We start from the raw sequence: 113,970 nt of genomic DNA, 5'->3' as shown, positions 1-113,970 counted from the left end.
GCCGAAGGCAGGCTGCCGGATCTCAAGACGCCTGCGTCAAGGCGGGTTGGCGATAAAAAACAACCGGCCCGCCTGATATATAATGTTCCTTTTAGCAGCAAAAGAAAGAAAAAGCGTTTAAATATTGGGGAAGGGGTGTGAACATGAAGCGCAACGTTTGTATTGTCGGCATTCTGGTGGATGAAAGGGCGAACCGGGCGCCGGAAGTGCAGCAGGTGCTGACGAGGCACGGCTCACAAATTTTAAGCCGCAACGGTATTCCCGACCCCGGGCGCCAAAGGGGTATTATCACCCTGACCATGCAGGCCGATGATAATGAGAGGCAAGCATTGGAGAATGACTTAAAGAGAATTGATGGGATATCTGTTAAGTCATTTTGCCTGGCTGACGCTGTGGAGTAATGTATTTTAGCACAACACCCGCAAAGCCATTAAAACACGGCTTTTGAAAATCTAAATACCATTAAACACATCTGTAATCACACAGGAACGCCAGCACGGGAAGGTACAAGCGCCGACCGAAGCGGCGTTTTCTGTTGTCCGAAAACATACAGAAAGGAGCAGCCGACATGAAAGAAAGCAACTAAATTCAGCAGCAAATCCCCCGCCGGCTTTAGTCGGTAGTGGTTGGGTTGTCAAGAAAGAATAATTCTTCGACAGTGGTATTTAACAGTCTTGCCAGTTTCATCGCTAATTCCAGGGAGGGGTTGTACTTATCATTTTCAATGGCTATAATTGTTTGTCTTGTCACATCAAGCTGATTTGCAATGTCTTCTTGACGCAATTTTAATTCCTTGCGCAGAGTTTTTATTTTATTCTTCATTGTTATTTCCGACCATTTTATGAGTCATATAAAGTTTGCTGCCAAAGAAAATGATATTTTGAGACGATAGCCTCATAGACTTAAAGTTTATTGTCATTTCCATTTCATCCGCTTTTTTCATAGCAATCACTCCTCTCAATAAATGTAAAACATTTTTTACATTTTTAAAATAGCACAACAAAAAGATAATGTCAAGAACTTTTTACATTTATTTTTTAAAGAGTGGATTCCATTTGTATGTGGATTGGAAGAATGACGGCATTACAAGAGAAGAATACCACCGCATGAAGCAGGGTTTTGAGCAAAAGGATTGACAATTTGCATGAAGAACAGGAAAATATGACAAAGGCGTAACTTCCAGCAGTGGAGCAGAGCGAAACGACCCGGCTGAGCCGGGTCGTTTTAGGTCATCGCGGAGCTGTTTCATGCCGCTGTTGTCTACCTTTTAGACCGGAGAACCGTCCCCTGTCTTAACCACTTTCTCTTTATTCCTCAACGGTAAGTTCCCAGTCAGCACCGTCAATACCCTTAAAATTTACACCCGAGTCTTTTTCTTCAATATAATCCGCCTTTATGGTTACCTCAAAGGTGTCTCCGTTCTCCAGGGGCTCCTCCAGAGTGATTATGAGGGTATCTCCGTCAGTTTCAACATCTTCGATATCCACATATTCGTCGTCGCTCTGATTATAAACCTCTACTGCATTCAGCAGTTTCTTTCCGGAGATTGCCCGGATATCGCCGCTGAATTCCGCTTCGAGGACGTAAGTGTCTTCGTTAACAGTCTCGCCGTCCTCAGGGGTCAACCCGACAATGCCAAAGGTTTCATCCGTGCTGAATTCCCACTCGCCGCCGCTGATTCCGTCGAAGTTTTCACCGGAGTCCTCTGCTTCGATAATATCGTCTTCAATGGTAACCCGGTATGTTTTGCCGCTTTCGAGGGACTCGTAAAGTTTTACGGTAAGGATTTTGCCCTCTATGGACACCTCGTCAATATCCACATTCGTATCGTCAGTCACGTTCTCGACAATGATTCCGTCCAGGACACTCTCCGTGTTATCTACGGCCTTTACGTCCATATTGAACTTGACCACTAGCTCAGCGGTATCTTCGTCCACGTCGTAGCTGCCGTCAGCGGGCTCCAGGCGCGCAATTTCCAGTTCCTCTTCCTCACCGTCGTTGTCGTCAGCCTCGCCGTTATCGGTATTGTCCAATAGAATCCTGTAAAGCACGGTTGCCATTTCCGCTCTGGTCACCGGTTTGTTGGGCTGGAAGAAATTGCCCGGATAACCGACCATGTAACCGCATTTATACATTTCCCCGACATAAGGCCTGGCGAAGTAGGGGATTTCGTCCATGTCCTGGAACGAGAACTCGCTATTCTCCTCCAAACCGGTTGCTCTGATGGCCCATATGGCCACCTCGTACCTTTTGGCAGGCGCCCAGCCATTTAAGTCTTCCGCCTCTTCTTCCGTCAATATTCCCTCGTTTACGGCAAAGTCAAGGCAGTCGGCCATCCAGGAGGGAACATCGCTGTCCCAGTCCCTGCCCGAGTCAAAAGTGCCGGTAAAACCGCACGCTCTCGAAATCATCATGATGGCCTCATATTTGGTTACATTGGCGTTTGGCCTAAAAGTAAAGTCGGCATATCCATTAATAATCCCGTACGAAGACATTACCTGAATCGGATTTGCCGCCCAGTGCGAATTAATATCAACCAGTTGAACAGCTTGCCGTTTGCCATAGTTAGTAAATTTCCAGTGTCCTTTCCCTTTCCCCTTTCCGGGATCGGCATAGGATGTTGCCGCTATCCCCAGGACTAAAAGCATTGTTAATAGCAAAGTAAACAAATTCTTTTTAAACAATCATCACACCTCCGGATTAAGTATTCAAAAAGTAAAGAAAACAACTCAGTTTAATTTGCATCCCTCCTCTTCGGGACAGTCTAATCCTGGAACTTATCTCTTAAATTGTTATACGTTTTAAATAAATTTTTTGCAGGGTAATCAGTAAATTTTAAAGAGGGCTACAAACAAATAACCCTGGCTGGGCCGGGTTATTTGTTAAAGGAAAGGGGGACACACCTCTCTATAAAGCCTAATTCTGGGGGGCAGAGGAATATCCCCAATAATGTAACTCTGGGGTCGGAGGAATGTCCCCCGCGAATGTGGTTACCGATTCAGGCGGAAGCTGAACGAGTTCACTTATGCGGGCGGTGAGGCATCTTTACCGCTGTTATTGTCCCCGGAAGCGGGAACAGCGATTTCAACGGGATTTTCTTCTTGGACGACTTCTTTATGATCAGGTTGTTCAGCCTCGTTGTCGCCGGTGGCGTCTTCATGGATATCGTTCGTTTGAGCAGCGGGTCCGGGATCGGTTTTTTTCTCTTTCTTTACTTTTTTGTTGATGCTGGTACTCAGTTCCTTGGTTTTTTGGACTGTGGTGTCCCAGAACTGGCCGGTGGATTCCCGGATATTTTTAACGGTTTCCTGCAGACCGCCTTCGAGCTTGAAGATATTATCGACACCTTCATCTGTTATAATCGTTACTTCTTTGCCGAGTGTGCGCACATGGGAAATATCTAGGAAGGCATGCCCTTTGAGCACACTGTTGAACAGGTTTCCTGAAAACTCCAGGCCGGTGATGGCGCCTGTTTCCAAGTCTACATAAAATTCGTCCACGTATCCCAGCACAGTTCCGTTTTCTGCCACGATCTTCGAACCGATGACGCCTATTTTATCCTTTAACAGCTTAACTATTTCCGACAGGCTGCCCGCCTTTTCCACGCAGGTGTTTTTTTCTATGGTGATGGCGTCGTTGCCGACACTGTGCACTTTATGATAAGGAATAAAACGCTGCTCTTTGAACCAGCCTTTTTGTTCAATGATCAACGCCGCTACTTTTTTACTGGCAGGATCAACTATTAATCCTTTCACGGTGCCGATCTGCTGGCCCTCTTCCAGGCTTATCACTGACAGGGAGGTAAAACGTTTACTCTTTTTCATTTTCTAGCACCTCAATTTCCCAAAAAATTTCTTGTTTAATCCATATTCGTGGATCAGAATGATTATGACAAAAACAGGGAAAAATAATAACAAAGAGGACGATAGATAAATCATGCTTTCATGCTGACTCCTGAACAGTGGGAATTTATATGTATGTATATTGATGTTAAATGCTCTTTCCTCCGTAGTCACACCGGGTTACAATAGGGTGGTAGATTTGGATGCGGGGGATTGGTTATGAAATTGATTGTCGGCCTGGGTAACCCGGGAAGAGAATACGCTGGAACAAGACATAATGTTGGATTCATGGTTGTTGACCGCCTGGCCTCGGTACTGGGCGTGACTGTCGGGAAGAAATTGTTTAAGGCGCTGGTTGGCCAGGGGCAAATAAACGAGGAAAAGGTTGTTTTGGCCAAACCCCAAACCTATATGAATTTAAGCGGTGACGCGGTGGGAGCGTTGCTGAACTGGTTTAAGCTGACAGCTGCAGACCTGCTGGTCATCTATGATGATCTGGACCTGGCGTGCGGAAAACTGCGCTTGCGGGCAGGTGGCGGTTCCGGGGGGCATAAGGGTATGCAATCGATTATCGCGGCGATTGGCACTGATAGTTTCCCCAGAGTGAGGGTCGGCATCGGCAGGCCGGCGGAGCCGGGGTATGAAACAGTGGATTATGTTTTGGGGCGTTTCAGCGGTGAAGAGGCAGAGGCATTGGAAGAAACGCTCGGTTTGGCGTCGGATGCCGCCATCTGCGCGGTGCGCGAGGGTATGGAGCGGGCAATGAATCTTTTCAACAGAAGGTGAGTGTATCGCTGAATTCTATTGAAGGCTCTGGTCCTGTCCTGTTGTCTTTAGCCGGCGCGTTATTCGCGGCCGGGCTGGCTTGGCAGTTGAACCGCTGCAGGGCGTATTTGCCCGGCTTGAATATGGTTTATTATACGCCTCTGGTGGAGGAATTTGCCAAAACGGTCCCGGCCGTTTTAATTGGCGCCTCTTTGTTTTTTACCCATGTGTTTTTCGGGGTGGTTGAAGCGGTCTGGGAGTTGTTTTCCCGGCGGCGCAACGGTCTTTACGCCGGGTTGGCGGCGCTGGCCGGCCACTCGATTTACGGGTTTATCACTGCCATGGCGTATGAGCGTTATGGCGCGGTGGCCCCCGCGCTTTTCGCCGGGTATCTGGCGCACGCGGCCTGGAATTTCACCGTGGCAAGCTTGGTCAACTATCATTGAGGTCATTGGAAGAAGGGGAATGTTGTGATCCTTATGTTTGTTTGCGAGTGCCGCGACGCTATTGCCGGACAGTTGGATTTGCCCGGTCCCGCACCCGCGGGCGCCGCCTTGACGGGTGGTGTGCGGCAAGATATAATAACGGTAAATACTGTTTGTGATGACTGTCATGAAACAATATTTGGCGGATATGACAAAACCTTCTATGGCCAGCCTGTTATTAACTGATAAATTTATTTTTTTAAAGTATCGGGACAAGAGGTTAGAGCTTTAGCCATGGGTATGCTAAAGCTCTTTTTGTGATGGGTTTCAAGGGAGGACATGTATGCGTGGTATTTTAAGACCTTTGCAGCGTTCTGCGGAATTTGTCAGCCTTGCGCAAGGAATAAAAAGAAAATTAAGAAAACAGTTGGTTTATGGCCTGTCGGGTTCCCAACGCAGCTACCTGTTGGCCGGCCTGGCCGAGGAGACGGCGCTGAAGCCGATGCTGGTAATCACCCCGGGGGAGCGGGAGGCAAGTGTGCTGGCGGATGAGCTGGCCGGGCTTTTACCAGGTGTGTCCGTCAGGCAATTCCCGGCATGGGAACTGCTTCCTCATCATGTGCTGGCACAGAGCAAAGAAGTGACGGCACAACGCCTGCAGGTGCTGGAGGGGCTGTGCGCGGGTGAGCGTATGGTGGTGGTCACCCCGGTGGAAGCCTTGTCAAGACGGTTGATCCCGCCGGATGACTTCCGGGCGCCTGTTCTGCGCCTGGCGGTAGGGGAGCAGACAAGTCTGGAAGGACTTTTGTCCGGTTTAATGGTCTTAGGCTATGAACGGGTTGATCTGGTGGAGGAGCGAGGCCAGTTTACCCTCCGGGGGGGGATTCTGGATGTCTTCCCCATGACCGCGCACAGGCCGGCGCGTCTGGAATTCTTTGATGACGAGGTGGATTCAATCCGCCGGTTTAACGTGCAGACGCAACGATCTGAAGAGAAAATAGAGGAACTGGTAATATACCCCGCGAGGGAACTGATCGTGGGCAGCGAATTGATTTGGCGGCATGCCCGGCGCGCCCTAATGAGCGAGTACAAGAATCAGGAACGTAAGCTGAGCCGGGCCGGTGACGCCGAAGCAGTCCGCCAACTCAACGAATTGGCCGGGAAGCTGCTGGAAGATGTCGCCGCTTACTTTAATGGAATTGAAAACTACCTGCCCTTTTTTTATGATGAGACGGTGACTCTTCTGGATTACTTGCCTGCCGGCGCCCTGGTTTTTGTCGATGACCCGGTGCGTGCCGGAGAAGTGGCGCGAAATGCGCAGCGGGAGCGCGCTGCGGTTAATAAGGAACTGCTGGCGAAAGGACGCCTGCTGCCTTCGCAATTTATGAACCACGTCGATTGGGACGGCATTGTTAATGAGCTTTCCTCCCGCGAGGTAGTCTACGGTTCCCTGCTGCCTCGTCTTACCCATCTTATGCAGCCTCAGAACACGGTTAATTTTCACGGCAAGACATTGCCCAGCTTTTTAGGCAACGTGGAAATGCTGGCCGGCGAAATAAAAGAATGGCGTAAATCAGGCTATGCCGTGGTGCTGCTGGTGTCAGGCCGCCAGCGATCGCAGCAGCTTCTTGCCTCTTTAAAAGAATATCAAATTGACGCTTTTTATACGGGCTCGCTGGAAGGCCACGTGCGGGCCGGCAATGTGGTGATTTCAGCCGGCAGCCTGGCGGAGGGATTTGAACTTTCTGTCTGCCGGCTGGTGGTGGTTACCGAGTCCAATATGTACGGCCAGCGCAAAAAGAGCCACAAGGAAAGAAAACAGCTTGAGCGGCTGACTCCTTTTGTCGACTTGAAAGTAGGGGACTACGTGGTCCATGTTAATTATGGCATCGGCCGCTACCTGGGTGTTGTGCCCCTGACCATCGCGGATATCCGGAAAGAATACCTGCTGGTCAAGTATGCCGGTGAGGATAAGCTGTACGTGCCGGTCGACCAGGTTGGCTTAATTCAAAAGTACCTGGGCAGCGAAGGTGAGGCGCCGCGCTTGTCGCGTATGGGAGGCGGTGAATGGGCGCGGGCGAAAAACAGAGTTAAAGAGGCGGTCAGGGAGATGGCCCAGGAACTACTGGCGCTTTACGCGGCCAGGGAAACGGTGCGGGGACATGGTTTCGGGCCGGATACGGTCTGGCAGCGGGAATTTGAAGAATCGTTTCCCTATGAGGAAACTCCCGACCAAATCCGCGCCGTTGAAGAAGTAAAAATGGACATGGAACGCAGCCGCCCGATGGACCGGCTGCTTTGCGGGGACGTGGGCTACGGCAAGACGGAAGTGGCGCTGCGGGCCGCTTTTAAAGCAGTGATGGAAGGCAAGCAGGTGGCCGTGCTGGTGCCCACCACCATTCTTGCCCAGCAGCATTACAACACCTTCCGGGAAAGGTTTGCCCGCTACCCGGTCAAAGTGGAAGTGCTCAGCCGCTTCCGGGCCGCCCGGGAGCAGCGCCAAATACTGCAGGGATTGGAACAGGGTACTGTTGACGTTGTCATCGGGACCCACCGGATGGTGCAGGAAGATGTGCGTTTCAAGGATCTCGGCCTGCTGGTCATAGATGAGGAACAGCGGTTTGGAGTGGCCCATAAAGAAAGATTGAAATTTATCCGCAAGAATGTAGACGTGCTTACCTTATCCGCCACGCCTATTCCACGCACCCTGCATATGTCTTTAGTCGGGTTGCGGGATACCAGCCTCCTGGAAACCCCGCCTAAAGACCGCTACCCGATTCAGACTTATGTGCTGGATGAAGATCCGGTTTTATTTCGGGAATCCATCCGCAGGGAATTAGGGCGGGGCGGCCAGGTGTTTTTCGTGTATAACCGGGTTTTGGATATGGAGCGGGTGGTGCTGTGGCTGCGGGAACTTGTGCCGGAAGCCAGAATCGCCATGGCCCACGGTCAGATGAAGGAAGATGACCTGGAGCAGGTGATGATGGATTTTCTGGACTGCAAGTACGATGTGCTGGTTTGCACGACCATTATTGAAAACGGGCTGGATATTCCCAACGTGAACACGCTTCTGGTCAAGGAGGCTGATATGATGGGCCTGGCCCAGCTATACCAGCTCAAAGGCAGGGTCGGCCGTTCCAACCGGCTGGCTTACGCCTATTTTACCTTTAAAAAGGATAAGGTGCTGGGCGAATCGGCGGAAAAGCGCCTGACCGCCATCCGGGAATTTACGGAACTGGGCTCCGGTTTTAAAATTGCCATGCGCGACCTGGAAATCAGGGGGGCCGGCAATATTCTGGGGGCCGAGCAGCACGGGCATATCGCGGCGGTAGGATTTGATTTGTACTGCCGTTTGCTTGACGAGGCTGTCAGGGAAGCCAAGGGCGAGAATGTCACCCAGGTGCCGGAGACCACCCTTGAGCTGCCGGTGGAGGCGTACATTCCAGACACGTATATAACGGATACCAACCAGAAGGTGGAGATTTATAAGAGAATCGCCGCTTTAGCCGCCCCCGCCGCTCTGGCTGATTTTGAGGATGAACTGGTCGACCGTTTCGGTGACCCGCCGGTAGTGGTGCAGAACCTGCTTGCGGTGGCAAAGGTGCGAATACTGGCCGGGCGGCTGAAGGTGAAAAAAATCAGCTTGCTGCCGGGTCAGTACCGCCTGCTGTTCGGCCGGGATCATCCTCTGACCGGCGAAGCGCTGGTGGCGGCCGGCCGGCGTCACTTGAACGAGGTAAAGTTCAGCAACGTGGGGGAAGAATTTGAAATAAAACTAAAATTTGCCGACCGCGGTTACGGTGATGCTCTGGTTCTGCTTAAACGGCTGGAAGACTTTTTAGCGGTTTTGGGAGGTTGCGGACGGGAGTATAACCATTCTGCCGAGGGTTCGCCGGAGGTTGTCACGAGCACGCGTGTTAATGTATAATTTCATTATCTGAAAGGAGATGGAGTATTGCATAAAAAAATTTTGCTGCTGGCGCTGGCTATGCTGATAGTCTTTGCTTTAGCCGGTTGTAACCAGGATGTGGTGGCGACGGTCAACGGTGAGAAAATCACCGGCGCCGAACTGTCCCAGCGGGTTGACGAAGCTAAGGCCAGCCTGGAAAAGCAAGGCTTTGATTTCAGCGGGGACCAGGGTCAGACTTTAACGGAAAATCTCAGGAAGCAAGCCCTTGAGGAGATGATTAATGACAAACTGATGCTGCAGGAAGCCAAAAAGTTCGGCGAACTGACGGAGGAACAGGTTCAGGATAAAATAAAACTTTTAAAAGCGCAGTTCCCGACCGCGGAGGAGTACGATTTGTATCTGGCTCAATTAAAGATGAGCGAAGAAGACGTGGCCTATCTTTTAAACCTGCAGGAACAGGTGACCAAAGACGTCCCGCCGGTATCCGAAGATGAAGTGAAAAAATATTATGATGATAACAAAGAACAGTTTGCTCATCCTGATCAACTGCAGGTGCGCCACATCCTGTTCTTTGTCGACGACGGAACTAAAGGCTACCCGTTTCAGCACAGCGACGCTGAGGCCAGGCAAATGGCTGAAGACGTCATTGCCCAGTTAAAGCAAGGAAAGGACTTCGCCGAACTGGCCAAGGAGAAATCGGAGGACAGCGGCACGAAGAGCGGCGGCGGGCTGTATACTTTCAGCGCGGATAGTAATACTGACAAGCAGTTCTCAGACGCCGCGTCCGCGCTCGGCCCGGGAGAATACACCCAGGCCCCGGTGAAGACTGAATACGGCTACCACGTAATTAAAAGGGAGAAAAAAATAGCCGCGGGGCAGTATTCCTTCGAGGAGGTAAAGCAACGTCTCACCGAAGAATTAAATCAAGAAGCGATAAGTAAAAAATTTAGCGACATGATGCAGGAAGTTAAAAATAATGCTAAGATCACAAATAAGCTCACGGATAATGAAGAGAACATAACCCAGCAGTAAAAACAAACAAGATTTGAAAATTATGATTAGCTATTGGAAAAAAATGAATAAACGTTTCCTTTCCGATATATACTATCATTGAAAGTTATTCCGTGAGCATTTGCAGACAAAGGAGGGAAGGGAAGCTTATGAAAGCTACGGGCATAGTACGCCGTATTGATGATTTGGGAAGAGTCGTTATTCCTAAAGAAATAAGAAGAACATTGAGAATACGTGAGGGCGATCCGCTGGAAATTTTTGTTGACCGGGAAGGTGAGGTAATTTTAAAAAAATATTCACCGATAGGTGAATTGGGAGATTTTGCCAAAGAATATGCCGATTCGTTGTATGAAGCTTTGGGACACATCGCCTGTATCGCGGACCGGGACAATATAATTGCTGTTTCCGGCGCCTCCAAAAAAGAATTTTTAAACAAACCGATCGGGAACGCTGTGGAAAAGGTAATGGATGAGCGCAAGGCCGTGGTGATCAATAACCCGGGGGAAGACCCGTTTTGCAAAGATTGCCTGACCATTGAAGAAGGTGAGTGCAGGTATTCTTCCGAAGTTATTGCTCCGATTATTGCAGAGGGAGACCCAATCGGGGCGGTTATTTTGGCCACTAGGGAACCAGAGCTGAAAATGGGTGAAATGGAGTTGAAGTTGGCTGAAACCGCCGCGGGTTTCCTGGCTAAACAAATGGAGCAGTAGACAATGTGGCCTTACAAGGGCCACTTTTTTGCTGTTTGGCGCGTTGTATGCCCAAAGGCCGCCGATAGTGAAGTCGTTCTTGAGAGTTAGTGAAAGGAGCACCGTTAATATGCCTCTGCAAGCCGGTATAACCATTACGGGGCTGGGCCCCGGAGCGCCGGGTGACATTACCATGAGCGCCTGGGAGGCGCTGAGATCCTCCACCTGCACCTTTCTGCGGACGGCCAGACATCCTGTAGTCAGTTGGCTCGTTAAGGAAGGGATTTCATTTTCCACTTTTGATTATCTGTACGAGCAGTCCCCCGGTTTTGAGGATGTCTATGAGGGTATTTGCCGGGCGGTGATCGCGGCGGCGCGCCGCGTACCCGTGTTATACGCCGTTCCGGGCCACCCGCTGGTGGCTGAGGAGTCGGTTCGCCTGATTGTGGAGGCTGCGGAGCGGGAAGGTGTCAGTATCCGTATCCAGCCGGCCTTAAGCTTTCTTGACGTTATTATCGCCGCGCTCAGACTGAATACCGGCGCCGGATTACAGGTAGTCGACGGGCTGCGTATTGACGATAATATGCCGCTGCCGGCCAGGCCCGCTGTAATCACTCAGGTATACAGCCGGCTGGTGGCGGCAGACGTTAAAATATCGCTTCTCGAATATTATCCGCCCGGGCATTTGATCACCGTGGTGCGAGGAGCCGGCATACCGGGTGAGGAAAGAATTGAAAATATACCCCTGCGGGGGTTGGACAGGCTGGCCTGGGTGGACCATTTGACAAGCCTGTATGTACCGGCGGTCGGAAGTCAGAGGCCGGAGAGCGGAGAGCAAGGAAAGAACGAAGCAGGTATGGATGATGGAGACGGGTCGGCTGGACAAGCGTTCAGGAGTGGGGAAGAACCTGGCGAAAGCGGGGGCGTGGAGGTTGTTAATGCCGGGCGCCGGACGCTGCACGTCAGCCGGCGTGCCTGCCGCTTTCCTTTGGACCCGCTGGTTGACCTGCTGGCGAGGCTGCGTGGCAAAGGAGGCTGCCCGTGGGACCGGGAACAGGACCACCTCACTTTGAGACCGTATCTTCTGGAGGAAACGTATGAAGTGTTGGAAGCCCTTAATGAAGAAGATATGTATAAATTATGTGAAGAACTGGGAGACTTATTACTACAAATAGTATTTCACGCGCAGATTGCCGCGGAAAACCGGTTTTTTGACATGAACGATGTTATCGGCGGTATCAGTGAAAAAATGACCCGCCGGCATCCCCATGTTTTTGGTTCGGCTACTGCCCGGAACAGCTATGAAGTGACGCTTAACTGGGAAAAAATAAAGGCTGAAGAAAAGGGAGGGAGCAAGTCTGCAAGCCTGCTTGACGGTGTTTCAGCGGCCTTGCCGGCGTTAATGCGGGCGGTGAAGCTGCAGAAGAAAGCCGCCGGCGTGGGTTTTGACTGGCCGGATTACCGGGGCGCCATGGAAAAATACCATGAAGAGCTGGACGAGCTTAAAAATGCCCTTTTAGCCGGGGATAAAAAACAAGTTGAAAAAGAAATGGGCGATCTGCTCTTTTCAGTGGTCAACCTGGCCAGGTTGCTGGATGTGGAACCGGAAACGGCTTTGACGTCAACCTCTGAAAAGTTTGTCAAAAGGTTTTGCTATATTGAAAAAAAAGCGCGGTATACCGGGAAAATACTGTCAAAGTGTTCTCTTTCCGAACTGGACGCTTGGTGGGAGGAGGCAAAAAATCAGGAAAAAAAGTAAAAAAACTAATAAAAAACCTAGGAAACATTTTCTTTGCGGAAGGAACTACGAGGATTTTAGCGAATAAGTTATAAATTAATATCTCTATTTTATATTAGGAGGGTTCAAATGAATAAGGCCGAGTTGATTTCAAACGTTGCCGAAAAGACGGAATTAACCAAAAAAGATTCGGAAAAAGCCGTGGGTGCGGTGCTTGGCGCGATCGAAGAGGCGCTGTCAAAGGGCGATAAGGTCCAACTGGTGGGTTTCGGTACTTTTGAAATTAGGGACAGAGCTGCCCGCAAGGGAAGAAACCCGCAGACCGGTGAGGAAATTAACATCGAGGCTGCCCGCGTGCCTGTTTTCAAGGCCGGGAAAGCTCTGCGCGACGCTGTGGGCAAGTAATTGTTTGTGAAAATCAATTATCGGACCTGAAAAGTCCTGATTTTCAAGACAGTATTATGATTTATCTGAAAATGCTAAATTTTGTGTTAGCCTGGCACCTGATGTATAAGCTAAAGGTGGTATATATGCTTGCGCCTTGACAAGTTCCTTAAAGTTTCCCGGGTGATCAAACGGCGCACCCTGGCTAAAGAGGTTTGCGACCGCGGCCAGGTTGCGGTTAACGGCCGCACGGCCAAAGCCGGAGCGGAAGTGAAACAGGGCGACACCATCACGATTGGTTTTGGAAACAGGAACCTTAAACTAAGAATAGTATCGGTCCGGGAAAATGTGCCGGCAAAAATGGCGGCGGAATTATACGAGATTCTGGAAGACACCCGGCCGGTAAGGAATAATGGCGAGCTTTCGTGACAATTGATAGAAAACGGTCGATGAGTATGTGCTTGTCGCCAGCCAGGCAAAAACAAGAGGGACGGTAAATATATCGCCCCTTTTTTGTGTGTCCGGGCAGACACAGCCTAATTTGGGGTCGCGAAACGCTGCAGGGCTTGATAAATCGCCTCTGTGCCAAAAGTAAGCGCTTCAACCGGGATCCGCTCGTCGGCGGCGTGGATCAGCTTGGAGACTTCTATTTCCGGGGGCAGGTTCATCGGCATGAAGCCATAGGTTTGGATGCCCAGCTGCGCGAAAAAGTGTCCGTCCGTGCAGCCGCTCAGCAACAGCGGCACGGGAAAACCGTCCGGATCTGCCGCGCGCAGGATTTCAGCCAGGGTGTCAAACAAACCCATGTCCGGGCCGCCGGGGTCCGCGCCGTGCTGAATTATCCCAAATTCGAACTGGCCGCCGGTAATCTCGCGGAGTTCATTGATCATGTCCGACGGCGTGCAGCCGGGCAGGAGGCGGCCGTCCAGTTCAAGGGTGATTTCGCTTGGAATCACGTTAATCTTGCTGCCTCCGTGCACAATCGTGGCATTGACCGTGTTATGCAGCAGCGGGTCAAGAAACTGCCAGCTTTGCTCCAGCTGATCAAGTGTGTGGTCCGTCAAGGCCGGGTTGAGCAGCCGGCGCAGGGCCGAGCTGGTTGAATCAGGCAAAACGGTGCGCATTGTTTCAATCATCCGGCGCACCACCGGTGTGATATGCGCCGGCAGGCGCTGCCGCTCAAGCTGTTGCAGCAATTGAGCAAGCTTAGCCATGGCGCCGCCGCGCAGGGGGATAGAGCCGTGACCGCCTGGTCCTCGCACGGTAACCTTCATCCAGCACAGTTTTTTTTCCGCGACCATGATCATATAAAATTTTTTTCCGCCGAGATACAGCGTATAACCGCCGAGTTCCCCAATGGCGTAGCGGATGCCTTTGAAAATGTTCGCGTGGTTGTTCACCAGGTACTTGGCGCCGTAATCGCCGCCGCTCTCCTCGTCGCTTAAAACGGCCAGCACAACGTCGCCGGGCAAAGCCAGGTTTTCAGCCCGGGCGCGCAGGCAAGCGGCCAGCATCATGGCCAGACCGCCTTTCATGTCCAGCGCGCCCCGGCCCCAGACGCAGCCGTCCGCAATCTTTCCCGCAAAGGGCGGGTGGCGCCAGGTCTGGTTTGCCGCGGTAACGACATCCGCATGTCCGTAAAGCAGCAGCGGCGGGGCGTCGCCCTTTCCCGCGAGGCGGGTGATCAGGTTGGGACGGCCGGGAGCGCGGGCAAGAATAGTTGTATCAAGCCCGGCTTCAGTCAGCAGGTTGTTAATGTAGGTAATGCACGCCGCCTCATCACCGGGCGGGTTGGTTGTATTAAACCGGATCAGGTTTTGCAGCAATTCAGCCGGGCGCCTGTAGATGAGAGACTGGTCGCTGATTGGCGGCATATCTGTCAGCCCCCCCTTCCGTTAAAACAGCGGCTGGTCCTTCCGATAAACAACACCTTCAAACACGGCAATTAGGTTTCCCTCCGCGTCATCAATAGTGATACTGTAAAGACCTGTTCTCCTGGTCTTGTTTTTTTCCGCGCCGGTTGCCACCAGTGTGCTGCCGGGCGGTACGGCCTTTAAATAAGTTATGTCGGCGTGCAGGGCAACCGCGACGGTGCCGTGTGAATTGCTGGCGGCGCTGAAAGCGATGTCGGCTAAAGAATAAATGACGCCGCCGTGTAAAGAGCCGTTGAAGTTCAGCATATCGTCACGGACGCGCATGCTCAGCTTTGCGTAACCTTCCCCCATTTCGTCGAATCTGACCCCAAGCATGCCGGCAAAAGGGTCCGTGGAGATTTTCTCTTTTATTTTTTCCATGTCTGGCATAATGTCACCTTCTTCTGAATACATTGATATTTTATAGTATATAGGTTTTAAAAATAATTGCCAGCAGTAAAGCCGGCATCCATCGGAACTAAATTAATCTATTCTGCCGTATGCCTCTTGGGGAACACTATATGTTATAGGGGGTTGTTTCACAACGGGAAGCAATGTGTCAGACCTTTCCGCCGATGAAAAGCTATTGTTCGATTTGGTTAATCAGGAACGGGAAAAGGCAGGCTTGCCGGCGTTTTTTTTGGATATGCGCTTGGTAGATCTGGCTCGCAAAAAAAGCGAAGATATGTTTATAAACAATTATTTCAATCACAGGTCGCCTGTTTACGGCCTCCCGCTGGATATGCTGCGGAAAGCCGGCGTTACGGCCAGGGCGATGGGTGCGGAGAATATCGCCAAGGCCGCTACTACCCGGCGGGCGCATGAAATGATTATGGACAGCGGCGATCACCGGCCAAATGTTCTTAACACCCTGCATGACAGCATCGGGGTTGGCGTCTGCAAAACACGTTATGGCGTTGTTGTGACACAGTTGTTCATTGGGAAGTCTTATTGAAAAGCATGCAATAATATACCGGGAGTTCAAGAGGATAATCTTTTTACCACAAACAATACCTCACTGGCTTCCGACGCGACAGCTTCTGTAAAAGGGATTATTGCATCATCCACCCGGAACAAGCCCTGCTCCACAGTGACTTGATTTTTGTGTGCCCAATCAAGAAAGTCGTCTACCGTAAACAGGTGAATATTCGGGGTGTCGTACCATTGGTAGGGCAGGGTTGATGTTACCGGCATCCTGCCGGTCGAAACAAGAGAGTCAACGACCTGCCGGTATCCGAAATTAGGGAAGCTGACGATGCCCGCGCCTCCCACCCGCAGCATTTCGTCAAGGACGAAAAGCGGTTTTTTCACCGCCTGAAGAGTTTTTTCCAGAATAACAAAATCAAAAAAGCGGTCAGGTAAACCGGTCAGTCCTTCGTCAAGGTCCATATGCAGGACGGGTACTCCTTTAATTATGCTTTTTGTTACCTGGTCGATATCTTTTTCGATCCCTAAACCCCGCACATTTTTGTTCTTAATTAGCTTCATTAAAAGCTCGCCGTCTCCGCAGCCAAGGTCGAGCACGGCAGAACCTTCGGAAATAATATCATATATGACGTCATGGTCGAAACGGCTGCTCCTTTTCTGGGTCATTGCGCACCCCTCGCTTTCAAAAAACCGCGTACGAGCCGGGATAAATTTTCCACTTCCAGTAAAAAGGCGTCATGGCCATATGATGACTGAATATTTGCGTAGCTGACATGTTTCCCGCACCGGCTCAGGGCTATCGCCAGCTCTTTCGTTTCTTCCGGCGGGTAGAGCCAGTCGGAAGAAAATGAAACCAGCAGCATCCTGCTCTCAATTCTGCGACAGGCTTGATTAATGTCTCCGTCCCCCCAGCTTGAGGCGTCATAGTAGTCCATCGCGCGTGTTATGTACAAATAGCTGTTGGCGTCAAACCTGTCTACGAAACTGTTGCCCTGATGTTGAAGGTACCCTTCGACTTCGAAATCTGTGCCGAGGTGAAATCCCGGTCCATCCCCGTTGCGATATCTGCGCCCGAATTTCCTGCTCATGGAAATTTCTGAAAGGTAGGTAATATGGGCCAGCATCCGGGCGACCGCCAGTCCCCGGTCAGGGGCTGAATCGTTATAATAATTGCCTTCCCGAAAATTCGGATCGGTGGTAATGGCGTGTCTGGCCACAGCGTTAAACGCCAGCCCCTGGGCGCTCAAACGGGTTGACGAGGCAATGACGATGGCTGACTCAACGCGATCGGGATAAGCCAGTGCCCACTCCAGGGCTTGCTGTCCGCCCAGGGAACCGCCTGCCACAGCGCGCAGGCGTTTAATGCCGAGATGGCTGATTAGTCTCTCCTGGAGTCTAACCCAGTCTCCCACTGTGACAACCGGAAATGCGAGACCATAGGGCCGGCCGGTTTCCGGGTTGGTGTCGGCCGGCCCCGTTGTGCCGTAACAGCTACCCAGGATATTGGAACATATAATAAAATATATGTTGGTATCGAAGGCTTTCCCCGGCCCGATCATCCGGTCCCACCAGCCGGGACGATCCTTTAGCCAGGGGCGGTTCATTTCATCCGCCTTTGTGCTCCTGCCGGCCGCGTGGGCATCACCCGAGAGTGCGTGAAGGATAAGAATGGCATTATCGCGCGTGTCATTCAGTTTGCCGTAAGTCTCGTATTCCACCTCGACAGGAGTAATTTTTTTACCGCAATCAAGGGGAAGCGGATTGTTTATATCCGCAAGCCGCACCTTGCGCGGCACTGTCCAACCAACGTTCCCCGCATCCATATATAAAAGCCTCCTTGAATCTTCTGCGAAATTAAAGACCCTCTTTATGAAGCAGAGGGTCTTTAAAAGCCTCTCCTTCTCATCTTCCCGGTGCGTCCGGCGGAAATTGGCACCATCTCAAACGCAAAGGCTTGAAGGTTGCCGAAGGTTCCTCGGGTCCTGCCCTCCCCTTCTCTCGATAAGAAGATTAAGTTTATAATAATTATATGCTTAATTCAGATAGTATAATAATAATTTTTTTTTGTCAATTATTAATTACAAATCCATGATTTAAGAGAACACCTTATCTAATTGACAATATCCCAGCGTTGTGCTAGTATGATTTTTAAAGTATAGTAGTTAGCTATGATATAAGGATCGTGTTAAGGAGGATTCATTGATGCGGAGAGTTTATTTTGACTATAGTGCGACTACCCCTGTCCACCCTCTGGTGGCAGAGGAGGTTTACCGTTTCTTGATTAATGATAATTACGGCAATCCTTCCACCCTGCACTATTTCGGACAAATCGCCCGCAAGGCTCTGGACGAAGCGCGCGAAAAGGTGGCCAAGGCCATTGGCGCGAAACCGGACGAAATTATTTTTACGAGCGGCGGCACAGAATCGGATAATATGGCGATTCATGGAGCGGCCTTAACCAATATCGGGAAGGGAAACCACGTAATTACCAGCGCGGTGGAGCATCACGCGGCGCTCAACGCGGTAAAGGCATTAGCGAAACAGGGTTTTAGCGTCACGGTGCTTCCCGTCGATCAATACGGGATGGTTAGTGTCGATGATGTGGAAAATGCCATAACAGACAACACCATATTAATTAGCATCATGCACGCCAACAATGAAGTGGGCACGATCATGCCTGTTGCCGGGATCGGTAAAATAGCGAAAGCGCGCGGAATAATCTTCCATGTTGATGCTGTGCAAAGTTTTGGAAAAATCCCGGTGAATGTGGATGAACTGGGGGTTGATTTGTTGACTGTCTCAGGACATAAAATATACGGTCCTAAAGGTGTCGGCGCTCTTTATGTCCGCAAAGGAACGCGATGGAGGCCAACGCTTTTCCACGGGGGCGCGCAGGAACGCCTGCGCCGGGCGGGCACTGAGAATGTTCCGGGTATTGTGGGTCTGGGTAAGGCGGCGGAACTGCTTATGGAAAATATGGAAGTTGAAAATAAACGGCTGTTGATCTTGCGTGATAAATTAATCAGAGAGGTGACAAAACGGTTCAGCCATGTTAGATTAACAGGGCATCCCGCCATTCGCCTGCCGAACCATGCCAGTTTCATATTTGAATATATCGAAGGCGAGTCGATGCTGTTGAGCCTGGACATGAAAGGTGTCGCGGCTTCCACCGGTTCGGCCTGTACTTCAGGTTCGTTGGAACCTTCACATGTGCTATTGTCAATGGGCATTCCGCACGAGGACGCCCATGGTTCTCTCCGCTTGACCCTGGGTAAGGACAATACAGAAGAAGATGTGGATTATTTCCTGAATGCCATGGGGCCAATCGTTGAAAGACTGCGTGCCATGTCGCCTTTAAACGAAGATGGAGGTGAATGATATGCCTGAAATTGAGCTGAGCGGTGTAACGGTGGCAATAGACGAGGATGGATTTCTTTTGGACCCGGCCTCTTGGAGTGAGGATATTGCCAGAGGTTTAGCTGCCGCTGAAGGGATCGGTGAGCTGAACGATGAGCATTGGCGGGTGATCGCCTACCTGCGTAATTATCATGAGCAATTCCAGGTGGCCCCGAAGATATCCGAGCTTTGCAAAGAGACCGGCTGCACATTAAAGCGTATCTACCAGCTTTTCCCCGCCGGTCCGGCCAAGGGGGCCTGCAAGCTGGCCGGCCTGCCCAAACCGAAAGGTTGTGTCTGAGATAATCAAACGACAAGGGGTTTAGAAAGGAGTGGAGCGCAGGGTGTCCCAAATTTCTCTCTATCAGGAACGGGGAATAGTCACCTATGATCAAGGCAAAGCAAAGCCTGCTCATGACTTAATTGTCGACGAGATACCGCTGACGGTATATGTGAATGATACTGAATTAGCTACTTTAATCTGTTCATCAGGCGCGTTTAAAGAATTGGCGATTGGTTTTTTAATCAACGAAGGAATAGTTAAAAAATATTCTGATATAAAGGATATTACCTTTAATGAAACTGATGGTTTGATGTGGGTGGAAACTACTGCACCGGTGAAGCAAACGGAAACATTTTTGAAGCGGCAGATTGCCAGCTGCTGCGGCAAGGGGCGGGCCTGCCTGTATTTCGTCAACGATGTTACTCAGATGGAGCCGGTAAAGTCTTCCAAGCGGTTTGCCGCCCCGCATCTATTACGTTTGATCGGCATGCTGGAAGAGGGATCCGTTACTCACAGCAAGACTCACGGTGTGCACAGCGCGGCTATGGGTGATGATAACGGGCTACTGGCCATGTTCGATGACATCGGCCGCCACAATGCCGTGGACAAGGTTTTAGGTCATGCATTATTAAACAATTTAATGCCTGACGACAAATGTTTGCTGCTGAGCGGGCGTGTGTCTTCGGAGATCCTGATTAAAGCCGGCCACAGCGGTATCCCCTTAGTTGTGTCGCGCGCCGCGCCCACCAGCCTGGCGGTTGATTTAGCCGGCGAGTTCGGTATTGCTTTAGTGGGGTTTGCGCGCGGTGAAAGGATGAATATCTACAGCCATCCCGAGAAGGTGGTTATGTAGATTACTTGCAGTATTTCTGCATTGCTTCGTTGAATAAACGGATGTGGTGGTATTCATCCTGGATGATTCTTTCCAAAAGCCCTTTAATGTGCGGGTCGCCAATCCTCTGCTGATGATCGCGGTAGGCGGCAATGGCGGCCCATTCAGCCGTGATATCGGCCGCCAGCTTGTCGCATATGCTGAAGCCGTAGTAGACATAAGCGGCATTCCAGTATATTTCCTGGCTGTTTCGGATTACGCGGTAGCGCGGGTCCACGCCTAAAAGCCTGATTGTTTCCGCCAGCAGTTCCATATGGTGCATTTCCACCAAGGAAATGCATTCCTCCAGTTCAGCCACTTCTTCATTTATCCCTGCAAGCGTAAAGTAGTGGTGCAGGTACTGGTTTATGGCCGTAAATTCACTTACAACCCCGGCATAATCCTCCAGCAAAAGTTCAGCATACTGACGGTTGGGCGCCGTCACGCGCACGGAAGGGTAAGGAGCAGGGTAGGCGCACCGGAACATATGCGACGGATGATTTTGTTTTACCAAAAATATCCCCTCCACCTTAATTCTTTTAATTATTTTATTAGGGCTGCAAAGCAAAATAGAATAGTTTAGATTAAAAAACTGCCTCGGCTTTTACACCGCCCTTGCAGTCAAGGAGATGGGTCGCGCAGGATATGCAGGGGTCAAATGAACGGATGGTCCGGCCGAGAATGGTAAAAAGCATGTTCTGGCTTGGTATTTCGGTTCCCGCCAGCGCGCTTTCCAGCGGACCGCGGCCGCCCAGCCCGTCTTTGGGCGAGAAATTCCAAACCGTCGGGGTAATAATGTTGTATTTGACGACTTTTTCATCTTCGATAAGCGCGGCATGAAGGAGCGCGCCCCGCATGGCGTCCGTAGCGGCTGTCACTGCCTTTTTTACCGGGGTGCTTTTCTGGCTGATGGGGGGAGGGCCGGGCTTCAGGTTTTTCAGCCACTCCCGCGCCAATTCCGTCAGCAGAAGGGTCTCCATGGTGCGGGCGTAGATTCTGTCCATTGTCGCGGCGCCGCCTTGGTAAAATCCGTTGATCATCATCCGCGCCAGCGGCCCTACTTGAAAATAGCGCCCCGCGTACCGCACTGATTTTACCCAGGTGTAAGCGCCCGGTTTAAGAGGATCCGGCTTTATATCTTCGGCGCCGGTTTGCTCAAACCATGAACTGGTTATGTTTTCGCTGATCAGTTCCAGCCGTGGAGGGTAAAGCCGGCCATCCGCCAATACGCCGCTTCGCCACAAAAACTTTTCATTTTTAACGCCGAATCTGAATAAGCCGAAAGAGAAAAACTGCCGGGGAGTTATTCCTAGTCTAAAATAATCGCTGTAAACCCGCGCGATTAGCTCGGTGTCGGGAACCATCCTGCTTTTCACAAATTCACTGATATTACCGAGCAGGGCCAGCGCCTGTTCGATTTTATCCGCTGTGGGGGCTGCCGCGACGCCGCCGTGGACAAAACTGTGCTGGTGGGGCACTTTGCCGCCGAATAAAGCCAGAATTTGGTGACTTTCCTGGGCTGCTTTGACCGCTTCGAAGTAATGCCCCGCCAGGCGCTGATTGTCTTCAGGATTCAGGCGGATGTCAGCGGGGTTTTGCCCGTGAAAGGGAGGGCGCTCCGGCATTTTCACAAAGTCAGGCAGGCTGAAGAAATAAAAATGCCGGATATGGTTTTGCAAGAAATCGGCGGCAAATATTATATTACGCAGGTATTGGGCGTTTTCAGACAACTCATGGTCATACAGCTCATCCAGCAGGTAGCTTGCCGCCGCTCCGTGAGCCGTAGAACATATGCCGCAAATCCGCTGGGTCATATACACCGCGTCAGTGACGGCCCGGTCACGCATAATCCACTCGTAGCCCCTGAACATGGTGCCGCCGGCGTTTGCTTCGACAACCCGGCCCTGCTCAAGAATGACATCCACGGATAAAAGGCCGCTCAGGCGGGTGACGGGACTGAACATAACCCGTACTTTGCTCATGCTTGCTCTCCCCCCTGGTTCGAAGCGTTCTTCCCGCCTTCTTGACCTTTGCTCTTTTCAGCCATCGGCGTGAAAAACGGCGAGGAGCCGTCCGGGAAGTCCTCATTGGTGCAGCCGATGCAGGGGGTGTTGGCCTTGACCGGCCAGCTTACATGATTTATCCACTGCCTGTACGGACAGTCGGCGCCCGTGCGGGGACCCATGCAGCCGAGTAAAAACATGCACTCGATTTCGCCAAGCTCTTTGGCGAAATCTTTATTGTCGAAATAAGAGCGCCGCTGGCAGTGCCTGTGCACCGTAAAACCGTAAAACAGGGTGGGGCGGCCTAGTTTGTCAAGATCCGGCCTGCCGTACATCAAGAGGTGGGCCAGGGTTCCCACGAACCAATCGGGGTTGACCGGGCAGCCGCTGACGTTGATCACTTCCCTGTCCAGCACGTCACGGACGCCAACACTGCCGGTCAGATTGGGCCTGGCTGCGGTAGGTCCGCCGAAGCCGGCGCAGGTGCCGATGGCAACAACGTATTCAGCCGGCCCGCCCAGCCGGGTCACCGCTTCAAGGGCGGTAATGCAGCGGGTTTCGGTGCGGGCGATGATGTTATACCGGCCGTTGTCCTTTTTCGGTATCGCTCCCTCAACAACCAAAGTAAATTTCCCTTTGTATGTTTCAGAAACTTGCTCCAGAATGCTGAGCGCGTCCCTGCCCTGGGCGGCCATGAAGGTGTTGCTGTAAAGCAGGTCGAGCATTTCCGTGAAAACCCGGTCCAGGTAGGGGTAGGCGGTGTTCATAAAAGCGATATTGTTGTCGCCGCTGTCGTTGGTCTCAAGCCAGATCACCGGCAGCTTCTTTTTATTGTGGGAGGCCAGGTGTTCTTTCACCGCGGGCAGGATTGCCCTGGAGAGGGCGTGGCTGCCGCCGGACGACAGCTCACGACATATTTTTGAAAACTCTTCTTTTTGCATGCCGCCCTCCTCAATTTAACATGGCAAAATTAAACTACTATATTTTATGCAGAACATTTTGCGAAACTGCAAAAATAATGATATGGATATAAATGACAATCCCGCACCACTTTCATAGTGATGCGGGAGCTTTTTTTGAAGTCATTTTGTTTTCAATCTTTGCAACGCCTGCGCCAGTTTAAACGACATACAGGATGACTATTGTTTCCGGTGCAAGTGCCCATTGCTGAAATAATATTCCTCTTTATCATTCATTCCTGTATTTCCAAGCCAATGATTAGTCAGTAATTTCATTACTATTCATGTAATATTTACAATTGCTGCAAAGGTCAGCCTGATCCTCAATCACTATGCAATATGATTCATCTTCCTTCCAGCAAGGTTTGGACTTGTTTACCGCCCCGCTTTTATTTCTGATTAGGCTGTCCTGGCAACTTTTTGTTTTCCAGCAGGAATACATGGCGAGAACCTGCTGCACGCCTGCGATATTCAGACCTTTTACATTAATCAGGTTGTGAATAAACTTCAACCGTTTCAGGTCATTATTCGAATATAATCTCTGCTTGTTTTTTCTTGCCGGGTGAATTAAATTATTTTTTTCCCATATGCGTAGTGTTTCAGGGTGGACTTCAAGAAATTGAGCCACTATGCCAATGTTTAACATTGGTTTGTCGTCATCCCAGGCGGACATTTTATTGCTCTCCTTATAAGTATAATTTATAAGTTTATTATATATGTACTAATGGTTTTTGTAAATAACTGATGTTTAATTATTGAAAGACTTTTAAAAGATTTTTTATATTATAAGAGATATGGTTTTGGCGATATATCTGTAATCAATACCATGAATGCTGTTATTTGATCCGTTTTATATAAATAATTTATAAATAAATATTTAAGATAACTGGTGATAGTTATTGATTATTTGTTCGGGTATAAACTATAATGTTTATGTGCCGATGACCTTAATACAATTAAGTCCATGGTTGACTCCATTCAAGAAAGAGAGTAGAAAGCACCCGGCGGGAGAAAATTAAATGAAAATAATTTAACGCTGCGGCAAATTACCTCTTAAATGTCAGCTATGTTAGACTTTAATATCGGGAGGATTCTAAATAATGCGGCAAAATAATGATGAAACTGAAAAAAACGGCGGATGCGGCCATGCAGACAAAAGCGGCATTCAGAAATTGCCTGAAAACGAATTAAGTCATATCAGGAATGTTATCGCTGTCGTGAGCGGAAAAGGCGGTGTGGGGAAATCCTCGATAACATCCATACTTGCTTGTGAATATAGAAAAAAAGGCTATTCAGTGGGAGTGTTGGACGCGGACATCACCGGCCCAAGCCTGCCGAAGATGTTTGGGATAAAGAGCGGGGTGAAAAGCAACGGCTCCGCGTTGTTGCCTTCAATTAGCGATAATAGAATAAGAGTAATGTCGCTAAACTTATTGACCAGCAATGAAGACGACCCGGTTATTTGGCGCGGGCCGGTAATTTCCGGCACAGTCAAGCAGTTTTGGACTGATGTGGCCTGGGGTGATCTTGATTATCTCTTTGTCGATCTGCCGCCCGGCACAGGCGACGTGCCTTTGACCGTGATGCAATCCCTGCCTCTCAACGGGCTGATCGTTGTATCTTCACCGCAAGACCTTGCCGTCATGATTGTGAGCAAGGCGATAAAGATGGCCCAACACATGAATATTCCCATTCTTGGTCTGGTGGAAAATATGAGTTCCGCCGTTTGTCCTCATTGCGGCGAGCGATTTGAGTTGTTCGGCCCCAGCCGGGGCAAAGAAATAGCGGAAAAATTCAAGATTCCGTTTATCGGTGGTTTGCCTATTGACCCGCACCTTTCAAAACTCTGCGATCAAGGTAAAATTGAAGAGTATGACAGCAATCTTTTTGAGAACCTCATCCCTGAAAAGCTGGTTCAATAATGTTTTATAAAGGAGGCGCTATACTGTAGGTAAAATTCTTTCTATTAACGTCGGCGCTGAAAAGGGCATTGTAAAGACAAGGGTCAATGAAGTTAACGTGATCGAAGGCTGGGGGTTGGAAGGAGACGCGCACGGGGGCGATTGGGACAGGCAGGTAAGTATATTGCCTCTAGAAGCCATAGATAAAGTTCCGGAAGATAAAATTGAAGAGATTTTAAATGGGGGTTACACTGAAAATTTCACCATTAAGGGCGTTCCCCCCGAACAGATGACTGTAGGGACTGCATTAAAGCTGGGTCAGGCTGAAATTAAAATTTCGCATATCGGAAAAGAAGAATATAAAGAGGCCGGAAGGCCGTATATAGTCAGCAGGGAAGGCAGGTTTGGGCGTGTAGTCAAGGGCGGAAAAGTAAAAGTTGGCGATGAAGTGAGGATTCTCCCGTAAATAATGAGGGCGCGACACATTATTATTTGGAGGAAGACAATGTCATTGTATCGTTTTTCCGGCAGAACACCAATAATAGGCGCGGGTAGTTACGTGAGTGAGTTGGCTATGGTCATTGGGGACGTTAGAATTGGTGAAAACTGCTATATAGGCCACGGTACTGTTATCAGGGGCGATTACGGGACTATTGAAATTGGTCCGGGCACTGCCGTAGAGGAAGGTACGGTTATTCATGCCCCGCCTGACGGTGCCTGCCGTATTGGCAGAAGTGTCACCTTGGGGCACGGCGCGATAATTCACGCGGATGAAATTGGAGACTATGCGTTAATCGGTATGGGCTCTATTTTAAGTCTCAATGCCAGAGTAGGTTCCTGGGCTATTGTTGCCGAGGGATGTGTGGTAAAGAACAAACAGCGTATTCCCGAAAAAGTTGTTGTGGCTGGCAACCCGGCCCGTATTGTGAGAAACACTGAACCCAGAGACGTGGAATTTTGGACATGGGTTAAGCAGCTTTATGTTAACCTGGCTCATCAGTATTTGCGGGAAGGTATGGAAAAAATAGATTAACCTTAAAAATATAATGAAAAAGGGGTTTGGCGTAATGAAAATAGCGATGCCCTATAATCACGGCAGGCTCAACGAGCACTTCGGCATCAGTCAGGAATTTGTTGTTTTTAACGTTGAAGATGGTAAAATTAACGGAAAACAAGTAATTTCAAGCAGTACTCTCCAGCATAATCATGGCGGCTTGGCAGACTTATTTACCAGGGAAGGGGTAAAGGTGATTATTGCCGGCGGCATAGGACCCCCTATGCTCAATGCTCTTCAGTCAGTGGGGTTCGAGGTTGTCACAGGCGCTTCCGGCGATGCGGAAAAAGTGGCTTCCGATTTTCTGAGCGGCCAATTGGCTACCAGTTCGATAGGGTGTAACCACGCCTGCGATGGACATGAACATCTATAGTCATTAAATCTAATGATAATTATTGGCCGCTGCCTTAGATGAATACCACATTGTCCCAAAGCCAGGAAACATTCAATGTTCTCCTGGCTTTTATATGGCAAAAAATAATCTTTAATTATTTATATTTTTTATTATGAGAAAAATTAATATAAATAATTTTTATAAATAAAATAAAGGTATTGCATGTCGTGTGGTTGAAATAAGTATATCCAAATATATATATTAATCTCTTAATAAAGAAAGGAGTGACTTTGTATATTTTTATTTACGGCTGTTGATTAAGGGGGCCTTATTATTGGGGAGTGAAAGGAGTTGTCATCAATTGAATAACAAAGCTTTGATAATTATTACCGGAGCGATAGTCGGTGTGCTGGCGGTGCTGCTTGTTAAATTGGGAAATCCCCAAAACATGGGTGTTTGTATAGCCTGTTTTCTGCGCGATATCTCCGGCGCTCTCGGATTGCATCAGGTTAATACAGTTCAGTATATACGGCCGGAAATTTTGGGCTTGGTCATAGGGGCCTTCGCAACTGCCGTTGTTACAAGAGATTTTCGTGTTTGGGGCGGCTCAAGCACGTTTACCAGGTTTATCTTGGGTTTCTTTGTAATGTTCGGCATGCTTGTTTTTTTAGGATGTCCGCTGAGAATGATTTTGAGAATGTCGGCCGGCGACCTAAACGCCCTGGTGGGATTACTCGGTCTGGTTGCCGGGGTGGCTTTGGGCGCAGTTTTTTTAAGGAAAGGTTTTACGCTCGGTCAGGCTGTTATTCAGAATAAGTCGAATGGTTATATGTTTCCGGCAATTATTTTAGTCTTGCTTATCCTATTACTGACAGCGCCGGCGTTTATCTTTTTCAGCCAGCAGGGACCGGGCTCAATGCACGCGCCCTTGGCTGTATCGCTCGGCGCCGGGATTGTTGCCGGTGTGCTGGCCCAGCGCACCAGGTTATGTTTAATTGGCGGCATTAGGGATTTGATACTGTTCAAGGAACTTTACATGCTCTATGGTTTTATAGCAATTTTTGTTGTCGCGCTGGTCGGCAATTTAGTTGTGGGCAATTTTAATTTAGGTCTGGCGGGCCAGCCGATAGCGCATAATGACGGCGTTTGGAACTTTCTTGGCATGGTGCTGGCCGGTTTTGGCTCCGTCCTTTTAGGCGGCTGCCCGCTTCGTCAGCTAATTTCAGCGTCGGAAGGCAATACCGACTCCGCGGTAACGATCGCCGGGCTGCTGGCGGGAGCCGCGTTTGCCCATAATTTTGGCTTGGCTGCCAGCGCCAAGGGAGTTCCCGTGCCTGGACAGGTTGCAGTTGTCATAGGTCTTATCGTGGTTGGAGCGATTGCTTTCTGGAATGTTTATTTTAATCTTAAAACACGAAAAACATCCCGGCGGGAGGTGACGTATGATGGCGGAAATAAAGGATGCGAGGGGCCTGGCTTGTCCTGAACCCGTATTAATGGTAAAAAACGAAATTGATAAAATAGGCGGTGGAACAATTAAAGTTTTAGTAAATACAGTCGCTGCCAAAGAAAATATCTCAAGATTGGCGGGAAATCAAAAATGGTCTGTCAGTATCGCGGAAGAAGGGGATGGCTGGCTGATCACCCTAACTAAATAACCATCGCATATATATCTATGCGGACAAAAGTGGTCGGAAGCGGAAAGCTGCCGGCCACTTTCTCAACAGCCTGCTGCCCCTGCCGGAGGACACGCCCCTGGAGGACGGCTACCTGGTGATGATGGAGAAAATCCACAACCTGACCCTGTCCACCCGCCTGCGTGAAGCCCTGGAGCTGACCCGGTTCGTGATGAAGGCGCTGCACGGGCCTGAGCTATCAATAAAAACTTGAATTGCATTCGTGCATAGTATATACATAGCACATATTTTGTACTATACTGAATATATTAAAGCAAAGGAGATGATAATTGTGGCTGATACAACGAATATAAGCATTCGCCTGGACGTGGAGCTAAAAAAACAAGCGGAACAGCTCTTTTCCGAACTCGGCATGAACATGACGACGGCTTTCAATATTTTTCTGCGTCAGGCGGTTCGTCAGCAGCGCATCCCGTTTGACGTCGCTCTGGAGGTGCCCAACGCTGAGACAATCGCCGCTCTGGAGGAGGCCGAGCGCATCGGCCGCGACCCTTCGGTCAAAGGTTATACCGACGCCGCGCAAATGATGAAGGAGCTTTTGACTGATGTATGAGATAAAGCCAACCAGCCGTTTCATGCGTGATCTTAAGAGTATCCAGCGCAGAGGTTATGACCTTCGCCTGCTCACGGCGGTTATCCAAACGCTGGCTGCCGGGGAGCCTCTGGCGGAGAAACATAAGGATCACGCCCTGAGCGGCGTCTGGTCAAAGCACAGGGAATGCTACGTCACACCAGATTGGCTCTTGATCTACAAGCTGGAAAAGGACATTCTTATTCTGACTCTGACTCGTACCGGAACCCACAGCGATCTGTTTGGATAACCAGGTTTCACCCCGCCGTCGGCAGAAGACAAAACAGCGGCAGGAAAAGGCACAGGAGAGACAAATCCCCGTGCTTTTTACGCCCCTTTTTCTTCAAAAAATTTCTTTAAGAATCTTTATTTTGGTGGTAGTCGGTCTTTTATCTTTTACAATGAAGGTGGTGCTCTGCACCCTTATTTCCCTGTGCGCGGCTTGCCAGACTTTGGGATAATCCTGAAAGTATCGTCATATGGTACATCGACGGCAGTGGCAATGCAGTCTGCGTACCCAACGGGCGCTATGACCCGGCCACTTCCTGGGCGAAGGAGGCCATGACGCTGTCATTGGCTCTGCTGTCTAAATTCCATTGCGTAATACAATATGTGGTGAAGAAAAAGCATTTATGGTCCCGGCGTCAATAGTTTCGTAATGGAGTGCCGAAATACACAGGCATGATCAGAAAGCGAAGGGTGTGTTAACATGAAAGTGCTTTATTTTGATTGCTTTTCAGGGATAAGTGGCGATATGACTCTGGGAGCGCTGATTGATCTGGGAATTGATGTTGAGCTTTTTAAAGGCGAGTTGCATAAACTGAATCTTACCGGTTATGAAATTACGATTCAAAAAAAAGTAAAGCACGGTATTGCCGGAACGGATATCGAGATTAATGCAAGTAAAGACCATGCTCATAGTTCGCGTAATCTGCGGGATATAGAAATGCTGATCGACTCAAGCGGGCTGAACGAGCAGGTGAAGTGTTTCAGCAGGAAAGTTTTTCGGGAAATCGCTGGGGCTGAGGCAAAGGTGCATAACAAAAGTATTGATGAAGTTCATTTTCATGAAGTGGGCGCCGTCGATTCAATTGTGGACATTGTCGGCACGTCAATATGTCTGGACTTGCTTGGCGCGCAAAAAGTATTTTCATCCCCGCTGCATGAAGGACAGGGGTTTATCGAATGCCTGCATGGAATGCTTCCCGTGCCGGTGCCCGCTGTCATGGAAATGCTTGCCGGCGGCAGGATTCCCATTCCGGTCATTACCGAAAACATTAATACGGAACTTGTCACGCCTACCGGCATTGGCATTATTAAATGCCTTGCCTCTGGTTTTGGGAGCATGCCTGCGATGATTATCCAAAAAGTCGGTTATGGCATGGGCAAAAGAGAAACGGGCAGGCTTAACGCGATGAGGATTGTGCTGGGAACGCTTTTAGAAAATAATGGCGATAATAATGGTAATATGGAGGAAATTGTGGTCCTGGAAACCAATATGGATGATCTGAGTCCGGAAATTACCGGGTATATGATGGATCGCCTGCTCGCAAACGGGGCGCTTGATGTCTTTTATACTCCCGTCCATATGAAAAAGAACAGGCCGGCGGTAATGATGACCGTCTTAGCGGGAAAAGACAACGAACAAAAACTCGCTGATCTTATTTTAAAGGAAAGCTCAACCTTGGGCATCCGCAGAAGCGTGGTAACAAGGTATTGCATGAATAGGGAAATTAAAAATGTTAATACCGGATTAGGGACGGTAAGAGTAAAAGTCGCATCAAAAGGCGACACAAAGAAAATCGCGCCGGAGTACGAAGATTGTAAAGAAATAGCAATAAGAGCGGGACTGCCCCTTCAGGAAGTATACCGAATGGTAATGGAAAAATCAAGGGAACAGCTGGTTTAGGTTGTAATAACTTCATTGAGGCTGCCGGTGCGGTAGCCCTGGAGGTCAAGGGTGACATAAGTGTAGCCCAGTTCCTTGATGCCGGCTACAAGCCACCTGCGCCGGGCGTCGTCCAGCAGGAGGGAGAACTCTTCAGGCGGCGCCTCAATCCGGGCAATCCGGGCGTGATGGCGGAGCCGGCATTGAGTCAGGCCGAGGGAATGTAATAGCTTTTCTCCGGCGGCCACCCGGGCCAGATCTGCCACGGTAATCGGTGTCCCGTAGGGAAAGCGCGAGGACAGGCAGGCATTGGCGGGCCGGTTCCAGTTCGGCAGGGCGAAGGATTTGGCCAATTGACGGATTTCGTCTTTGGTAAAGCCGCATTCCCGCAGGGGACTGCGTATACCCAGTTCAATAAGCGCCTGCCGGCCCGGCCGGTAGTCGCCCTGGTCGGACTGATTGGAACCGTCTAATACTTCTTTAATTCCTTTGCTGTCCGCCGTTTGACGCAGCAGCCGGAAGCGATTGCCCTGGCAGTAGTAGCACCGGTTGGCGGGATTAGCCGCGAATTCAGGAATCGACAGGTCCGAAATAGGGATTACTTCATGAGTCGCCCCGCATATCCTGGCTATATGCGACGCAAGTTCTATTTCTTCCTGGGTGGAAGTCTCAGAATGGGTGGTTGCGGCCAGTACCCGGGCAGGGCCTAAGCAATCTACCGCCAGCTTCAACAGTACGGAGCTGTCCACGCCGCCGGATAAAGCTACCAGCACGCTCTCAAAACTCGAAATTAAGGAATTAACAGAGTTGATTTTATCAGCCAGGTTCAAGGTTTTCCCTCCCTCGCGCGGCGCGGTTCGCTCCTGAATGCGGATATTAGGTCCTCCGCCGGCGCCGCCTTAAGCGGTTATTGGATGTCTAATTGTTATCTTAGCTTAAGCGGCGGGTTAATGCAATTTAATATGGATAAAAATCACAATAGAATTTACAATAGACTTATTGACAATCGCTTATTACTGAAATAGAATTTGTTAAAGGATAGTAATTATATCGGATTTATTATTTTTATCTAGTTAGTAAAATAAACTGCTCAATTCTTATTAGTTCGTATCACGAAAAGGGGGAATTTTAATGTCCGGGATAGCCAATAGCCTGACAGAACTAATCGGAAATACGCCCTTGCTGCGTCTCCAGCGTCTATCGAAAGGCCTCATCGCCGATCTGGTGGTAAAACTGGAGTCTTTTAACCCGGGCGGCAGTGTCAAGGACCGTATCGGCTTTAATATGATACTCCGGGCGGAGGAACAAGGGTTGTTGAAACCCGGCTCGGTGATTATCGAGCCCACCAGCGGTAATACCGGCATTGGATTAGCTTTCGTCGCGGCCGTCCGCGGTTACCGGCTGATCCTGACCATGCCCGATACCATGAGCGTTGAGCGGCGGAGCCTGCTGAAGGCTTATGGCGCCGAGCTGGTGCTGACGCCCGGCCTGCAGGGGATGAGCGGGGCGGTGCGGAAGGCTGGGGAACTGGCGCAGGAAACCCCGAATTCCTTTTTCCCGCAGCAGTTTGAAAACCCGGCCAACCCGGAGATTCACCGGCTGGCCACGGCTGAGGAGATCTGGAAAGATACTGACGGCAAGGTGGACATGGTTATTGGCGGTGTGGGTACCGGCGGTACTATTACCGGGATCGCTCAGGCGCTGAAGCCACGGAAGCCCGGGTTGAAAATAGTGGCGGTGGAACCGGCCGATTCGCCTGTTTTATCAGGGGGGAAACCGGGGCCGCATAAGATTCAGGGACTTGGAGCAGGCTTCATTCCAGAAGTATTGGAACTGTCGCTGGTCGATGAAATTATCCAGGTAAGCAACCAGGACGCCTTTGAAACCGGGCGCCGGCTGGCCCGGGAGGAGGGAATCCTGGCCGGCATTTCCTCCGGAGCGGCGGTGTATGCTGCTCTGGAGGTGGCGCGGCGGGGGGAAAATAACGGAAAGTTAATCGTGGCCATCCTGCCCGACACCGGGGAGAGGTACCTGAGCACGCCGTTGTTCCAGGAAGAACTCTAGAAGGCAGATAATTATTCAGAAGTCAGGAGCCAGGAGTCAGTAGGCGGAATTCAGAGTATTTCAAGACGATAAGACATCCTCTCATTCTGACCTGAAAATAATCGTTACCATTTTCATCCATGTGATGGTGAAGCGAGGCTTCATGGGAGTCTGACTCTTGAGCAACTGCTATAAATTATGCGGACAAAAGAGGAGATTGTTTCATGACTAATAAGAGCAGAGGTTTTGAAACCCTGGCTGTTCACGCCGGGCAGCAGGCGGACCCGGCCACCGGTGCGCGGGCCGTGCCTATTTACCAAACAACCTCATATGTGTTTGATGATGCGGAACACGCGGCGCGCTTGTTTGCTTTGCAGGAAAGCGGGAATATCTATACCCGGATGATGAATCCCACTACCGACGTGCTGGAGCAGCGGGTGGCCGCCCTGGAAAACGGGCTGGCCGCCCTGGCCACCGCCTCGGGACAGGCGGCTGAACTGCTGGCTGTCGTCAACCTGGCCGGAGCGGGTGACGAAATAGTTTCCGCGAACAGTTTGTATGGCGGTACTTACAACTTGTTCAACGCCACGCTGAGGCGTCTGGGAATTGACGTCAAATTTGTTGATCCTGCCGATCCGGATAACTTTAGGCGGGCTATTACTCCCGGGACGAGGGCGCTTTTCGCCGAGTCAAGCGGCAACCCAAAACTGGATGTAATTGATTTTCACGCGGTGGCCGGTATCGCTCACGCGGCCGGAGTCCCGTTTATCGTGGACAATACGGTGCCGACACCTTACCTCTGCCGCCCGCTGGAGCACGGAGCGGATATCGTGGTTCACTCCGCCACCAAGTTTATAGGGGGGCATGGCACATCCATCGGGGGCATTATCGTAGACGGAGGAAAATTCGCGTGGGCCAACGGCAATTTTCCGCAGTTCACTGAACCGGACCCGACCTATCATGGTGTGGTTTACAGTGAGGAATTCGGCCCCGCCGCGTTTATTGCCAAAGCCCGGGTGCAGCTGCTGCGCGACCTGGGCCCATGCCTGAGCCCTTTTAACGCTTTTTTGCTGCTCCAGGGGGTGGAAACATTGCCGCTGCGCATGGAGCGCCACTGCCGGAATGCTTTGCAGGTGGCAAAGTTCCTGGAACAGCATCCGAAGGTGACTTGGGTGAATTATCCCGGCCTGCCCGGCCACCCGTCCCACGCGTTGGCCCGGCGGTACTACCGCAACGGTTTTGGCGCTCTGTTAACCTTCGGGATAAAAGGAGGAAGTGAGCAAGCCCGGAGTTTTATTGATGCGCTGGAGATATTCTCGCTGTTGGCCAACATCGGAGACGCCAAATCTTTAGTGATTCATCCGGCTTCAACCACTCACCAGCAGCTGTCTGCGGAGGAGCGGCTCGCCACCGGGGTGACTGAAGACCTGATCCGCCTTTCTGTCGGGCTGGAATCTATTGACGATTTGTTGGAGGATCTCGATCAGGCGTTAAATAAAGCATAAGGAGACAAGAGTCAGAATAAGATAAGGGAATGGTTTATCGTCTGGAGATATTCTGAATTCTGCCTCCTGATTCCTGAATACTTAAAAACAGGGGATGATCGCATGTATAGCGAAAAGGTTATGGAGCACTTCAGCAATCCCAGGAATGTTGGGGAAATACCTGACGCCTGTGGCACGGGAGAAGTGGGCAATCCCGTCTGCGGCGACATTATGAAGATTGACATTAAGGTTGAAAACAATATTATTACTGATATCAAGTTTAAGACTTTTGGCTGCGGGGCGGCTATCGCGACAAGCAGTATGGTCACGGAAATGGCTAAGGGAAAAACTATCGAAGAAGCCCTGAAAATCACTAAACAAGCTGTGGCTGACGAGCTTGACGGGCTTCCCCCGCAGAAGATGCACTGTTCCAACCTCGCGGCGGACGCCCTGCACAAGGCCATTGAAGACTATAAAAACAGCCAGGGCAAGTTGGCTGCCAATCCCAATAACTTATAAAAGTTAGAGAAGGTGTCAGGTTTGAAATTCGCCATGCGGGGTGATACGCCTGTCGCAGGCACTGCATTTTAACTAAAGTAGTTGCGGAAGTAGGGGTTTTAAAAGGATGGCATGCTTGGACTTTACAGAAGAGCAAATCACTAGATACAGCAGACAAATTGTCCTTCCCGAGGTAGGCGGCACAGGTCAGAAAAAAATTAACGACGGCAAAGTGCTGATTGCCGGAGCGGGCGGCTTGGGCTCTCCGGCGGCGTTTTACCTGGCGGCCGCCGGCGTCGGAACAATAGGTATAATCGATTGCGATGTAGTTGACATAAGTAATTTGCAAAGGCAAATCCTGCATACCACCAAAGACATCGGCAGGCCTAAAGTTGATTCGGCCAAAGAAAAACTGGCTGCCCTGAATCCTGATTGCCACGTTGTCTCCCATTGGGAGAAGCTGACGGCTCAAAATATAGATGGAATTATCCGTGATTATGATGTAATAGTTGACGGGGTGGATAACTTCCCAACCCGTTATATGGTCAACGATGCCTGCGTCATGGCCGGGAAAGTTTTCGTGCACGGGGGTGTCCTCGGCTTTAGCGGCCAAATCTTTACTATTGTGCCCGGCAAAGGACCCTGTTTGCGCTGTGTGTTGCGTGAGCCGCCGCCGCCCGGCTCAGTGCCGTCCTGCTCAGAGGCCGGCGTGCTGGGGGTTCTTGCGGGGGCAATCGGCGTCATCCAGGCAACTGAGGTTTTGAAATACCTGCTGGGTAAGGGGGATTTACTTGTGGGCCGCTTGCTTGCTTATGACGCCCTGGATATGAGATTTACAGAGGTTCGGGTCAAGCAGGACCCCGACTGCCCTGTTTGCGGGGCGGCCCTGCCATAACCGGACTGGAGGATTTATGAGCCGCTCTACGATATAAACAAGATGAGCTGAAGGGTGATAATATAATATTATAGTCAAAAGATCATTTTACTATTTGATTATGAGGTGAGGGAAAATGCTGCAAAATTCGTTGGAAGATAAACTGGCGCATGATGTCCCGGTATGCCTGGTTAATTGCATTAATCAGGAGATCGTAAACCGGCTGAAGCCCCAGGTGGACCGGATTGATGGTGTTGCCGCTGCTTTTAAGGCGTTGGCTGATGACACCCGGGTAAAGGTTATATTTGCTCTCAGCAAAGCCGAGCTTTGCGTTTGTGATGTGGCAGCCCTGCTCAACAGCAGTAAGGCGACCGCTTCTTACCATCTCCGGCTGCTGCACCACCTGGGGATCGCCAAGTACCGGAAGGATGGCAAAATGGTCTGCTACCGGTTGGCGAACACTAATATTGGGAATCTGATGAGGGAAATTTTGAGTTACCTGGAAAGAGGTGTGAATTAAAGATTCGTCTGTTGCGGATTGATTCTTTTGGCTTACTCGTTAACTGTGAATAAAACTTATGGAGGCGCTGATGGATAGTTTTTTTAATGCGATCATATTGGGAATAGTCGAAGGGATAACGGAATTTTTGCCTATATCTTCAACCGGCCATTTGATTTTGGTGAACAACTTAGTCGGTTTTACAGGCGTTTTTGCGAACATGTTTGACGTGGTAATACAATTGGGGGCCATTCTTTCGGTGGTGGTATATTTTTGGCGCAGACTCTTCCCTTTCGGCGGCAGTAAAACAATTGCAGAGAAAAGAGAGGTCTGGGGTTTGTGGCAAAAGACTGTTGTCGGGGTTGCGCCTGCCTTGCTGATCGGGAGTATTTTGGGGAAGCATGTGGAGGAACTGCTTTTCAACCCTTTAACCGTAGCGCTGGCTCTTGTGATCGGCGGCGTTGTTTTAATCATTATTGAGAAACGCAATAGAATAAGTTCTATTGATTCCATGGCCTGTTTGGATTACAAAACAGCGTTCATGATCGGCCTGATTCAGTGCCTGGCAATGATTCCCGGCACATCGAGATCCGCGGCGACCATTATTGGAGCGATGCTGTTAGGAGCATCGAGAACTGTTGCCGCGGAGTTTTCCTTCTTCCTGGCGATTCCGACCATGATGGCTGCTTCCGCCTATTCTTTACTAAATACAGGTACAATGTTGAGTTATACCGAATGGCAGATCCTCGCCGTCGGATTTATTGTTTCCTTTTTAGTCGCATGGGCGGTAATCGCAGCCTTTATGAAATATATTCAGAAAAATAATTTCATACCGTTTGGTTATTACCGGATAATTATCGGTATTGCCGTGCTGTATTTCAGCGTGGTAAAGTAATATAAGTAATATTGAGTTGCAAATAAGAATATATATTGTTTATAAGGCAAGTCCGATAAAAGATGATGGTTATAAATATGAAAAAAAAAGCGATTACCCTGTTATTTCTGTTATTGTCCGCTTATATAGCCTGGCACCTGTTAAAATTTTTGCCAAATATAACCTGGTCTGATTTTTTAAATTTTAAGACGGTTTTCTTGAGCATTATCATTGAGGCGCTGCCGTTCCTGCTCATCGGTGTTCTTGTGTCGGCCCTCCTGCAAAATTTCTTTTCCGAGGAAACCATCCGTAAATTCCTGCCCGGGAACAGAATTCTCAATATACTCCTGGCCGGCTTTCTGGGAATAGTCTTTCCCGTTTGCGAATGCGGGATTGTGCCTGTCGCCCGCGGGCTGGTAAGCAAGGGAGTTCCTCTCTACAGCGCCATAACCTTTATGCTGGCCGCGCCTATTATCAATCCGGTTGTTGCCTCGTCAACCGCAGTCGCCTTCGGCGCTAACCCTGAAATGGTTTGGTTTAGATTGGGACTGGCCTTCTTCGTTTCGTTCGCGGCCGGGTATCTTCTAAGCTTTTGGTTTGACGGAAGAGAGGTAAAGTGGGGCGCCGCGCAAGATGACTTCGGATGCGGCTGCGGGCATGCCCATTATGACCATCATCACCATTTGCCGTCAGCTTTTACAGCTAAAATATTTTATACCCTTCATAGCGCGAGTGATGAGTTTTTTGATATGGGCAAGTATTTGATCATAGGATCCGCCTTGGCGGCGCTTGCTCAAACCTTTGTGCCGCGCGACATTATATTGAATGTGGGACATCATTCCCTGGCATCGATAGCTTCCATGATGACCTTCGCCTTCGGGATTTCTGTTTGCTCGTCGGCAGACGCTTTTATCGCCGCGTCATTCGCCGGTAATTTCACTGCCGGCTCGCTGCTCGCGTTTATGGTCTTCGGCCCGATGATTGACATAAAAAATATTTTAATGATGCTCAACGCTTTTCAGGCTCGCTTTGTGGCTGTGCTGATAATAATCGTCAGCCTTTTGGTTGCCGTCAGCACTTATTTAATCAATTTTGCGGCGGTAGGGGGGGCAAGTGATTGCTGAGGCATTTCTCGCTTAACGCGGAAGCTCTTTATAAATCTTTAATTCTTCTTGGATTTAGCGCGTTTCTTTTTTTGCTGGTAAAAAGCAATAATATTATTTATTATATCAACCCCCGTTTCGTAAAGCTTACCGAGGCGGCAGCGGTTTTGATCTTGCTCATGTTTTTGGCGCAGGCCGGCAGCTCCTTGCGGCGGACGTCCGGCGCCCATAGCTGTCGCCGTTATGGCCATGGCATTAATAAATTGACTTTTCTCCCGTTTGTTATCACCCTTTTGATGGCGTTTCTGCTGCCAAACAATGCTCTTGATCCCAGCATGGCCGACAATAAGGGAATGAACCTCGGCGCGCGGCCGGCGCCCTCCGGCCGATACAGCCCGACTCCTGCCGTTCAGGAAAATGCGCCAAACGCGCAGACCGACAACAGCAACGCAAACAATCAGGGATACGCCGCACAGGCGCAAAGCCTTGTGCGATCGAAAATTGATGAACTGCAAAAGGCCGGCCTTATTAAAGTGACCGAAGATAATTTTACTTTGGTAACCAATGAAGTAAACATATATCCCGAGCAGTATGTCGGCAAGGAAATAACCATGCTCGGTTTTGTATTAAAAGAAAAGAAGTTTTCAGCCGAACAATTCGGACTGGCCCGTTATGTAATAACATGCTGCTCCGCTGACGCCATGCCGGATGGTTTTATCTGTGAATATAAAAATGCTGCACACTTTAAGGAAGGCGATTGGCTGAATATCCGGGGAACCATTCAATTGGGAAAATACGAAGGCAATACCGTCCCCATAATTAAGGTTGCTGCTTTCAGCAAGGTGCCGGCGCCTCAAAACCCTTATATTTACCCGGTTTACTATTAATTGCCGCCCCTGCTGCAGACTGCCGCGATTAATTTATATTTCCTTGAATTAGTATTGACAAGCTATCAAACCTCCTATATGATAATGATAACCATTATCATATAGGAGGTTTGATATGTCCATTCTAGTAATCGGCGCGGATCATTTGGGAGACATCGCTGTCAATTTAAAGAATTTGGGCTGTCATTCCCTGACGCATTTAAAAGGCCGTAAAAATATTAACAAGCGAAAATTGAAAATCCCCGAAGGAACAGACCTGGTTTTAGTAATGACCGATTATGTTGACCACAATATTGCCCGTTGTATCAGGAGCACGGCCAAGAACTTATCCGTTCCGGTGATATTTTCCAAGCGGTCCTGGACTTACCTGTCACAAAAATTGAATATGGTTGAAAAATTATCATAAACATGGGGTGAAAAAAATGTCTTTGATGTTTCGTGGTTATCACCCAAAAAAAAGATTGGCGGACGCCAATTTGAATGTTATAAAACTGAAACGTCAAAACGAAGCCCTTTTTTCTTTAAACAGAATGCTTCAAAAAAGGGTCAGGGAACTTAGTTTTTTACACGAGGTGCTTACCGGCTTAATCTATAATTACAACCTGGAAGGCACCATAGAAGCCATTCTTGACATGGCTATTAAAATAACTGACAGCGAAGCGGGCTATGTCTTGCTGGAGTCCGGGAAGTGCGGCAGTCTCCAGATAATCTCGGCCCGGGGAGAGGCTGATTCCGCTCTGCGGGAATACTTGCAAAACAATACGGCTATTTTTCAAATGTGCGCTTCTGCACCGGCAGTGGTGTTAACTCATGGTGATGCCGCGTTTAAACCTTTACAGGACAGGGATTCCCTGTTGCGCTCTTTGATGGCGGTTCCATTAGTGGTGGAAAGCCGGGCTATCGGCATTCTTTTGCTGATGCACCGGCACCGTGGCCGGGATGATCACCGGATTGAGTACACCAGAAATCAACGTTTCACGGTCATGGCCTTTGCCGGGCAGGCTGCGTTGATATTGGACAATACCCGGCTGAAGATTGAATACGGACGGCGGGACTTGTATTTAAAAACCATCACAGCCCTGACCGCGGCAATTGACGCCAAGGATGCCTATACGCGCAACCATTCGCGCAATGTGGCCAGGTATGCCGTGGCCCTGGGGAAGGGATTGGGACTTTCGGCTGAAGAACTGCTGAATATACATTATGGCGCCATTTTGCACGACATAGGTAAAATAGGTGTTCCGGAGGTTATCTTAAACAAACCGGGCCGCCTCGCCCCGGAGGAATTTCAGACCATCAGGGCGCATCCCGCCATCGGCGCCGGTATTCTGGCCCCCATAGATTTTCTCGGAGAGGCGCTGAACATTGTTCGTTACCATCACGAACGTTACGACGGCAACGGCTATCCTGCCGGTTTAAAGGGGGAGTCCATACCTTACGCCGCCCGCATTGTGGGGATTGCCGACGCATGGGATGCCATGACGTCCCATCGCGCTTACCGCCGGGCACTTTCCCCGGAAACCGCCATCCTGGAAATACGGCAAGGTACCGGCGGACAATTCGATCCGGTAATGGCAAATATTTTTATAAAAATTATTAACAAGGAGAGAAGTGGATAATAGTAAGCCGACGTCCGTTCATAAAAATTAATGGGAAAGGTGATGCAGGATGCTTCAAAGCGAAGCGGTGCAGGCACGGCGAAAAAGCAAGCGTTTTTCCCTGGTCCTGATAGACATAGAGCTTTTGCAGCCGTTCCATAATCCTTGGGGAAGACAGGCGAGAGAGCATGTCCAGGGGATAGTGGCCAAAGTGATCAAACGTGTCTTGCTGGAAGGAGATAACGTAGTTCGTTACAGAGGTGAAGGATGCTTAATTTTTTTGCCTAATGCAGGCAGTCTGACCGCTCTCCTGGTGGCGGATAGATTAACGGAATTATTGAAAAATCTTGAAAGCGCGCTTTCCCGCGCCAAGTCCGAAGGGCGAAACCAGGTGCATTGCGTGAGCGTGCGGCTATAAGATATGCAAATTAAATTTTGCAGGCAGCTAAAAAGAAAAAATTAATATGATGGTTGACTTTATTTGAAACAGGAACTAAAATGAAATTGATAATGATTCTCGTTTTATAACTGTTTAGTGATAATAACTATCGTTATCATTCCTCGTTCCGGAGAATATTGGTTTGCTTATAAAATTTACGGGGGCGGTTGTGTTTTAATTGATTATGATTATCTTTATCATGATTAGTGGAGAGTGGTGCCTGGTGCTTGGCTTATAGGAGGAGGTGAGCATGTTCATGAGATTAAATAATGTGTTAAAAGGCGAGAGGGTGTATTTGCACAGCATTGATGATTATCCGGATGGGAGAAAGCGGCTGGAGGAACTGGGCTTTACCCCCGGCGCCTCGCTCGTTGTCTGTGACAGCAGGCGCAAGGGGCCGATGGTGGTCAGGATCCGCGGCGGGAAATACATGCTTGGAGAGGAAGTAGCGGAAAAAATAGTGGTACGGTGTGAATTATAGGGGGAAGGAAATGATTACGTTAAAAGAAGTCAAACCGGGCCAAACTGTCTTGGTGGACGATGTAAAGGTGACCGGCCAGGCCAGATTGCGGTTCATGGCCATGGGAGTCATCAAGGGAGCGCAAATCAAAGTGAAAAAAGTGGCGCCGCTGGGTGATCCCATTGAGGTGCAAGTAAAATCTTATAATCTTTCATTCCGCAGGTCCGAAGCGGAACAAATAGTGGTTGTGCCAATAAGTGCGCCAATGTAAGGGGGTTTATTTAAAATGTCAGTTATTACCGTAGCCCTGGCTGGTAATCCGAACACAGGCAAATCTACTATTTTCAATGCCTTAACGGGAGCCAGACAACACATCGGCAACTGGCCGGGGGTGACCGTGGAAAAAAAGGTCGGCAAGGTCAGTAAGGGCGGCAGGCAGATTAATATCATCGATCTGCCGGGGACATACAGCCTGAACGAATACTCCCTGGAAGAAAAGATCGTCAATGATTACCTTTTAAGAGAAAAGCCCGATCTTGTTATAAATATTGTCGATGCTTCCAACATTGAGCGCAATTTATACCTGACGCTGCAGTTGTTGGAAAAAAATGTTCCCACGGTTGTTAATTTAAACATGATGGATGAAGCCAAAATTAAAGGATATGAAGTCAATATTGAAACGCTGGGGGAATACCTGGGCGTGCCGGTAATTTCCACGGTAGCGACCAGTAAAAAGGGTATCAGTCAATTGACTGACTTGCTGGACGCTGCCAGTGAAGCAGCTTCCACTAAAACAGGCAGCCGCCTTTGGGCTGAGTACCTGGAGGAACTGGCGCGTCTGAAGAAATCTCATAAGGACGGCGACCCCGAAGGAGAAGAGATTATTGAGGCCCGCTATCATTACATTAATAAGATGCTGGATAAAGCGTTGGTAAAGGACGAGGAGAAAGTAACCTTTAGCGAGCGGCTGGATGAGATAATAACCCATCGCGTTTTGGGTATACCCATTTTCCTCGGGATCATGTATCTTATGTTTCAGCTCACCTTTGCCTGGGTGGGCCAGCCGGTTTCCGACTGGCTGGACGGGTTTGTCAACGGCCCGCTGGCGGAGACTGCGGACGGGGCGCTGGCGGCTGTAGGGGCTGCTAAATGGCTGCATTCCCTAGTGATCGACGGGATTATCGGCGGCGTGGGCAGTGTCATTGTGTTTGTGCCGCTGATTTTTACGCTGTTTCTGTTGATTAGTATTCTGGACGGCACGGGCTACATGGCCAGGGTGGCTTTTATCATGGACCGGGCCATGCGCCGGATCGGCCTGTCAGGTAAGGCTTTTCTCCCGATGCTGATTGGATTCGGCTGCAACGTGCCTGCCGTAATGGGGTGCCGGGCGCTGGATTCGGAAAAAGACAGGCGGATTGCCATCATGATTGCCCCCTTTATGTCCTGCGGGGCCAGGCTTCCGGTATACGCTCTCTTTGCCGCCATCTTTTTCCCCGGCAGTGAAAGTGTCGTGACCCTGTCCCTTTATCTTCTGGGCATTTTTATCGCTATTATCATGGCTCTTGTTTTCAAAAACACTTTATTTAAAGGGGCTGCCGAGCCCTTCCTGATGGAAATGCCGCCTTACCGCATACCGACCCTGCAAACGGTCCTGCTGCAAACGTGGGAAAAGGGGAAGGGTTTTCTGGTCAGGGCGGGGACCATTATTTTCAGCATGTCGGTGATCATCTGGCTTTTGAGCAGTTATAATTTCAGCGGGGCGGCGGAAGAAATAAACGAAAGCCTGCTGGCCGCCATCGGCGGGATCATCGCGCCTATCTTTGCCTTGCATGGTTTTGGCTCCTGGGAAACCGGGGTTGCCGTGCTCACCGGTATTTTGGCCAAGGAAGCCGTGGTGTCAACCCTTGGTGTCGTTTACGGCGTCGCCGAACTGGCCGAAGAGGCCGTGGAGGCGGCAACGCAACTGCAGGCTTCCATCGGCGCGGTGTTTACCGGCCTCTCAGCTTACGCATTCCTGGTCTTTACCTTGCTGTATACCCCTTGCATGGCTGTAATCGGCACCTTTAAAAAGGAACTGGGTTCATGGAAATGGACGCTTTTTTCCGCGCTGTATCCCTTTGTGCTGGCCTGGTTGATCTCCTTGCTGGTATACCGGGGCGGGTTGCTGCTGGGTCTTGGTTAAACAGGACGGTCTGGAAAGGAGGAGAAAATGGAAACTTTAATCACTGCAATTCTGGTCGCCGGGATTGGCTATCTGACCATTCAGGGAATTCGTAGGGCGATGAAAGGGAGCGGTTGCTGCGGATCCGAACCGGCGGGCGGGTGTTCATGCGGTTGCAGTCCCGGTGTCCGCCGGGAACAGCCTGGACCGGAGAGGACAAAAAAATAGCGGGAAAGGAGTTCCCGCATCACTATCAAAGTGGTGCGGGATTACTATTTACAGCATCTACTTAAGCATATCCTTTATTATGTCATCCTGCGGAGGTATATGACTCTGCTGAAAGCGGTGCGGCGCTGCTTGCTGCCAACGGTGCAAATCGTTTGCGGATTAGCCGGGCGGAGTTGAGGACAACCAGCACCGAACCGATATTATGAGCCAGGGCGCCGGTGACCGGGTTTAACCAGCCCAGAGCCGACAGAATAATGGCCAGGAGGTTGAAGAAAATTGCGAATAAAATGTTGAAGTTAATGGTCTTAAGCGTTGACCTCCCTAAGCGCAGGGCAAAGGGAATTTTGGTCAGGTCGTCGGTCATGAGGGCGATGTCCGCTGAATCCACGGCCACGGCGGTGCCCATGGCGCCCATGGCGATGCCGATATCCGCGGCTGCCAGGGATGGGGCGTCGTTGATGCCGTCGCCCACCATCGCGACCTTATAACCCTGCTCCTGCAGCGCCTTGATGCGCTGTAATTTTTGTTCCGGCAGCAAGCCGGACTCGTAATCCTGGATGCCGCTGGCTTTTGCCAGATGAGCTGCCACTGACTCCCTGTCACCGGTGAGCAGGAGAGTCTTAATCACTCCCAGCCGGTGCAATTCAGGCACTACCGTCTCCCCGACCCCGGCGCGGATTTGGTCGGTTATGTACAGCCAGCCGGCAACCCGGTCATCTGCCTTGACCACCAGCCGGGTTTTTGCGCCGTCCGTCATCACCTGCGGCGGTCTCTCCGCCGCTTCAGAGGCGGTGCCCACAAACACTTTTTGGCCCTCCACCGTGGCGCCTATTCCCGCGCCGGGGATCTGGCGGAAGTCCGCCGGCTCGGCAGGACAAGAACCACAGGTTAAAGCGGCCTCCAGGATGGCCCGGGCGAGGGGATGTTCAGAGTATTTTTCCGCCGAAGCGGCCAGCCAGAGCACATGTTCCGGTGAAAGCCCTCCGGCCGGGACGACATCCGTCAGCACCGGCTTGCCGGTGGTCAGGGTGCCGGTTTTATCAAAGGCCACGGCATTGATCCGGCCCAGTTCTTCCAAAAAAGCCCCGCTTTTGATCATGACCCCGTTCCTGGCGGCATTTCCCAGAGAAGCGGTGACGGCTGTCGGGGCGGCCAGGATGAATGCGCAGGGGCAGCCCACGATGAGGACGGTTATGGCCCGGTGGCTGTCGCCGGTAAACAGGTATACCGCAATACTTATTGCGACTATCAGCGGGGTAAAGTAACGGGCATACTTGTCAGCCACCCGCAAAACAGGCGCGCGCATGCTTTCCGCTTCCTGCACCAGATGGATCAGCTTGCCCAGGGTGGTTTCCTCTCCCACCTGTTTTACTCTGACCACCAGCATGCCGGAATAGCTGGCGGTACCGGCAAAGACGCTATCACCGGCAGTTTTGTCCACGGGCAGTGATTCCCCCGTCAGGGAAGCCTGGTTCACCGCCGCCGCGCCCCGGACAACCTTCCCGTCCACCGGGATGGTTTCCCCGGGGCGAATGACGATCTCATCGCCCGGTTGGATTTCTTCAAGCGGCAGGCTGCTTTCAATTCCCTCACGGAGAACGGTGGCTGTTTGGGGTTTGAGGCGCACCAAGGTTTGAATGGCGTTTCGCGCTTGCTGGGAAGTATACTTCTCCAGCAGTGAACCAAGGACCATGATAAAGGCCACCACTGCGGCGGATAAGTATTCCCCGATCATTACCGACGCCACCATGGCCAGACTGACCAACTCGTCCACATTCAGCTCTCTTGCCCACAAGCCCGTTGCGGCTCCCCAGATAATCGGCCCTCCCAGGACGGCCAGGGCCGCCAGGGCCAGAAGAGCGGGGAGGATGGGTTCAGGACTTGACTTTTCAAGAATAAAGCTGGCCGCGATGAGCAAAGCGCCTGCAAAGGTCAGGTAAAATTCTCTCAGGTTGAGGAGCTCACGAAATTGACGTGGGGCGGCAAAACGTCCGATCATGTTTATTCATCTCCCTATATACTGGATTTCGCTTCATTAAAATATTTCAGAGTTTATTTTTTTTAAGATGGTGAGGAGTCGATTGCTCTCTTCTTCTGAAAGCGCGGAAATCATTTGCTCCGTAAGGGTCAGGTGGAATTTGTTATGTTCGTCAAAGGCCCGGCAGCCCTTCTCCGTCAGGCTGATGAGGTTAACCCGCCGGTCTTCCCTGATGGATTCCCGTCTAGCATAGTCCTTTTTTTCCAAACGATCCACGGTGACCGTGGTGGTGCCGGTGGTTACCCCCAGTTTCTGAGCCATGCTCTTCATGTTCATCCGGCCGAACTGCCCCAATACTTCAAGGGCATGGGCCTCGGAGACGGATAAGTCGCTGTTGCGGACGACGGAGCTTTCCCAGGAAGAGAGTCCGTTGAAAAAATGCAGCAATTCATGGCTTAACTCGTTAATCAGCCTGTCGCTCATGGGTACCTCCCCTATATACTTTGATAATAAAATATTTTTAATATCAAATAATATTATTTTCAAAATAAATATACCAGATCAAGTTATGCAAGTCAAAATTTTTTTGTGATTTTTTTATCTTTCCGCTGATATTGGTTATAAGGTGGTAGATCTGCGCAGGTGTTTCTATAAAAATAAATAAATCTTATTCATGGTAGCAACATCATAACAATATTTTATTTATTATACTAAACGAGTTTATGATAATATAGTGATTTAGAAAACCATAGATTATCATATGTTGGAAACGCTTAAGGATTGAGGATTGAAAATGCGGGATATTAATGAGGAAGTGCGCAGAAAAGCCGGAGAGTATTTTAACCGGGGTTATAACTGCGCCCAGGCCGTGGCGCTGAGCAATGTCGAGGTTTTTAACGGACCTGTGGAGGGTGTCAGGCAGATGGCCGCCGGCTTTGGGCACGGTATGAGCGCCGGCTGCGCCTGCGGCGCCCTTACCGGCGGCGTGATGGCTATCGGCCTGCTGCTTGCCGGCCCGGAAGCGGCGGGCTTTGACCGGGGAATCGCTGAGGCAGCGGCGGAACTGCACAAGAGATTTGTCGGCGAATTTGGCCTTACTTGCTGCAGGGCGCTGCGAAGGAGATCTTCACCTTTAAAGAATAGCCGGTGTAAGAAAATAACCGTCACGGCAGCCGCCATCACCCTGGAATTGCTGTTGTCCGGAAAACAGCTGCCGTCAGCGCCTGTCGGTGTACATCCTCTTTAACGCCGCGGGGCTGACTCCTAGCAGGTAAAGCAGTTTAAGCTTATGCATCAGCCAGGCGGTGCGCCACTTGCCATAAAGAAGCCAGCGCCTGGCGGAAGTGGTTACCGGGCCGGGCAAAAGCATGGTTTTCCCCGCCCGCCCCAGGCGGCGGGAAAATTCCCAGTCTTCCATTAGTTCGACGGCCGGGAAGCCGCCGAGCTTGTTAAAGGTTTCTCGCCGGGCAAAAATAGCCTGGTCTCCGAAATAGATGCGCGCCAAGCCCGCCCTCAAGTTTGAGCCCAGAGCAGCGATATGGAAAAACAGGCCGGGATGATCAAATTTTACCTTGAACGCGCCCCCGGCCACGCTGTGATTGGCCAGGGCGAGCTCAATCTGCCGCAAGAAGCCGTGGGGCAAACGGGTGTCGCTGTGCAGGAAGAGCAGCGCTTTCCCCGTGGCCTGCCGGGCGCCGGCATTCATTTGGACAGCCCTGCCCCTGGGCGACTGGATTAATTTTATGCCTTCGGGGATCAAGCCGGCGGTGCCGTCGGAACTGCCGCCGTCCACCACGATAATTTCGATCATGTCGGACCAGGGGCGCAGGTGCTCAATAGTGCTGCCGATGGTTTCGGCTTCGTTGTAAGTTGGAATGACAATACTAATCAAGGGCTCTTTCATATTTCAATATGTTCTTTATTTTTTTACTTTATCCTTTCTGTACATAAAAGTAAAAAATGTTTAATGGCCAACTAACGGCTAAACGGGGTGAAAAAATGGCTAGGCCCGCGCTGGCGGTTATGGCCAGGGTACCTTCTGCAGAAGGAAAAAGCCGCCTGAAAGAATTATTAAAGCCGGAACAGCGGGAGCAATTGCAGTGGGCCTTTTTGCTGGATACGCTGGATAAGATTAAGCGGCTGCCCGGGTTTGCCTGCTTTGTCGCCGCCGCCCCGGCGGCCCGGGCCGGCAAGCTGAAAGCGGCTGTCGGCCCGGAAGTGGAAGTTCTTCTTCAGCCGGGGGGCGATTTAGGCCGGCGCATGCTTTCTGTCATTCGTCAATTGTTTCAGATTGGCTATTCCCCCACCATACTGATTGGCGCGGATGTCCCTGCCTTGCCGCCGGCGTCTTTGCTGCAGGCCGTGAAACTGCTCGAACGTTACCATTTGGTTTTTGGCCCGGCAATGGATGGGGGCTACTATTTGATCGGCATGCGAAATCCGGACGACAGGGTTTTTCAGCATATCGCCTGGGGTACCGGCAGTGTTTTACGAGACACGCTGGCCGTTTGTGACCGTCATAACCTGACCCGCGGCTTGCTGGGCTGTTTAAGGGACGTGGATCGTCCGGCCGATCTGCTGGCTTTAGCTGAGGAGCTGAAGCAAATGGAGAAGGAGTCCGTACCTGTGAGGACCGTAAAATTTTTACAAAAACTTTTAAAATAAATAGACTCTCGGTATTAGATGGGGGGAATTGTAAAATATAGTATAAAACAACTGGAAATTCTGGTGTGCCAGGCTAAAAAGACTGTCCTTTCACGACGCTCTTAAAAAAGGGCATGTCAAAGAAGCCTAACGGCATCTATAAAAAAAACAGCCTTAGGGTTAAGTTAAGCAGCTTTTGGGGAAATAAGTTGTTTTAGGTTTTTCAGATCTTCTTGCTGGTGGGTATACCATGCGTCCATGTGCTGACACATCATAATGCCGTAAATGCGTATATACCACATCTTAGTAGAACGGTGACGACCGGATTCCAACTTGTAATCAATCTTCTCCCGTTTATTGGTTCGCTCGGCGGTCGTACGTCGCTTGTAAATAAGTTTCCACTTTTCCGAATCCCTCGGTGTTTTCGGAAACAGTCGGGGGTTGTCTATACTGCAGGTATGGAACGTTCTTCCGAATTTAGCAGTCGAACATGGTTTTTTGCAGGTGTTTGTTGTCCGCTTCTTCATCATCGGACATCTCCACTTATGCCGTTTCTGGGAGTGGTCGAAGCCGTAATGCTTCATTTTCTTTCCGGCAGGACAAATCGGGATGCCTTCGGGCGAAATTTGAATATCACAGTTGGTTTCCAGGTTCTTCTTGCCGCGTACATTAAGGTCAATAAAGGGTTCAATGTTCTGGTGAATCAAGAGGTCATAGATGGGTCCGGCATCATGAGCGGCATCAAGCAGGATCTTATCCACTATGCCCAAGGTGAAACGTTGCGAAAACTCAACCGAAGATACGATAAAACTTACTGCATCGTGTCGGGAAGCAGGGTGTAGACGAGGGTACAACGGTAAGTCATATGGACTGTTTGCGGCAGTCAGTGTGTACAGGTGGTATCCATTGAAGTATCGCTCCCGTGCGCTATCCCAGCCGGAATTGCAGTCAGGTTGGGAATAGATGCGGGGATGGTTGCACTTCGCAAGGCCTTGGGCATGACAATTACAGGTTGGTTTGCTGCGGGGATAGGCTGCGGTGACGACAGGGGTGCCATCACCAGCGATATTGAGCGCGCCTATTTCCCCGAGCAATCCGAGCCTTGCTGATACCGCAAGAAATTGAGATTGGAAGAAATGGAATAGACGATCCATTGGCAAATCCTTTTTGGAGTCCATATGGCGCATCATCCAGTTGGCTAAGCGCATAATGCGTCCGGGTGTTGTAGTTGGGGCTTTTTCACCCTTCTTTCCCTTCTTTGGTTTCCGCTTGCGCTTATTCTTACAAGGCTTAATGTTATTTTTAGACGCAGCCCATAAGCGGGCAAAGAAGTCATAGAACGTGCCAACGCCGGGAACATCACCGGGTTCAAAACCACTGAGGATAGCATAGAGAGGAACACGGTACAGTTCATCAACCCATGCAGTGATGCCGATTTCCGGTTTGGTGAGTAAAAAGAGCAGAAACGAACGGAGCATAGAGGCAGGGTCACGGGGAGCAGGACCTCTGGCACAGTATAGATCGCGAAGTAATGTTGTGATGCCAGCTAGATTCGTGATCCAGAGCTTAGTGATAAGAGGCCAGTCCTTGTTGACGAGAACGAGTAGCCCACCGGCATAGTGTTGTTGCAGTTGTTCGATGACAAAGCTTTGGTACGTTTCATGCAGTTTAACGACAGGTTTCAAAACAAACACCCCAATCGCAATTAGTAAGGAAAAATATTCCTCATAGTCGATTTTGGGGGTTGTTTTGAAAAGTCAAGTGTTTTCGACGAATTTCTCAATAAAATTTTAGATCCGAATTTCCAATTGGATACGGATTTAAATGAAAATCCCCCTACGAAAAGTAGGAGGATTTCAAAAACGATGGTTCAAGCTAAGCCTAGTACCATCTGACTCGGCGAATGCCGAGAGGCTATATAATTGTCAAGGAGGATGAATTAATATGGATAGCTATTATAATCCAGCCGACCTGGCCAGATTTCCGTCTGTCGGCGAGGATGCCCCGGAGCTTTGGGAAAAATTTATGTCTTACTACACCGCGGTGTTTCAAGAAGGAGCTTTAAGCGCGAGAGAAAAAGCGCTTATTGCCTTAGCGGTGGCCCATGCCCTGCAATGCCCGTATTGCATCGACGCTTATACCCGGGATGTCCTGGAAAAGGGCGCGGACCGGGAACAAATGACGGAGGCTGTTCATGTGGCTGCCGCCATCAGGAGCGGGGCCACCCTGGTCCATGGTGTGCAGATGAAAAATGTTGCCGATAAGCTTGGCTTTTAAGCCGCCGGAGGTATTGATGGAATCAAGCTGTAGCACCAATCAAATGTACGATTTGCGGGCCGCCGCAACGGTTCCGCCATTTTATCAAAAGCTTCAGGCAGCCGGCCTGTTCCCTCTCATGAGTACCGGTTTATCCACCTTGCAGGTGAATGTAGGCAGGACCTGCAACATGTCATGCAAACACTGCCATATGGATGCCGGTCCTGACAGGACGGAATCGATGAGCCGGGAGACCATCTCCCAATGCCTCGGTGTGCTGCGCGGCACAAATATCTCCACCTTGGACATCACCGGCGGCGCGCCCGAATTAAACCCATATTTGCCCTGGTTTATTGAAGAAGCCGTTAAACTGGGGCGGCAGGTAATTGTCCGCACCAACCTCACCGTGTTGGACGCGGACAACTATGCTTGCTTTGCAGAATTTTACGCCGCCCACCAGGTCGAACTGATCGCCTCGCTTCCGTACTACCGGGAAAAGAATACAGACCGGCAGCGCGGCGAGGGTGTTTTCAGCGCTTCCGTCCGTGTTCTGAAGCGGCTGAACAAACTGGGTTACGGCCTGGAGCAAGATAAACTGCGGCTGAATTTAGTTTATAACCCTGGCGGGGCTTTCCTGCCGCCCGTTCAGCACGCCCTGGAAGCGGACTTCCGGCGGGAATTGATGCGCCGCCACGGGGTTGCGTTTAACCGGCTCTTTACGATTACGAACGTGCCTGCGGGGCGCTTTTTAGGATTTTTACAGAATTCCGGAAACCTGGAAAAATACCTGGAGCGGTTGTCGGACGCCTTTAATCCTGCCGCCGCGGCCGGGGTCATGTGCCGGAACCAGATTTCCGCCGGCTGGGACGGCAGATTGTACGACTGTGATTTCAACCAGGCGCTGGGATTGCCCTGCGCGCCGGAAGTGCCCGGACATATTCAGGATTTTGATTGGGCGTCGCTGAAAAAGCGCCCGATTATGCTGGGCGATCATTGCTACGCCTGCACCGCGGGTTTCGGCTCCAGCTGCGGCGGCGCTGTTGTGAAGGGTTAAAAATTTAAAATTAATGGAGGGACAAAAGGATGAAAAGGGCAAAAGTATTATCCATGGTTTTAACGCTTTTATTTATTACGGTATTATCAGCAGGATGTAATTCCCAGTCACCGAACCAAAGCACAACGGCAAACAAGGAATTCAAATTAGGTGAACTAACAGACGCAAAGACCATGGTAGTAAATAAGGATAAGAAAGAAATCCAAATTCTCGCAGAAGTAAATGGAAAGTACTTAACAGAGTCAACCAGGCATGGCGTAGTTTTTAAGGATGGAACCAACGGTGAAAAATCGGTTTTAAGAGGACTTTCCAATCAGTTTGATTTCTACAACGCTCTTATTGAAATAGGTGCAAAACCAGGAAACAACATTTCATTGGATGACATGAAAAAGGCAGAAAAGAGCGTTGAAGGTTCTAAGCTTAATGTGTTTGTTACTTGGGACGGGCTGGGAAAAGAAATACCCTTCACCGATATATTAAAGGCAAGTGAGAATAGGCCTGCGGATATACGATTTGGCGGAAACCTCGAAAATGCCACGAACCTTAAAACAGGGTGCATTTTGTGTCTGGATAGCTGTGCGGTTGGCATCACAAGCAACGCTGCTTATAAAGCCAATGAAATTGAATCAAAACAGATTAAAATCACTGGGAACCCCGATGTTCTTCCGAAGGACGGCACTAAGGTTGCAGTAATATTCAGACTTGCAGATTAGTTGATAAATGGCAGGCAAGGGATAGCATTTCTTGCCTGCCTTATATTTATTAGACCGAGGAGTTTTATGAAATTTTTTGTGATAATCTATAATGGATTTATATGGGGCTTACTTGTAGCTATTATAGCTATCAACAGCTTTTGGCTTGACATGAGAATCAGCGTTGGTCTGATTATTCCGATAGCAATATTAATCTCCGTAATTGCTGGTTTATTAGCCAAAAAGCAAGTGATTATATCGAGAGGATTTACTCTGGTGAATTTCATTTTATGCTTCATGCTGGCTTTTTTAGTGCTGGGGGGCAAAAGATTGACTGTTGTACCTGCATCCATAATCAGAGAAAGTATAAGAATGACAAGCATTGGCTTTCCTGTCATTAACCAGGTTCTAATATTATTCTTTTCTTTAGGTCTGATTTTAATCTGGATATGGAGACCAACCAGTAAGCATTAAAGTTTTTCACTTCGACTAGGGTTAATTGGTAAAGATAACCAATAGGCAAATAGCGGTGGTATCCCCATAAGCCTGCCAGGGGAACGGCTGATAGCTGATGGCTAATGGCTAATGGCTAATGGCTAATGGGAATATGTCTTTATTCCCTGCTAAGGAGGGTGCGGAAGATGAAAAAAAACTGGTGGAATACCTGGTGGTTCAAATTATTGCTGATTCTAGTGCCGGTAAGTCTTTACTATGCGGTGGCGCCCTTTCATAACGCTATTAACCAGGCTGTGGCGATGTTGTCCAAGGTCAACGTTCAGGTTGCCAAAGATTACATTCTATCATTTGGCATCTGGGCTCCCATTATCTCCTTTTTGCTGATGGTATTACAGTCTGTGGCGGCACCGTTGCCCGCATTTATTATTACTTTTGCCAACGCCGGCCTGTTTGGCTGGGTCAAAGGGGCGGTCCTGTCATGGTCCAGCGCCATGACCGGCGCTGTTTTATGTTATGCGATCGCAAGAGTATATGGCCGGTCTGTGGTGGAGAAGCTTACCACCCGGTCCGCTCTGCGCGAGGTGGATGTCTTTTTTGAACGGTACGGCAAGTGGGCTGTATTAATTGCCCGCCTATTGCCTTTCGTATCTTTCGACGTGGTCAGCTATGCCGCCGGTCTTACATCAATGGGCTTCTGGGAGTTCTTTTGGGCTACCGGACTGGGACAGCTTCCGGCCACCATCGTCTATTCTTACGTTGGTGACATACTGGCCGGCAGCGTGAGAACCGTAGTATTTGGCCTTTTATTGTTGTTTGCTCTCAGCGCTTTTGCTTTGATGTTTAAACAGATATGGCAGGATCGACATAAACTTAAAAATCAATCAAAAGATGCACCCTAATGAATTGGTCACAGGTTTTTATAACCGTGGGGTGCAGCTTAAAATCGTTCCGATATTAACCAAATTAGAGCAATAAATGGTAACAAGGCAAATAATTCATTTTGATTGGAATTTAATTCTATAATTGGCAATAAATTATTAATAACGCTGGTTGAATTAGTTTTTTAATATTCTAGTTAAAATTAACAAGATTATTTCACCATTCCAATAAAAAAGGCATAATCTGTACTAAAATTAGGTAATTTGCGGTCCAACTTCCGCATACCTTGAAGGAGGAAGCTTTTCTTATGGAAACGGAACAAGATGTAAGAAAATTATTTCCAGAAACTGTTTGCATCGAAGTGCCCAAAGTCTATGATTTTTGTTTTCAGGCCGAGCGTCGTGAAAACGTCTGTTTCGAATTGCCGGATCGTTGCAGTGAAGGAGTGTCTGCCGAGTGCAAAATAACGCATGTCTCCTGCAATGAAGTAATGCCCCGCTCCAACCCGGATGAAAATGGCCGTGCCAATGTGGTTATAGCGGTTCAGGTGACCCTTGACATTAAAATTAAGAATGCCATTGGCCATGTCGTTGGCACTCTGCACGATCTCAGCTTCGGTTTCACTAAAACCGTATTGCTTTGCGCCCCGTCAACGCCGTTCCCGACCACCGTCGTGTGCGACGTGCCGAATTTTGCCTGCGGGCCTTGCCTGGTCCTCGGGCATCAGGTCTGCTGCAATTTCGACCTGTGCATCATAATTCAGTCTGTGGCCGTGGTAAAGCTCCTGGTGCCGAGTTTTGGTTTCTGCGTCCCCCATCTTTGTGAAAGTGTTTCGCCGGTCGGCCCGTTTGTCTGCCCGCCGGAACTGTTCCCGCAGCCGTGCAGGCCTCAGTGTGATTAACAATAAGACAACAACATCGTGAGGAGAAGTTGATGGACTATCTGATGCATTTTACAGTGGACGGCTTGTATGATGCGGATAGAACAGCCTTGATGAAAAAAGAGCTTCTTGCCATGGAAGGGGTAAAGGATGTGCAGGTTACCGGGGTCGACCGGGTAAGCATTGTTTACGACCCTACTGTAGTAATTCCAAGCAAGTTAACGGCAATAATGAGATCAGTGGGAGTGAGAACGCGCACCGGCTGAAGAAAATGTTAATTTGGGGGCGTTGCCCCCATTAACTTATTTATGATTCTCCTGTTAAAGTGAGGTAAGCATGAAAATTTTAATCATAGGCGTGTCGGGACAGATCGGTTTCCATCTCTACCAGGCGTTTGCCGGTTCCCACCAGGTCAGCGGCACTTATTTTTCTTATCCGGTGCCGGATATGTATCGCTTGGATATGACAAAACCGGGAGCAGTCAAAGATTTTGCCGCCGCGTTAAACCCCGATATTATTTTCCTTCCCGCGGCCATGCCGGACGTGGAAGCCTGTGAAAAAAACCCGGCGCTGTGCTACGGGATTAATGTGGACGGGACACGAAACGTCCTGACGGCCGCCAGCGAGATCAGCGCGAAAGTGGTTTTTTTTAGCACGGATTACCTTTTTGACGGTGCAGCCGGCCCTTACGCTGAGACAGAGCGGCCCAAACCCCTGAATATTTACGGCAAGGCTAAAAACGAGGCGGAACAACTGATCAGGCAGTCGGCATGCCCTCACTTGATTGTTCGCACAAGTGTGGTTTACGGTTATGAAAAACAGGGGAAAAATTTTGTCGTGCGTTTAAGCGCGCGTCTCCGGCGAGGGGAAAAGGTTAAAGCTCCTATCGATCAGCTCAGTACACCCACTTACGCGCCCAACCTTTGCGCCATCATTAAAGAGTTGGTCGAAAGAGACAAAGAAGGAACTTACCACATTGCCGGCCCGGAATTAATGAACCGGTATGATTTTGCGCTTCTCGCAGCGGAAATTTTCGGGCTGGAGCGCGGACTGATCGTGCCGGCCACTACTGAAGAACTGGGGCAGCAAGCGCCCCGGCCTTTGCGCGGCGGGCTGAAAGTAGGCAAGGTCTGCTCGGCGACCACTACTCGCCTGATGAATGTTCGAGAAGGACTAATCGACATGAAAAAAACAATGGAGTCGAACGCCACGGCTAATTTAGTTTAAATTGAACATAAAAGGTTGTCCCAATCCCCGCAGGATTCTTTTTGAACTTTAAAGTTGCGTTATGTTGAGCAGCAACATTATTGCAGATGGCTAGACCTAATCCAGTGCCGGTATCTTTTGTCGTAAAAAAAGGAGAACCGATTTTTTCAGTAATGTCCGGGTTAATGCCAATGCCTTCATCTGCTACTTCCAGGATAACATCACCATTTTGAGCGTATGTTCTAATAGTCAAATTTCCCCCTGCCTGCATTGCTTCCAGCCCATTCCGAACCAGGTTAAGTATTAACTGACGTATATCCTTGGGGATTATCGGCATTTCGGGGATCTCTTCCAATTCTAATATTATGTTATTGCCATTTTTGACGGCATCTGCCTGAAGCAAGGGATAAATCATATTAAGAATATTATTAAGACTATCTCTTGTAAAATTGGCCTCTTTATTTCGGACCAAGGAGAGAAATTCATTAATAATACTACTGGCTCTGTCTATTTCTTCAAGCATAATATTGAAGTATTCAGCATGTTTTTGATATTCGCTCTTTTCCTTTAATAATTGTAGGAAGCCTTTGACAGATGTAATTGGATTTCTTATTTCATGAGCTATACCTGCTGACATTTTTGACATTAAATCTAGTCGCTCCAGCCTGGTTATATCGCTGGCGATGCTGTAGCTTTGATCATTGTTTGCGAACAAATACTTATGATTTTTTACCACATCAATAATTTCATAGTTATTGCACTTGCTGATTTGATAAGTGCAAATTGCGATCATTTTCAGACGGTCAATTCTTTGGTCAACCTTTGATTCATAATTTTGAAATGCCGGCCAATCTGCTTTTTTGAGCCAAGTTGTATTGCCGCTTATTCTAATGCCCTTATAACCATTGGCTAAAACTTCATCTATCTTCTTGAGCCATGCGTTTAAAACATTAGCACCATTGAATTTGCCATGGTTTAAGTACCATTCTGAGTAAGAAAGTACTTCTATCTGTTCTTTTTTTAGGTAATAATCAAAATTTGGTATATATTCTCTCAGTGTTTGTTTTGCTTTATCAGCATCTATTGGTTCTGAAGTAACCCACATGCAAAATTCGTTATTCTCTAAACCAAATTTAAAATATGGCACTAACATGTTGATTAAATCGTTTTGTGATTGATAAAACCCACAAATATGAGTACCCCAAGGGATGTTCTCGAAAAAAGTATGATCACCTGGTATCGTATTTTGATATATATTTGTCATGCTCATGAATTTAACTCCTCTGGAATATAAGTCTATAAACTTAATTTTTCTGCATAAATAGTGAATTTCCTGTAATTTTATTCCGACAATATCCGACTGAAATTGGCAATATTTGAAGAATCTATAAGCTACAATGGAAAAGAGCCCGTCGGGCTCTTTCAAAAGTTTTTATCTACTCTACCTTTAGCCGTAAATGTCTGCTCAAATTGCTCAAATTTTTTAAAGCTAGTAATGTTTCCTCCCATTGTCTGGTCTTTAATCCGCAATCCGGATTTATCCAAACATTCTTCCCGGGCATTACCCGTAGCACCCGTTGGACGATTTCTGCCATATCGTTTGTCGACGGAACAACAGGCGAGTGGACATCCCAGACGCCGATACCCATTTGTCTGGCAAAATCAACCTGCGCAAAACTCTCGATAATTTCTCCTTTGCTTCGGGCTGCTTCTATGGATATCACATCGAAATCCATTTGGACAATCTGATTGATGATCTCGCTGAAATCCGAATAGCACATGTGAGTATGGATCTGGGTTTGGGGACTTGTATTGGTAGTCAGGTTGAAAGACTTGATCGCCCAATCAAAATATTTGTCCCAATTTCTTTTTTTTATAGGCGCTTTTTCCCGGATAGCCGGCTCATCGACCTGGACAATTTTAATGCCCGCAATCTCGTAATCTTTAACTTCATCACGCAAACATGAGCCAATTTGATAGGCTACCTCTGATTCAGGCACATCTTCACGCACAAAGCTCCAGGCAATAATAGTGATGCAGCCGGTTAACATTCCCTTCACCGGTTTATTGGTTAAACTTTGCGCGAAAGTTATTTCCTCCAGCGTCATGGGTTCCGGTCTGCTTACATCGCCATAAATGACAGGCGGTCTATAGCCTCTGGTTCCATAGGAAATGATCCAGCCATTTTTCGTCGTGGCGATACCATCCATTTTCTCGGCAAAAAACTCAACCATGTCGGTTCTCTCAAATTCTCCGTGCACCAGCACGTCGAGACCCAATTCCTCCTGGAGCTTTACCAAGTCCGAGATGTTTTGTTTGATAAACTTTTTATAATCATCCTCTGAAATTCTGCCGGCTCTGAAATCCGCTCTTTTCTTGCGAAGCTCGGCAGTCTGGGGAAAGCTGCCGATAGTGGTCGCGGGGAATGCCGGCAGTTTCAGGAGCTCCTTCTGCCGCTCGATCCGTTCATGGTAAGGGACAGCTTTCTTAAAATCACTTTCATTGAGCTGACTCACCCTTGCTCTTACCGCTTCGTCCGTCCCGAACTTTGAAGCAACCCGCCATTCCGGTATTTCTTTTCCCCCATTAAACTTTGCAATCAACTGGAGTTCGTATAAGCGCTCTTCGGCGAAAGCCAATTGATCAAGCAAGCCCTGCGGCAGATTTTCACCCTTGACAGTCAGCGGCAAATGGTAAAGCGGTCCCGCGTTGGAAGCGGCAATTCTTTTTGCTTTTTTTAACAACTCTTGCAGCATGCCCACTGTTTTCCTTATATCTGTCCGCCAGACATTTCTTCCATCGACTACACCGGCAATCAATATTTTTTCTTCCGGAAAACCGTGTTTTTCAATAAAGGTGAGATTTTCGTTCCCGTGGACGAAATCGAGTCCAATCGCTTTCACGGGAAAATCATAAAGCTCCTTCAGGAAATCAACGCCGTCATAATAAGTAAAAAGGTTAATTTGACACCCGCTTGACGCAAGAAGATGGTATACTTTTTTGGCGGCCGCGACTTCTTCGCCGGTAACATCTGTAACAAACGCCGGTTCATCGATGTGAACCTCCCCCAAGCTTTCCAGCGCTTTTTTATAAACTTCGCCCAAAGACATGAGGAATTCCTCCCAGTTCTTCCGGCCGAATCCCTCCGACAGCTTTAAGAAAGTAAAGGGGCCCAGGAGATAAGGGAGCCCTTTGCCGAACTTCTCCTTGTATTCCCTGGCCTTATTCCACTGCAATTGCAGATCAGCGTATTGCCTCCCGGAAAAATTCGGCACAAGATAGTGGTAGTTGGTGTTGAACCATTTGGTCATCTTCAAAGTATTTTTACCTCTGCAGTAATCATAGTACCGGTCAACATTTTCAGCTTTATATAGTCCGACCATGCAGGCCGTATCAAAAACATGATCATAAAGGGTCATCTCCCCTACCGGAAAGAAATCAACGTATTTTTCATAAGTAAGGAGCATCCCTTGCTGAAGTTCGTCCAGTTTATCCTTCATTTCTTTTGCGGAAACATTACCTTGCCAGTAACCTTCAATCGCCTGTTTATACTCCCTGTTAGCGCCGATTCTTGGAAAGCCGTAGGCGTAGCTTTTCACGTTTGCAATCCCCCTGAGTTTTATTTCGGAAAATACATGAGCTTTTCAAATAAAAAATCTCCCCTAAGCAGCTTAAGGAAGATGGCACGCGGAAAAATCCCCAGACACAAGCATTAACCTTATATCCAGACCATATAACCACCCCTTCCCTCCGAAGGAACTTAGTTTTTCCCTTGCTAGGCAGGTCTCCTGGCTTGTGAATCATCTGCAGCCGATTGCCTTCCCGGTTCCCCAGTGGCTTTTTTATCGGCGCATCTTCACTTACAGTAGCGGGGGCTGCAGCGGATTTTCACCGCTTTCCCTTTTCATTCGAGGATATCCCGAACACCTAGTGGAATATTCAATTTTTATTTATAATTATACACTTTATATTCCCGCCTCGCGACGCATAAAATAAAATAAATTTGATTAAGTAAGCAGGTGTTTTCGGGAATGTCCGATGAATTCTTCACTTTTCGGGAATACATGAAAAAAGATGACTCCCTGCTAACCGCGTCCATGGAAGATTATTTAGAAATGATTTACAGGCTGTCCAGAAGAAACGGATTCACCAGAGTCAACGATCTGGCTGCCGCGCTTAACGTACAGCCTCCTTCAGCCACCAAGATGGTGCAGAAGCTGGCGGACGTGGGAGTCGTAAATTACGAAAAATACGGTATTATTTTATTGAGCAAAAAAGGAAAGAAGCAGGGGCAGGCTCTGCTTGAACGTCATCAAATCATTGAGGATTTTTTGAACTTGCTGGGTATTTCCGGGGATGTGCTGGAAGAAACCGAAAAAATCGAACATACCATCAGCACCCAGACGCTGGACTGCCTGGCAGATTTTGTTGCGTTTTTTGAAAACCGGCCGGAAATCGTCCGGGAGTTTCATGCATATCGAAAAACAAAAGGAGAGCCATAGCATGGGCTGCTCCTTTTGTTTTCGATTAAACCCATCCCAATAATCTTGCAGACTGGGCCAATACAAAACAAACAATGACGGCAATACCCAGGGGGATCAGGGCGGCCAGGGCGGTCCACTTGAGACTGCCGGATTCCTTAAAAATGGTCCAGAGGGTTGTGCCGCACGGGTAGTGCAGCAAGGAGAACAGCATCATACAGACAGCCGTCAGCCAGGTCCAGCCGTGTTCCGCCACGAACAACTGGCGCAATGCTTCCAGGCTGTCCAATTCAATCATTGTTCCTGTGGCCATGTAGCTCATCAGCAAGATGGGTATAACAATTTCATTGGCCGGCAGCCCCAGCAGAAAGGCCATGAGAATATAGCCGTCCATTCCCAGCAACTGCCCGAAGGGATGCAACCAGTTGGCGCCATGCGCCAGGATGCTCACACCCCCGATATGAACGTTTGCCAGCAGCCAGATGACAGCCCCGGCCGGTGCCGCCACAAGTACCGCCCGGCGCAGCACAAACAGGGTGCGGTCAAAAATCGAGCGGGTGATAATCCGGCCAAGCTGGGGCTTGCGGTAAGGCGGCAGTTCCAGTGTGAAGGAAGAAGGAACACCTTTCAGCAAGGTCTTGGACAGAAGCCAGGACACTACCAGGGTCGTCATGATGCCGGTCAAAACGACGCCGACCACAATGAACGAGGCGCTTAAAGAAGTGGCCATTCCCATCACCAGCAGGCCGGCAAGGGCAATCAGAGTGGGGAAACGGCCGTTGCAGGGCACAAAGTTGTTCGTCAGCATGGCAATCAGGCGCTCCCGCGGCGATTCAATAATCCGGCAGGCGATCACGCCGGCGGCGTTGCAGCCGAAGCCCATGCTCATGGTCAGGGACTGCTTGCCGTGAGTGCCCGCCTTCTTGAAAAGGTTGTCGAGATTAAAAGCAATCCTTGGCAGGTAACCCATATCCTCCAGCAGGGTAAAGCAAGGAAAAAATATAGCCATCGGCGGCAGCATCACCGATACGACCCAGGCCAGGCAGCGGTAGATTCCTTCCACGAAGAATCCGTTGACCCAGGCGGGGGCGTGCAGCCAGTGCAAAAGTGCCGTCAGCCGCTCCTGTCCCCAGAAAAAGGCGGTTGCCATCATTTCGGAAGGGATGTTGGCGCCGGCCACGGTAATCCAGAAAATAACGGCCAGCAGCAGAAGCATGGAGGGAAAACCGAACACTCTTGACGTAATAACATCATCCAGTTTTTTATCCCAGTCGAATTTAGGTTTTCCCCGGCGGAGCACAATCCCTCCGGTGATTTCTTCCGCCCTGCTGTAGATGGTGCAGACAATAGAATCGTTTAATTTCAGGGAACTTCCCGGGTTTAACCGGTTAACTTCTTGCATAAGCTCATTCAGGTCTGCGGAAAGGGATCCCCTGCTCATGCCAGGATCACCTCTGCCATACCGGCGGCAGGGTCATCCTGCCGGGCCAGCCATTGTTCCACGGCTGCAATCACCGCCTGGTCTTTATCCAGCAGCCGCAGCGCGAGCCAGCGGGTATTGAAGGCATCCCCGACAAGCTTTTTGAGCTTTGGTTCCAGCCGGCGAACGGCCTCTTCAATTTCTTCCTTGTATTGTATTATATAAGGCTTGGTTTCGATGCGCCCGGTGGCGACACCGGAAATATTTTCAACCAGCCTGTCAAGACCCGTTCCATTTCTGGCCGATGTGGGAACCACCGGCACTCCCAGCTTGACAGCCAGAGCACGATAGTCGATGTATATTTTTTTGCGCTCGGCTTCATCAATCAAGTTAACGCAGAGCACTACCCGGGGGGTTGTTTCCAGCACCTGCAGCGCCAGGTTTAAATTTCTTTCCATACAGGTGGCGTCCAATACCACCACTGTCGCATCGGGTCTCTCAAAGCAGAGAAAATCCCTTGCCAACTGTTCTTCCACCGAATTTGCCATCAGTGAGTAGGTTCCGGGTAAATCAATCAGTTTAAAGGTGAGACCATGGTGAATGAAGCGTCCCGCCGCGCGGAGAACAGTTTTGCCCGGCCAGTTGCCGGTATGCTGGTTTAACCCTGTCAGCGCGTTAAAAACGGTGCTTTTACCGGTGTTGGGGTTGCCGGCCAGGGCAATCACGTAATCCGTCCTGGCGGGTTGTTTGATTACTAAACTACCCACTTAGGATCACCCCACAGGACTGGTGTGTTAAGCTCATCGTTTTATGCTCCTTTATAAGTTAATCAGGATTTGGTATGCCTCTTCCTTGCGAAAGGCTATGACAGCTCCGCGTATCCGGTAAGCCTTCGGGTCGCCCGCGGGGCTGATCCGGAGGGCTTCTACCCTGGTACCTGGAACCAGGCCCAGGTCGAGCATTCTCCGCCTGATTATTCCTTCAGCTTGGATCGAGCTTACCGTGGCTGACCTGCCGACGGGCAGATCATACAGGCTGATGATTTTGTCCGCCTGATTATCAAGCTGCCTGTTTCCCATATGCATAACTCCTTGTAGCACGGTTTTCTTTTGTTTAATTAATTTAGCATTGGCTAACAATTGAGTGATTAGTTATTGAATGTCTCATAACTCAAACCAAGTAATATGCAAAACCGTAATAGGTTTGCGGAAATATACTGTTTTAGGTGGAGACACTACATCTTACGTCTGGCATTTTCGCTTTGTTACAAGCCGCAATTGGTAATTTCTCACTCATCTGATTATGAAAGGTACTGGAATTGATATGTATTGACGTTCCAAAATGTTATAATATTCGCAGGAGGGACGGATGTGAGCACTACAAAGCAACTTGACCGTTACCGGGCCGGCTGGCTGGAATACAAAAGAAGGAAGGAACAGGAGCTGACGAGCCGGTACGATGATGCTATTGCCAAGGCGCGGTTGGCGGCCGGGCATATTAAACAGCGGTACAATGGCAGAGTTTTTCTTTTTGGTTCCCTGCTGCGGCGAGATAAGTTCATGGAGCATTCCGATATAGATTTAGCTGTCGCTGATTTGGCTCCGGAGGTAAATTTTTGGGAGTTGTATGCGGCTGTAATGAATGCGCTACATCCATTTGAGTTTGATCTGGTTGAACTGGAGAGAATTGACCCGCTGGTACGGGAACATATTTTAAATAGGGGGATAGAGTTATGAGCCCCAATATTATTTTACTAGAAGCCAGATTACGGAAAGAACTTTTTCAGTTGGATAATTTGGAGAACGAACTTAAAGCACTTGCCAAGATTAAAGAGCTAAAAGTTGAGAGCGTCCGGTTAAGAGCTTATGCCTCAATTTTACATGACTTTTATTCCGGAATAGAAAAAATGTTTATCAATATAGCCCGTGAAATTGACGAAGCAGTACCTAAAGCTGAAGGCTGGCACAGGCAGTTGCTGGAACAAATGACTTTGGATATTCCTTCCAAAAGACCCGCCGTTGTTGATGTTAATCTTGCCGCGCAGTTGCAGCAATACTTAAGCTTTCGGCACCGTTTTCGCAATCTTTACGGGTTTGAATTGGATTGGGCCCGGATGGAGGGACTGGTAAAAAACATGGGTGCTACTTTAAAAAACGTGAAAAATAGCATTGAGGATTTGTTGGTTATTCTTCAGAGTGTCATCTAAACGTTGATAGCGGGTGAATGAAAAACGCCTGGCAGTTAGCCACCAGGCGTTTTAGCTTGCCGCACACGGACGGCGGTTTAAATGGCGTTTTATCGTTGGCTGCTGTTACGGGTTGCTCGTTTCTTTAGCGGCGCTAACGTCCGGGGCGTTGAAGGCGCCGCCCATGTCGGTGATATTGATGTCGCCCGTGAGCTTCATGTCAATTTTCATCACTTTGGGCGCGTTGTCTTTTTCAGCCCCGTTTGCCTCCTCAGACACCGGGTTTTCAAAGGACATGATTAGCCGGGCGTCATACTTGACAATCTCGCTGAGCATTGTTTCCTTGTTGATTAAAACTGAGTAATTATAATCCAGCGTAGCGTTTTTCAGGAGTTCCTCCATTTGTTTTTGCAAGTCGGCCGGATTCCCGGAGGCAGTGCCTTGCGGTACTCCCTGCATCGCTTGCGCGATGATTTTGGGGTAACCCTGCATAAATTTGTTCATATCGATGGTTGCGTTCACGACATAGTAATCTTTGTTGGCGATTGTCATGTCGTTGCCGAAGTTCAGTAAGATGCCCATTTCTTTCATCAACTCGGCAGCCTTCAGGGGATCTGACTGGATGTCCTGCTGCTGTTTCCAGAATTCCGGTGAAAACGGCATGTCCATTACGGTCCAGTCCTGGCCCGGGGCTTTGATGTACATTTTGTCCTGGTTCATGTATGTTTCAACAATCGCTTCATCTATCGCTTCAGTGTTATTGTCCGCGGCTTCTGGCACGACAGTTTGTTTCATATATACCTGGAAAGGATCGTTCTGAATTTGTCCGGTTAATTTCGAGGTAACGTTTTTTGGGGCTTGTTCCACAGCTTTTCCGTCTTCCTGGATGTCCATGTCAATGTTAAAAAGGCCTTCCATGGAGTACGTATTGTATACTTGGCTTGCTACTGTGGACTTCGTCAGCAAGTCAGAAACCGACATGCCGTTCCTTTGTTCATTTCTGGTCAACTTAATCAGCCACTGTTCTCCGTCCCAGTCAACTGTGAAGCCAAAGGCGTTGCTGACGGCGCGAAGGGGGATGAAAATGCTGTCACCTGTTTTTGCCGGCGCGACGGGCAGCGTGATAGTTTTGTCCCCAAGCAAAGCTTCAGTTTTTCCAACGGTCAGATTCAGAGTCACTCCGTTTTCCGTTACGGCAAAGTTGTCGTTAGCGGACCAATTGACGTCGGCGCCTACAATACTGATAAAGGTATCCACCGGAACCATGCTGCAGTCGTCCGTCATATACAGGCCGGGTGTCGGAACTGTGTCGCCGTTTACTTGCAGTTGAACGGTTTCGGCGGCAAAAGCGGGAAAGGCTGCGGATATTATCAGCAGCGTGAATGCCAGAACAACGATAAACTTTCTTCTCATAAGGCTACCTCCATATTAATTTTGCCAAGGTTCCGCGTGATAACCAGTCATGCACCTCCTTTGCTGTAATTTAAAATTATTAAGTTGCCTGTGCGGGAACTCTTGCATTATTGATCATTTTATTTTAACATTTCCAGGAGAAAATAATAGTTGTATATTGTGGTACTTATTAGGTTAACGGATTAAATTTTTTTAATCTTGCGTGCGGGGTATGGACCAATAGCCATTGTAATAAATAAAATAATGTAATATAATATTGCCAAGTTGAAAACAGTGTTGTTTTTTCTTTTTTGAAACTGGGTAGTTTCCTTGAGGTAATGACGCCTCATACCGGCCCTTTTAAAGATGGCCGGTATGAGGTTTTTTGTTTTTTATGCCCGCGTTGGAAAGGAGGTTTTTTCTCTTCTGGCAGTTCTATTAATTTTATTTTATATCTAACAGGAGGTATGTTTATGAAAACACCCCAGGATGTTCTTGCTTACATCAAGGATAAAGATGTAAAAATGGTTGATGTGAAATTTATCGACCTGCCGGGTATTTGGCAGCATTTTTCGGTGCCTGTTTCCGAATTTAACGAGAGTGCTTTTGCTGAAGGTTTCGGCTTTGACGGTTCCAGCATACGCGGTTTCAGGGTTATTAATGAAAGCGATATGAATCTGATTCCCGACCCGACAACGGCTGTTGTGGATCCATTCAACAAAGTACCCACCCTCAGCATTATCTGTGATGTGGTTGACCCGTTGACTGGTGAGAAATACAACCGCGACCCCCGCAATATCGCCAAGAAAGCCGAAGAATACTTAAAAGCCAGCGGAATTGCTGACGAGAGCTACTGGGGGCCTGAGGCGGAATTCTTTGTTTTCGACTCGATCAGGTTTGACCAGAACCAGCATTCAGGCTACTACTATATTGATTCCGTGGAAGGCATTTGGAACTCGGGATGCGAGGAAAGTCCCAACCTCGGTTATAAGCCGCGTTATAAAGAAGGATATTTTCCGGTTCCCCCCACCGATTCTCAGCAGGACATGCGGACAGACATGGTTATGACCATGTTGGAGGCCGGGCTCAATATTGAGTGCCAGCACCACGAGGTGGCCACCGCGGGTCAGGCCGAAATCGACATAAAATATAACACGCTGGTCAAGATGGCCGACGATCTGATGATGTTTAAGTACATTGTGAAGAATGTTGCCAAAAAGTATAATAAAACTGCGACCTTTATGCCGAAACCGCTTTTCCAGGACAACGGCACCGGCATGCATGTCCACATGAGCCTGTGGAAAGACGGAATCCCCCTGTTTTTTGACGAGAAGGGATATGCCAAATTAAGTCAAACCGCGCTGTATTTTATCGGCGGCTTGTTGAAGCACGCCCACGCGCTGACTGGTCTGACCAATCCGACCACCAACTCCTACAAGCGGCTGGTGCCGGGCTACGAGGCGCCGGTAAACCTGGTTTACTCCATGAGGAACAGAAGTGCGGCGGTACGTATCCCCATGTACTCCAACAACCCCAAGGCCAAGCGGGTTGAGTTCCGCCCGCCCGACCCCTCCTGCAATCCCTACCTGGCTTTTGCCGCCTTGCTGATGGCGGGCCTTGACGGGGTGAAGAATAAAATCGACCCGGGCAAACCGATGGATAAAGACATTTTCGATCTGCCGCCTGAAGAAGCCAAGGATATCCGCTCAGTTCCGGGCTCACTTGACGCGGCATTGAAAGCGCTGCAGAATGATCACGAATTTTTGCTGGAAGGCGGAGTCTTCGATAAAGATGTGCTGGATGCCTGGATTGATTACAAACTAACGAGGGAATTTGACGCCATCAGACTTAGACCGCACCCATACGAGTTCATGCTTTATTACGATATATAAGGTTAACAACGCCCGGCATTCGAATTGCCGGGCGTTGCATTTACTAAGGGGTCAGCCCTTGACATTGGACAAAGACACATAATACCTGCATACTCTCCGGCTGTCCAATGTCAAGGGCTGACCCCAATTAACACCTTAATCAACTGCAGTTTACCGCAAACAGGTAATTCCATTTAGACCCGTGTTTTAACTCATCTGTATAAATTTCCGTAATCATGTTTCTATACGGCAGAAATTTAAGTCCGAATAAAATTTTGCGATATCGTTCCACTGCGGCCAGCTCTCCGAACAGGGCTTTGGTAATTCCGTTGCAATAACTGGGGGGAGGCTGGAAAGCACCGTTCTGGACTGTGGTAATCTCCTGTCCTGTCAGTTGCCAATATAGTTCTCTCAGCATTTTATTATGTTTGATTTCATCATCGCGAATGGATGCGACAATTTCTTTTTGGTCGGAGGGGGCGATATTAAGCATATAATTGTAGAATAATTCATCCTCTCTCTCGCCGCCCACCGATTCGACGATTAGCCTCAGAGCCTCCGGATAAGCATATTCCGGCACATACATGTAGGTTGGGTAATATTTATAATTAATGCATGGGTATCCCGGATACGGAGTCTGCAATGGATTGGTTCCCGGGCCACAGGAAGGACAATTAAAATTTACCGCGCTTGTTTGGATTTGTTCGTTCTCACCTTTATTCACATTTCCTTTGTTGTGAAGGTCAGCCATGAAGAAACACCTCTTTAATACCATCATATGGTATTAAGTCTATAATGTTCCTGGTATGGCTTAATATTTGAGCATCGCGTTTGTGCTGCATATAAACAACAGAACATTTAGTATAAAAGTACATGCTCAGTAAAGATACGGATTTTAGGACAATTTGTAAAAGTTAACTTTCACGAAGATGTTCTTTGAACGATGAGGTGATCAGTTGGAATACTTGCACCTTTTTTTGCTAAAAAGTCTATAGTATTTATGGAAGAGTTTGGCAGTTTAACTGCCGGACTCCTCCGCATATTTCAGCACGCGGGCAAGGATTTCCTCGCGCTTGGCGTTAATGGCGTCAAAGTTCATGGCGGGGATGTAGTAAGTCTCCATATGGTCATGCTCCTCCTTGGCTTTGGCGATGTAGCTGATCGCCCTGTTGATGGCTGCGGAGAGACGTTCCCGGGCGCTGTCGATCTCACTGCCGTAAACCGCCAGGATCGACTCGTTCAGGTGCTGGTTCAGATTGTACAATTTAACCTTGGTGATGGCAGGAACATTTTGCGCCTTAAACTCAATGCCGGGGATATCCTTCATAACTGCGCATCCTTGCCGCGGAATCAAAACGAGGTCTATATTGTCCGGCGCCAGCGGGCAGTGGAATACACCGGTATCCAGGCCTCTCGTGTGGGCGGCCCTGGCGACGGCGCCGACAACGTAGGAGGTCAGGCTGGTGGCGTCGCTGGTCACCAGGTAAAGCTTCCTGGTATCCTGCAGAATAGTGTCGAGATAGTGCCACTGCCCCCCGGGGGTAAAAGCGGTGGCGAACAAGTGCCTGGCTTTTGGTTCTCTTTCATATTGGACCGGGGCGTCTTCAGTGACGCTCTTGATTATTTTCCAGGCGGTTTCATGCACCCGGGACCGGTTGGCGGCTTCTTCCAGGTAGCTGTCCAATTCGTCTTTGATCACTTTGGCCTCGGCCAGTTGGTGGTAAGCTATTTTGAAGAGGCGGCCGACGCGGATGTTTGTCTGCAATACCTGCTGCTTGACGGCCTGTATTTTTTCTTCATCCCAGAAGTCGCCGAGGTGGATAATTTCATCAACCGCCCCCGGATTTTTCGGATCAACCACGTGGAGTGCGGTTGCGGTTGCAAAACATTTAGTATAAGGGTACAAGCCCAGTAAAGACGGGGTTTTAGGGACATCTTCGTGATAGTTAACTTTCACGGAGATGTTCCTTAACCCATAAGGTGATCAAGTCGGAGTACTTGACACCTTTTTTCTTTGCTAATTGGTGCAGAAGATTTTCATCTTCTTTTCCAAGGGCTATTGAAACAACCAGTTTGCCCTTTCTTTTAAACTTAACTTCCTTTGCCACTTCAAGGTCTTTGCTAAAATCAACCAGAGAGTGCTTTTCCCAAAATTCCCTAGCTTCCTGGAGAGTGGCAAAGTCGGGTATTTTATTTTCATTACTCATCATCAGTAAGCCTCCGGTAATATTTTCGTTCGTCCTGAGTCATGTTACTGGTAGCTACTACCATAGGCCGGTTTCTATTGAAATGGAGGTGATCAAGAAAAATAAAGGCAATAAAAATTGCCTTTATTATGAATGCTAATTTATCTTTTCTTTATGTGCGGCCAAAGGCTACGCTTAATTATATAAAAATGATTATCGAATCCGAATATATTTTGAATATCGTACTGTTCAACGATGACAAAACTCATAGCATCAGGGTAAGATAAATTCTGATCTTCATAAGCTCTGAGAACAGCATGGGTTTTGTTTATTAGGTCGGTATCAGGAATTACAGATCTAATATAATCTGTTTTTATTGCATTTTCAATTATTCCAAGGAAACGGTTGGCTAATGAATGACCACAGTGGTAAAGTAACCAGGTATATGTTTCTGATATGACCAGCGTGCTGGTGAAAAGTAAAGTGCTTTTCTTTAATGAGTTATAAAAAGCTGAGGCTTCTTTATGGTAGGGGTCAGTGACATCAAGTAGAGCAATTAGGCCCCCTGTGTCGATGAAACATTTATAAAGGTCTTTTGCCTCCATATAAATCCTCCTTGTAGTGTTGGGAGCCTGTACCTGGTCCTTTTATCATACCAATTAATTCTGAAAGGGGATCGTCTGGACCGCCTCTTAGTTGCACGTCGTTTTTGGAATTGAAAATTCCTAATCTACGGAATAATTCTTCTTTCTGTTTAGGAGTAAGTTTATTGATTTCTTCAATCAAACGGTCAATTGCCATTGTTTATCACCCTTAAATAAGGATTATATTTCTTGAGAGAAGTATAACTACGATATGGTTGAATGTCAATATTAGCCAGATGGTAAAAATAGACGATCTTCGTTTGTGAACTATTAATATTAACCAAGCAGTATGCTGATTTCAGTGACAACTATGGGTTAGAAGAGCGTGAAGGCTATTTCTACAGTTCTTCATGTGGGCTAACCCTTGGTATTATTGGATTTATTGCTCAATCATTTTTATGTAAATGGTTGTTCTTTTTATCATTTTTTTAAAAATCTATCCAAGGTAATTTGTTACTTTGCTACCTGAAGCTTATAAAAATGCAGTAAGAAAAGTTTAAGATTGAAATGCTTCAATTTTCCGGAGCATTGATTTTCCTTTGGGATGACTGGTCTCAAGTCGGTGGCTGCTTAAATGTGAGTCATTTTAGTAGATGCACCCACATATATAAAAAAACCTGGAAAGTAAAGGGCTGAGTAGTATAACAGCCCTTTTTGATATTCCTGAAATGTCTGTTATTTTTTTGGAATGTGCAACAATTTGGATATTTTTTGTTATTAATTGAAAGTAAAGAAGGAGTCACATAATTCAACGTGGAAATATTACAAAAATTATCTATAATCCAGAGTACCTTAATATAGATGAATTTTCGATTATATGAAAACTTTAGTCGTTCAGCTCTCTCATAAATGCATAGTCAGTCGCCCCCCCGGCTGATACCGATATTAACGATCGTCACCTCGCGAAGTCCTATGGCATTCTGTTAGTGGTTAGTTTGAGCTACCTCACTTGATAATACAAATGTCTATACTGGGAAGCTGATTGTTAATTTGACCAGAATGTATTTCAGGTGAAGGAGATATCCCCGCACCAGGTGTGTAATAACCATAGATAAGCGGACATTGCGCTTCGTTGTGTCTGCTCATCCACTTATCGTTGTGCCGAATATTTTAAAGGAGAAAAATGAAGTTGGGTGAAAACTACAGTGACACAGAATAATTGGAGAGATGTTACACCTTACCCTAGGACAATCTTTGATATTTTAAATAAGTCTTTTGTGCAACTACAAGAAAAACACCCAGATAGTTTTCCCAATCTTCGAAACTCAAAAGATCTATTATTAGGATCAGATTATAGTGGAGAATCGCCAGATGCTCCTTATTATGTTTTTTCTTATTTAATTACTAGTTTAGAGAATTGGTCAGAATGGGAATATGCTCGACTAATAATAAGACAAAAAATATTCTCGGATTCCAGACGGATGTCATTCAAAAATCTCGGCGATAATCAGAGAAGAAAGGCACTTATACCTTTTCTTGAGGCGGCAAATTCTTTAAATGGTTTATCTTTTTCAATAGCAATTAATAAAAAATGTAAATCATTATTTTCCCATGATTCTCCTTTAGATCTAGAAAACCCAGATTTTATTCCATATAGGAAGTGGAAACCAGATGTTTTAGTTAAAGCTTTTACAATAATTCATTTTTTAAGCTTTCTAATAGCAGGATTATGTGAACAAGGACAAAATATATATTGGTTTACTGATGAAGATAACATTGCTGCTAACGATCAACGTGTTTGTGAACTAACTAATTTAGTTGCTTGGATTATTAATGATTATATTAGCTTCCCTTTAGGACATTTACGTTGTGGAACAAGTTGTTGTGATAATGGAACACGACAAATCGAAGATTTTATAGCAATACCAGATTTAATAGCCGGTGCACTATCTGAACAATTAAAAATGAACGCTAATGCCTTAAAAATTCCCAATGTCTTTTGGATCTATAGTGGGGATTTTTCTGAAAAAGCAAAAACAATTACATGGTGGTTTTCTCAATGTGGGTTTCCCTTAAAAAGGCTATTTTGTACAATTAATCCTTGCGAAAATGGTATAGGTGAAGAAGTCTCTTTTTTTCATTTTTATAATCAATGCTAAAGATACATTATCTAACTGAACAGTAAAAAACGATTGAAATCTGCCATATCAAGTTATTAAGTTTTATACTCCTAAAAAATGATTGTATATCCTCAAGATTAAAAATCGACAGTTTGCAATATGCGGTTATAGCAATTATAGGAAGTTTAGAAGCATATTGGCTTACAGTATAAATGTTATTTAGAAGAGAGAATAACTTGGGATTGTGTTTTGAAGGCAAGTCTGTTGATGGGAACTCAACAACAGTGTATCAAGGGAGCGAATATAATGTCTAAAAACAACCGTGATTTTTTCAAACAGAAGAAAATTTGGTCTGAAGTTAAAGACGAGTTGCTCGGTTGCTATTTGGTTCCGTATTTCAACAAGATGATGTCCATGAATAATCCAATCTTTTATGTGGATTGCTTTGCGGGCAAAGGAAAGTTTGATGACGGCAAGAACGGCTCACCGCTAACTGCGTTGGACAGTCTGGACAGGAGTATTGCGCATTATCGCGCCGCCCATCCCTATGGTAGCTCTACACCTCAAATCTGTATGCGATTTATAGAATTAAATCATGCAAAGGACTTAGAGGCAAACCTTGCGAGTCAACCTGCGGGGCGTTGTGAGATTATCGACGGCAAATTTGAGGATAATATTATATCCTTGCTGCAGGAGGCAAATAAAAAGTATCGCAATCCCAACGTATTTCTTTATGTTGATCCTTATGGAGTGAAGGTGTTAAACGCTGCTTTATTTGATTCACTGCCGATTTCATTCAGTACCGCCGAATTACTGATAAACCTTAACTCCTTCGGTTTTATTCGTGAGGCTTGCCGGGTCATGAAAGTGGGTTTTCGTGAAAGAGAAGATGAGATTTTCAGAGACATAGAAGAGTACGACAGTTCCGTGATGGATTCTATAGACGAACTCACTGCCATAGCGGGCGATGACTATTGGTTTTCGATTGTTGCCGATTACAGCAGAGGAATAATCGACTGCTACCAAGCTGAGAAGGAGTTTGCCAAACAATATAAACTCCACCTACGGCAAAAATATAACTATGTTTTGGATATGCCAATCCGTCTAAAAGCAGGACAGCATCCGAAGTACCGAATGGTTCATGCGACCAACCATCCTGACGGCTGTATACTTATGGCCGATAATATCGCCAAACGAACGGACCGTCTGGTTATTGATATTCAAAGCGGTGGGCAACTTTCCTTAATGACACAGACGGCTGAAAATGAAATAATTGACGATAGCATTCTTAAGGAGAAAGTTCGCGAACTGCTTTCAACAACAACAGAATTTACTCGCCTCAACAAGTTTTTAGCAGACTTTTATAACGAGCACGGCGTGCTATGCGATTTATCTCGTCTAAGTAGTGGTCGCGGAGGTTCTATACTTAAGACCTTTGAAAAGAACGGAGAAATTATCGTTTCGAGAGATCCAGCTTTTACTGATAAGGGCAAACCCACGAAATTTTGGCAAGAAGGCAAAGGCAATACCCTTATGCTAAGAAAGAAGTGATTGTAATGGACATCATAACGCGAAAGACCATGTTATACAAAACGGGCGTCGAATATGGAGATTATACAATGAACCATGTGTTAGGGTGTTCCCACGGATGCCTTTACCCCTGCTATGCGTTTTTGATGGCTAAGAGGTTTGGAAAGATTGCCAACTATGAGACGTGGTGTGCGCCTAAGTTGGTGAGCAACACGCTTGAAATACTCGACCATGAAATTCCTCGCTTGAAATCAAAGATTGAATCCGTCCAGCTTTGCTTTACCACCGACCCGTTTATGTTCGGATATGAAAAAGTTGGAGAAATGAGTATAGCGGCAATAAAAAAACTCAATGCGGCTGGCATTCGGTGTACAGTCCTCACAAAAGGACTGTTACCCATAGAGTTGACAGAACAATCTCCAGCAAATGAATATGGAATAACTCTTATTTCTCTTGACGAGAGTTACCGCCAAAGAATCGAACCCGGTGCGTCCCCATATGCGGATAGGATTGCCGCACTAAAAGCTCTGTTCGACAAAGGATCCCGGACGTGGGTGAGTATTGAACCTTATCCCACGCCGAATCTCATAAAACAGGATTTGGTTAATATATTAAATACTGTTTCGTTCGCCAATAAAATTATCTTTGGCCGAACAAACTACAGTAAAGAAGTTACGTCATTCACAACCCATAGGGCGTTCTATAATCAGCAGGTTGATATAGTAGTTGATTTTTGCAAAAAAAACAATATTAACTATTACATAAAAAAAGGTACGATCACTTAGGAAAATTACAATAACAAATTTGCATAATCCATATAATGGTAACGACAAACACTATAAACAGCAAAATAATAACATTGCCGTTAATGCGCCTGAGTACCCACAGGATGAAATATACCTGCGGCTTTTTTATTTTATAGAGGTTAAAATGGAGGTAGCAGTGATGAAAGAAAAAACCCTTGTTATTCTTGATCCAGTTTTGAAGAAAGGGTTTACAGCAGTACCTAATTCGGTTTTAACCGCACCAAGGCTGTCTTTGCCTGCAAAGTCCATCTATGCAATATTGCTAATGTTTGCCTGGCAAGAGGACGAGTGTTTTCCCGGACAAGAAAGACTAGCTGAAGTAGCTAACTGCACAGACAGGACAATTCGTAAATACCTTGATGAACTCAGGGAATTCGATTTAATTTCGTGGGTTCAGCGAGGGCTTAATCAGACCAACATCTACTATATCCATGATACTTCAAAAATACAGAGACTGAAAGCCTTGAGCGACAAGGACCGGAAAGCTCTTTCCGTTCCGGACCGGAAAGGATGTTCCGGTCAAGAACGGAAAGAGCTTTCCGACAAAGAATACTCAGTTAAAAGATCTGTTGTTGTTGTTGAGCAGCCCGGTGTGGGAAAAACTACAAATCATGAAATTGCAAGCAGCACTGTTGAGAATGACGGCGCTGCTTTTGCTTTGCCTCCGGCAAATACCGATGAAACTAATCAAGTAATCAACCACCAAACTTATACGGAAAATGGCAAGGAAGAAGAAAAGCCTGAAGAACCTCCGGCATGGGAACAGATTTGCTCAAAAGTCAGGGCAGTGGCCGGAGTTGATATATCCGTTAGCTTCGCAAAGGAGATTGAAAAGAAACACCCTCCGGAAAAAGTATCTTTAGTCCTTGACGAACTGCGCCGCCAGCTCTCACAGGAAGCCGAGATCCGGGGAGTGGGAGCCTGGCTGCGCTACGCGCTGGAAAACGATATCCAGCCGGACCAGCCGGCAAAGCCAAGTATAACTCATAAAAGTGGGGATAAAAACAACAACATAACCTCCAGAGATGGGCCCGGAGGTAATAGACATAAAAAGACACTAGAGAAGGAACGCAAGAAAGAATTTATCAAAACTTTGTATATCTGACGAGGGAGGCTTAAGCATGAAAGCGATCAGCGAAATACTTCCGGTTGTGCTAAGAAGAATTTGGGCAATCCAAACCAGAAAATGGGGATATGAGTCTGACTTATAATGTCTGGCCCCTTGGTGCTTAACCGTGCAGCCGCTGGGAATACCTGACCTGGTCGAAACCGGACACAGGAGCCGGTGGGAGTCTGAGCGGTGACGTAGCCGCAAGCGGAGCGGTTCCAGGGACCGGACATGTTTTTAAGAAAAGCTTTGGGAAGGAGGTGCTCAAAATAGCTTGAGGGCTGGTTACTTAGCGGTAGAACAGCCCTCAAAACCTAACAACCCAGGGGCCGCGGAGGCCTCCGGTGAGGTCAATTATAACATGCCGGTTGCCACCTGCGCTACCTGGGTAAATCCTAAAAATTAAAAGGAGGCGTACCAGGTGGCGCAAGAAAATTTGATGGTTGTACCGGCTCAGGATGCCGGGCGCGGCGCTGGCTTGGAGCAATATACTTACGTGGAATCCAGGATAATTGATTTTGCTTCAAGGTTTATGAACAGAACGGCTGAAGAACGAAGAAATTTCCTTGTTCTGGTGGAAGAACTTAACGATGATTCAGATGACAAAGTTAAAAATATAGCTCTCGAATTTATCAGGGACCTTTGCGAAGCGGCGGACAAAAGGGAAGGTGAACGCAGTGGCGCATGAAGTAAGGGAATTTAGTGAAACAATCATAATTATGCATGGCTTAGAGGTGGATTTTGCTAAGTTATCAAATGATGTGGTTCTTGTTAGTCTAGAGCTTGCAAAAAAGCTTATTTGTGAGGACAAGGGAACGGAAAAGCAGCAAAGCGTATTAGGTGATTGCAGTGGCACTGTGAAAAGGAGAGTGTCATAAATGGTGTTTATAGGGTGAGATATTATTACTTACCTGTAAAATTTTTGACATTTGGGTAATGTGATAGTGTCAAAGTATTTACAATCGCACATTTAAATAGGGGTGATGCCTGGCAATAGCGGTAAATATTTCTTGTGCGGCTTGTCAGAAATGGTAAAATAATGTTGGGTATACGGAACTGAGGGCGGGCCTCACCTGCCGGGGATTATAATCCGAAAGGGGGTGAGGCAGAAATGATTCAAATATCAGACGCAATTCAAATCGTAATAGCCGTAACTCTTCTGCTAACCCTCGTCGTGCTAATAGCTGACCGGCGGAAGTAATTGAAAGCCCTTGAAGCTGCTGTAACAGTTTCAAGGGCCTAAGACGAAACCCCGGCAAGCGAGGCACCTACGCCGTTCCTCAGTTTCAGTATTCCCATTAATTTAAGGAGTGATAACTTTAAGTAAATAATATATCCGGATTATGGGGGTTGTCAAGATTAGGAATGTGCCCGGTCAAGTAATCTTTTCTCAGGCGCGTGTGTTTGGCGTTTGGGAAGAGAAAGGGGCTTGGGTAGTATAAAATTATTACTCTTGGATTTTGATGGTCTAAAAAACAGACTTAAGGAGGTTTTTTAAAGTGAAGAGAGTTATTGTTTTTGTTGTTGTTCTAACCATGTTTACTATTTCGGTTCCCTGGCTGCGCACGGTTCACGCAGAGCAGGCAAGCCAGGATCAACCTGTCATTTCGGTAGTATTCAAAATCGGGGTGCCCTACTACGTTGTAAACTTGCAAACTCCTGGAGTAAAGATGGATGTATCCCCGTTCATCCAGAACGACCGGACTTACGTGCCGGTGCGCTTTCTGGGCAACGCTTTGGGAGTGAGCAATGAGAATATCACCTGGGACGATGATAGTCAGATGGCAACCATCAAGGGGGCTGGTGCAACACTGCAAATGACTATTGGAAACCTATGGATGAATGTCAACGGGGATAAACACGGCCAGGCTATGGATGTGACGCCGGTGCTTATGTCCTCGCCAACTTGGAGGACGTTCCTGCCAGCTCGGTACGTTGCCGAGGGATTAAAATTTCAAGTAACTTGGGACGAAGCAACACAGACCGTGGTTTGCTGGCCTGCGGGAACACCGGAGCCGGACGTGAGGGTTGCGGCAAACTGGTTAAGCTGGCAAAAGGAAGAGGCGGTAACTGGTACGTCAACGTTGAATAATTATCAGATACCGATAAATACGAGTCTACGTATTGATTGGGGTATAAAACCAAACGACCCTAATCACTGTGAAATGTATCTCTGGCTAGATATAACCAAAGAAGGTTCATGGAATGAAGCTGAAGCAATTCTATCCCAAGGTCTGGACAATCAGACGGTCAGCGAATTGATGGACTATGCTAGGCAGAAAACAGATATTAATCAGAAATTACCAGGGAGGTATTGGAATTCTTCTAATGGTAAATCCTCTCGCGTAAGCTCCAATTTTGGTGATACTGTAATTAATATAACGATTTGGAGCGTTCCACAGCCAGCAAACATTATATCAGGTAACTAAATAAAATTATTAGTTAAAAATAATAAGGAGTGTTTTTCGTGATTAAAAGATTGTTCGCTATGGCGGCGATCTTTCTTTTTTTGTTCGCTGCATATAGTAGGTATAGTTACGCCGAACTATACAATCCCGATCTAGCAATAGCCAATGCTCTGGCTGGTGGTTACTATACACAGGAAAGCAATGGTAAAAGTATCAATTATGTTCCTGTCTCAACACTGACAAATTATCAAGTAGGAAACAACTACTTTGGAGCTTTGGTGTACGGAAGTCCGCAAGATGTACCGGGAAACGATTATCGTAATGGTCAGTATCGTTATCTTGGTTACACGAAATATGGTGATAAATATACTAACATAGGTTTCCCTCCCGACTCTTACGCGAACGGGGCATATTTAGACGGGCAAGAGTGGATACCAGAACCTTGGAAAAATGGTGCTACTGGTATTACTGAACCAAACCCATACGATGGCTCAATGGAGTATTATCAAAACATTAAGAATGGCATTTACATGTATTATCAGGGTGGCACAAACATCAACGGCTATAATGTTGCTGGCGAGGCTGTATATCCGAATTTTTGGGACAACATCGTGCAGTATGTCCACATCCTTGCCCCCTCAACCCAATACGCCTGGGGAATTGGCAGGATGTGGCACCGCGATGAAAGTGGTAATCTTTGGTACTTAACAGTGCCACTTATGCCTACGGAACTTTTATCAGGTGGTTCGCAGCCTACACCTAAGTACCCTGACTATGCTATAACAAATGCCACTATTAACTCAACCAATATTGAAATTGGAAAAACCTGTAATATCTCATTTAATGTTAGCCAAATCGATCCGCAGTTTGCGGACTATAAAACTGTTTCATTAAAAGCGGACAGGGACGGTTATCAATTTTATTCCGGCAATTTATCTATCCGAAACACTGACGGGCAAAAAACTGTCACTATCCCCTGGACATGCCCGGGTGGTATTAGTAGTTCTTTAATTACCCTGAAGGTGAACGGCGGAAAAGTGCCGGGGGATTCTAACCATGCGATTGCTGAAAATGAAAGATACACCAACAACGAACAGATATTAAATATCACGGTGGGAGGTGGTGGTGAAACGCCGGAAGAACCGCAGCCTTCTCAGTACAATATATCCGGCACCAGTATTCGTTACAATGACGGTAAGACAACGGCTGATTTCGACAGCACATTTACTATGCCTGGTACGGCCGTAATACGTTTTTACGTTCAGAACAGCAGCGGTTCTTTGGAGCTTAAAGACAGTGCCATTCATAGCTTTTCGGCTCAAGGCTCTGTTTCGGCAAAATTTGATTATACTACCACTAATACAATTGTTGCTGCTGTTAACTGCTATTACAGCGGGGGGAGCTGGGTGCCTGAAAAGTATCACGGAAACGATCATATTGATAGACTTGAAACAACGTACAGTGATAACGTTCTTAGAATTACGCCGACCCGGCCGCCTTCTAGAGAATACCATGGGGAAAACTCTGTGAAGGTGACTGTGAAAGTGGTGGAAGAAAGAGTGACTTATGAGACCGTAGATGTATATGGATGGAAAATGGTTGGCAGTATTAATAACCCGCCAAAATTCAGAACACGGTTGGTCCCTAATCCCGGTGAACCAGGCGGGCCAGTTCCCTGGTATTACTAATTCGAAAGGATGGTTTTTATGATCCGATTTATTATGGTGTTAATTTCTCTGGCGATGTTTCTAGTACCTATGATTTACACTAGTTTTCAAGGTCCATATGTTTATGTGAGTGGTCAGAAGGCTCTTGTTAGAGTAGATCCAAATGAGACGGCAACGTATGCGGCTAAAACAACAGTGTGTTTTTATACACGTTCTATGGAGGCTGTTTTGTCTGCGCAAGGCATAAAGGATCGCTCAGGGTCCGGATATATATCCGGACCGGGTTATGTCTCTCTTGCTTCTAATACTTATGAAAGTATTTTTTATGACCAGTTAAAGTTTGACAATGCAACTAATTATGGAATCAAGGCTTATCCACTGGTAGAGGCCGATAGAGACGAAAAAGATTTCTCTGGAGGTGGATTTTTGGTGAAATCCCCGAATGTAGGTTCCGCTGTTTTGTATACTGCTGATGGTATAGATACTGATGCAAAGGGATATAACGTTAATATTACGGAAGTATCGGGTGATAATTTCTCTTTCACCACTCCAGAAGGAAGAAAGTTAACCTATTCCGATTCCGGATCTCCTATTGTACAAAACAACGCCTTTGTCGGTGCGGCGCAGGTGAGCATTGGTGAAAATGATACTGAAACAAACTGCAAGGGGTTGTCAGCGCCGGTGATGTACCGCGAATTGCTGAAAACTGAAAACGAAGGCTGATATTAATCATGTCGGCCAGGCCATAGACGGCAAGGCACTGGTGGTGCATTGGGACAAGTAGCAAGCTCCCTACTCCTGATCTAAAAACATCCTGAAAGCTGGTGGTCAATATACCAGACGATGCGGACGATACCCTTATTGAATGGCTGAAAATAGCCGAATCGACATTTGACGACTGGGACAACGAGGAAGATAGTGTGTATGATTGATGATAATATATAAGCAGGTCCATTAAATGGCAGCGGGTAGGGCTTCCCCACTGCCATTTAAATATGTGGGAAGTGTTGCAAGTGTAAAAATTTTTACACTTGCAACTTAACAATGATAAAGAAAAAGAGGGAGAATATGAAATTCCGAATTGACGGTCTGAGCCTATTTGGTAGCAGTCATTATGACACCCTGGAAGAAGCGAGGAAAAACATATTCGATAAAAAAGGCCGTAAGGGTAGTATTAACGTGGAAATGACGGAAAAAGAATATATCACCCTCATTAACAGCTATGAGGCTCAACTAGACAAAAACGTAGCTATGATCAATACCTTACAGCAGGAAAACCAAAAACAGAAAAAACAAATTGAAACACTGCAAAACACACTTGTTCATCCTGAAGTGGTGGAAAACATAAAACATCAAGCCCGTCAGCAGATAAATGCTGAAGTAGAGGCAAAGGAGAAAATAACAGAAGAGCTTACAAAACAGATAGAAATATTAACCAGGCGGGAAGAGGGCTTGAGAGAGGCCCTTGGCAGATGGCGAAAAAAAGCCACTGGCGAGGACTTGCGACCGCCAAAAGACTTAAAGCAAAAAGGATTCCAGTACCGAGTCGTAAAAAATAGAATAGTGAAGATGTATTTTCTGGAGAAATACCTGCCGCATTCCTTTGATACCGGTTTCAGTGAATTGGAAGGATATGCTCTGTTGGAACTTGCAAAGGGGGTTAACCTCAAAAAAATATATTTAGACCGTGGTAAGTGGGTAGCACAATACGAATCACTCAATCCGCTGGGATAATACTTTTAAGACCTTGCATTTTATGGTGCCTATGGTATTATTGTATTGTCTATTTAATCCTACACTACGTACCCTTCATGCTTAATGCGTGACGCTAAACGGCAAGAAGGAAAACATCAGATGCAAGCGTGATGCTGGCATATTGCATATCTGATGGGTAACATTTATGGGATTCTTCCACTATTTTATCTCCAGGAATAGTGCGGATGGAAGCTCCGGAGCATGTTGAGGGCGATAAGCGGCAACTGCTGAAGAATCTTACTGGCTCCAGGTAAAAACAAGCGAAAAGCGAGGCACAACTTGGAGAGCAAGGCCGAAGCGAAGAGCAAGGCTGTGCGGAAAAGAGCCAAGGAGCTGTGTGTAGACAATGTGATGCGGTACATCTGAACCGACTGCTGAAGGCGAAGATGTGTTTCACCAGTATTGGACGAAAACGGGTCCACCGGAAAAAAACCACGTTGGAGACGTGTGTTTCGGGTATTTGAAGGTTACTTGCCGGACCGGGAACTGACGGCATGGACGCGCTAAAGCGCGCCGGGTTTATTTAACCAAACCAAGTGGATGCTTGGTTGAGTGGGGATTTGGCAACTGACCCCATAAAATACGGCTAAAAAGGCACAGCACGATGATCGAGCAGTCTCAAAAAGACGTAAGTGCCTTCGCCACTGGAGCGTGAGTTCCACCCTTTGGGTTATGTGGCACCCCGGTGTTCAACGAACAGAACTTTGACAACATAACACCCGCTGCCGTCTCTGTCTTACGGAGCGATTTAAAAATCGCTGAGGCGATTTTTTAAAGGAGCGGAGTAAGACAGAGACGGCCAGAAATATCCCGGCAAATTCGCGGAGCGCGAGGTCTTCAGGGTTCGCTTAAAAAGAGAACCGCGAGAGTTGGCATCAGGGATGATTAGTTTTATTCTTTTTTAAGGGTCGGATAAAATCTGAACCTTTTTTGATTTTTATAGTAACTTTTATTAATGTTATCTACACTAAACACGGTTAAATAAGATGAGGCAATAAAAACAAGTAAATATGATTGTCAGAGGACATAAATATGGAAAAGAGGAATATAATTTATTCACCATTCTCAAGTATAACATTTGATTATAAGCATTGTTTTTTGTGTGGAGGATTACTAACTGATAGCAATGTAAGCGATGAACATGTCTTTCCTAAATGGCTTTTACATAAGTATGATTTATGGAACCAACGTTTGTGTTTATTTAATGAAACTTTAATTCCATATAAAAACCTTACAATTCCATGCTGCAATGATTGCAATGGAGTTTATTTATCTAAATTGGAAAATGATATAAAGTCTGCTATAGAACATGGTTATAAGAGTTTTATGGAGCTTGATGAAATAACAATCTTTAAATGGATGACTAAATTATTTTACGGATTATTGTTCAAGGACTTATCATTATCTGTAGATCGAGCAAATCCTCAAAAAGGACATTTAATGGAACCCGAGATGCTTTCAAAATTTAAGATAGTACATGTTTTTCTTCAATCCGTAAAGCCAAAAGTAAAATTTACAGGAAATGTTTTTTCATTATTTGTTTTTAATGTACATACAAATCCTAAGAATGATAACAAATTGGATTTTTTCTTTTCAGATGATTTGCTCCGTTTGCAGCTTGCCATTCAAGTGGGTGACACTGGAATAATTTGTTGTATTGGCGAAGATGGAATAATTAAAGAATCATTGGATAACTATTTGAAGCCATTTTACTCTATAAAGATTCACCCAATACAATTTCGTGAAATTATTGGTAGAGTTTTTTACAAGAAATATATATTACAGGTTCCACCGGCATATATTTTTGTTAACTCTGAAGATGAATGTTCGATAGTTTCAATGCTTTCATCTTTTACTGGTAAATATTTTGCAGATATTAAACAAAAAGAATTAGCCTATTTTATATATAAGCAGTTGAAACCTTTAGGATTTACAGAAGAAGATATTTATCATACTAAACTTGATGCAGTCACAAGTTATTTAACTAATCATTATGGAAATGTTCATTTGATCGATCAGTATGGGAACGTTATCAGTGATGTTACCATTAAGCATAATGGTTATAAAGGAGATTTATTTCCCCCAAAAAATAATAAACCAAATAATTAAATAATATCCATGACAAAAAGAACTTTTATTGTTGCACAACATTAACAGATTACGCTATATACAGGGATAGGTAGTGTGGCGAATTTTGCAGATTGCATAAACTCATATTTAAAGTTATGGGCATTCGAATTATAGTACAACACGATAATCCGGATGCCTTCTAATATTTACCGGCTGTGTAGCCGGTTTTAATCTTTTAGGGGGTGATTTGTATTTCCATCATTAAGTATAAGTATAAAAAAACTGGTGTTGGTGTGGTGGATAATCTCGGTGCACAGTTGGAAAAAGTGATCAGGGGAGCCAGTCAAGGGAGCATTGAAACGAAATACCGTTATATCGCCGCCGCCAATAGGTTTATCGGTTTTGTGGGAGTTCACTTTAAGCTGAAAAAGCTTCAAAACATCCAGGACAAGCATATTGAAGCTTACGCGGCGCACATGAAAAGCCGCGGCTGTAGCGACAAGTATGTAAAGAACGATCTAAGCGGGATAAGATACCTGCACCGGCAGATCCCGCAGGCAAGGTATAGCTTAAAAGATAGTAAGACGGCAAATAAGGAAATGGGGCTGGGCAGTACTCCTGACGGAAGGGCGGACAGGGCATGGACGGAACGTGAGCTTTCTCAGATGAAGGCCAGGGCTGTGTCAATTGGCCGGTATGACATCAACAGGACCATGGAAGCGATCAGGTCCACGGGAATGAGGTTGGACGAAGCGGCCAGCCTCCGGCGCTCTGTAGTTGAGGATGCGCTGAAGTCTGGCGTATTACATTTGAAAAACACCAAAGGTGGCCGCCCCAGGGAAGTACCTCTTACCGACAGAGCTGTAGCTGTCTTTCAAGAGGCGCTGAGGAATTCTTCCCGGGGTGGCTATGCTTTTACCCCAGCTGGCATGAGGGTTCATGTTTATGAGAAGAAAGTTGAAAATTTTATATACAATCACCGTAAAAAAATTCAGGATCAGGAGAGGAAATTTACCGGCCACAACCTGGTTCCTAATGATAAGGGCGCTCTTACGCCTCACGGGTTGCGGCACTCTTTTGGCCGCGAATTTATTACTAAGCGGTTTAAGGAATACCTTTCCTCAGGTATGGGCAGGGAAAGAGCTATGACGATGGCTAGAGAGGATACAACGAAGGTTCTTGGTCACGACAGGAAAGAGACAACTTACATCTATGCTCCGGAGAATTTGTTGAACTTTTAGTAATAATCTTGATTGGAGAGTGATTATCAGTGGAATTCAGACTGGGAGTAGAGATTCATGTTAGATAAATATGTTCTCCCAAAGCGAGTTTATATAAGTTCTCACGCGACTGAAATGTATTTAAGCCGCGTACTTGGAAAGCCGTCAACCAAAAGAAATTTTCAGACTGCCCGACTTTTTTTAAGTCATATGTTAAGTAATCGTGTATGTCGTTTTATTGGATCTCGAAGGGACGAAGCGGCTTTTCGTCTTAAATTAGCTTTTTGTGGCATTGTATTCATTTACGAGCCGCGATGTAATGAGGTCTATACGATTTATCTGGATAAAAAAAGCGAGGAACGTTTAGAAATGTGCATGCGAATACCTGCTGACTTTATAGTATCAGAGCAAGTTAAGAGTAAACTGGGGAAAAGAATCAGGGAAAAACTTTTTAGGTATGAGTGGCCGGTTGTAACGGCAAAAGCGAAGCCTAACCGCCCAACGTCCATATTATGTGTGAAGGCTGGTAACTGGCTTATTAACCTGGATATGGTGAAAAGAGAGGTTTCAGGTGCTTTACTATTTGGATGTCCTTCTAAGGATTATGAGTTAGAGAAAGATTTTGATTATTAAATTGGACGTGCTTAATAATGGCGGCCAGTCCCTGCCTGCCGGTTTACTTGTATAAGAAGCAAGTAAAAATAGACCCCTGCGTGGGGTCTATTATATTAGTTCTGAAAGGATGAGTTAAAAGTGAAAGAAAGAAAGGTTAGTAAGAAATCTATTATTCTTAGTTTTCTTGAAAAACAGGACCAAATACCAGTATCTGAAATAGCTATATTACTATATGGAAATTACAGTATGTTGGAACATGTTAAAGTTGTAAATTTGTTATCTGCTTATCGAGCCAATGATCCAAGATTTAAAAATATAAGGGTGCGTAATAAACATATTTGTTATGTGTAATATTTGCTTTCATAAGTAGCAATCGGATTGGCTGTGAAATATATGGAATCATTTTGAGGACTGGTGCATGAACAGTAATAATTATACTTACTATGATCCGCTTTGACTTCCACAAAACGACATAACATAAGCGCATCTAATGTTGCCGCTTTTTTTAGACGTGGTGTATCAGGTAACTGTATTCCACGAGATAATTTGTGATCCGGTGGGTAGTATATATTCTCTTCTTGTTGTAGTAAAAGGATAGGCCTTGTATCTCTGATTTCTATACATCGTGAGATAGGGTAAAATTGTTCTAATTTATAATACTCTCTTGTCTTAACACGCCATAGAACATATCGTAGGGCAAGGTTAAGCATGTTAGGAAGATTTTCTTCAGTAAATGGACCTTTAATTAATATATTAAGAAGATTAATAGCATCTTTTTTGCTGAAAACGTCTAGTTTACTTGACGCAGATTGACTAGCCTCAAATCGAGCCAGAACCTGAGCTGCACAACAACTAAACGATTTTTGCCATGATACAGGTTCAACAATTTGACGAAGATTATATTCAGTTTGAAAATTTTCGTTAAAAATCTCAGCATAATGCCTAATGTCTTCAAAATCCGGATCATCTTCAAATACCCAGTCTGACGGAATTTCCCGGATCGATTGTGTATTCGTCTCCTTTTCTATTTTATCAAATAAAATGTTACTTAAAAACTGATTTATATATTTGCCCCAACGGGTTCCTATATCCCATGCAGCTGAAGGGCGAATAAACCGGATACCAGATATATAGGCTGTAAGTGTGCTATAAGGTATACCAAAAGACTTAGCTACTTCTGTTACATGATTATCACTTGCAATTACTGTTAAATCTAATATGCTTCCAGGTCGTAAAGAGAACATTATTATACCTCTTTCAACATAGTTTTTTACATTGTGGTTGGATAGCCTAACTCTTGATAATTATATCAATGTGTAATTATGAATTGTGATGTGTGAATTGAACTAAGGCAACCCGTTTTTTATATCATGGCCGGTTCCATATTATCTCCTAAGTAGTAGCCCTCCCGGATCTTCCTGGAGATCTGCCCTGAATTAATTATACACATTATACAATGTTTGTGAAATATTTTCTTGACATTTGTGTTAACACATTCTACAATAAATGTAGAATTACTGATAGTATTTAGATATTATTTTATTATTTTACATTCCCGTGGACCCGGTCCCGCCCCGGTATAATAAGCGCGGGTGCCTGTACTATAAAAGGCTGCGTCGTAAATACGCGTTAAGAATAGGGGGGAGTCTTTTGATTTTTCCGCCGGTGACTAAAGTAGTTTTTGCCGCTGACGCGAGCGGCAAAATAAAAGCTCGCCTAAAACCAGGTACGGCGGCGAGAGATCTTAGACGAAAAAAAGCACGAAAAATTTCTGATAATTTAATCCAATATGATGCAGAATGGAAGGACAAAGAACCTATTGTGCCGCGTGATGACGAAATAATTCTAATAGGGACAATCTCTAAATATTCAATGAGAAGAAGTTGGTTGAAAACTGATAAAAAAACACTCAACAATATTTTCGAACACAACGAGAGAGTAGCTAGACTAGTCATGCCTGGTCTAGAAAGCATTCCCTTGGGTGATCCACATCCGGTGACAGACATTATGCTTATTTATAAAAAATGTTCGCTAGTTAATTAAACTACCGGCAGAATATCAATAACAAAGCTAGAACACTAAAAAAACCGGGAATTCCCGGTTTTTTTTAGTGTTCTAGGATTTAAATTTGCCCAGGTCTTTTTTTGTATTAGGACAAGACTTTATTTTCATAAGATATTAGGGGGTGGTGCCTTGAAAAAAGGGAAAAACGCAGGAAACAAGAAGGTATGTGAGAGTAGTTGGCGTGTAGTAGTTGAGGCCGTGGGCACGCCCGGACAGCGTGAACAGGCAATCAAACAAGCGACTAGATATGTTCTTTCGCGAATTACAAACAGGAAAAAGACACCCCGATCTGGAAATCTAAGTCGTTAAATATCCTAAGGGGGTGGCTTATTGCTTGCGGTAATTTATCTCAGAGTGAGTACAGAGGATCAAGCCCGGGAGGGGTACAGCCTGGAGGTCCAGGAGGAAAGGTGTCGGCGGCGGGCTAGTGAACTTGGGTGTAAACGGGTGGAGGTTTTTTGTGACGATGTTACCGGTGAAATTCTCAATCGTCCTGCTCTTACATTGATACTGGAACGAATCCAACAAGGTGGAGTAGATTATTTCATCTGCTTTGATCCTGACCGGTTGGCCAGGAAACTTATGAATCAATTGGTTATCACAGAAAAAATTGAACAAGCTAGAGTCAAGATTGATTTTATCAATTTCGAGTGGCGTGACACTCCCGATGGAAGGCTATTTTACCAACTCCGGGGTTCTATTGCTGAATTTGAAAAAGCTAAAATATTAATGAGGACCAGTGATGGTAAAAAGAAGAAAGCCGAGAAAGGAATGCTTACGCATAGCCCCGGTATCTATGGATATGGCTATGATAAAGAAACAGATACCCTTTGGGTCAATCAGGAGGAGGCTCGTGTGGTATGCATGATGTATTCCTGGGTGCTGGAGGCCGGACGGGGGCAGTATGTTGGCCCTTATGAAGTCGCCCGCAGGTTAAATGACATGCAGATATCGCCTCCCAGAGGGCCGAGAGACAAAAGTAAAGAGGCATACTGGCATCGTGGTACTGTGCGTCGCATACTCACGAATGAAACTTATACCGGTACATTGTATTTGCGGGTAGAAGACTCAACGGGAGTTAAGAATAACCGCTATCGCGCACCGGAAGAAAAAGTTTCACGTAAAAAAAGACCTCGGGAAGAATGGTGTGCCGTACAGGTTCCGTTAATTGTTGAGCGGCAGATCTGGGAGGAAGTGCAGTACCGGCTGCGGGATGCGAGACGAATAAAACCGGGTATGTCAATCGAGCAGTATCTTTTAAGTGGTTTGGTCCGGTGCGGAGCTCCCGAATGTGGCCATACGATGCACGGCAACCGTATTTCGAGAAGAAGCAGGGTGAAAGACAGCATAAAATATTACAGATATTACGTCTGTACGGCGAAAAGTCCCGGTATTACTGGGGTGGAACGTTGCCGGTCTTCAAGCGTGCCTGCTGACCGGTTGGAGAAAATCGTATGGGATAAAGTATCGGGTTGGCTGACCAACCCACAAGTGCTTGCTATGGAATTAAAGGAGCAAGGTGTTGGAGAAAACTTAAAGCTATTAGAGGAAGAAATAGTGGGAGTGCGACAGCAACTTGATGCAGCTGGCGAGGAACGCGCCCGAATTATTCGTGGATACCAAAAGGGTATTATACCTGAAGATGAGGGCGATAAGATTCTGATTGAGATTAAAGAGCGGGTCGAGAGGATGGAAAAACGACTGGCGGAATTGATTGAAGAATCCCACCGTCAGCAACTCCTGGAAGAAGAGCAACTAGCTTTTAGAGAGGCTGTGGATGAATTCGCCGGCAGGCTGCAAGAACTGACTTTCGAGGAAAAGCGACATGTAGTTCGCTTACTGGTTGATAAGGTTATTGTTGAAGGCCGGAATGTTGTTATAAGGGGCCGGATACCAGGTGTTTTGCCAGGTGGTAGCGGCCTTAATAATAGTGAAAAAGTATTAGACAATGGGAACTTCACTCTGCGGGGCGGTCCCGTCGATCATCGCCACACGAATGGCCGGGATATGGATGCCATCCAGAGAGTCGTTGTCGGATGAACAGCAGTGGAACTCAACATCGTATCCTTTCTCCAACATCGTTTCGCCGATTTTGCGCATAAACGTTGATTTTCCGACACCCGGCCCGCCTTTTAAAATGAAGACGCGGGTGGCGTCTTTTTCAATAATATGATCGTAGAAAGAATAAAAGCCTAGTGATGTGTTGCCGCCGGGGAATAGTTTGGTCAGTTTCCCATTTGCCATTATCCAAACCTCCTTGTTTGGTTTAATATGTCGCAAAAGGTGACTTGCCAAGACGGAATCAAATCAGTGTTTGGCCGGGGTTTTTAATATGTAAACGTATTGCTCTGTCTTAAATATCTATTATAAAAAGCAGAGGTTATGATTTGTTTGGGCAGGGAATTAATGGAGGGCTATTTCCCCGTCTTGCGGCGGGAGTATCTTTATTGAACATGGTGTGTTAAAATAAAGTTCAATTCACAGTCGTTTCGAGGTGTGTCCCATGTTTGGGGCCAGGATCGTTATTGCCGATGCTGATGTTAATTCTCGTAAAAAGTTAAAAGAAATTCTGATCCTCGCGGGTTATCTCGTGGTCGGCGAGGTGAGTGAAGGCAGGAGCGCTCTCAAGGTGGTCTTTCAGACCGACCCCGATCTTGTTATTATGGATACAATGTTGCCGGGCGCGGCAGGTCTGGATATTATCAGAATTATTGAAGAACACCGGGTTGCTCCGGTAATCCTGCTGGCCGACTCCCGGGGACGGGATATGCTGGAAGAAGTCAAAGATTCCTGGATTTTTGCTTTCCTGGTAAAGCCGGTAAGCGACGCGCAGCTGGTTCCCGCCATAGAAATAGCAATTGCTAACTTTAGGAAATTCATCAAGCTGGAAGAGGAAAATAAAGGGCTTAAACAAGCGCTGGAAGAAAGAAAACTTGTGGAAAAAGCCAAGGGCTTGCTGATGGAGGCCAGGGCGCTAAGTGAGAAAGAAGCTTATAAATACTTGCAGAGATTAAGCATGGACAATTGTGTGCCGATAGTCAGGGTCGCGAAAAAAGTTATTAAACTCTATAGCAAAAAGGATAATAAGCGCCAGTGATTGTATACAATATTTTATTTGTAAACCGGTTGATTTTTTAAGAGTAAATGTTTATACTTGTTTATGTAACTTAATACTTTTTGGGGCAAAGGCGTCCTTTGAAGACCGGTAGAATTACCGGGTCTTTGGAGGGCATTTTTTATTTTTATATGAAAAGAAATGCGTTATCAGTATCTAGATTATGAATAAATAAATGGAGGTTTACTTTGAAAGTCTTAACCAGAGAGGAAGTATTGGAAAAAGCCAAAGAATATAATGTCAAATTTATCCGCCTGCAATTTACCGACATTTTCGGTTCTTTTAAAAATATTGCCATTACTGTAGAAGAACTGGAAAGGGCGCTGGCAGGACAGGTCATGTTTGACAGCGCCGTTGTCGAAGGTTTTATTCGCAACCAAGAAAGCGAAATTTATCTTTACCCCGATCCGGCCACGTTTGAGATCTTTCCTTGGCGTCCCAGGGACGGCGCGGTAGCCAGGCTGATCTGCGACATCTGTTCCGCGGAAGGAGAAACTTTTCCCGGCTGCTCCCGCTCCGCCCTGAAAAGAGTGTTGAAAAAAACTGCCGGCACGGGGTTGCAGTTGCGGGCCGGCGCGGAAATTGAGTTTTTTTTGTTCCACGCCAATGAACAGGGCAAGGCCACCACTATCACTCATGATCACGCGGGTTACTGTGATTTGTCTCCGGTGGATTTGGGTGAAAACGCGCGGCGGGATATGGTGCTGACGCTGGAAGAAATGGGCTTTGAGATTTCTTCCTCCCACCACGAGATAGCTCCCGGACAGCACGGGATATTTATCAAGGAGGACAGTGCCTTAGCGATCGCGGACAAAATCGCCACCTTTAAATTTGTTGTGCGGACCATCGCCCAGCGGCACGGGCTGCACGCGTCATTTATGCCTAAACCGCTTGCTGGGGAAAAGGGCTCCGGTATGCGCCTGCACTTGTCGCTTTGGCGTGAGGGAAAGAATATCCTTGAAGACTCGAATGACGGTTTGGGCTTGAGTGAGACGGCCTATCATTATATCGGGGGCGTACTGGGGCATGCCCGGGCGATTACGGCTATTGCCAACCCGCTGATTAATTCGTACAAGCGGCTGCTGCCGGACGAACTGTCTCCGTGTCTGGTGGCCTGGTCTGAAAAGAACCGCAGCGCAATGATCCGTGTCCCCGCGCAGCGGGGGTACGGTACCCGTTTCATTCTGCGCAGTCCCGATCCGGCCTGCAACTCTTATTTGGTCCTGGCCTCTGTTCTGGCGGCTGGAGAGCGCGGTCTTGCCGCAAAGATTGAGCCTCCGCAGCCGTTGCCGGAAAATCACCCGGGACGCGGAGGGCTGAGGGAATTGGTCAGAAACAACGGGCTGCCGCGCTCCTTTAACGAGGCATTGCATGCCCTCGCTGAGGATGAGACTGTCTGCGCGGCGCTGGGGGAACACATAGCCAGGTGTTACCTGGAAGCAAAAAGAGAGGAATGGGAGCGCTTTATGGCTGAAGTCCACCAGTGGGAGCTTGACGAGTATCTGGCCAACTATTGAAAAGCTTGGAACAGGCTACTCCCAGGGAGGCACAGGGTGATCAAGAAATGACCTTTGGTCTTGAGCTAAATATCTGATTAACGAACTGGAAGGGAGGGGGACCCACCAAATTATAATCCGGCGATGTTTCACAAAGAACAGAGAATAAAAGAGAGAGATAATTTAGGAGGATGGTACAATGACATTCAGTAAAGGCATTAATGCCAGCGCGGCTACTTTAACCAAGCTGCGCACCGGAGACAGCAAGTGTGAATTTAGCGGCATGTGTGTAACCTGTCTGGACGGCTGCCCGGGTTTGTGCGAGATCGGCAAATCTTCCGTCCGCAGCAAAGAAGTGCTCTACCCGCAGCCTTTCGGGAAAACTACCTCGGCTTCGCAAAAGGATTATCCGGTTGATTACTCCCACTTCAACATTATGGGTACGGCTGTCGGCGCGATCGGTATCGAAGCTGACTCCGATAAAGCGATATTCCCGGCCGTAAGCCTGGAAACTGAAGTCGGCTCTGTAAATAAGATCAGCCTGGACCTGCCCATTGTGGTAGCGGCCATGGGGTCCACCAATGTTGCCGCCGACAACTGGGATCACCTGGCGGCCGGCGCTGCTATTTCGGGTATCGGTATCGCCATTGGTGAGAATGTCTGCGCCATGGACCCCCATGTGGAGATCAAGAACGGACGTGTTGTTCACTCGCCGAACCTGGAAAAGCGGGTTAAAGACTTCCAGAGATGGTACAACGGCAAGGGCTTTATCGCGGTGCAGGCCAATGTCGAGGACACTACGCTTGGTGTTCAGGAATACGCTTTGGAAAAACTCGGCGTCGATGTCGTTGAAATCAAGTGGGGCCAGGGCGCCAAGGATATTGGCGGCGAAGTCAAGCTGAACACGCTGGAGCGGGCGCTTCAACTCAAGAGCCGGGGTTATATCGTGCTGCCCAATCCGGAAGATCCGAAAGTCCAGGCGGCGTATAAAGAAGGCGCTTTCACTGAGTTTGAGCGGCACTCCCGGGTTGGCATGGTCAGCCAGGAAGGATTTATGGCCCGTGTGGAAGCCCTGCGCAACGCCGGGGCCAAGCATGTCATGCTCAAAACCGGAGCCTACCGGCCGGCGGACTTGGCCAGGGCGGTGAAATTCGCTTCCGACGCCAAGATTGACTTGCTTACCGTTGACGGCGCCGGTGGCGGCACCGGCATGAGCCCGTGGCGGATGATGAACGAATGGGGCGTCCCGACGGTATATATCCAGGCGCTCCTGGTTAAGTATCTTGATAAACTGGCTGCCAAAGGAGCTTTTATTCCCCCGGTGGCCATCGCCGGCGGCTTTACCCTGGAAGACCATATGTACAAAGGCCTGGCCATGGGAGCCCCGTACATCAAAGCGATCGGCATGGCCCGTTCGCCTCTTACCGCCGCCATGGTCGGCAAGACTGTCGGTGAAGCGATTAAGAGCGGCAAGGTTCCGCCTGAATACAAGAAATATGGCGCGAATCTGGAGCAGGTTTTTGTGGCCGCGAATGAGTTGAAAAACAAGCTGGGCAGTGATTTTAACAACCTGCCGGCCGGCGCTATCGGTGTTTACAGCTATTGCGAGCGTCTGGCCCAGGGCTTAAGGCAATTCATGTGCGGCGCCCGCAAGTTTGCTCTCCAGTATATCACCAGGGATGACCTTGTCGCCCTGACCAAGGAAGCCGCGGAAATTACCGGCATCCGCTATGTCATGGACGCGGACGCGGAAGAAGTTGAGCAAATTTTAAGCTAAGCCTTAATAAAACAGTTGCCTTCTTAATCATAGTTTTATATAATAACTTTATAGTTGTTTTATATTATAGGTACAAGGGTGTATCTATAGAATCCAGGCAATGATGCCCTCATCAGGTGAATATTCCTGCCAGAGGGCATTTTTATATCCGGCGGAAAAGATTAAGAATGTAGCGGCAACAGGAGGTATGCGCCCATGGGAGAACAAAGGGTAATACTAATCGATAATGATGCCGCCTGGAGAAAGAATGTAAAAGCCATACTGGTTAAAATGGGTTACTGGGTAATCGGTGAGGCTGAGGATGGTCTTACCGGCTTAAAGCTGATCAGGACGAGGCAGCCTGATCTGGTTATCATCGAGGCATTCCTCCCAGGTATGGATGGATTTGAAGTGGCCCGCATTGTCTATGAAGATAAACTGGCTCCCGTAGTATTAATCAGTTCGTCCACACATCAAAATGTGATTGAGAAAGCCAAGAACGCTAAGGTCTTTGCTTTTCTGGTCAAGCCTGAACTTGACTTCAACCTTATCCCGGCGGTCGAGTTGGCTTTGACCAATTATCAAGAAAGAGTTAAGCTTGAGGGCCAGGTGCAGGAACTTCAGAATACGATTGAGACAAGAAAAGTTGTCGAAAGGGCAAAGGGTATCTTAATGGAATCAATGGGTGTTTCCGAAGCAGAAGCTTTTAAGCGCATCCAGAAGCAGAGCATGAATAAGCGGATTTCCATGCGCGCGGTGGCCGAGGCGATAATATTGGCCCATAACCTGTAAGCATTCAATATCTGCGGGCTTTATCAACATGATACGTTAAACCGCGCACGTGGTTGTGCCGGACCGGGCAAAGAAGCCCATAATAGTAGAGGTTAAGCTTGATCTGCTATTATGGGCTTCTTTATTATCATAAAAAATACTTTCTGAAGGGTGGTTGTTATGGAGGTAACTGCAAAGGGACAATTACTGGATAAAGCCAGGAATTTGGGAGTTAAGTTTATCCGCCTCCAGTTCACCGACATCCTTGGTGTGATGAAAAATGTTGCCATCACTATTGAGCAGCTTGATAAAGCGCTTGAGGGGGAATTGATGTTTGACGGTTCTTCCATTCACGGCTTTGCCAGGATTGAAGAATCGGATATGTACCTGCGGCCGGACTTGAAAAGCTTTGCCATGTTTCCCTGGCGGCCCAGGGAAGGCGGGGTTGCCCGCTTAATCTGCGATGTTTATAACCCGGACGGTTCTCCCTTCGCGGGTGACCCGCGCTACGTTTTGAAGAAAGTCCTGGCCGAGGCGGCGGAAATAGGCTACAGTATGCAGGTGGGACCTGAACTGGAGTTTTTCATGTTCCAGATCGACCAAGATGGTAATCCCACTCTGGAAACTCACGATGACGCCGGGTACTTCGACCTCGCCCCGGTTGATCTTGGCGAGAATGCCCGCCGCTCGATGGTGCTTACCTTGGAAGAAATGGGTTTTGAGATAGAAGCCTCGCACCACGAGGTGGCCCCGGGGCAGCACGAAATTGACTTCAAATATTCCGACGCCCTTGATGTCGCCGACAAGATTATGACCTTCAAGATGGTTGTCCGTTCCACGGCCCAACGGCATGGCCTGCATGCCACTTTTATGCCCAAACCCGTTTTTGGCATCAACGGTTCCGGCATGCACATGAACCAGTCGCTTTTCAAGGATGGCCGGAATGCGTTTTATGATCCGTCCGCTCCCGATCAATTAAGCGATGTCGCCAAGCACTATGTCGGCGGCTTGATGAAACACGCCCGTTCCATGGCGGCTGTGACCAATCCCACGGTTAACTCGTACAAACGCCTGGTGCCCGGCTATGAGGCTCCGGTTTACATCGCCTGGTCGGGGCGCAACAGGAGCCCGCTGATCCGCATACCTGCCAAGAGAGGCAATTCGACCCGTGTCGAATTAAGGAACCCGGACCCGGCCTGCAACCCGTATCTGGCCATCGCGGTTGCTTTGAAGGCGGGACTCGACGGGATTAAAAACAAGATCCAGCCGCCCCCGCCTACCGACATAAATATTTATCAGATGACCGCGGAGCAGCGGGACGAAATGAACATCTCCAGCCTGCCGGCCAGCCTTTCGGAAGCGTTGGATGAATTAGCAAAGAACGATGTCATAAAAAATGTATTGGAACCGCACGTTTATGAAAAATTCATCGAGGCCAAAAGACATGAGTGGGACAGTTACCGCGTACAGGTCCATCCGTGGGAGGTAAATGAATACCTGACCAGGTTCTAAGTATTGCTGGAGCATAACGCCGGTGTCCAACTTATGCTAATCTATACAAGATGTACCATCCTCATAGTCCTTTCCCCAAATTTCCGGGTGAAAGGACACTTTTTAACTATACACTTTAAAATTAATATGATATACTTTTGTCTAGTTCCAAAGAAAAAAAGGTACAGTGTTGTACCGCGCTACGGGGCGATGAGGCCTTCACGCACAGGCAAAATTAGCATTATTACCTGTGGTGGGGTCTTTTTGTAATTTATTGCACCGTGGTGACAGCAAAGAGAAAGGTGTGAAATATAAGTGGCTAAGCTTACCAACGACGATGTGCGTAATCTGGCCAAGGACCTGGGCGTTAAATTCGTTCGCCTTCAGTTTACGGATATCTTCGGCATTTTGAAAAATGTCGCCATCACAGTTGAGCAACTGGATAAAGCCCTTGAAGGGGAGCTGATGTTTGACGGCTCTTCCATAGAGGGTTTTGTTCGTATTGAAGAATCTGATATGTATTTGCGGCCCGATCCCGCAACGTTTGTGACTTTTCCCTGGAAGCCCCAGGAAGGCGCGGTTGCCCGTTTAATCTGCGACATTTATGATCACGACGGTAAGCCTTTCACGGGTGATCCGCGATATGTTTTGAAGAGGGCTATACAGGAAGCCGCAGAAATGGGCTACACAATGAATGTGGGGCCGGAAGCCGAATTTTTCCTTTTCCATGTTGACAGTGAAGGAAAGCCCACTACAATTACACACGACAAGGCCGGTTACTTCGACCTCACGCCTGTTGACCTGGGGGAGAACGCCCGGCGTGACATGGTCATGACTTTGGAGCAAATGGGCTTTGAGATAGAGGCCTCGCACCACGAGGTGGCGCCGGGCCAGCATGAAATTGACTTTAAGTTTTCAGAAGCTCTGGATATAGCCGACAAGGTTGTTACCTTCAAGTTTGTAGTGCGCACCATTGCCCAGCGGCATGGCCTGCACGCCACCTTCATGCCCAAGCCGGTGTTTGGCATTTCCGGTTCCGGCATGCATTTGAACCAATCGTTGATGAAAAACGGCAAGAACGCCTTTTACGACCCTGTCGCCGAAGACGGTTTGGGAGAGGATTGTCTTCATTATGTGGGCGGTCTGATGGAGCATGCCAGGGCGATCTCGGCAATTGTGAACCCAACGGTTAATTCCTACAAGAGACTGGTTTCCGGTTACGAGGCGCCGGTATATATAGCTTGGTCGGCACGCAACAGGAGTCCCCTGATCAGGATTCCGGCCAAGCGGGGAGAGTCCACCCGGATTGAGCTGCGCAACCCCGACCCGGCGTGCAATCCCTACCTGGCCATGGCGGTCTGCCTGAAGGCCGGTATTAACGGGATTAAAAACCGGATTAAGCCGCCCGCGCCCTGCAACCGCAACATTTACGAGATGACGCCGGCTGCAAGAGAGCAGCTTGGTATCGGCAGCCTGCCCGAAAATCTGCAAGGGGCTGTACAAGAATTAAAAAAAGATAAAATAATTCAAGAAGCCCTGGGTGAACACATTTTTAACAGGTTTATCGAGGCGAAAGAGATTGAGTGGAGTCGCTATCGCGTTGAGGTTCACCCTTGGGAGATTGAGGAGTACCTGACCAAGTTTTAAATTAATGAGGCAGTAAAAATTTCTAACTCAGCTTTCACATAGCGAAAGTTGAGTTAGAATGGCATAACGGCATAAACGATCTCTAATAGAAGATAATCGGCTGGATTTCATGTTTGGATGCTCTTCATTCTTCTTTGGTATAGTTTCTCTAATTAACCAGCAGAAATAACAACAGAAAATTAAGATACAACGGTGTATCCAAGTTAAAGTTTGGCAATGAGGCCTATATTACAGTACGGTGTTTTTAGCACGCCTGTAATGAGGCCTTTTTCTTTTTCTATCACTTTTTTCATTATATTCGGAGAGACAGAAAGGTTGTAGAACATGAAAATCAATGGATTACCTTCAAAACAAGGCCTTTACGACCCTTGGTACGAACATGACGCCTGTGGCATCGGTTTTGTGGCGAACATAAAAGGGAAAAAATCAAACGACATCGTACGAAAAGCTCTCGCCGTGCTTCTTAACCTGGACCATCGCGGAGCCAGGGGAGCCGAGTTGAATACCGGTGACGGCGCGGGGATCCTCATGCAAATTCCACATGCTTTTTTTGAAAAGGAGTGTGCCAAGGAGGGTATCCACCTTCCTCCCGCCGGTAGTTATGGTGTCGGTATGCTTTTCCTGCCTACAGATCCCGCCATGCGTGAAAAGTGCGAGCAGGCGCTGGAAAAGATTATCCGGGAAGAAGCCCAGACCCCGCTGGGGTGGCGTACTGTTCCGTCAGATAACCATACGCTTGGTGAAACCGCGAAACTGGCTCAGCCATATATACGCCAAATTTTTATCGAAAAGAACCCGGCTATCAAAAACATCATGGCTTTTGAGCGCAAGCTTTACGTTATCCGCAAGCGGGCGGAAAGAGAGATTCCCCGCGACTGCCTGCGGGAAGGGGAAACTTTCTATTTTGCCAGTTTCTCCTGCAGAACGATAGTTTATAAAGGAATGTTGATTTCTGAACAGGTTGCCGAGTTTTATCTCGATCTAAAAGACCCTGCTGTGGAAACCGCGCTGGCCCTGGTCCATTCCCGGTTCAGCACCAATACGTTTCCCAGCTGGGAGCGGGCTCACCCGTACCGTTATTTGATCCATAACGGGGAAATCAACACCCTGCGCGGCAACATCAATTGGATGCATACCCGCCAGGCCATGTGCGAGTCGGAACTGTTCGGCGAGGATATGGCGAAGGTCTTTCCTGTGATCGACCAGGACGGCAGTGACTCGGCCATGTTTGACAACTGCTTCGAGTTTCTGTCGCTCTCAGGGCGTTCCCTGCCTCACGTGGCCATGATGATGATTCCGGAGCCGTGGTCCAACCACGAAAGCATGAGCGACGCGAAGAAAGCGTTTTATGAATACCACGGCTGCCTGATGGAGCCGTGGGACGGCCCCGCGTCCATTGCTTTCACGGACGGCGCGATCATCGGCGCCGTGCTTGACCGGAACGGCCTGCGGCCCTCGCGCTATTACGTAACCAAAGACGACCTCATTGTTTTGGCCTCGGAAGTAGGTGTGCTTGATATCCCGCCGGAAGATGTGATCCTGAAAGAACGGCTGCGCCCGGGGCGCATGCTGCTTGTCGACACGGAAGAAGGCCGCATTATCAGCGATGAAGAGCTGAAAACAAGCATGGTGACTGCACATCCTTACCGGAAGTGGCTGGACGAATACCTGGTGAGCCTTGAACAACTGCCGGAGGCTCCGCATGTGCCGGCGCCGGACTTTGAGACGGTGCTCAAGCGGCAGCAGGCCTTTGGTTATACTTACGAGGACCTTTCTAAAGTGCTGGAGCGCATGGCCAGAGACGGGGTTGAGCCGGTGGGGGCGATGGGCCATGATGCCCCGCTGGCGGTATTGTCTGATAAACCGCAGCTTTTGTACAATTATTTTAAGCAATTGTTTGCCCAGGTGACCAACCCGCCGATTGACTCCATTCGCGAGGAGATTATTTTTGCCGTCGAGACCACCATTGGCAGCGAAAAGAACTTGATTAAGCCGGAACCCGGCAACTGCCGCCGGATCAGGCTGAAAGCACCGGTTCTGACCAATGAAGAGCTGGCGAAAATCCGGCACCTGCAGAGGGACGGTTTTAAAACAGTAACCTTGCCCATCCTGTTCAAAGTGGCGGAAGGAAGCCCGGGCATGGAAAAAGCGCTGGAGAACCTTTTCCATGAGGCCGGCCGGGCCATTGCCGGCGGCGCCAATCTGCTGATTTTATCCGACCGGGGTGTGGATGCGGAAAACGCGCCCATTCCGGCCTTGCTTGCCGTAGCGGGACTGCATCACCACCTGATCCGGGCGGGAAACCGGAACAGGGTCAGCCTGCTGCTTGAATCGGGGGAACCGCGTGAAACGCATCACTTGGCGGTGCTGCTGGGCTACGGCGCAAGCGCCGTCAATCCGTATATGGCTTTTGAAACACTGGAAGACATGTGCCGACAGGGAATGCTGGACGGTATAACACTCAAGGAAGCCCTGAAGAATTACGTCAAGGCCGCTATTAAGGGTGTGGTCAAGGTTGCTTCCAAAATGGGTATTTCCACGATTCAGAGCTACTGTGGAGCCCAGATTTTTGAGGCTATCGGGATTGACCGGTCGGTAATTGACAGATATTTTACCTGGACTGCCTCACGCGTGGGCGGAGTCGGGCTGGCTGAAATTGCCGGTGAAGCGGCGCTCCGCCACCAGAGGGCTTTCTCGCCCGGCAGTGACGGCGCACTGGAGCCCGGCTCCACTTACCAGTGGCGGCATGACGGTGAGGAGCATATGTTCAATCCGGAGACTATCGCGCTATTGCAGCAAGCCTGCCGCAATAGTGACTTTCAATTGTTTAAGCAGTACTCGGCGCAGGTCGACGGTCAGAAAAACGCGCTGCGCAAGTATTTGGACTTTAAAAAAGACCGGACGCCCGTGCCGCTAGAGGAAGTCGAACCGGTGGAGTCCATCTGCCGGCGCTTCAAGACCGGGGCCATGTCGTTTGGTTCGATCAGCAAGGAAGCGCACGAGACCATGGCTATCGCCATGAACCGCGTTGGGGGCAAGAGCAATACGGGCGAGGGCGGGGAAGATCCGGCCCGCTTCAAGCCCCTGCCGAACGGCGATTCCCTGCGCAGCGCCATTAAGCAGGTGGCCTCGGGCAGATTCGGTGTTACCAGTGAGTACCTGACCAACGCGGATGAAATTCAGATCAAGATGGCCCAGGGGGCAAAGCCCGGTGAGGGCGGCCAGCTGCCGGGGCGCAAGGTGTATCCCTGGGTTGCCAAGGTCAGGGGGACCACGGCCGGGGTGGGCCTGATTTCACCCCCGCCGCACCATGACATTTATTCGATTGAAGACCTGGCGGAATTGATTCACGACTTGAAGAACGCCAATCCAAAGGCCAGGATCAACGTTAAGCTTGTTTCGGAAGTAGGCGTGGGCACAATTGCCGCGGGAGTATCCAAGGGAAGGGCCGATGTCGTTTTGATCAGCGGCTACGACGGCGGCACGGGGGCTTCGCCCAGAACGAGCACCACTCATGCCGGCCTGCCCTGGGAATTGGGTTTGGCCGAGACGCATCAAACGCTGGTGCTGAATAATTTACGCGACAGAATTGTTGTGGAAACGGACGGCAAGCTGATGACCGGCCGGGACGTGGTGATCGCCACGCTGCTCGGCGCTGAGGAATACGGGTTTGCCACGGCTCCGCTGGTTGTCATGGGCTGCATCATGATGCGGGTTTGCAACCTGGACACCTGCCCGGTCGGCATAGCAACCCAAAACCCGGAATTGCGCAAGAATTTCCAGGGCGACCCGCAGCATGTAGTCAACTTTATGCGGTTTATCGCCCGGGAAATGCGGGAAATCATGGCGGCACTCGGTTTCCGGACAGTCAACGAAATGGTTGGCCGCACCGACGTGCTGGAGCTGAAGAAAGGTATTGAGCACTGGAAAGCGAAGGGACTGGACCTGTCTGCCCTGCTCTGGCGGCCTGATGTTGCGGAAAGCGTCGGGAGGTACTGCCAAACTGAACAATATCACGGGTTGGAGAAATCTCTGGACAGACAGGAGCTGTTAAGAATATGCGAGCCGGCCCTGGAGCGCGGGGAGCCGGTTGAGGCCAGGCTGCCCATATTAAACACCAACCGGGTGGTAGGCGCCATCCTGGGCCATGAAGTGACCAAGCGCTACGGCGGAGAGGGCCTGCCCGAGGATACAATCCGCCTTTGCTTTGATGGTTCCGCCGGGCAGAGTTTTGGCGCTTTTGTTTCCAGGGGAATTACCCTCACCCTGGCGGGAGATGCCAACGATTACTTCGGCAAAGGCCTTTCGGGCGGCAAGCTGGTTGTTTTTCCGCCGGCAAAGGCGACCTTTGCGCCGGAAGAAAATATCGTTGTCGGCAATGTGGCCTTTTACGGCGCGACGTCAGGAGAGGCATACATCCGGGGCGTGGCCGGTGAAAGATTCTGCGTCAGGAACAGCGGTGTAAAAGCCGTTGTCGAAGGGGTAGGCGACCATGGATGTGAATACATGACCGGCGGCCGTGTGGTCGTGCTTGGTGCGACCGGCAGGAACTTCGCGGCCGGCATGTCGGGCGGGGTTGCCTATGTGCTTGACGAAGACGGAACGTTCCCGGAGCGCTGCAACTACGAAATGGTAATTCTTGAAACCCTGGAAAATGCCGGCGAAATTGCCGAGGTTAAAGAAATGATGCAAAGGCATTTAAAATATACCCAAAGCGAAAAGGCCCGGGTGGTTCTGGATAAATGGGATGAAATGCTGCCGAAATTCGTCAAGGTCATTCCGAAAGATTACCAGCGCATGCTCGCGGCCATTGACCGGGCATATCAGATGGGCCTTGGCGGTGATGAAGCCATTATGGTCGCTTTTGAAGAAAATCTAAAAGACGTGTCGCGGGTCAGCGGGAACTAACCGATGAGGAGGAGAACCATGGGTAAGCCGACGGGATTTATGGAATATCAGAGGGAACTCCCGGCCGACCGCGCTCCATTGGAGCGCATTAATGACTGGGAAGAACTTCACTGCCTTTTTGCGGAGGAAAAATTAAGGATTCAGGGAGCGCGCTGCATGGGTTGCGGCACACCCTTCTGCCATAGCGGAACCGTGATCAGCGGTATGATTTCCGGTTGCCCCAACCATAATTTGATCCCCGAATGGAATGATCTGGTCTCCCGGGGCCTGTGGAAAGAAGCGTTAGTACGGCTGTTAAAAACAAATAACTTTCCGGAGTTTACCGGCAGGGTTTGCCCGGCCCTTTGCGAGGGCGCTTGTGCCGCCGGGTTATACAGCGCCCCGGTCACGACGAAAAATATCGAGAATGCCATTATTGAGCGTGCCTATGAAGAGGGATGGATAGTCCCTTGCCCGCCTTCTGTCAGGACCGGTAAAAAAGTTGCCGTGATTGGTTCCGGTCCTGCCGGCCTGGCCTGCGCGGACCAACTCAACAAAGCCGGCCATTGGGTTACCGTTTTTGAGCGCGCCGACCGGGTGGGCGGGCTATTGATGTACGGCATCCCCAATATGAAGCTGGACAAAAAGATTGTGCAGCGGCGCGTTGATTTGATGGCGGCGGAAGGGGTTTCCTTTGCAACCGGCACGGAAGCAGGCAAAGACTATCCTGCGGAAAAGCTCCTGCGAGAATTCGACGCGGCAGTGCTTTGCGGCGGATCAACAAAACCGCGCGATCTGCCGATTGAGGGCCGGAACCTGAAGGGAATACACTTTGCGGTGGAATTTTTGGGCGCGAATACCAAGAGCCTGCTGGATTCCGGCCTTGCCGACGGAAAGCATATCTCCGCCGCGGGCAAAGACGTTATCGTAATTGGCGGCGGCGATACCGGCACGGATTGTGTCGGCACCTCCTTGCGCCACAAATGCAATAGTGTCAACCAGCTTGAGATTATGCCGGCGTTGCCCCTCGAACGTGCCGCCAACAACCCCTGGCCTCAGTTCCCGCGGGTATTTAAGGTTGATTACGGCCAGGCGGAAGCGGAGGCTCTTTACGGAGCCGATCCCCGGCATTTCTGCATTACGGCGCAAAAGTTTGCCGGAGATGAGCATGGGCAGGTCAAAGAAGTGCATACCATTCAGGTTGAGTGGATCAAGGATGATCAAGGCCGCCTTACGCCGAGGGAAATTCCCGGTACCGGGAAAGTATGGCCCGCCCAATTGGTGCTGTTGGCCATGGGGTTTACCGGTCCGGAAAACACCCTGCTCGACCAGCTCGGCGTCGAGCGCGACAAGTTTACCAACGCCAAGGCTGAATACGGCAAATTTGCCACCAATGTCAAAGGAGTATTTGCCGCCGGCGACATGCGCCGGGGTCAAAGCCTCGTGATCTGGGCAATCAATGAAGGGCGCGGCGCGGCGCGCGAGTGTGACCGCTACCTGATGGGCTCTACCATGCTGAAATGATCAGTAGAAGGAATCAGAAGTAAGGAGTCAGAATAAAAGATAGTAATTTGAGCAGGGATGATCAGATTTACCCTGCTTTTTTGTCAAGAAAAGTATACGACCGTGCTATAAACCGCATCCAGTGCTCAGAACCGCTCCGGATAAACACCCGATCCGGCAAGTCAAGCCTTTTCGAGCACGTGTTGAATGATAAGAATAATTGTTAATTTAAGTTAACAGGAGGGAATGGTTATGAATATTAGTTTTAACAGCAAAGCCGCTAGTTATGAACAGAACGCCCTTGTGCAAAAAACGGCTTCGGAGGTTTTGCTGGGTTTAATGTCGATTAAAGATGGCGAAGATGTGCTTGATTTAGGCTGCGGGTCCGGTAGCGTGACCAGGAAAATAGCCCTCCTCACAAGGGGCATGGTGGTGGGCATAGATAATTCCGACGGTATGATTAATGAAGCGGTTCGCAACAACTGCGGTCAGACAAATCTAAGCTATCTTGTTAAAGATGCCGGATGCCTAGGGTTTATTAATCAATTTGATGTTATTTTCTGTAACTCTGTTTTTCAGTGGTTTCAAAATCCCAAAAAGGTCTTGGAACAGTGCTATACAGCACTAAAGTCAGGAGGCCGAATGGGTATACAAGCTCCTGCCACTGCAAAGTATTGTCCTACCTTTGTGGCTGCTGAAGCAAAGGTCCGTACTGATTCGGCCACCAGGGAAACATTCAGTTGTTTTAACAGGCCGTGGTTTTTTGGGGACAGCGCTGAGGAATACAGGCAAATTTTTGAGGATTGCGGATTTAACGTCGTAAAATGTGAATTAATAGAGGAGTCAAATAAGTATTCAGCTGACCAGGTATATAAAATTTACCAGTCAGGTGCCGAAAACGGTTTTTTGAATCAATCCTTTTATACAGTTCCGCTAACAGACGCATATATTGAAACCTTTCGAATGTTGGTTAAAGAAGCTATAAAAGAACAATCAGATGAATTCGGCATGGTGGATTTAAAATTTATTCGAATATACCTGGTTGCAAAAAGAATTATTTAGGTCAGAGGGGTATTTTTACTCTCAATTTGCGTGCGTTCAATCAAGCAAGAGCTGTTTTTCAGTCTTCCCTGTCAAACGGGTTTTGAGCCGTTACGTTCCCATAGACCTGTCCGCTATTTAAATCTTCCGTCCAAAGGATGGTGCAGCCGGTTTTACAAGCGCTGTTTACAATCATTGCATCCCAGAAAGAAATACCGTACTTTTGCTGAAAATAAACGGCTTCAATTACATCCCCGACATCAGGGGCATGGTGAGTCCATTCACCCAAATCGGAGATAATCTTTAATGCTATCTCAAACGGCAAGGGAATTGGCACTTTTTTTGTCACCGTCACGTAGAATTCCTGCAAAACTTGTATGCTAACACATCCCATGTGGTTTTCCCAAAGATTGGTTATTAGTTTCCGGGCCAGGTTTTGTTTTGCCCCATTTCCTCTATCGTACGCATATACAAAAATATTCGTGTCAACGAATTGGCGTCCCTCATTTGCGTTCATGCAGATCCTCCCTGGACCATGAGGCTTTGCCCTTATATACTAAATCGAATCCTTTCTTCATGAGTTCCATTTGGTTGGTTTTTGCTTTTTGATAAGCGTCGTCCTTTGCAACTATATCTTCCAGATGCCGTGACAATAATCCGGAAACCGATGTGTTTTTTTCCACCGCTATATGTTTGACTTTCTTCAATATCTTCTTGGGAATGGATAGAGTAATATTCTGGTACTCCATCTCAATCACCTCCACATAATCAAGTATATCACGTGGATAAGTGGAAGACAATAGAGCTTGTGGAGATATCACCGTAATAAAAGGTAGTTCAGTGATTGTTTATTTTAGAATGGCATTTTCTTGACATGCTTTAATGCATTTGATAATCTTTAAAATGTATAAAATATCATAAAAATAAAGGAAGAACAAAAATATGGATAATTATGAGTTGATTGTAAACTTTTTTAAAGCTGCAGATAAGCCGGTCAGCGCAGGCCAAATAGCAGCTGCGACAGGTATCGAGAAAAAAGAGGTTGATAAAATTATGAAAAAGCTTAAAAAAGAGGAAAAGATAGCTTCTCCGAAGAATTGTTATTGGGAAATTAAAAAGTAAGCTGTTTACTAAAACCTGCCGGACATTTTTATAATAAAATGATAAACTAAAGGATAACCTGCCAATGAAGGCAGGTTAATTTATGGTTAATTTATGGGGTCAGCCCTTGACATTGGACAACTTTATATGCTAAGAGGCTGTCTGAGAATTACATATTGACATGCGAACACCCAACATGTTGATATATAATGATGCTGTCATAACAGCATGTAGTTAAAATTGGGATTACCTGTTAATACTTAGACAGGCTGCTAGCGGTTATTGTATTTTAATAATAAGGTTCTAGTTGTATGATCGCGCCATTATTTATTACTGTGAAAAGTTAAATTTATGCGTTTGTCCAATGTCAAGGGCTGACCCCCTCCGAGGTGGTAAGATGAGCTATAACATTGTAATTATAGGAGCCGGTCCGGGCGGCTATGTCGCCGCGATCCGGGCGGCCCGGTTGGGCGCCAAAGTCGCCGTTGTGGAAAAGGACGAAGTGGGCGGCACCTGCTTGAACCGGGGGTGCATTCCGACTAAAACACTGGCGTGCGGCGCCGAATTGCTGAATAACATCCGCCGCGCGGCGGAATTCGGTATTGCCACGGGAGAAGTAATGGTTGATTTCAGCCGCTTGATGGAGCGGAAAAATAAAGTTGTGGCGCAGCTGGTTGCGGGAGTCAATTATCTAATAAAGAAGAATAAAATAGATCTGATCAGGGGCACGGCCCGCCTGCAGGCTCCGGGTAAGGTCAGGGTGGCGGCGGCAGGCGGCGGAGAAATAATTTTAACAGCGGAGAATATTGTTATCGCTACTGGAACCGAGCCTGCGCTAATCACGGCTTTGGGTTACGACGGGGAGTTGGTGCTCACCTCAAATGAGGCGTTAAACGTCGCCGCTATTCCGGAAAAAATGCTGGTTATCGGCGGCGGGGTGATTGGCTGTGAGTTCGCCTGTATCTTCAATACTCTGGGCTCGAAAGTAACCGTGCTGGAAGTCATGCCCGCCATCTTGCCGGCACTAGATCGGGAAGCGGCTAAGACGATGCAGGGACTGCTGAAGCGGCAGGGTATCACTGTTAAAACCAAGGCGCATATTCTGGAAGTGAAGAAGTCTGCCGGAACCGTTGCCGCCGTGTTGGAATCGGGTGAAGAGATTGCTGCCGACAGGGCGCTTATTTCCATCGGCAGGACGATGAACTCCGGCGGTTTGGGGCTGGAAGAAGCTGGTGTAGCCGTGGGTGGGCGCGGTGAGGTTATTGTTAACGATAAACTTGAAACCAGCGTTCCCGGCATTTACGCGATTGGCGACATCACCGGCAAAATCCAGCTTGCCCACGTTGCTTCCGCCCAGGGAGTGGTCGCGGTTGACAATATTTTAGGCCGTCCCCGCGAGATGGACTACCGGGTAATACCCAATTGCATTTTTACCCACCCGGAAGTTGCTGGTGTCGGCTTGACTACCCAAGAGGCGCAAGAAAAAGGAATCAATGTTAAGTCCGGTAAATTTTCCTTTATCGCCAGCGGCAAAGCGCAAGCTATGGGTGAAACAAGCGGGTTTGTGAAAATCCTTGCCGACCCGGATAATGACCGGGTGCTTGGTGTTCATATTGTCGGGCCGCGCGCCACTGACCTGATTGCGGAAGCCGCTCTGGCTGTCAAGATGGGTATCACGGTTCAGCAGCTGACAGAAACCGTTCACGCTCACCCGACATTATCCGAGGCCGTGCTGGAAGCCGCCGAAGCCGTACACGGCATGAGCATACACACGTAAAGACAGGAGTCAGGAGATAGGAGTCAGGAGTCAGAATAATTTTTCGGTGCAACTCAAGGGTTTAAAAACCTTAAAGGAATGCAAGAAATTCCTACTGACTACTGACTACTGACTGCTTGAAGGAGTGTCCTATATGACCCGTCGGTGCCGGATCCTGTATCTGGGACTATATGATTACGCCAAAGCGTACACCCTGCAAAAGAAGCTGGTCAAAGAGCGAATCGCCGGGAAAATCCCTGACACGCTCTTATTGCTGAGCCACCCGCCGGTCTATACGATTGGCCGGAGCGGGTCCAGGGAGCATATCCTGGCGCCGGACGATGTGCTGGAGCGTGAGGGTATCAAAGTATTTGAAACCGACCGGGGCGGCGGTATTACTTACCACGGTCCCGGCCAGCTTGTCGGCTATCCCATCTTAAATTTAAGGCGGCACGGAAGCGATCTCCATAAGTTGCTGCGCATGTACGAAGAGGTGTTCATCCGGGTCCTGGCGGAGTACGGGGTCAAGGCAAACCGCCTGGACAGGTATCCCGGGGTTTGGGTGGGTCAGGATAAGATATGCGCCGTCGGGATTGGGGTCAGCAAATGGGTTAGTTATCATGGCTGGGCTTTTAATATCAATCCGGACATGAAGTATTTCAGCTATATTACTCCCTGCGGCATTCGGGATAAGGGAGTGACTTCTTTAACCGGACTACTTGGCCGGGATATCCCGGAATTTGAAATTATGGCAACGGCCGCGGGGCATTTCGGGGATGTGTTTAAGCTCCGGATTGAAGCCGGTTGTGCGGCGGCCGAAATGATTGAGGTGGTGGGAATATGACCGTGACCGGGCGTTATCCGCCCTGGCTGCGCAAGACAATAGTCGCTTCCGCTAAAGTGGCGCATACCAGGGAGTTGTTGTCCGGGCTGCATCTGCATACTGTCTGCCAGGGGGCGCGGTGCCCCAACCAGGCGGAATGTTTTTCCCGGAAAGTCGCCACCTTTATGATCCTGGGGGACACCTGCACGCGTGGATGCGCCTTTTGCGCCGTGCGCAAGGGGACGCCGGCGGCGCCGGACGCGGGCGAGCCGGAGCGGGTGGCGGAAGCGGCGGCCAGGCTTAATTTGAAACATGTGGTGGTTACATCGGTAACCCGGGACGACTTGCCGGACGGCGGCGCGGGGTATTTTGCCGCCACCGTCGGGTTTATTAGAAAGATAACGCCGGACGCCGCTGTTGAGGTGCTCACCCCTGATTTTCAGGGCAGACCGGAGGCGATTGCCGAAGTGGCCGCCGCCGGGCCGGATGTTTTTAACCATAATGTTGAAACGGTGCCCAGGCTCTATCCCTCGGTAAGGCCGCAGGCTGATTTTACAAGGTCGGTAAATTTTCTGGGAAAAATTAAAGATCTGGCGCCTGGCATCACCACCAAGTCCGGCCTGATGGTTGGTTTGGGCGAAAGCAGGGAAGAAGTTCTGGAAACAATGCGCGTACTGCGCTTGGCAGGCTGCGACATCCTCACCATCGGGCAATATCTTCGCCCTTCGGACATTCAACTGCCGGTTGCGGAATATGTCCTGCCGGAAACGTATGATTTTTACGTTGAAAAGGGGCTGTCCATGGGGTTCGGGGAAGTGGTGGCGGGCCCATGGGTGCGCAGTTCTTACCAGGCCGGTGAAGTATATAATAATTATAGTTTAAAAAACCAGGCAAGGGATTCATAAAGTATAATAAGGAGGGTTATCATTTGGAAGTCAGGTTGCCGTTTCTCGCCGAAGGTGTTGAGGAATGCGTCGTTACTTTTTGGCACGTGGCGGAAGGCGACACGGTGGAAGAAGATGATGATCTGGCTGAAATGCAGACTAGCAAGGCGATTTTCAATGTGCCTTCTCCCGCTGGCGGAACAATTAAGGAAATCCTGGTAAGTGAGGGTGACGTGGTTAAGGTAGGAGATACTCTTTGCATTATCGAGTTAGTCAGGTAATGAAACATCTGAAGTAACAGAAATACCGGAAAAGGCCTTTATAATTCTCATAAAAGAAAAAGGCATGGCATTATGTACGTGTTAATAGGGACATAATGTGAACCGTGGGCAGTTTTAGCGAGGCAGACAGCAGATTAAGCTGACTGCCTTTGCTGTCGCAAGCGCGGTCAATAGCCATCACTTTTTAAGTAATTCTTCAGTACTTGCAAACTTGCCATTTCCTTGAAGACTGCAAAAAATTGTTGTATACTGGCGACATAAAGTTTCTTTATTTTATGACTGACTAACTATATATTAATACCACCCGTAAAAAGCTTTGCTCAAAAGGAGGGGATGACCGTACCAAAGGCAAAAGAATACAATACCAAAAGCCTGTACTTTCCGGGCCGGATAACGAAGGCTCTGGACGGTATATGCAGTTATCCCTTAACCGTTATCGAAGCGCCCATGGGCTACGGCAAAACCACCGCCGTGCGGGAATACCTGCGCAACGCCGGAGCGGACACCTTGTGGCAGGAAGTCCCCGCCGGCGGCGACGGGTTTTGGGAGGGCTTCGCGGGGCTTTTCCGAGAATTTGACAGCGAGCGCTCCCAAAGTCTTATTCACCTGCGCTTCCCGGACAACGCGAAAACCGCGCGGGAAGCGGTAAAGCTCATCCGTGACATCAACCTGCCGGAAAACACCGTGCTGCTCGTCGATGATTATCAAAATATCAACATCCCCGGCGCAAACGGCTTTTTCGAGCAGCTTGCCGAAAGCAGAATCGAGCGCCTGCATATCGTCCTCGTCACCCGCGCCGCAAGATTTAACCGGCTTCACGAGCTTGCGCTAAAAGGCGTCCTGTGCCATATCGCAAAAGAAACCTTCGAGTTTGCCCCGCAGGAAATCGCAGCGTATTACAGGGCCTGCGGGGTGCATTTGAGCGAGAGCGAGGCGGCGAGGCTTCATACCGACACCGAAGGCTGGATCAGCGACCTCTACCTGATCATGCTCGAATATATCGCCAAAGGCGAATACACCCCGACCGACAGCATCAACAATCTTATCGAAAAGGCGGTATACAACCCCCTGCCTGAGGATGCGCGGGAATTCCTCGTCGCCATGAGCGTATTCGAGGCCTTTACCTTAAAGCAGGCGGCATTTATATGGGGCAAAAATGCTGGTATGATTTTGGACGGGCTTTGCGAAAACAATACCTTCGTCACTTACGACGGCAGGCCCAAGGTCTATCATATCCATACCCTTTTCACGGAGTTCTTGAATGACCGGCTCGAAGAAAAAGAAACGAACTACCGCCGGAAGCTTTACGCAAAGGCGGCGCGGTGGTTTATGGAAATCTGCGACTACGCTGCCGCCCGCCGCTTTTTTTACGAGTGCGGGGACTTCGACGGTCTGCTCGAAACGCTCGAAAAGGACAAGACTGTCTATTATTCCGCGGGCAGCCGCGAGCTGTTCATCAAATACATGGCCGAATGCCCGCAGGAGATCAAGGCGCGGCACCACTACGCGCTGCTCGTCTACGCCATGCACCTGTTTGTCCACAAGGAGCTTGAGCTGTTCCGCAAAACCTGCGGCGAACTGAGCGAAAACATCGAAAAGGATAAGTGCTTGGACTCCGCGGCGAAAAACCGCCTGCTCGGCGAGTTCGAGCTTTTACAGAGCTTCGCGGAGTTCAACGACCTCAAAAAAGTGTCCGGGCGGTACAAAAAAGCCTGGGCATATCTCAACCAGCCCACCTCCGTCTACGATTCCGGAATCAATTCCACCTTCGGCTCGCCATCGGTGCTGAGCCTGTATTACCGCGAGAGCGGCAGGCTCTCGGAGCATATCGCCGACCTTAAAAACGCCATGCCCTACTTTACCCGCCTGACGAGCGGGCAGGGCTCGGGCGCGGAGGACGTGATGGAAGCCGAAAACCTCTTCAACCGGGGCGACTTCGACAATGCCGCGGTTGCCGCGCAGAAGGCGCTGTTGAAAGCCCGCGACGGCAGGGACGAGAGCATCGCCTATGCCGCGCAGTATTTCCAGACGCTCATCGACTTCATGAAGGGCGACCTTGCGGGGGTGATAAGCCGCATAAACGAAATGCAGGGAATTCTGGACGAGGTCGCGGACGACGCTTTCATCCACACGGTTGAAATCTGCACCGGCTGCATCTACGCCTACCTCGACCAGCCGGGCAGAATCCCCGGGCGGCTCAAGGAATTCGACACGGCCAGCCCGCGCCTGCGCTTCCCCGCTTACCCCTTCTTCAACGTCATGTACGGCAGGCTGCTCCTCATCAAAGGCGAATACCTGAAGCTCATCGGCAGCGCCGAGCATTTTATATCCGTGTCCTCGGTGTTTTCCAACCTGCTCGGGTATATCTCACCTACATCTACCTCGCGGCGGCGTACCGCAGGATATACAGAGAGGATGAAGCGCTGGAGAGCCTCCAAAAGGCTCTCGGCATCGCCATGCCGGACAAACAGTACATGCTCTTTGCCGAAAACGCCGACTACATCGCCCCGCTGCTTGAAACCGTCGCCGCGCGGGGAGCGTACCGCGAGGAAATCCGCGAGATATTAAGGCTCGCCGAAACCTTCGCCAAAAGCAAGGACGGGATGATAAAGCTGTATTTCACAGAAGAAAAGCCCGCGCTCACCCCGCGCGAGCTTGAGATAGCGCGCCTCGCCGCCGGGGGGCTGAACAACACGGAAATAGGCAAACGGCTTTTCATATCGCCCAACACGGTGAAATCGGCCCTAAAAAGCGTCTACGCAAAACTGTCCATCAGCGGCAGGGAACTGCTGAAACAAAATTTGCCGCCCGTGTAGGGGCGGCCACCCCTCCCGTCATTGCGAGGAGTGCAGCAAGCCTGTCGCGAGCGTAGCGTGGCGGAAGCAATCCAGAAAGGAGACCCTAATGCAGAAAAAATGCGGCTATGTGTACATCCTTTTCAGCAAAAGGAACGGTACGTTATATACGGGAGTAACAACTGATTTGATCAGACGTGTTTACGAGCATAAAAACAAGATGCATGAGGGGTTCACCCAAAAATACGGAGTTGATAAGTTAGGTTATTATGAGGTTTTTGACCGTATTACTGACGCCATTGAAAGAGAAAAACAGATTAAAGCAGGTTCGAGGAAGAATAAATTGCAATTGATTGAAAAAGACAATCCCGAATGGGTTGATTTATATGGGCAAATCGTCGATCTGGATTGCCACGGGGCTAAAGCCCCTCGCAATGACGGCTGAACGGCTCGCACGGCATTAATAAGTCACCCTAAAAACTCTTTATATAAACCTGTCCAGTAAAATGTCCTCAAAGTTCCTTCTGCCGTCAATAACCGCAAGTACCCACACCCTGTCGTTTTCAAGTTTGTAAATAATCCGCCAGGGCGGGCTGATTAATTCCCTGTATGTTAAAATGCTGAAATACTTTAGTTCCGGGACAATTCTCCCTCTCTGGGGCATAGACTGCAAATCGGCGGCTTTTTGTCTGATCGCCCGGTAATTTTTTTTTGCCCTGTCTTCACTGTCGGCTGCGATATAGTCAATGATTCTTTTTAAATCCTGTTGGGCTGTTTGGGTCCAGAATACATGATATATTTGATTATTCATGATTTATGCCCAGGTCGCTGTCCAGGGCCGCGAAAAATTCATCCTGAGAAGTTATTTTTTCGTCGATAATATCCCGTTCCCCCTGGGCCAGCAGCTTTAACATACCCAAAGCTTTTTTCATATGTTCATAGGATTCCGTGTCCAGCAGTACAGCCCTGGCCTCCCCGTTTTGCGTGACGTATACCGGCCTGCGGCTCTCGTTCACCTGAGCCAGAATCTCCGCGGCATTGGCCTTGATGTAGGAAATAGGCCTGATATCCTCTTTGATATTCATTTCTTATTACCCCCTGTACAAATATAGTACTAAATTAAGACCTTGCCGTCAATAAAAACTACCCGGTGGGTAGTATACATCCATAAAAAACCACTATACCATTTAGGTAAAGTGGTTTTTTATTTTTTAAAGGAGGGACAGGCCATGGTCAGTATCAGAAGCGTCACACCCCAAAGCGGTCGCCGCCTGGAGGTGCTGTTTGACAACGGCCACAGCGTGACGCTTGACTTCACCAGCAGGCTGCGCACCGTGCGCTTCGGCCGGTTTAAGGACGAGGAGTTTTTCAAACAGGCTGCCACCGAC

123 protein-coding genes, 1 pseudogene and 2 riboswitches (2 of these 126 cut by a window edge) are annotated in these 113,970 nt (G+C 48.2%); of the genes and pseudogenes, 88 read left to right on the top strand and 36 right to left on the bottom strand.

From position 1 onward, the window contains the following. Both L9W92_RS02005 and L9W92_RS02000 read left to right on the top strand, forming a co-directional pair. Positions 1–141: the 3' end of an NADH-dependent [FeFe] hydrogenase, group A6 gene (locus tag L9W92_RS02005; protein WP_240082092.1), read on the top strand. The gene continues 1,737 nt to the left of window position 1, outside the view; only the last 141 of its 1,878 coding nucleotides appear in the window; the start codon falls outside the window, past its left edge; it ends in the stop codon at positions 139–141. A 2-nt stretch (positions 142–143) separates the two neighbouring features. Then, positions 144–401 carry a TM1266 family iron-only hydrogenase system putative regulator gene (locus L9W92_RS02000; protein WP_240082091.1) on the top strand — a complete coding sequence of 86 codons (258 nt, stop codon included), beginning with the start codon at positions 144–146 and terminating at the stop codon, positions 399–401. 211 nt (positions 402–612) lie between these two features. Here L9W92_RS02000 and L9W92_RS01995 read toward each other — a convergent pair whose 3' ends face one another. The 4 genes from L9W92_RS01995 to L9W92_RS01985 all read right to left on the bottom strand — a co-directional run bounded on the left by L9W92_RS01995 (position 613) and on the right by L9W92_RS01985 (position 3,824). Further along, a complete protein-coding gene (locus tag L9W92_RS01995; RefSeq protein ID WP_240082090.1) occupies positions 613–822 on the bottom strand; it encodes a helix-turn-helix transcriptional regulator in 210 nt (69 codons plus the stop codon). Next, positions 812–943: a hypothetical protein gene (locus L9W92_RS18745; protein WP_282442262.1), complete on the bottom strand. Its 132-nt coding sequence runs from the start codon at positions 941–943 to the stop codon at positions 812–814. Before L9W92_RS18745 ends, L9W92_RS01995 begins: the two co-directional genes overlap by 11 nt. A gap of 364 nt (positions 944–1,307) precedes the next feature. After that, entirely contained in the window at positions 1,308–2,684 is a 1,377-nt protein-coding gene (locus tag L9W92_RS01990; RefSeq protein ID WP_240082089.1) for an S-layer homology domain-containing protein, read from the bottom strand. 339 nt (positions 2,685–3,023) lie between these two features. Then, positions 3,024–3,824 carry a PRC-barrel domain-containing protein gene (locus L9W92_RS01985; protein ID WP_240082088.1) on the bottom strand — a complete coding sequence of 267 codons (801 nt, stop codon included), beginning with the start codon at positions 3,822–3,824 and terminating at the stop codon, positions 3,024–3,026. Positions 3,825–4,061: 237 nt separating this feature from the next. Between L9W92_RS01985 and pth the strand changes: the two genes are divergently transcribed. From pth to L9W92_RS01940, 9 genes are all read left to right on the top strand, one after another. Further along, on the top strand, positions 4,062–4,628 hold the full coding sequence (pth, locus tag L9W92_RS01980) for an aminoacyl-tRNA hydrolase (RefSeq protein WP_240082087.1): 567 nt from the start codon (positions 4,062–4,064) through the stop codon (positions 4,626–4,628). After that, a complete protein-coding gene (locus L9W92_RS01975; protein WP_240082086.1) occupies positions 4,625–5,053 on the top strand; it encodes a hypothetical protein in 429 nt (142 codons plus the stop codon). The genes pth and L9W92_RS01975 overlap by 4 nt, the downstream gene beginning before the upstream one ends. A 24-nt stretch (positions 5,054–5,077) precedes the next feature. Further along, positions 5,078–5,278 carry a hypothetical protein gene (locus L9W92_RS01970; protein WP_240082085.1) on the top strand — a complete coding sequence of 67 codons (201 nt, stop codon included), beginning with the start codon at positions 5,078–5,080 and terminating at the stop codon, positions 5,276–5,278. Between the two features lie 97 nt (positions 5,279–5,375). Next, positions 5,376–8,960 (top strand): transcription-repair coupling factor, encoded by a 3,585-nt coding sequence (gene mfd, locus L9W92_RS01965; RefSeq protein WP_240082084.1) that lies wholly within the window; start codon positions 5,376–5,378, stop codon positions 8,958–8,960. Positions 8,961–8,987: 27 nt separating this feature from the next. Next, positions 8,988–9,974 (top strand): peptidylprolyl isomerase, encoded by a 987-nt coding sequence (locus L9W92_RS01960; RefSeq protein WP_240082083.1) that lies wholly within the window; start codon positions 8,988–8,990, stop codon positions 9,972–9,974. Between the two features lie 128 nt (positions 9,975–10,102). After that, positions 10,103–10,663 carry a stage V sporulation protein T gene (spoVT, locus tag L9W92_RS01955; RefSeq protein ID WP_240082082.1) on the top strand — a complete coding sequence of 187 codons (561 nt, stop codon included), beginning with the start codon at positions 10,103–10,105 and terminating at the stop codon, positions 10,661–10,663. A 79-nt stretch (positions 10,664–10,742) separates the two neighbouring features. Then, complete coding sequence (gene mazG / locus L9W92_RS01950) at positions 10,743–12,401, top strand: nucleoside triphosphate pyrophosphohydrolase (protein WP_312038049.1); 1,659 nt, start codon at positions 10,743–10,745, stop codon at positions 12,399–12,401. A gap of 108 nt (positions 12,402–12,509) precedes the next feature. Further along, positions 12,510–12,785: a non-specific DNA-binding protein Hbs gene (gene hbs, locus L9W92_RS01945; protein ID WP_240082081.1), complete on the top strand. Its 276-nt coding sequence runs from the start codon at positions 12,510–12,512 to the stop codon at positions 12,783–12,785. A gap of 129 nt (positions 12,786–12,914) precedes the next feature. After that, on the top strand, positions 12,915–13,193 hold the full coding sequence (locus tag L9W92_RS01940; RefSeq protein WP_240082080.1) for an RNA-binding S4 domain-containing protein: 279 nt from the start codon (positions 12,915–12,917) through the stop codon (positions 13,191–13,193). Positions 13,194–13,300: 107 nt separating this feature from the next. Here L9W92_RS01940 and L9W92_RS01935 read toward each other — a convergent pair whose 3' ends face one another. Both L9W92_RS01935 and L9W92_RS01930 read right to left on the bottom strand, forming a co-directional pair. After that, positions 13,301–14,638, bottom strand: coding sequence for a M20/M25/M40 family metallo-hydrolase (locus tag L9W92_RS01935; protein WP_240082079.1), 1,338 nt, complete (start codon positions 14,636–14,638; stop codon positions 13,301–13,303). A 21-nt stretch (positions 14,639–14,659) separates the two neighbouring features. Further along, the gene (locus tag L9W92_RS01930) at positions 14,660–15,067 is read right to left on the bottom strand and encodes a PaaI family thioesterase (protein ID WP_240082078.1); all 408 of its coding nucleotides are present in this window, start codon (positions 15,065–15,067) and stop codon (positions 14,660–14,662) included. 166 nt (positions 15,068–15,233) lie between these two features. Between L9W92_RS01930 and L9W92_RS01925 the strand changes: the two genes are divergently transcribed. Beyond that, positions 15,234–15,632, top strand: coding sequence for a CAP domain-containing protein (locus tag L9W92_RS01925; protein WP_240082077.1), 399 nt, complete (start codon positions 15,234–15,236; stop codon positions 15,630–15,632). A 26-nt stretch (positions 15,633–15,658) separates the two neighbouring features. Here L9W92_RS01925 and metW read toward each other — a convergent pair whose 3' ends face one another. Beyond that, entirely contained in the window at positions 15,659–16,270 is a 612-nt protein-coding gene (gene metW, locus L9W92_RS01920) for a methionine biosynthesis protein MetW (RefSeq protein ID WP_240082076.1), read from the bottom strand. Continuing rightward, entirely contained in the window at positions 16,267–17,427 is a 1,161-nt protein-coding gene (gene metX, locus L9W92_RS01915; RefSeq protein WP_240082075.1) for a homoserine O-acetyltransferase MetX, read from the bottom strand. Before metX ends, metW begins: the two co-directional genes overlap by 4 nt. A gap of 76 nt (positions 17,428–17,503) precedes the next feature. Beyond that, a riboswitch (SAM riboswitch) is annotated at positions 17,504–17,612 on the bottom strand. A 194-nt stretch (positions 17,613–17,806) separates the two neighbouring features. Between metX and nifS the strand changes: the two genes are divergently transcribed. From nifS to fdhD, 3 genes are read left to right on the top strand one after another with little or no spacing between them, the layout of a single operon-like run. After that, positions 17,807–18,982: a cysteine desulfurase NifS gene (nifS, locus tag L9W92_RS01910; protein ID WP_240082074.1), complete on the top strand. Its 1,176-nt coding sequence runs from the start codon at positions 17,807–17,809 to the stop codon at positions 18,980–18,982. Position 18,983: 1 nt separating this feature from the next. After that, complete coding sequence (locus tag L9W92_RS01905) at positions 18,984–19,301, top strand: TusE/DsrC/DsvC family sulfur relay protein (protein ID WP_240082073.1); 318 nt, start codon at positions 18,984–18,986, stop codon at positions 19,299–19,301. Between the two features lie 43 nt (positions 19,302–19,344). Further along, positions 19,345–20,136 carry a formate dehydrogenase accessory sulfurtransferase FdhD gene (fdhD, locus tag L9W92_RS01900; protein WP_240082072.1) on the top strand — a complete coding sequence of 264 codons (792 nt, stop codon included), beginning with the start codon at positions 19,345–19,347 and terminating at the stop codon, positions 20,134–20,136. 1 nt (position 20,137) lies between these two features. Here fdhD and L9W92_RS01895 read toward each other — a convergent pair whose 3' ends face one another. The 4 genes from L9W92_RS01895 to L9W92_RS01880 form a co-directional block, all read right to left on the bottom strand. Then, positions 20,138–20,668 (bottom strand): ferritin-like domain-containing protein, encoded by a 531-nt coding sequence (locus L9W92_RS01895; protein ID WP_240082071.1) that lies wholly within the window; start codon positions 20,666–20,668, stop codon positions 20,138–20,140. A gap of 70 nt (positions 20,669–20,738) precedes the next feature. Next, complete coding sequence (locus L9W92_RS01890) at positions 20,739–22,136, bottom strand: nickel-dependent hydrogenase large subunit (protein WP_240082070.1); 1,398 nt, start codon at positions 22,134–22,136, stop codon at positions 20,739–20,741. Beyond that, positions 22,133–23,098, bottom strand: coding sequence for a hydrogenase small subunit (locus tag L9W92_RS01885; protein ID WP_240082069.1), 966 nt, complete (start codon positions 23,096–23,098; stop codon positions 22,133–22,135). Before L9W92_RS01885 ends, L9W92_RS01890 begins: the two co-directional genes overlap by 4 nt. Before the next feature lie 277 nt (positions 23,099–23,375). After that, a complete protein-coding gene (locus tag L9W92_RS01880; protein ID WP_240082068.1) occupies positions 23,376–23,789 on the bottom strand; it encodes a MerR family transcriptional regulator in 414 nt (137 codons plus the stop codon). A gap of 427 nt (positions 23,790–24,216) precedes the next feature. On the opposite strand from L9W92_RS01880, the gene L9W92_RS01875 reads away from it, so the two are divergent. The 6 genes from L9W92_RS01875 to L9W92_RS01850 all read left to right on the top strand — a co-directional run bounded on the left by L9W92_RS01875 (position 24,217) and on the right by L9W92_RS01850 (position 28,063). After that, entirely contained in the window at positions 24,217–25,038 is an 822-nt protein-coding gene (locus L9W92_RS01875) for an Mrp/NBP35 family ATP-binding protein (protein WP_240082067.1), read from the top strand. A gap of 97 nt (positions 25,039–25,135) precedes the next feature. After that, positions 25,136–25,483, top strand: coding sequence for an MOSC domain-containing protein (locus L9W92_RS01870; RefSeq protein ID WP_240082066.1), 348 nt, complete (start codon positions 25,136–25,138; stop codon positions 25,481–25,483). A 39-nt stretch (positions 25,484–25,522) separates the two neighbouring features. Further along, on the top strand, positions 25,523–26,050 hold the full coding sequence (locus L9W92_RS01865; protein ID WP_240082065.1) for a gamma carbonic anhydrase family protein: 528 nt from the start codon (positions 25,523–25,525) through the stop codon (positions 26,048–26,050). Positions 26,051–26,063: 13 nt separating this feature from the next. Beyond that, positions 26,064–26,444 (top strand): NifB/NifX family molybdenum-iron cluster-binding protein, encoded by a 381-nt coding sequence (locus L9W92_RS01860; protein ID WP_240082064.1) that lies wholly within the window; start codon positions 26,064–26,066, stop codon positions 26,442–26,444. Between the two features lie 322 nt (positions 26,445–26,766). Then, entirely contained in the window at positions 26,767–27,891 is a 1,125-nt protein-coding gene (gene yedE / locus L9W92_RS01855; RefSeq protein ID WP_240082063.1) for a YedE family putative selenium transporter, read from the top strand. Next, complete coding sequence (locus L9W92_RS01850; RefSeq protein ID WP_312038048.1) at positions 27,848–28,063, top strand: sulfurtransferase TusA family protein; 216 nt, start codon at positions 27,848–27,850, stop codon at positions 28,061–28,063. The genes yedE and L9W92_RS01850 overlap by 44 nt, the downstream gene beginning before the upstream one ends. On the opposite strand, the gene L9W92_RS01845 is transcribed toward L9W92_RS01850, so the two are convergent. Next, a complete protein-coding gene (locus L9W92_RS01845) occupies positions 28,056–28,199 on the bottom strand; it encodes a hypothetical protein (protein ID WP_240082062.1) in 144 nt (47 codons plus the stop codon). The genes L9W92_RS01850 and L9W92_RS01845 overlap by 8 nt on opposite strands. Positions 28,200–28,370: 171 nt before the next feature. On the opposite strand from L9W92_RS01845, the gene L9W92_RS01840 reads away from it, so the two are divergent. From L9W92_RS01840 to larC, 4 genes are all read left to right on the top strand, one after another. Next, positions 28,371–28,655: a type II toxin-antitoxin system RelB/DinJ family antitoxin gene (locus tag L9W92_RS01840; protein WP_240082164.1), complete on the top strand. Its 285-nt coding sequence runs from the start codon at positions 28,371–28,373 to the stop codon at positions 28,653–28,655. Continuing rightward, complete coding sequence (locus L9W92_RS01835; protein ID WP_240082061.1) at positions 28,648–28,923, top strand: type II toxin-antitoxin system YafQ family toxin; 276 nt, start codon at positions 28,648–28,650, stop codon at positions 28,921–28,923. Before L9W92_RS01840 ends, L9W92_RS01835 begins: the two co-directional genes overlap by 8 nt. Next, positions 28,916–29,134 (top strand): hypothetical protein, encoded by a 219-nt coding sequence (locus L9W92_RS01830; RefSeq protein WP_240082060.1) that lies wholly within the window; start codon positions 28,916–28,918, stop codon positions 29,132–29,134. The genes L9W92_RS01835 and L9W92_RS01830 overlap by 8 nt, the downstream gene beginning before the upstream one ends. Before the next feature lie 248 nt (positions 29,135–29,382). Further along, entirely contained in the window at positions 29,383–30,582 is a 1,200-nt protein-coding gene (larC, locus tag L9W92_RS01825) for a nickel pincer cofactor biosynthesis protein LarC (protein WP_240082059.1), read from the top strand. On the opposite strand, the gene larE is transcribed toward larC, so the two are convergent. Next, positions 30,579–31,391 carry an ATP-dependent sacrificial sulfur transferase LarE gene (gene larE, locus L9W92_RS01820; protein WP_240082058.1) on the bottom strand — a complete coding sequence of 271 codons (813 nt, stop codon included), beginning with the start codon at positions 31,389–31,391 and terminating at the stop codon, positions 30,579–30,581. The genes larC and larE overlap by 4 nt on opposite strands. A gap of 301 nt (positions 31,392–31,692) precedes the next feature. Here larE and cysK point away from each other — a divergent pair, with 301 nt between their 5' ends. The 15 genes from cysK (at position 31,693) to L9W92_RS01745 (ending at position 43,709) form a co-directional block, all read left to right on the top strand. Further along, positions 31,693–32,625 carry a cysteine synthase A gene (cysK, locus tag L9W92_RS01815; protein ID WP_240082057.1) on the top strand — a complete coding sequence of 311 codons (933 nt, stop codon included), beginning with the start codon at positions 31,693–31,695 and terminating at the stop codon, positions 32,623–32,625. A 203-nt stretch (positions 32,626–32,828) separates the two neighbouring features. Then, on the top strand, positions 32,829–34,109 hold the full coding sequence (locus L9W92_RS01810; RefSeq protein ID WP_240082056.1) for an O-acetylhomoserine aminocarboxypropyltransferase/cysteine synthase family protein: 1,281 nt from the start codon (positions 32,829–32,831) through the stop codon (positions 34,107–34,109). Positions 34,110–34,211: 102 nt separating this feature from the next. Then, entirely contained in the window at positions 34,212–34,607 is a 396-nt protein-coding gene (nifU, locus tag L9W92_RS01805) for a Fe-S cluster assembly scaffold protein NifU (protein WP_240082055.1), read from the top strand. A gap of 106 nt (positions 34,608–34,713) precedes the next feature. Next, positions 34,714–35,481, top strand: a complete 768-nt coding sequence (locus L9W92_RS01800; RefSeq protein WP_240082054.1) for a HesA/MoeB/ThiF family protein — start codon at positions 34,714–34,716, stop codon at positions 35,479–35,481. Between the two features lie 115 nt (positions 35,482–35,596). Then, positions 35,597–35,980 carry an ArsR/SmtB family transcription factor gene (locus tag L9W92_RS01795; RefSeq protein WP_240082053.1) on the top strand — a complete coding sequence of 128 codons (384 nt, stop codon included), beginning with the start codon at positions 35,597–35,599 and terminating at the stop codon, positions 35,978–35,980. A 70-nt stretch (positions 35,981–36,050) separates the two neighbouring features. Beyond that, complete coding sequence (locus L9W92_RS01790) at positions 36,051–36,854, top strand: undecaprenyl-diphosphate phosphatase (protein WP_240082052.1); 804 nt, start codon at positions 36,051–36,053, stop codon at positions 36,852–36,854. A 62-nt stretch (positions 36,855–36,916) separates the two neighbouring features. After that, complete coding sequence (locus L9W92_RS01785; RefSeq protein WP_312038047.1) at positions 36,917–37,957, top strand: permease; 1,041 nt, start codon at positions 36,917–36,919, stop codon at positions 37,955–37,957. Beyond that, a complete protein-coding gene (locus tag L9W92_RS01780) occupies positions 37,951–38,823 on the top strand; it encodes a TIGR03943 family putative permease subunit (protein ID WP_240082050.1) in 873 nt (290 codons plus the stop codon). Before L9W92_RS01785 ends, L9W92_RS01780 begins: the two co-directional genes overlap by 7 nt. 115 nt (positions 38,824–38,938) lie before the next feature. Continuing rightward, positions 38,939–39,229, top strand: coding sequence for a DUF2325 domain-containing protein (locus L9W92_RS01775; RefSeq protein WP_240082049.1), 291 nt, complete (start codon positions 38,939–38,941; stop codon positions 39,227–39,229). Between the two features lie 16 nt (positions 39,230–39,245). Next, entirely contained in the window at positions 39,246–40,442 is a 1,197-nt protein-coding gene (locus tag L9W92_RS01770; RefSeq protein WP_240082048.1) for an HD-GYP domain-containing protein, read from the top strand. A 49-nt stretch (positions 40,443–40,491) separates the two neighbouring features. Continuing rightward, entirely contained in the window at positions 40,492–40,839 is a 348-nt protein-coding gene (locus tag L9W92_RS01765) for a diguanylate cyclase (RefSeq protein ID WP_240082047.1), read from the top strand. A gap of 271 nt (positions 40,840–41,110) precedes the next feature. Next, entirely contained in the window at positions 41,111–41,341 is a 231-nt protein-coding gene (locus L9W92_RS01760; RefSeq protein WP_240082046.1) for a FeoA family protein, read from the top strand. 10 nt (positions 41,342–41,351) lie between these two features. Continuing rightward, entirely contained in the window at positions 41,352–41,591 is a 240-nt protein-coding gene (locus tag L9W92_RS01755) for a FeoA family protein (protein WP_240082045.1), read from the top strand. Positions 41,592–41,606: 15 nt separating this feature from the next. After that, positions 41,607–43,502, top strand: coding sequence for a ferrous iron transport protein B (gene feoB / locus L9W92_RS01750; RefSeq protein WP_240082044.1), 1,896 nt, complete (start codon positions 41,607–41,609; stop codon positions 43,500–43,502). Positions 43,503–43,529: 27 nt separating this feature from the next. After that, positions 43,530–43,709: a hypothetical protein gene (locus tag L9W92_RS01745; protein ID WP_240082043.1), complete on the top strand. Its 180-nt coding sequence runs from the start codon at positions 43,530–43,532 to the stop codon at positions 43,707–43,709. Between the two features lie 82 nt (positions 43,710–43,791). Here the strand turns inward: L9W92_RS01745 and L9W92_RS01740 are convergent, their stop codons facing one another. Next, a complete protein-coding gene (locus L9W92_RS01740) occupies positions 43,792–45,708 on the bottom strand; it encodes a heavy metal translocating P-type ATPase (protein ID WP_240082042.1) in 1,917 nt (638 codons plus the stop codon). A gap of 36 nt (positions 45,709–45,744) precedes the next feature. Then, a complete protein-coding gene (locus tag L9W92_RS01735; protein ID WP_240082041.1) occupies positions 45,745–46,170 on the bottom strand; it encodes a MarR family winged helix-turn-helix transcriptional regulator in 426 nt (141 codons plus the stop codon). Between the two features lie 310 nt (positions 46,171–46,480). On the opposite strand from L9W92_RS01735, the gene L9W92_RS01730 reads away from it, so the two are divergent. After that, on the top strand, positions 46,481–46,933 hold the full coding sequence (locus tag L9W92_RS01730) for a C-GCAxxG-C-C family protein (protein ID WP_240082040.1): 453 nt from the start codon (positions 46,481–46,483) through the stop codon (positions 46,931–46,933). Here the strand turns inward: L9W92_RS01730 and L9W92_RS01725 are convergent. Beyond that, complete coding sequence (locus L9W92_RS01725) at positions 46,904–47,590, bottom strand: TIGR04283 family arsenosugar biosynthesis glycosyltransferase (RefSeq protein ID WP_240082039.1); 687 nt, start codon at positions 47,588–47,590, stop codon at positions 46,904–46,906. The genes L9W92_RS01730 and L9W92_RS01725 overlap by 30 nt on opposite strands. 95 nt (positions 47,591–47,685) lie before the next feature. Between L9W92_RS01725 and L9W92_RS01720 the strand changes: the two genes are divergently transcribed. Continuing rightward, positions 47,686–48,351 carry a TIGR04282 family arsenosugar biosynthesis glycosyltransferase gene (locus tag L9W92_RS01720; RefSeq protein ID WP_240082038.1) on the top strand — a complete coding sequence of 222 codons (666 nt, stop codon included), beginning with the start codon at positions 47,686–47,688 and terminating at the stop codon, positions 48,349–48,351. Positions 48,352–48,515: 164 nt separating this feature from the next. Here the strand turns inward: L9W92_RS01720 and L9W92_RS01715 are convergent, their stop codons facing one another. Further along, positions 48,516–50,015, bottom strand: coding sequence for a transposase (locus L9W92_RS01715; protein WP_240082037.1), 1,500 nt, complete (start codon positions 50,013–50,015; stop codon positions 48,516–48,518). 259 nt (positions 50,016–50,274) lie between these two features. On the opposite strand from L9W92_RS01715, the gene L9W92_RS01710 reads away from it, so the two are divergent. From L9W92_RS01710 to L9W92_RS01675, 8 genes are all read left to right on the top strand, one after another. Continuing rightward, positions 50,275–50,607, top strand: a complete 333-nt coding sequence (locus tag L9W92_RS01710; RefSeq protein WP_240082036.1) for an arsenosugar biosynthesis-associated peroxidase-like protein — start codon at positions 50,275–50,277, stop codon at positions 50,605–50,607. Between the two features lie 43 nt (positions 50,608–50,650). After that, positions 50,651–51,640, top strand: a complete 990-nt coding sequence (gene arsS / locus L9W92_RS01705; RefSeq protein ID WP_376741768.1) for an arsenosugar biosynthesis radical SAM (seleno)protein ArsS — start codon at positions 50,651–50,653, stop codon at positions 51,638–51,640. Between the two features lie 29 nt (positions 51,641–51,669). Continuing rightward, on the top strand, positions 51,670–52,353 hold the full coding sequence (locus L9W92_RS01700; RefSeq protein ID WP_240082034.1) for a YdjY domain-containing protein: 684 nt from the start codon (positions 51,670–51,672) through the stop codon (positions 52,351–52,353). A 66-nt stretch (positions 52,354–52,419) separates the two neighbouring features. Then, complete coding sequence (locus L9W92_RS01695; protein WP_240082033.1) at positions 52,420–52,806, top strand: hypothetical protein; 387 nt, start codon at positions 52,420–52,422, stop codon at positions 52,804–52,806. Positions 52,807–52,973: 167 nt separating this feature from the next. Beyond that, positions 52,974–53,687, top strand: coding sequence for a TVP38/TMEM64 family protein (locus tag L9W92_RS01690; protein WP_240082032.1), 714 nt, complete (start codon positions 52,974–52,976; stop codon positions 53,685–53,687). 287 nt (positions 53,688–53,974) lie between these two features. Then, positions 53,975–54,568: a hypothetical protein gene (locus L9W92_RS01685; RefSeq protein WP_240082031.1), complete on the top strand. Its 594-nt coding sequence runs from the start codon at positions 53,975–53,977 to the stop codon at positions 54,566–54,568. Between the two features lie 32 nt (positions 54,569–54,600). After that, complete coding sequence (locus L9W92_RS01680; protein ID WP_240082030.1) at positions 54,601–54,813, top strand: hypothetical protein; 213 nt, start codon at positions 54,601–54,603, stop codon at positions 54,811–54,813. 70 nt (positions 54,814–54,883) lie between these two features. Beyond that, positions 54,884–55,774: an SDR family oxidoreductase gene (locus tag L9W92_RS01675; protein ID WP_240082029.1), complete on the top strand. Its 891-nt coding sequence runs from the start codon at positions 54,884–54,886 to the stop codon at positions 55,772–55,774. On the opposite strand, the gene L9W92_RS01670 is transcribed toward L9W92_RS01675, so the two are convergent. Beyond that, positions 55,761–57,023, bottom strand: coding sequence for an MEDS domain-containing protein (locus L9W92_RS01670; RefSeq protein ID WP_240082027.1), 1,263 nt, complete (start codon positions 57,021–57,023; stop codon positions 55,761–55,763). The genes L9W92_RS01675 and L9W92_RS01670 overlap by 14 nt on opposite strands. Positions 57,024–57,189: 166 nt before the next feature. Then, positions 57,190–59,352 carry a 5-methyltetrahydropteroyltriglutamate--homocysteine S-methyltransferase gene (gene metE / locus L9W92_RS01665; RefSeq protein WP_240082024.1) on the bottom strand — a complete coding sequence of 721 codons (2,163 nt, stop codon included), beginning with the start codon at positions 59,350–59,352 and terminating at the stop codon, positions 57,190–57,192. Between the two features lie 162 nt (positions 59,353–59,514). Next, a riboswitch (cobalamin riboswitch) is annotated at positions 59,515–59,699 on the bottom strand. A gap of 85 nt (positions 59,700–59,784) precedes the next feature. On the opposite strand from metE, the gene mntR reads away from it, so the two are divergent. After that, a complete protein-coding gene (gene mntR / locus L9W92_RS01660) occupies positions 59,785–60,255 on the top strand; it encodes a transcriptional regulator MntR (protein WP_240082023.1) in 471 nt (156 codons plus the stop codon). 25 nt (positions 60,256–60,280) lie between these two features. On the opposite strand, the gene L9W92_RS01655 is transcribed toward mntR, so the two are convergent. From L9W92_RS01655 to L9W92_RS01645, 3 genes are read right to left on the bottom strand one after another with little or no spacing between them, the layout of a single operon-like run. Continuing rightward, positions 60,281–61,675 (bottom strand): nucleoside recognition domain-containing protein, encoded by a 1,395-nt coding sequence (locus tag L9W92_RS01655; protein WP_240082022.1) that lies wholly within the window; start codon positions 61,673–61,675, stop codon positions 60,281–60,283. After that, entirely contained in the window at positions 61,672–62,421 is a 750-nt protein-coding gene (locus L9W92_RS01650) for a FeoB small GTPase domain-containing protein (protein ID WP_240082021.1), read from the bottom strand. Before L9W92_RS01650 ends, L9W92_RS01655 begins: the two co-directional genes overlap by 4 nt. Before the next feature lie 51 nt (positions 62,422–62,472). Then, entirely contained in the window at positions 62,473–62,733 is a 261-nt protein-coding gene (locus tag L9W92_RS01645) for a FeoA family protein (RefSeq protein WP_240082020.1), read from the bottom strand. A gap of 291 nt (positions 62,734–63,024) precedes the next feature. On the opposite strand from L9W92_RS01645, the gene L9W92_RS18620 reads away from it, so the two are divergent. Together L9W92_RS18620 and L9W92_RS01635 are read left to right on the top strand one after the other, a co-directional pair. Further along, entirely contained in the window at positions 63,025–63,390 is a 366-nt protein-coding gene (locus L9W92_RS18620) for a nucleotidyltransferase family protein (RefSeq protein WP_240082019.1), read from the top strand. Further along, positions 63,387–63,860: a ribonuclease toxin HepT-like protein gene (locus L9W92_RS01635; protein ID WP_240082018.1), complete on the top strand. Its 474-nt coding sequence runs from the start codon at positions 63,387–63,389 to the stop codon at positions 63,858–63,860. The genes L9W92_RS18620 and L9W92_RS01635 overlap by 4 nt, the downstream gene beginning before the upstream one ends. Before the next feature lie 105 nt (positions 63,861–63,965). Here L9W92_RS01635 and L9W92_RS01630 read toward each other — a convergent pair whose 3' ends face one another. Further along, positions 63,966–65,252, bottom strand: coding sequence for a copper amine oxidase N-terminal domain-containing protein (locus tag L9W92_RS01630; protein WP_240082017.1), 1,287 nt, complete (start codon positions 65,250–65,252; stop codon positions 63,966–63,968). 452 nt (positions 65,253–65,704) lie between these two features. Between L9W92_RS01630 and glnA (L9W92_RS01625) the strand changes: the two genes are divergently transcribed. Further along, complete coding sequence (glnA, locus tag L9W92_RS01625) at positions 65,705–67,123, top strand: type I glutamate--ammonia ligase (protein ID WP_282442260.1); 1,419 nt, start codon at positions 65,705–65,707, stop codon at positions 67,121–67,123. A gap of 139 nt (positions 67,124–67,262) precedes the next feature. On the opposite strand, the gene L9W92_RS01620 is transcribed toward glnA (L9W92_RS01625), so the two are convergent. The 5 genes from L9W92_RS01620 to L9W92_RS01600 form a co-directional block, all read right to left on the bottom strand. Further along, positions 67,263–67,853: a ferritin-like domain-containing protein gene (locus L9W92_RS01620; RefSeq protein WP_240082015.1), complete on the bottom strand. Its 591-nt coding sequence runs from the start codon at positions 67,851–67,853 to the stop codon at positions 67,263–67,265. A gap of 267 nt (positions 67,854–68,120) precedes the next feature. Further along, positions 68,121–69,059 (bottom strand): hypothetical protein, encoded by a 939-nt coding sequence (locus L9W92_RS01615; protein ID WP_240082013.1) that lies wholly within the window; start codon positions 69,057–69,059, stop codon positions 68,121–68,123. Next, on the bottom strand, positions 69,049–69,312 hold the full coding sequence (locus L9W92_RS01610) for a CopG family antitoxin (protein WP_240082012.1): 264 nt from the start codon (positions 69,310–69,312) through the stop codon (positions 69,049–69,051). The genes L9W92_RS01615 and L9W92_RS01610 overlap by 11 nt, the downstream gene beginning before the upstream one ends. 137 nt (positions 69,313–69,449) lie before the next feature. Continuing rightward, a complete protein-coding gene (locus tag L9W92_RS01605; RefSeq protein WP_240082011.1) occupies positions 69,450–69,893 on the bottom strand; it encodes a type II toxin-antitoxin system VapC family toxin in 444 nt (147 codons plus the stop codon). Further along, the gene (locus L9W92_RS01600; protein WP_240082010.1) at positions 69,871–70,089 is read right to left on the bottom strand and encodes a hypothetical protein; all 219 of its coding nucleotides are present in this window, start codon (positions 70,087–70,089) and stop codon (positions 69,871–69,873) included. The genes L9W92_RS01605 and L9W92_RS01600 overlap by 23 nt, the downstream gene beginning before the upstream one ends. Before the next feature lie 976 nt (positions 70,090–71,065). Here L9W92_RS01600 and L9W92_RS01595 point away from each other — a divergent pair. From L9W92_RS01595 to L9W92_RS01550, 10 genes are all read left to right on the top strand, one after another. Then, a complete protein-coding gene (locus tag L9W92_RS01595) occupies positions 71,066–72,031 on the top strand; it encodes a hypothetical protein (protein ID WP_240082009.1) in 966 nt (321 codons plus the stop codon). Positions 72,032–72,298: 267 nt separating this feature from the next. Continuing rightward, positions 72,299–73,543 carry a three-Cys-motif partner protein TcmP gene (tcmP, locus tag L9W92_RS01590; RefSeq protein ID WP_240082008.1) on the top strand — a complete coding sequence of 415 codons (1,245 nt, stop codon included), beginning with the start codon at positions 72,299–72,301 and terminating at the stop codon, positions 73,541–73,543. Positions 73,544–73,548: 5 nt separating this feature from the next. Further along, positions 73,549–74,307, top strand: a complete 759-nt coding sequence (locus L9W92_RS01585; RefSeq protein ID WP_376741767.1) for a radical SAM protein — start codon at positions 73,549–73,551, stop codon at positions 74,305–74,307. 160 nt (positions 74,308–74,467) lie between these two features. Beyond that, positions 74,468–75,433 (top strand): helix-turn-helix domain-containing protein, encoded by a 966-nt coding sequence (locus L9W92_RS01580; RefSeq protein ID WP_240082005.1) that lies wholly within the window; start codon positions 74,468–74,470, stop codon positions 75,431–75,433. Between the two features lie 424 nt (positions 75,434–75,857). Continuing rightward, positions 75,858–76,124, top strand: a complete 267-nt coding sequence (locus tag L9W92_RS01575; RefSeq protein ID WP_240082004.1) for a hypothetical protein — start codon at positions 75,858–75,860, stop codon at positions 76,122–76,124. After that, positions 76,114–76,314 (top strand): hypothetical protein, encoded by a 201-nt coding sequence (locus L9W92_RS01570; protein ID WP_240082003.1) that lies wholly within the window; start codon positions 76,114–76,116, stop codon positions 76,312–76,314. Before L9W92_RS01575 ends, L9W92_RS01570 begins: the two co-directional genes overlap by 11 nt. 621 nt (positions 76,315–76,935) lie before the next feature. Then, on the top strand, positions 76,936–77,865 hold the full coding sequence (locus L9W92_RS01565) for a copper amine oxidase N-terminal domain-containing protein (protein WP_240082002.1): 930 nt from the start codon (positions 76,936–76,938) through the stop codon (positions 77,863–77,865). A 38-nt stretch (positions 77,866–77,903) separates the two neighbouring features. Then, a complete protein-coding gene (locus L9W92_RS01560) occupies positions 77,904–79,532 on the top strand; it encodes an Athe_2463 domain-containing protein (RefSeq protein ID WP_240082001.1) in 1,629 nt (542 codons plus the stop codon). Positions 79,533–79,550: 18 nt separating this feature from the next. After that, a complete protein-coding gene (locus tag L9W92_RS01555; RefSeq protein WP_240082000.1) occupies positions 79,551–80,234 on the top strand; it encodes a hypothetical protein in 684 nt (227 codons plus the stop codon). A 345-nt stretch (positions 80,235–80,579) separates the two neighbouring features. Beyond that, a complete protein-coding gene (locus L9W92_RS01550) occupies positions 80,580–81,245 on the top strand; it encodes a hypothetical protein (RefSeq protein WP_240081999.1) in 666 nt (221 codons plus the stop codon). A 185-nt stretch (positions 81,246–81,430) separates the two neighbouring features. On the opposite strand, the gene L9W92_RS01545 is transcribed toward L9W92_RS01550, so the two are convergent. Beyond that, positions 81,431–81,688 carry a hypothetical protein gene (locus L9W92_RS01545; RefSeq protein WP_240081998.1) on the bottom strand — a complete coding sequence of 86 codons (258 nt, stop codon included), beginning with the start codon at positions 81,686–81,688 and terminating at the stop codon, positions 81,431–81,433. A gap of 610 nt (positions 81,689–82,298) precedes the next feature. On the opposite strand from L9W92_RS01545, the gene L9W92_RS01540 reads away from it, so the two are divergent. From L9W92_RS01540 to L9W92_RS01525, 4 genes are all read left to right on the top strand, one after another. After that, positions 82,299–83,375 (top strand): hypothetical protein, encoded by a 1,077-nt coding sequence (locus L9W92_RS01540; protein ID WP_240081997.1) that lies wholly within the window; start codon positions 82,299–82,301, stop codon positions 83,373–83,375. A gap of 203 nt (positions 83,376–83,578) precedes the next feature. Continuing rightward, positions 83,579–84,577, top strand: a complete 999-nt coding sequence (locus tag L9W92_RS19110; RefSeq protein ID WP_240081996.1) for a tyrosine-type recombinase/integrase — start codon at positions 83,579–83,581, stop codon at positions 84,575–84,577. 57 nt (positions 84,578–84,634) lie between these two features. Continuing rightward, entirely contained in the window at positions 84,635–85,189 is a 555-nt protein-coding gene (locus tag L9W92_RS01530) for a hypothetical protein (protein WP_240081995.1), read from the top strand. Between the two features lie 120 nt (positions 85,190–85,309). Then, a complete protein-coding gene (locus L9W92_RS01525) occupies positions 85,310–85,522 on the top strand; it encodes a hypothetical protein (RefSeq protein WP_240081994.1) in 213 nt (70 codons plus the stop codon). Here the strand turns inward: L9W92_RS01525 and L9W92_RS01520 are convergent. Beyond that, positions 85,513–86,415 (bottom strand): hypothetical protein, encoded by a 903-nt coding sequence (locus L9W92_RS01520; RefSeq protein WP_240081993.1) that lies wholly within the window; start codon positions 86,413–86,415, stop codon positions 85,513–85,515. The genes L9W92_RS01525 and L9W92_RS01520 overlap by 10 nt on opposite strands. A 406-nt stretch (positions 86,416–86,821) precedes the next feature. On the opposite strand from L9W92_RS01520, the gene L9W92_RS01515 reads away from it, so the two are divergent. Both L9W92_RS01515 and L9W92_RS01510 read left to right on the top strand, forming a co-directional pair. Continuing rightward, entirely contained in the window at positions 86,822–87,214 is a 393-nt protein-coding gene (locus L9W92_RS01515) for a hypothetical protein (RefSeq protein WP_240081992.1), read from the top strand. A gap of 351 nt (positions 87,215–87,565) precedes the next feature. Continuing rightward, on the top strand, positions 87,566–89,275 hold the full coding sequence (locus L9W92_RS01510) for a recombinase family protein (RefSeq protein ID WP_240081991.1): 1,710 nt from the start codon (positions 87,566–87,568) through the stop codon (positions 89,273–89,275). Here L9W92_RS01510 and L9W92_RS01505 read toward each other — a convergent pair. After that, positions 89,201–89,479 (bottom strand): annotated as a pseudogene (locus L9W92_RS01505) (P-loop domain-containing protein); the annotation flags it as partial. The gene L9W92_RS01510 and the pseudogene L9W92_RS01505 sit on opposite strands and share 75 nt — an antisense overlap. A gap of 259 nt (positions 89,480–89,738) precedes the next feature. Here L9W92_RS01505 and L9W92_RS01500 point away from each other — a divergent pair. From L9W92_RS01500 to L9W92_RS01460, 9 genes are all read left to right on the top strand, one after another. Beyond that, a complete protein-coding gene (locus L9W92_RS01500; RefSeq protein ID WP_240081989.1) occupies positions 89,739–90,332 on the top strand; it encodes an ANTAR domain-containing response regulator in 594 nt (197 codons plus the stop codon). Positions 90,333–90,538: 206 nt separating this feature from the next. Continuing rightward, entirely contained in the window at positions 90,539–91,867 is a 1,329-nt protein-coding gene (locus L9W92_RS01495; RefSeq protein WP_240081988.1) for a glutamine synthetase family protein, read from the top strand. A gap of 178 nt (positions 91,868–92,045) precedes the next feature. Then, positions 92,046–93,623 carry an FMN-binding glutamate synthase family protein gene (locus L9W92_RS01490; protein WP_240081987.1) on the top strand — a complete coding sequence of 526 codons (1,578 nt, stop codon included), beginning with the start codon at positions 92,046–92,048 and terminating at the stop codon, positions 93,621–93,623. A 195-nt stretch (positions 93,624–93,818) separates the two neighbouring features. Continuing rightward, positions 93,819–94,394, top strand: a complete 576-nt coding sequence (locus tag L9W92_RS01485; RefSeq protein ID WP_240081986.1) for an ANTAR domain-containing response regulator — start codon at positions 93,819–93,821, stop codon at positions 94,392–94,394. A 159-nt stretch (positions 94,395–94,553) separates the two neighbouring features. Beyond that, positions 94,554–95,885 (top strand): type I glutamate--ammonia ligase, encoded by a 1,332-nt coding sequence (gene glnA / locus L9W92_RS01480; protein ID WP_240081985.1) that lies wholly within the window; start codon positions 94,554–94,556, stop codon positions 95,883–95,885. Between the two features lie 294 nt (positions 95,886–96,179). Further along, entirely contained in the window at positions 96,180–97,511 is a 1,332-nt protein-coding gene (glnA, locus tag L9W92_RS01475) for a type I glutamate--ammonia ligase (RefSeq protein ID WP_240081984.1), read from the top strand. A 324-nt stretch (positions 97,512–97,835) separates the two neighbouring features. Further along, the gene (gene gltB / locus L9W92_RS01470; RefSeq protein WP_240081983.1) at positions 97,836–102,419 is read left to right on the top strand and encodes a glutamate synthase large subunit; all 4,584 of its coding nucleotides are present in this window, start codon (positions 97,836–97,838) and stop codon (positions 102,417–102,419) included. A gap of 18 nt (positions 102,420–102,437) precedes the next feature. Then, positions 102,438–103,922, top strand: coding sequence for a glutamate synthase small subunit (gene gltD, locus L9W92_RS01465; RefSeq protein WP_240081982.1), 1,485 nt, complete (start codon positions 102,438–102,440; stop codon positions 103,920–103,922). 231 nt (positions 103,923–104,153) lie between these two features. Then, complete coding sequence (locus tag L9W92_RS01460) at positions 104,154–104,963, top strand: class I SAM-dependent methyltransferase (protein WP_240081981.1); 810 nt, start codon at positions 104,154–104,156, stop codon at positions 104,961–104,963. 58 nt (positions 104,964–105,021) lie between these two features. Here L9W92_RS01460 and L9W92_RS01455 read toward each other — a convergent pair whose 3' ends face one another. Together L9W92_RS01455 and L9W92_RS01450 are read right to left on the bottom strand one after the other, a co-directional pair. Continuing rightward, positions 105,022–105,459: a PIN domain-containing protein gene (locus L9W92_RS01455; protein ID WP_240081980.1), complete on the bottom strand. Its 438-nt coding sequence runs from the start codon at positions 105,457–105,459 to the stop codon at positions 105,022–105,024. Beyond that, positions 105,446–105,691: a DUF6364 family protein gene (locus tag L9W92_RS01450; RefSeq protein ID WP_240081979.1), complete on the bottom strand. Its 246-nt coding sequence runs from the start codon at positions 105,689–105,691 to the stop codon at positions 105,446–105,448. Before L9W92_RS01450 ends, L9W92_RS01455 begins: the two co-directional genes overlap by 14 nt. Before the next feature lie 193 nt (positions 105,692–105,884). Between L9W92_RS01450 and L9W92_RS01445 the strand changes: the two genes are divergently transcribed. The 8 genes from L9W92_RS01445 (at position 105,885) to L9W92_RS01410 (ending at position 113,027) form a co-directional block, all read left to right on the top strand. Continuing rightward, positions 105,885–106,064 carry a helix-turn-helix domain-containing protein gene (locus L9W92_RS01445; protein WP_240081978.1) on the top strand — a complete coding sequence of 60 codons (180 nt, stop codon included), beginning with the start codon at positions 105,885–105,887 and terminating at the stop codon, positions 106,062–106,064. A gap of 376 nt (positions 106,065–106,440) precedes the next feature. After that, on the top strand, positions 106,441–107,820 hold the full coding sequence (gene lpdA, locus L9W92_RS01440) for a dihydrolipoyl dehydrogenase (protein ID WP_240081977.1): 1,380 nt from the start codon (positions 106,441–106,443) through the stop codon (positions 107,818–107,820). Positions 107,821–107,953: 133 nt separating this feature from the next. Beyond that, the gene (lipB, locus tag L9W92_RS01435) at positions 107,954–108,643 is read left to right on the top strand and encodes a lipoyl(octanoyl) transferase LipB (RefSeq protein WP_240081975.1); all 690 of its coding nucleotides are present in this window, start codon (positions 107,954–107,956) and stop codon (positions 108,641–108,643) included. Next, complete coding sequence (gene lipA, locus L9W92_RS01430) at positions 108,640–109,527, top strand: lipoyl synthase (protein WP_240081974.1); 888 nt, start codon at positions 108,640–108,642, stop codon at positions 109,525–109,527. The genes lipB and lipA overlap by 4 nt, the downstream gene beginning before the upstream one ends. Before the next feature lie 23 nt (positions 109,528–109,550). Further along, positions 109,551–109,787 carry a biotin/lipoyl-containing protein gene (locus tag L9W92_RS01425; RefSeq protein ID WP_240081973.1) on the top strand — a complete coding sequence of 79 codons (237 nt, stop codon included), beginning with the start codon at positions 109,551–109,553 and terminating at the stop codon, positions 109,785–109,787. Positions 109,788–110,120: 333 nt separating this feature from the next. Next, the gene (locus L9W92_RS01420; protein ID WP_240081972.1) at positions 110,121–112,355 is read left to right on the top strand and encodes a winged helix-turn-helix domain-containing protein; all 2,235 of its coding nucleotides are present in this window, start codon (positions 110,121–110,123) and stop codon (positions 112,353–112,355) included. After that, on the top strand, positions 112,244–112,603 hold the full coding sequence (locus L9W92_RS01415) for a LuxR family transcriptional regulator (RefSeq protein ID WP_240081971.1): 360 nt from the start codon (positions 112,244–112,246) through the stop codon (positions 112,601–112,603). The genes L9W92_RS01420 and L9W92_RS01415 overlap by 112 nt, the downstream gene beginning before the upstream one ends. A gap of 88 nt (positions 112,604–112,691) precedes the next feature. Further along, positions 112,692–113,027: a GIY-YIG nuclease family protein gene (locus L9W92_RS01410; protein WP_240081970.1), complete on the top strand. Its 336-nt coding sequence runs from the start codon at positions 112,692–112,694 to the stop codon at positions 113,025–113,027. Between the two features lie 39 nt (positions 113,028–113,066). Here L9W92_RS01410 and L9W92_RS01405 read toward each other — a convergent pair whose 3' ends face one another. Both L9W92_RS01405 and L9W92_RS01400 read right to left on the bottom strand, forming a co-directional pair. Continuing rightward, a complete protein-coding gene (locus L9W92_RS01405) occupies positions 113,067–113,393 on the bottom strand; it encodes a type II toxin-antitoxin system RelE/ParE family toxin (RefSeq protein ID WP_240081969.1) in 327 nt (108 codons plus the stop codon). Continuing rightward, on the bottom strand, positions 113,386–113,667 hold the full coding sequence (locus L9W92_RS01400) for a type II toxin-antitoxin system Phd/YefM family antitoxin (protein WP_240081968.1): 282 nt from the start codon (positions 113,665–113,667) through the stop codon (positions 113,386–113,388). The genes L9W92_RS01405 and L9W92_RS01400 overlap by 8 nt, the downstream gene beginning before the upstream one ends. Before the next feature lie 144 nt (positions 113,668–113,811). Here L9W92_RS01400 and L9W92_RS01395 point away from each other — a divergent pair, with 144 nt between their 5' ends. Further along, positions 113,812–113,970, top strand: partial view of a DUF2442 domain-containing protein gene (locus tag L9W92_RS01395; protein ID WP_240081967.1) — the 5' portion only. The gene runs 102 nt beyond the window's last position; the window shows 159 of its 261 coding nt (coding positions 1–159); its start codon is at positions 113,812–113,814; the stop codon falls past the right edge of the window.

The sequence above is a fragment of the Pelotomaculum terephthalicicum JT genome, from assembly GCF_022410535.1.
GTDB classification, from domain to species: Bacteria; Bacillota; Desulfotomaculia; order Desulfotomaculales; family Pelotomaculaceae; genus Pelotomaculum_D; species Pelotomaculum_D terephthalicicum.
The sequence above is the reverse complement of the archived record's forward strand: the minus strand, read 5'-3'. Positions and strand labels throughout refer to the sequence as shown.

What these genes read in the sequence shown, in the direction of transcription:
- L9W92_RS02000 (WP_240082091.1), top strand. Translation starts at nt 144, where the DNA reads ATGAAGCGCAACGTTTGTATTGTCGGCATTCTGGTGGATGAAAGGGCG.
- L9W92_RS01995 (WP_240082090.1), bottom strand. Translation starts at nt 822, where the DNA reads ATGAAGAATAAAATAAAAACTCTGCGCAAGGAATTAAAATTGCGTCAA.
- L9W92_RS18745 (WP_282442262.1), bottom strand. Translation starts at nt 943, where the DNA reads ATGAAAAAAGCGGATGAAATGGAAATGACAATAAACTTTAAGTCTATG.
- L9W92_RS01985 (WP_240082088.1), bottom strand. Translation starts at nt 3,824, where the DNA reads ATGAAAAAGAGTAAACGTTTTACCTCCCTGTCAGTGATAAGCCTGGAA.
- pth (WP_240082087.1), top strand. Translation starts at nt 4,062, where the DNA reads ATGAAATTGATTGTCGGCCTGGGTAACCCGGGAAGAGAATACGCTGGA.
- mfd (WP_240082084.1), top strand. Translation starts at nt 5,376, where the DNA reads ATGCGTGGTATTTTAAGACCTTTGCAGCGTTCTGCGGAATTTGTCAGC.
- spoVT (WP_240082082.1), top strand. Translation starts at nt 10,103, where the DNA reads ATGAAAGCTACGGGCATAGTACGCCGTATTGATGATTTGGGAAGAGTC.
- hbs (WP_240082081.1), top strand. Translation starts at nt 12,510, where the DNA reads ATGAATAAGGCCGAGTTGATTTCAAACGTTGCCGAAAAGACGGAATTA.
- L9W92_RS01935 (WP_240082079.1), bottom strand. Translation starts at nt 14,638, where the DNA reads ATGCCGCCAATCAGCGACCAGTCTCTCATCTACAGGCGCCCGGCTGAA.
- L9W92_RS01930 (WP_240082078.1), bottom strand. Translation starts at nt 15,067, where the DNA reads ATGCCAGACATGGAAAAAATAAAAGAGAAAATCTCCACGGACCCTTTT.
- metW (WP_240082076.1), bottom strand. Translation starts at nt 16,270, where the DNA reads ATGACCCAGAAAAGGAGCAGCCGTTTCGACCATGACGTCATATATGAT.
- metX (WP_240082075.1), bottom strand. Translation starts at nt 17,427, where the DNA reads ATGGATGCGGGGAACGTTGGTTGGACAGTGCCGCGCAAGGTGCGGCTT.
- nifS (WP_240082074.1), top strand. Translation starts at nt 17,807, where the DNA reads ATGCGGAGAGTTTATTTTGACTATAGTGCGACTACCCCTGTCCACCCT.
- L9W92_RS01905 (WP_240082073.1), top strand. Translation starts at nt 18,984, where the DNA reads ATGCCTGAAATTGAGCTGAGCGGTGTAACGGTGGCAATAGACGAGGAT.
- L9W92_RS01890 (WP_240082070.1), bottom strand. Translation starts at nt 22,136, where the DNA reads ATGAGCAAAGTACGGGTTATGTTCAGTCCCGTCACCCGCCTGAGCGGC.
- L9W92_RS01885 (WP_240082069.1), bottom strand. Translation starts at nt 23,098, where the DNA reads ATGCAAAAAGAAGAGTTTTCAAAAATATGTCGTGAGCTGTCGTCCGGC.
- L9W92_RS01880 (WP_240082068.1), bottom strand. Translation starts at nt 23,789, where the DNA reads ATGTCCGCCTGGGATGACGACAAACCAATGTTAAACATTGGCATAGTG.
- L9W92_RS01875 (WP_240082067.1), top strand. Translation starts at nt 24,217, where the DNA reads ATGCGGCAAAATAATGATGAAACTGAAAAAAACGGCGGATGCGGCCAT.
- L9W92_RS01865 (WP_240082065.1), top strand. Translation starts at nt 25,523, where the DNA reads ATGTCATTGTATCGTTTTTCCGGCAGAACACCAATAATAGGCGCGGGT.
- L9W92_RS01860 (WP_240082064.1), top strand. Translation starts at nt 26,064, where the DNA reads ATGAAAAAGGGGTTTGGCGTAATGAAAATAGCGATGCCCTATAATCAC.
- L9W92_RS01850 (WP_312038048.1), top strand. Translation starts at nt 27,848, where the DNA reads ATGATGGCGGAAATAAAGGATGCGAGGGGCCTGGCTTGTCCTGAACCC.
- L9W92_RS01835 (WP_240082061.1), top strand. Translation starts at nt 28,648, where the DNA reads ATGTATGAGATAAAGCCAACCAGCCGTTTCATGCGTGATCTTAAGAGT.
- larC (WP_240082059.1), top strand. Translation starts at nt 29,383, where the DNA reads ATGAAAGTGCTTTATTTTGATTGCTTTTCAGGGATAAGTGGCGATATG.
- cysK (WP_240082057.1), top strand. Translation starts at nt 31,693, where the DNA reads ATGTCCGGGATAGCCAATAGCCTGACAGAACTAATCGGAAATACGCCC.
- L9W92_RS01810 (WP_240082056.1), top strand. Translation starts at nt 32,829, where the DNA reads ATGACTAATAAGAGCAGAGGTTTTGAAACCCTGGCTGTTCACGCCGGG.
- nifU (WP_240082055.1), top strand. Translation starts at nt 34,212, where the DNA reads ATGTATAGCGAAAAGGTTATGGAGCACTTCAGCAATCCCAGGAATGTT.
- L9W92_RS01800 (WP_240082054.1), top strand. Translation starts at nt 34,714, where the DNA reads ATGGCATGCTTGGACTTTACAGAAGAGCAAATCACTAGATACAGCAGA.
- L9W92_RS01795 (WP_240082053.1), top strand. Translation starts at nt 35,597, where the DNA reads ATGCTGCAAAATTCGTTGGAAGATAAACTGGCGCATGATGTCCCGGTA.
- L9W92_RS01790 (WP_240082052.1), top strand. Translation starts at nt 36,051, where the DNA reads ATGGATAGTTTTTTTAATGCGATCATATTGGGAATAGTCGAAGGGATA.
- L9W92_RS01785 (WP_312038047.1), top strand. Translation starts at nt 36,917, where the DNA reads ATGATGGTTATAAATATGAAAAAAAAAGCGATTACCCTGTTATTTCTG.
- L9W92_RS01775 (WP_240082049.1), top strand. Translation starts at nt 38,939, where the DNA reads ATGTCCATTCTAGTAATCGGCGCGGATCATTTGGGAGACATCGCTGTC.
- L9W92_RS01770 (WP_240082048.1), top strand. Translation starts at nt 39,246, where the DNA reads ATGTCTTTGATGTTTCGTGGTTATCACCCAAAAAAAAGATTGGCGGAC.
- L9W92_RS01765 (WP_240082047.1), top strand. Translation starts at nt 40,492, where the DNA reads ATGCTTCAAAGCGAAGCGGTGCAGGCACGGCGAAAAAGCAAGCGTTTT.
- L9W92_RS01760 (WP_240082046.1), top strand. Translation starts at nt 41,111, where the DNA reads ATGTTCATGAGATTAAATAATGTGTTAAAAGGCGAGAGGGTGTATTTG.
- L9W92_RS01755 (WP_240082045.1), top strand. Translation starts at nt 41,352, where the DNA reads ATGATTACGTTAAAAGAAGTCAAACCGGGCCAAACTGTCTTGGTGGAC.
- feoB (WP_240082044.1), top strand. Translation starts at nt 41,607, where the DNA reads ATGTCAGTTATTACCGTAGCCCTGGCTGGTAATCCGAACACAGGCAAA.
- L9W92_RS01745 (WP_240082043.1), top strand. Translation starts at nt 43,530, where the DNA reads ATGGAAACTTTAATCACTGCAATTCTGGTCGCCGGGATTGGCTATCTG.
- L9W92_RS01740 (WP_240082042.1), bottom strand. Translation starts at nt 45,708, where the DNA reads ATGATCGGACGTTTTGCCGCCCCACGTCAATTTCGTGAGCTCCTCAAC.
- L9W92_RS01735 (WP_240082041.1), bottom strand. Translation starts at nt 46,170, where the DNA reads ATGAGCGACAGGCTGATTAACGAGTTAAGCCATGAATTGCTGCATTTT.
- L9W92_RS01730 (WP_240082040.1), top strand. Translation starts at nt 46,481, where the DNA reads ATGCGGGATATTAATGAGGAAGTGCGCAGAAAAGCCGGAGAGTATTTT.
- L9W92_RS01725 (WP_240082039.1), bottom strand. Translation starts at nt 47,590, where the DNA reads ATGAAAGAGCCCTTGATTAGTATTGTCATTCCAACTTACAACGAAGCC.
- L9W92_RS01720 (WP_240082038.1), top strand. Translation starts at nt 47,686, where the DNA reads ATGGCTAGGCCCGCGCTGGCGGTTATGGCCAGGGTACCTTCTGCAGAA.
- L9W92_RS01710 (WP_240082036.1), top strand. Translation starts at nt 50,275, where the DNA reads ATGGATAGCTATTATAATCCAGCCGACCTGGCCAGATTTCCGTCTGTC.
- arsS (WP_376741768.1), top strand. Translation starts at nt 50,651, where the DNA reads ATGTACGATTTGCGGGCCGCCGCAACGGTTCCGCCATTTTATCAAAAG.
- L9W92_RS01700 (WP_240082034.1), top strand. Translation starts at nt 51,670, where the DNA reads ATGAAAAGGGCAAAAGTATTATCCATGGTTTTAACGCTTTTATTTATT.
- L9W92_RS01695 (WP_240082033.1), top strand. Translation starts at nt 52,420, where the DNA reads ATGAAATTTTTTGTGATAATCTATAATGGATTTATATGGGGCTTACTT.
- L9W92_RS01690 (WP_240082032.1), top strand. Translation starts at nt 52,974, where the DNA reads ATGAAAAAAAACTGGTGGAATACCTGGTGGTTCAAATTATTGCTGATT.
- L9W92_RS01685 (WP_240082031.1), top strand. Translation starts at nt 53,975, where the DNA reads ATGGAAACGGAACAAGATGTAAGAAAATTATTTCCAGAAACTGTTTGC.
- L9W92_RS01680 (WP_240082030.1), top strand. Translation starts at nt 54,601, where the DNA reads ATGGACTATCTGATGCATTTTACAGTGGACGGCTTGTATGATGCGGAT.
- L9W92_RS01675 (WP_240082029.1), top strand. Translation starts at nt 54,884, where the DNA reads ATGAAAATTTTAATCATAGGCGTGTCGGGACAGATCGGTTTCCATCTC.
- L9W92_RS01670 (WP_240082027.1), bottom strand. Translation starts at nt 57,023, where the DNA reads ATGAGCATGACAAATATATATCAAAATACGATACCAGGTGATCATACT.
- mntR (WP_240082023.1), top strand. Translation starts at nt 59,785, where the DNA reads ATGTCCGATGAATTCTTCACTTTTCGGGAATACATGAAAAAAGATGAC.
- L9W92_RS01655 (WP_240082022.1), bottom strand. Translation starts at nt 61,675, where the DNA reads ATGAGCAGGGGATCCCTTTCCGCAGACCTGAATGAGCTTATGCAAGAA.
- L9W92_RS01645 (WP_240082020.1), bottom strand. Translation starts at nt 62,733, where the DNA reads ATGGGAAACAGGCAGCTTGATAATCAGGCGGACAAAATCATCAGCCTG.
- L9W92_RS01635 (WP_240082018.1), top strand. Translation starts at nt 63,387, where the DNA reads ATGAGCCCCAATATTATTTTACTAGAAGCCAGATTACGGAAAGAACTT.
- L9W92_RS01630 (WP_240082017.1), bottom strand. Translation starts at nt 65,252, where the DNA reads ATGAGAAGAAAGTTTATCGTTGTTCTGGCATTCACGCTGCTGATAATA.
- glnA (WP_282442260.1), top strand. Translation starts at nt 65,705, where the DNA reads ATGAAAACACCCCAGGATGTTCTTGCTTACATCAAGGATAAAGATGTA.
- L9W92_RS01620 (WP_240082015.1), bottom strand. Translation starts at nt 67,853, where the DNA reads ATGGCTGACCTTCACAACAAAGGAAATGTGAATAAAGGTGAGAACGAA.
- L9W92_RS01610 (WP_240082012.1), bottom strand. Translation starts at nt 69,312, where the DNA reads ATGATGAGTAATGAAAATAAAATACCCGACTTTGCCACTCTCCAGGAA.
- L9W92_RS01605 (WP_240082011.1), bottom strand. Translation starts at nt 69,893, where the DNA reads ATGGAGGCAAAAGACCTTTATAAATGTTTCATCGACACAGGGGGCCTA.
- L9W92_RS01600 (WP_240082010.1), bottom strand. Translation starts at nt 70,089, where the DNA reads ATGGCAATTGACCGTTTGATTGAAGAAATCAATAAACTTACTCCTAAA.
- tcmP (WP_240082008.1), top strand. Translation starts at nt 72,299, where the DNA reads ATGTCTAAAAACAACCGTGATTTTTTCAAACAGAAGAAAATTTGGTCT.
- L9W92_RS01585 (WP_376741767.1), top strand. Translation starts at nt 73,549, where the DNA reads ATGGACATCATAACGCGAAAGACCATGTTATACAAAACGGGCGTCGAA.
- L9W92_RS01580 (WP_240082005.1), top strand. Translation starts at nt 74,468, where the DNA reads ATGAAAGAAAAAACCCTTGTTATTCTTGATCCAGTTTTGAAGAAAGGG.
- L9W92_RS01555 (WP_240082000.1), top strand. Translation starts at nt 79,551, where the DNA reads ATGATCCGATTTATTATGGTGTTAATTTCTCTGGCGATGTTTCTAGTA.
- L9W92_RS01550 (WP_240081999.1), top strand. Translation starts at nt 80,580, where the DNA reads ATGAAATTCCGAATTGACGGTCTGAGCCTATTTGGTAGCAGTCATTAT.
- L9W92_RS01540 (WP_240081997.1), top strand. Translation starts at nt 82,299, where the DNA reads ATGGAAAAGAGGAATATAATTTATTCACCATTCTCAAGTATAACATTT.
- L9W92_RS01530 (WP_240081995.1), top strand. Translation starts at nt 84,635, where the DNA reads ATGTTAGATAAATATGTTCTCCCAAAGCGAGTTTATATAAGTTCTCAC.
- L9W92_RS01520 (WP_240081993.1), bottom strand. Translation starts at nt 86,415, where the DNA reads ATGTTCTCTTTACGACCTGGAAGCATATTAGATTTAACAGTAATTGCA.
- L9W92_RS01500 (WP_240081989.1), top strand. Translation starts at nt 89,739, where the DNA reads ATGTTTGGGGCCAGGATCGTTATTGCCGATGCTGATGTTAATTCTCGT.
- L9W92_RS01490 (WP_240081987.1), top strand. Translation starts at nt 92,046, where the DNA reads ATGACATTCAGTAAAGGCATTAATGCCAGCGCGGCTACTTTAACCAAG.
- L9W92_RS01485 (WP_240081986.1), top strand. Translation starts at nt 93,819, where the DNA reads ATGGGAGAACAAAGGGTAATACTAATCGATAATGATGCCGCCTGGAGA.
- glnA (WP_240081985.1), top strand. Translation starts at nt 94,554, where the DNA reads ATGGAGGTAACTGCAAAGGGACAATTACTGGATAAAGCCAGGAATTTG.
- gltB (WP_240081983.1), top strand. Translation starts at nt 97,836, where the DNA reads ATGAAAATCAATGGATTACCTTCAAAACAAGGCCTTTACGACCCTTGG.
- gltD (WP_240081982.1), top strand. Translation starts at nt 102,438, where the DNA reads ATGGGTAAGCCGACGGGATTTATGGAATATCAGAGGGAACTCCCGGCC.
- L9W92_RS01460 (WP_240081981.1), top strand. Translation starts at nt 104,154, where the DNA reads ATGAATATTAGTTTTAACAGCAAAGCCGCTAGTTATGAACAGAACGCC.
- L9W92_RS01455 (WP_240081980.1), bottom strand. Translation starts at nt 105,459, where the DNA reads ATGAACGCAAATGAGGGACGCCAATTCGTTGACACGAATATTTTTGTA.
- L9W92_RS01450 (WP_240081979.1), bottom strand. Translation starts at nt 105,691, where the DNA reads ATGGAGTACCAGAATATTACTCTATCCATTCCCAAGAAGATATTGAAG.
- L9W92_RS01445 (WP_240081978.1), top strand. Translation starts at nt 105,885, where the DNA reads ATGGATAATTATGAGTTGATTGTAAACTTTTTTAAAGCTGCAGATAAG.
- lpdA (WP_240081977.1), top strand. Translation starts at nt 106,441, where the DNA reads ATGAGCTATAACATTGTAATTATAGGAGCCGGTCCGGGCGGCTATGTC.
- lipB (WP_240081975.1), top strand. Translation starts at nt 107,954, where the DNA reads ATGACCCGTCGGTGCCGGATCCTGTATCTGGGACTATATGATTACGCC.
- lipA (WP_240081974.1), top strand. Translation starts at nt 108,640, where the DNA reads ATGACCGTGACCGGGCGTTATCCGCCCTGGCTGCGCAAGACAATAGTC.
- L9W92_RS01420 (WP_240081972.1), top strand. Translation starts at nt 110,121, where the DNA reads ATGACCGTACCAAAGGCAAAAGAATACAATACCAAAAGCCTGTACTTT.
- L9W92_RS01415 (WP_240081971.1), top strand. Translation starts at nt 112,244, where the DNA reads ATGCCGGACAAACAGTACATGCTCTTTGCCGAAAACGCCGACTACATC.
- L9W92_RS01410 (WP_240081970.1), top strand. Translation starts at nt 112,692, where the DNA reads ATGCAGAAAAAATGCGGCTATGTGTACATCCTTTTCAGCAAAAGGAAC.
- L9W92_RS01405 (WP_240081969.1), bottom strand. Translation starts at nt 113,393, where the DNA reads ATGAATAATCAAATATATCATGTATTCTGGACCCAAACAGCCCAACAG.
- L9W92_RS01400 (WP_240081968.1), bottom strand. Translation starts at nt 113,667, where the DNA reads ATGAATATCAAAGAGGATATCAGGCCTATTTCCTACATCAAGGCCAAT.